Source organism: Paenibacillus sp. SZ31 (assembly GCF_012912005.1).
In the GTDB taxonomy this organism is placed as follows: Bacteria; Bacillota; Bacilli; order Paenibacillales; family Paenibacillaceae; genus Paenibacillus.
This window is the reverse complement of record NZ_JABBEA010000008.1, coordinates 1-115,343: the sequence shown is the minus strand read 5'-3', so window position 1 is coordinate 115,343 and position 115,343 is coordinate 1. Positions and strand designations below refer to the sequence as shown.

General features: G+C 46.8%; 102 protein-coding genes, 2 pseudogenes and 1 other annotated feature. Of the genes and pseudogenes, 76 read left to right on the top strand and 28 right to left on the bottom strand.

From position 1 onward, the window contains the following. The first annotated feature begins 10 nt into the window (after positions 1-10). Entirely contained in the window at positions 11-1,051 is a 1,041-nt protein-coding gene (locus HF638_RS16935) for an NAD(P)/FAD-dependent oxidoreductase (RefSeq protein WP_169481246.1), read from the top strand. 50 nt (positions 1,052-1,101) lie between these two features. Next, positions 1,102-1,689, top strand: a complete 588-nt coding sequence (locus tag HF638_RS16930; RefSeq protein ID WP_169481245.1) for an imm11 family protein — start codon at positions 1,102-1,104, stop codon at positions 1,687-1,689. A 61-nt stretch (positions 1,690-1,750) separates the two neighbouring features. Here HF638_RS16930 and HF638_RS16925 read toward each other — a convergent pair. After that, a pseudogene (locus tag HF638_RS16925) lies at positions 1,751-2,419 on the bottom strand (sulfurtransferase); the annotation flags it as partial. A 232-nt stretch (positions 2,420-2,651) separates the two neighbouring features. Here HF638_RS16925 and HF638_RS16920 point away from each other — a divergent pair. Continuing rightward, positions 2,652-3,629: a DUF5050 domain-containing protein gene (locus HF638_RS16920; protein WP_169481244.1), complete on the top strand. Its 978-nt coding sequence runs from the start codon at positions 2,652-2,654 to the stop codon at positions 3,627-3,629. A 109-nt stretch (positions 3,630-3,738) separates the two neighbouring features. On the opposite strand, the pseudogene HF638_RS28625 reads toward HF638_RS16920, so the two are convergent. After that, positions 3,739-3,883, bottom strand: a pseudogene (locus tag HF638_RS28625) (sulfurtransferase); the annotation flags it as partial. 297 nt (positions 3,884-4,180) lie between these two features. Between HF638_RS28625 and HF638_RS16915 the strand changes: the two are divergent. Continuing rightward, positions 4,181-5,740, top strand: coding sequence for an acetamidase/formamidase family protein (locus tag HF638_RS16915; RefSeq protein ID WP_169481243.1), 1,560 nt, complete (start codon positions 4,181-4,183; stop codon positions 5,738-5,740). A 209-nt stretch (positions 5,741-5,949) separates the two neighbouring features. Here HF638_RS16915 and HF638_RS16910 read toward each other — a convergent pair whose 3' ends face one another. Together HF638_RS16910 and HF638_RS16905 are read right to left on the bottom strand one after the other, a co-directional pair. Further along, the gene (locus HF638_RS16910) at positions 5,950-6,804 is read right to left on the bottom strand and encodes a sulfurtransferase (RefSeq protein ID WP_169481242.1); all 855 of its coding nucleotides are present in this window, start codon (positions 6,802-6,804) and stop codon (positions 5,950-5,952) included. Between the two features lie 99 nt (positions 6,805-6,903). Beyond that, positions 6,904-7,848, bottom strand: a complete 945-nt coding sequence (locus HF638_RS16905; RefSeq protein ID WP_169481241.1) for a DMT family transporter — start codon at positions 7,846-7,848, stop codon at positions 6,904-6,906. 222 nt (positions 7,849-8,070) lie between these two features. Here HF638_RS16905 and HF638_RS16900 point away from each other — a divergent pair, with 222 nt between their 5' ends. The 3 genes from HF638_RS16900 (at position 8,071) to HF638_RS16890 (ending at position 10,703) form a co-directional block, all read left to right on the top strand. After that, a complete protein-coding gene (locus tag HF638_RS16900) occupies positions 8,071-8,979 on the top strand; it encodes a polysaccharide deacetylase family protein (protein WP_248278180.1) in 909 nt (302 codons plus the stop codon). Between the two features lie 37 nt (positions 8,980-9,016). Next, positions 9,017-9,670 (top strand): YkyA family protein, encoded by a 654-nt coding sequence (locus HF638_RS16895; protein WP_169481240.1) that lies wholly within the window; start codon positions 9,017-9,019, stop codon positions 9,668-9,670. A 142-nt stretch (positions 9,671-9,812) separates the two neighbouring features. After that, positions 9,813-10,703, top strand: a complete 891-nt coding sequence (locus tag HF638_RS16890; protein ID WP_169481239.1) for a hypothetical protein — start codon at positions 9,813-9,815, stop codon at positions 10,701-10,703. A 244-nt stretch (positions 10,704-10,947) separates the two neighbouring features. Here HF638_RS16890 and HF638_RS16885 read toward each other — a convergent pair whose 3' ends face one another. Both HF638_RS16885 and HF638_RS16880 read right to left on the bottom strand, forming a co-directional pair. Further along, complete coding sequence (locus HF638_RS16885) at positions 10,948-12,120, bottom strand: mannitol-1-phosphate 5-dehydrogenase (RefSeq protein ID WP_169481238.1); 1,173 nt, start codon at positions 12,118-12,120, stop codon at positions 10,948-10,950. A 47-nt stretch (positions 12,121-12,167) separates the two neighbouring features. Next, a complete protein-coding gene (locus tag HF638_RS16880; RefSeq protein WP_169481237.1) occupies positions 12,168-12,836 on the bottom strand; it encodes an HAD family hydrolase in 669 nt (222 codons plus the stop codon). Positions 12,837-13,335: 499 nt separating this feature from the next. On the opposite strand from HF638_RS16880, the gene HF638_RS16875 reads away from it, so the two are divergent. The 5 genes from HF638_RS16875 to HF638_RS16855 all read left to right on the top strand — a co-directional run bounded on the left by HF638_RS16875 (position 13,336) and on the right by HF638_RS16855 (position 18,575). Next, a complete protein-coding gene (locus HF638_RS16875) occupies positions 13,336-14,262 on the top strand; it encodes an ADP-ribosylglycohydrolase family protein (protein ID WP_169481236.1) in 927 nt (308 codons plus the stop codon). A gap of 26 nt (positions 14,263-14,288) precedes the next feature. Next, a complete protein-coding gene (locus HF638_RS16870) occupies positions 14,289-15,536 on the top strand; it encodes an MFS transporter (protein ID WP_169481235.1) in 1,248 nt (415 codons plus the stop codon). An 85-nt stretch (positions 15,537-15,621) separates the two neighbouring features. Beyond that, positions 15,622-15,801 (top strand): hypothetical protein, encoded by a 180-nt coding sequence (locus tag HF638_RS16865; RefSeq protein WP_169481234.1) that lies wholly within the window; start codon positions 15,622-15,624, stop codon positions 15,799-15,801. A gap of 130 nt (positions 15,802-15,931) precedes the next feature. After that, positions 15,932-16,630, top strand: coding sequence for an RNA polymerase sporulation sigma factor SigK (gene sigK, locus HF638_RS16860; RefSeq protein WP_062329827.1), 699 nt, complete (start codon positions 15,932-15,934; stop codon positions 16,628-16,630). Between the two features lie 583 nt (positions 16,631-17,213). Then, positions 17,214-18,575, top strand: coding sequence for an amino acid permease (locus HF638_RS16855; protein ID WP_169481233.1), 1,362 nt, complete (start codon positions 17,214-17,216; stop codon positions 18,573-18,575). 71 nt (positions 18,576-18,646) lie between these two features. Here the strand turns inward: HF638_RS16855 and HF638_RS16850 are convergent, their stop codons facing one another. Further along, positions 18,647-19,816: a serine hydrolase domain-containing protein gene (locus HF638_RS16850; RefSeq protein ID WP_169481232.1), complete on the bottom strand. Its 1,170-nt coding sequence runs from the start codon at positions 19,814-19,816 to the stop codon at positions 18,647-18,649. A 170-nt stretch (positions 19,817-19,986) separates the two neighbouring features. Here HF638_RS16850 and HF638_RS16845 point away from each other — a divergent pair, with 170 nt between their 5' ends. Then, positions 19,987-20,439, top strand: coding sequence for an Lrp/AsnC family transcriptional regulator (locus HF638_RS16845; RefSeq protein ID WP_133385636.1), 453 nt, complete (start codon positions 19,987-19,989; stop codon positions 20,437-20,439). A gap of 95 nt (positions 20,440-20,534) precedes the next feature. Here HF638_RS16845 and HF638_RS16840 read toward each other — a convergent pair whose 3' ends face one another. The 4 genes from HF638_RS16840 to HF638_RS16825 form a co-directional block, all read right to left on the bottom strand. Next, entirely contained in the window at positions 20,535-21,740 is a 1,206-nt protein-coding gene (locus HF638_RS16840; protein ID WP_169481231.1) for an MFS transporter, read from the bottom strand. A 125-nt stretch (positions 21,741-21,865) separates the two neighbouring features. Then, a complete protein-coding gene (locus HF638_RS16835; protein ID WP_169481230.1) occupies positions 21,866-22,729 on the bottom strand; it encodes an alpha/beta hydrolase in 864 nt (287 codons plus the stop codon). A gap of 55 nt (positions 22,730-22,784) precedes the next feature. Continuing rightward, positions 22,785-23,231, bottom strand: coding sequence for a MarR family winged helix-turn-helix transcriptional regulator (locus HF638_RS16830; RefSeq protein ID WP_248278179.1), 447 nt, complete (start codon positions 23,229-23,231; stop codon positions 22,785-22,787). Positions 23,232-23,388: 157 nt separating this feature from the next. Next, on the bottom strand, positions 23,389-24,453 hold the full coding sequence (locus HF638_RS16825) for an ABC transporter substrate-binding protein (protein WP_169481229.1): 1,065 nt from the start codon (positions 24,451-24,453) through the stop codon (positions 23,389-23,391). 133 nt (positions 24,454-24,586) lie between these two features. On the opposite strand from HF638_RS16825, the gene HF638_RS16820 reads away from it, so the two are divergent. Together HF638_RS16820 and HF638_RS16815 are read left to right on the top strand one after the other, a co-directional pair. Continuing rightward, positions 24,587-25,696 (top strand): FecCD family ABC transporter permease, encoded by a 1,110-nt coding sequence (locus tag HF638_RS16820; RefSeq protein ID WP_211175675.1) that lies wholly within the window; start codon positions 24,587-24,589, stop codon positions 25,694-25,696. A 2-nt stretch (positions 25,697-25,698) separates the two neighbouring features. After that, positions 25,699-26,466, top strand: coding sequence for an ABC transporter ATP-binding protein (locus HF638_RS16815; protein ID WP_169481228.1), 768 nt, complete (start codon positions 25,699-25,701; stop codon positions 26,464-26,466). Between the two features lie 143 nt (positions 26,467-26,609). On the opposite strand, the gene HF638_RS16810 is transcribed toward HF638_RS16815, so the two are convergent. Continuing rightward, positions 26,610-27,242 (bottom strand): DUF421 domain-containing protein, encoded by a 633-nt coding sequence (locus HF638_RS16810; RefSeq protein WP_169481227.1) that lies wholly within the window; start codon positions 27,240-27,242, stop codon positions 26,610-26,612. A gap of 207 nt (positions 27,243-27,449) precedes the next feature. Here HF638_RS16810 and HF638_RS16805 point away from each other — a divergent pair, with 207 nt between their 5' ends. From HF638_RS16805 to HF638_RS16770, 8 genes are all read left to right on the top strand, one after another. Further along, positions 27,450-27,938 (top strand): HEAT repeat domain-containing protein, encoded by a 489-nt coding sequence (locus tag HF638_RS16805; protein WP_169481226.1) that lies wholly within the window; start codon positions 27,450-27,452, stop codon positions 27,936-27,938. Positions 27,939-28,062: 124 nt separating this feature from the next. Continuing rightward, positions 28,063-28,716 (top strand): ribonuclease H, encoded by a 654-nt coding sequence (gene rnhA, locus HF638_RS16800; protein ID WP_169481225.1) that lies wholly within the window; start codon positions 28,063-28,065, stop codon positions 28,714-28,716. Between the two features lie 209 nt (positions 28,717-28,925). Further along, positions 28,926-29,795 carry an alpha/beta fold hydrolase gene (locus tag HF638_RS16795; protein ID WP_169481224.1) on the top strand — a complete coding sequence of 290 codons (870 nt, stop codon included), beginning with the start codon at positions 28,926-28,928 and terminating at the stop codon, positions 29,793-29,795. 300 nt (positions 29,796-30,095) lie between these two features. Next, positions 30,096-31,085 (top strand): serine/threonine protein kinase, encoded by a 990-nt coding sequence (locus HF638_RS16790; protein ID WP_169481223.1) that lies wholly within the window; start codon positions 30,096-30,098, stop codon positions 31,083-31,085. A 152-nt stretch (positions 31,086-31,237) separates the two neighbouring features. Next, positions 31,238-31,819: a hypothetical protein gene (locus tag HF638_RS16785; RefSeq protein ID WP_169481222.1), complete on the top strand. Its 582-nt coding sequence runs from the start codon at positions 31,238-31,240 to the stop codon at positions 31,817-31,819. A gap of 36 nt (positions 31,820-31,855) precedes the next feature. Next, the gene (locus HF638_RS16780; RefSeq protein ID WP_169481221.1) at positions 31,856-32,758 is read left to right on the top strand and encodes a nucleotidyl transferase AbiEii/AbiGii toxin family protein; all 903 of its coding nucleotides are present in this window, start codon (positions 31,856-31,858) and stop codon (positions 32,756-32,758) included. A gap of 288 nt (positions 32,759-33,046) precedes the next feature. Further along, on the top strand, positions 33,047-33,484 hold the full coding sequence (gene imm48, locus HF638_RS16775) for an Imm48 family immunity protein (RefSeq protein WP_169481220.1): 438 nt from the start codon (positions 33,047-33,049) through the stop codon (positions 33,482-33,484). Positions 33,485-33,519: 35 nt separating this feature from the next. Continuing rightward, a complete protein-coding gene (locus tag HF638_RS16770; protein WP_169481219.1) occupies positions 33,520-34,059 on the top strand; it encodes an RNA 2'-phosphotransferase in 540 nt (179 codons plus the stop codon). A gap of 171 nt (positions 34,060-34,230) precedes the next feature. Here HF638_RS16770 and HF638_RS16765 read toward each other — a convergent pair whose 3' ends face one another. From HF638_RS16765 to HF638_RS16745, 5 genes are all read right to left on the bottom strand, one after another. Then, positions 34,231-35,088 carry an SDR family oxidoreductase gene (locus HF638_RS16765; RefSeq protein ID WP_169481218.1) on the bottom strand — a complete coding sequence of 286 codons (858 nt, stop codon included), beginning with the start codon at positions 35,086-35,088 and terminating at the stop codon, positions 34,231-34,233. A 111-nt stretch (positions 35,089-35,199) separates the two neighbouring features. Then, positions 35,200-35,625: an Rrf2 family transcriptional regulator gene (locus tag HF638_RS16760; RefSeq protein ID WP_036668516.1), complete on the bottom strand. Its 426-nt coding sequence runs from the start codon at positions 35,623-35,625 to the stop codon at positions 35,200-35,202. A gap of 150 nt (positions 35,626-35,775) precedes the next feature. Then, positions 35,776-36,600: a carbohydrate ABC transporter permease gene (locus tag HF638_RS16755; protein WP_169481217.1), complete on the bottom strand. Its 825-nt coding sequence runs from the start codon at positions 36,598-36,600 to the stop codon at positions 35,776-35,778. A gap of 1 nt (position 36,601) precedes the next feature. Then, a complete protein-coding gene (locus tag HF638_RS16750; RefSeq protein WP_169481216.1) occupies positions 36,602-37,474 on the bottom strand; it encodes a carbohydrate ABC transporter permease in 873 nt (290 codons plus the stop codon). Between the two features lie 100 nt (positions 37,475-37,574). Next, positions 37,575-38,876 (bottom strand): ABC transporter substrate-binding protein, encoded by a 1,302-nt coding sequence (locus HF638_RS16745; protein ID WP_169481215.1) that lies wholly within the window; start codon positions 38,874-38,876, stop codon positions 37,575-37,577. 138 nt (positions 38,877-39,014) lie between these two features. On the opposite strand from HF638_RS16745, the gene HF638_RS16740 reads away from it, so the two are divergent. Then, a complete protein-coding gene (locus HF638_RS16740) occupies positions 39,015-40,934 on the top strand; it encodes a cache domain-containing sensor histidine kinase (protein WP_248278178.1) in 1,920 nt (639 codons plus the stop codon). A 4-nt stretch (positions 40,935-40,938) separates the two neighbouring features. Beyond that, complete coding sequence (locus HF638_RS16735; RefSeq protein WP_169481214.1) at positions 40,939-41,748, top strand: response regulator transcription factor; 810 nt, start codon at positions 40,939-40,941, stop codon at positions 41,746-41,748. Here HF638_RS16735 and HF638_RS16730 read toward each other — a convergent pair whose 3' ends face one another. The 4 genes from HF638_RS16730 to nirB form a co-directional block, all read right to left on the bottom strand. Continuing rightward, the gene (locus HF638_RS16730) at positions 41,749-42,378 is read right to left on the bottom strand and encodes a YfbR-like 5'-deoxynucleotidase (RefSeq protein ID WP_169481213.1); all 630 of its coding nucleotides are present in this window, start codon (positions 42,376-42,378) and stop codon (positions 41,749-41,751) included. 283 nt (positions 42,379-42,661) lie between these two features. After that, positions 42,662-43,444: a formate/nitrite transporter family protein gene (locus tag HF638_RS16725; protein ID WP_169481212.1), complete on the bottom strand. Its 783-nt coding sequence runs from the start codon at positions 43,442-43,444 to the stop codon at positions 42,662-42,664. 49 nt (positions 43,445-43,493) lie between these two features. After that, entirely contained in the window at positions 43,494-43,820 is a 327-nt protein-coding gene (nirD, locus tag HF638_RS16720; RefSeq protein WP_017687170.1) for a nitrite reductase small subunit NirD, read from the bottom strand. A 56-nt stretch (positions 43,821-43,876) separates the two neighbouring features. After that, on the bottom strand, positions 43,877-46,306 hold the full coding sequence (nirB, locus tag HF638_RS16715; protein WP_169481211.1) for a nitrite reductase large subunit NirB: 2,430 nt from the start codon (positions 46,304-46,306) through the stop codon (positions 43,877-43,879). A 276-nt stretch (positions 46,307-46,582) separates the two neighbouring features. Between nirB and HF638_RS16710 the strand changes: the two genes are divergently transcribed. Beyond that, complete coding sequence (locus HF638_RS16710) at positions 46,583-47,290, top strand: metal-dependent hydrolase (RefSeq protein WP_169481210.1); 708 nt, start codon at positions 46,583-46,585, stop codon at positions 47,288-47,290. Between the two features lie 238 nt (positions 47,291-47,528). Here HF638_RS16710 and HF638_RS16705 read toward each other — a convergent pair whose 3' ends face one another. Continuing rightward, positions 47,529-47,849 (bottom strand): hypothetical protein, encoded by a 321-nt coding sequence (locus tag HF638_RS16705; RefSeq protein WP_062835571.1) that lies wholly within the window; start codon positions 47,847-47,849, stop codon positions 47,529-47,531. A gap of 229 nt (positions 47,850-48,078) precedes the next feature. Next, positions 48,079-49,152: a M42 family metallopeptidase gene (locus HF638_RS16700; RefSeq protein WP_062835570.1), complete on the bottom strand. Its 1,074-nt coding sequence runs from the start codon at positions 49,150-49,152 to the stop codon at positions 48,079-48,081. A gap of 605 nt (positions 49,153-49,757) precedes the next feature. Between HF638_RS16700 and spoVAC the strand changes: the two genes are divergently transcribed. The 17 genes from spoVAC (at position 49,758) to leuS (ending at position 66,771) form a co-directional block, all read left to right on the top strand. Next, on the top strand, positions 49,758-50,261 hold the full coding sequence (gene spoVAC / locus HF638_RS16695) for a stage V sporulation protein AC (protein ID WP_211175674.1): 504 nt from the start codon (positions 49,758-49,760) through the stop codon (positions 50,259-50,261). Then, on the top strand, positions 50,258-51,274 hold the full coding sequence (gene spoVAD, locus HF638_RS16690; protein WP_169481209.1) for a stage V sporulation protein AD: 1,017 nt from the start codon (positions 50,258-50,260) through the stop codon (positions 51,272-51,274). The genes spoVAC and spoVAD overlap by 4 nt, the downstream gene beginning before the upstream one ends. A gap of 5 nt (positions 51,275-51,279) precedes the next feature. Continuing rightward, positions 51,280-51,630, top strand: coding sequence for a stage V sporulation protein AE (gene spoVAE, locus HF638_RS16685; protein ID WP_169481208.1), 351 nt, complete (start codon positions 51,280-51,282; stop codon positions 51,628-51,630). Between the two features lie 208 nt (positions 51,631-51,838). Beyond that, the gene (locus HF638_RS16680) at positions 51,839-52,795 is read left to right on the top strand and encodes an AAA family ATPase (protein ID WP_169481207.1); all 957 of its coding nucleotides are present in this window, start codon (positions 51,839-51,841) and stop codon (positions 52,793-52,795) included. Between the two features lie 3 nt (positions 52,796-52,798). After that, complete coding sequence (locus HF638_RS16675; RefSeq protein WP_169481206.1) at positions 52,799-54,046, top strand: DUF58 domain-containing protein; 1,248 nt, start codon at positions 52,799-52,801, stop codon at positions 54,044-54,046. Continuing rightward, positions 54,043-56,256 (top strand): DUF4129 domain-containing transglutaminase family protein, encoded by a 2,214-nt coding sequence (locus HF638_RS16670; RefSeq protein WP_169481205.1) that lies wholly within the window; start codon positions 54,043-54,045, stop codon positions 56,254-56,256. The genes HF638_RS16675 and HF638_RS16670 overlap by 4 nt, the downstream gene beginning before the upstream one ends. 110 nt (positions 56,257-56,366) lie before the next feature. Next, entirely contained in the window at positions 56,367-56,894 is a 528-nt protein-coding gene (locus tag HF638_RS16665; RefSeq protein ID WP_062835565.1) for a YqeG family HAD IIIA-type phosphatase, read from the top strand. Next, on the top strand, positions 56,891-58,018 hold the full coding sequence (gene yqeH, locus HF638_RS16660) for a ribosome biogenesis GTPase YqeH (RefSeq protein ID WP_169481204.1): 1,128 nt from the start codon (positions 56,891-56,893) through the stop codon (positions 58,016-58,018). The genes HF638_RS16665 and yqeH overlap by 4 nt, the downstream gene beginning before the upstream one ends. A 42-nt stretch (positions 58,019-58,060) precedes the next feature. After that, complete coding sequence (gene aroE, locus HF638_RS16655; protein WP_169481203.1) at positions 58,061-58,930, top strand: shikimate dehydrogenase; 870 nt, start codon at positions 58,061-58,063, stop codon at positions 58,928-58,930. Positions 58,931-59,012: 82 nt separating this feature from the next. Further along, on the top strand, positions 59,013-59,306 hold the full coding sequence (gene yhbY, locus HF638_RS16650) for a ribosome assembly RNA-binding protein YhbY (RefSeq protein WP_017687186.1): 294 nt from the start codon (positions 59,013-59,015) through the stop codon (positions 59,304-59,306). A 15-nt stretch (positions 59,307-59,321) separates the two neighbouring features. Continuing rightward, positions 59,322-59,912, top strand: coding sequence for a nicotinate-nucleotide adenylyltransferase (locus HF638_RS16645; RefSeq protein ID WP_074095918.1), 591 nt, complete (start codon positions 59,322-59,324; stop codon positions 59,910-59,912). Then, a complete protein-coding gene (gene yqeK, locus HF638_RS16640; protein WP_169481202.1) occupies positions 59,896-60,462 on the top strand; it encodes a bis(5'-nucleosyl)-tetraphosphatase (symmetrical) YqeK in 567 nt (188 codons plus the stop codon). Before HF638_RS16645 ends, yqeK begins: the two co-directional genes overlap by 17 nt. Before the next feature lie 76 nt (positions 60,463-60,538). After that, positions 60,539-60,886 carry a ribosome silencing factor gene (gene rsfS / locus HF638_RS16635; RefSeq protein WP_036615136.1) on the top strand — a complete coding sequence of 116 codons (348 nt, stop codon included), beginning with the start codon at positions 60,539-60,541 and terminating at the stop codon, positions 60,884-60,886. Then, complete coding sequence (locus tag HF638_RS16630) at positions 60,883-61,788, top strand: CvfB family protein (RefSeq protein ID WP_036668546.1); 906 nt, start codon at positions 60,883-60,885, stop codon at positions 61,786-61,788. The genes rsfS and HF638_RS16630 overlap by 4 nt, the downstream gene beginning before the upstream one ends. A 129-nt stretch (positions 61,789-61,917) precedes the next feature. Beyond that, positions 61,918-62,688, top strand: a complete 771-nt coding sequence (locus HF638_RS16625) for a class I SAM-dependent DNA methyltransferase (RefSeq protein WP_169481201.1) — start codon at positions 61,918-61,920, stop codon at positions 62,686-62,688. A gap of 221 nt (positions 62,689-62,909) precedes the next feature. After that, positions 62,910-63,866: a phosphotransferase gene (locus HF638_RS16620; protein WP_169481200.1), complete on the top strand. Its 957-nt coding sequence runs from the start codon at positions 62,910-62,912 to the stop codon at positions 63,864-63,866. Positions 63,867-63,978: 112 nt separating this feature from the next. After that, positions 63,979-64,248 (top strand) — a binding site (T-box leader). 78 nt (positions 64,249-64,326) lie between these two features. Beyond that, on the top strand, positions 64,327-66,771 hold the full coding sequence (gene leuS / locus HF638_RS16615; RefSeq protein WP_169481199.1) for a leucine--tRNA ligase: 2,445 nt from the start codon (positions 64,327-64,329) through the stop codon (positions 66,769-66,771). On the opposite strand, the gene comER is transcribed toward leuS, so the two are convergent. Further along, complete coding sequence (comER, locus tag HF638_RS16610) at positions 66,752-67,597, bottom strand: late competence protein ComER (RefSeq protein WP_169481198.1); 846 nt, start codon at positions 67,595-67,597, stop codon at positions 66,752-66,754. The two genes, leuS and comER, sit on opposite strands and share 20 nt — an antisense overlap. Before the next feature lie 185 nt (positions 67,598-67,782). Between comER and HF638_RS16605 the strand changes: the two genes are divergently transcribed. From HF638_RS16605 to HF638_RS16590, 4 genes are all read left to right on the top strand, one after another. Further along, complete coding sequence (locus HF638_RS16605) at positions 67,783-68,418, top strand: ComEA family DNA-binding protein (RefSeq protein WP_248278177.1); 636 nt, start codon at positions 67,783-67,785, stop codon at positions 68,416-68,418. Between the two features lie 39 nt (positions 68,419-68,457). Continuing rightward, positions 68,458-68,979: a deoxycytidylate deaminase gene (locus HF638_RS16600; RefSeq protein WP_169481197.1), complete on the top strand. Its 522-nt coding sequence runs from the start codon at positions 68,458-68,460 to the stop codon at positions 68,977-68,979. 102 nt (positions 68,980-69,081) lie between these two features. Beyond that, positions 69,082-71,952, top strand: a complete 2,871-nt coding sequence (locus HF638_RS16595) for a ComEC/Rec2 family competence protein (RefSeq protein WP_169481196.1) — start codon at positions 69,082-69,084, stop codon at positions 71,950-71,952. 394 nt (positions 71,953-72,346) lie between these two features. Continuing rightward, positions 72,347-72,835, top strand: a complete 489-nt coding sequence (locus HF638_RS16590; protein WP_169481195.1) for an NUDIX hydrolase — start codon at positions 72,347-72,349, stop codon at positions 72,833-72,835. 226 nt (positions 72,836-73,061) lie between these two features. Here HF638_RS16590 and HF638_RS16585 read toward each other — a convergent pair whose 3' ends face one another. Further along, on the bottom strand, positions 73,062-73,514 hold the full coding sequence (locus HF638_RS16585) for a hypothetical protein (RefSeq protein WP_169481194.1): 453 nt from the start codon (positions 73,512-73,514) through the stop codon (positions 73,062-73,064). A 1,176-nt stretch (positions 73,515-74,690) separates the two neighbouring features. Between HF638_RS16585 and HF638_RS16580 the strand changes: the two genes are divergently transcribed. Further along, the gene (locus HF638_RS16580) at positions 74,691-75,263 is read left to right on the top strand and encodes a hypothetical protein (protein ID WP_169481193.1); all 573 of its coding nucleotides are present in this window, start codon (positions 74,691-74,693) and stop codon (positions 75,261-75,263) included. A gap of 14 nt (positions 75,264-75,277) precedes the next feature. Next, positions 75,278-76,084 (top strand): copper amine oxidase N-terminal domain-containing protein, encoded by an 807-nt coding sequence (locus HF638_RS16575; protein WP_169481192.1) that lies wholly within the window; start codon positions 75,278-75,280, stop codon positions 76,082-76,084. A gap of 137 nt (positions 76,085-76,221) precedes the next feature. Here HF638_RS16575 and HF638_RS16570 read toward each other — a convergent pair whose 3' ends face one another. After that, positions 76,222-76,524: a hypothetical protein gene (locus HF638_RS16570; protein WP_062835531.1), complete on the bottom strand. Its 303-nt coding sequence runs from the start codon at positions 76,522-76,524 to the stop codon at positions 76,222-76,224. Between the two features lie 351 nt (positions 76,525-76,875). On the opposite strand from HF638_RS16570, the gene HF638_RS16565 reads away from it, so the two are divergent. From HF638_RS16565 to holA, 3 genes are all read left to right on the top strand, one after another. Next, on the top strand, positions 76,876-77,424 hold the full coding sequence (locus HF638_RS16565) for an RNA polymerase sigma factor (RefSeq protein ID WP_017687205.1): 549 nt from the start codon (positions 76,876-76,878) through the stop codon (positions 77,422-77,424). Further along, positions 77,421-78,707 (top strand): anti-sigma factor family protein, encoded by a 1,287-nt coding sequence (locus HF638_RS16560; RefSeq protein ID WP_169481191.1) that lies wholly within the window; start codon positions 77,421-77,423, stop codon positions 78,705-78,707. Before HF638_RS16565 ends, HF638_RS16560 begins: the two co-directional genes overlap by 4 nt. Positions 78,708-78,963: 256 nt before the next feature. Further along, positions 78,964-79,980 (top strand): DNA polymerase III subunit delta, encoded by a 1,017-nt coding sequence (gene holA, locus HF638_RS16555; protein WP_169481190.1) that lies wholly within the window; start codon positions 78,964-78,966, stop codon positions 79,978-79,980. A gap of 189 nt (positions 79,981-80,169) precedes the next feature. Here the strand turns inward: holA and rpsT are convergent, their stop codons facing one another. Beyond that, on the bottom strand, positions 80,170-80,442 hold the full coding sequence (rpsT, locus tag HF638_RS16550; protein ID WP_169481189.1) for a 30S ribosomal protein S20: 273 nt from the start codon (positions 80,440-80,442) through the stop codon (positions 80,170-80,172). Between the two features lie 175 nt (positions 80,443-80,617). Here rpsT and gpr point away from each other — a divergent pair, with 175 nt between their 5' ends. The 18 genes from gpr to HF638_RS16460 all read left to right on the top strand — a co-directional run bounded on the left by gpr (position 80,618) and on the right by HF638_RS16460 (position 98,599). After that, positions 80,618-81,619, top strand: coding sequence for a GPR endopeptidase (gene gpr / locus HF638_RS16545; RefSeq protein WP_169481188.1), 1,002 nt, complete (start codon positions 80,618-80,620; stop codon positions 81,617-81,619). 145 nt (positions 81,620-81,764) lie between these two features. After that, the gene (locus HF638_RS16540) at positions 81,765-83,060 is read left to right on the top strand and encodes a stage II sporulation protein P (protein WP_169481187.1); all 1,296 of its coding nucleotides are present in this window, start codon (positions 81,765-81,767) and stop codon (positions 83,058-83,060) included. Positions 83,061-83,114: 54 nt separating this feature from the next. After that, a complete protein-coding gene (locus HF638_RS16535) occupies positions 83,115-83,471 on the top strand; it encodes a DUF3679 domain-containing protein (protein ID WP_169481186.1) in 357 nt (118 codons plus the stop codon). Positions 83,472-83,617: 146 nt separating this feature from the next. Next, the gene (gene lepA, locus HF638_RS16530; protein ID WP_169481185.1) at positions 83,618-85,432 is read left to right on the top strand and encodes a translation elongation factor 4; all 1,815 of its coding nucleotides are present in this window, start codon (positions 83,618-83,620) and stop codon (positions 85,430-85,432) included. Positions 85,433-85,614: 182 nt separating this feature from the next. Continuing rightward, the gene (gene hemW / locus HF638_RS16525; RefSeq protein ID WP_036668565.1) at positions 85,615-86,799 is read left to right on the top strand and encodes a radical SAM family heme chaperone HemW; all 1,185 of its coding nucleotides are present in this window, start codon (positions 85,615-85,617) and stop codon (positions 86,797-86,799) included. A gap of 118 nt (positions 86,800-86,917) precedes the next feature. Continuing rightward, positions 86,918-87,388, top strand: a complete 471-nt coding sequence (locus HF638_RS16520) for an N-acetyltransferase (RefSeq protein ID WP_169481184.1) — start codon at positions 86,918-86,920, stop codon at positions 87,386-87,388. A 253-nt stretch (positions 87,389-87,641) separates the two neighbouring features. Next, a complete protein-coding gene (gene hrcA, locus HF638_RS16515; protein WP_036615092.1) occupies positions 87,642-88,673 on the top strand; it encodes a heat-inducible transcriptional repressor HrcA in 1,032 nt (343 codons plus the stop codon). Positions 88,674-88,717: 44 nt separating this feature from the next. Further along, positions 88,718-89,281, top strand: a complete 564-nt coding sequence (gene grpE, locus HF638_RS16510) for a nucleotide exchange factor GrpE (RefSeq protein WP_169481183.1) — start codon at positions 88,718-88,720, stop codon at positions 89,279-89,281. A gap of 160 nt (positions 89,282-89,441) precedes the next feature. Beyond that, a complete protein-coding gene (gene dnaK, locus HF638_RS16505) occupies positions 89,442-91,286 on the top strand; it encodes a molecular chaperone DnaK (RefSeq protein WP_169481182.1) in 1,845 nt (614 codons plus the stop codon). A gap of 129 nt (positions 91,287-91,415) precedes the next feature. Continuing rightward, on the top strand, positions 91,416-92,540 hold the full coding sequence (dnaJ, locus tag HF638_RS16500) for a molecular chaperone DnaJ (RefSeq protein ID WP_062835521.1): 1,125 nt from the start codon (positions 91,416-91,418) through the stop codon (positions 92,538-92,540). A 242-nt stretch (positions 92,541-92,782) separates the two neighbouring features. Beyond that, positions 92,783-93,151 (top strand): hypothetical protein, encoded by a 369-nt coding sequence (locus HF638_RS16495; protein WP_017687219.1) that lies wholly within the window; start codon positions 92,783-92,785, stop codon positions 93,149-93,151. Between the two features lie 279 nt (positions 93,152-93,430). Beyond that, positions 93,431-93,610, top strand: a complete 180-nt coding sequence (locus HF638_RS16490; RefSeq protein ID WP_062835520.1) for a YfhD family protein — start codon at positions 93,431-93,433, stop codon at positions 93,608-93,610. Beyond that, a complete protein-coding gene (locus HF638_RS16485; protein WP_169481181.1) occupies positions 93,603-93,995 on the top strand; it encodes a hypothetical protein in 393 nt (130 codons plus the stop codon). The genes HF638_RS16490 and HF638_RS16485 overlap by 8 nt, the downstream gene beginning before the upstream one ends. A 160-nt stretch (positions 93,996-94,155) precedes the next feature. After that, complete coding sequence (gene prmA / locus HF638_RS16480) at positions 94,156-95,121, top strand: 50S ribosomal protein L11 methyltransferase (RefSeq protein ID WP_169481180.1); 966 nt, start codon at positions 94,156-94,158, stop codon at positions 95,119-95,121. Between the two features lie 3 nt (positions 95,122-95,124). Continuing rightward, positions 95,125-95,805 (top strand): site-2 protease family protein, encoded by a 681-nt coding sequence (locus tag HF638_RS16475; protein ID WP_169481179.1) that lies wholly within the window; start codon positions 95,125-95,127, stop codon positions 95,803-95,805. A 138-nt stretch (positions 95,806-95,943) separates the two neighbouring features. Further along, positions 95,944-96,708 carry an RsmE family RNA methyltransferase gene (locus tag HF638_RS16470; RefSeq protein ID WP_169481178.1) on the top strand — a complete coding sequence of 255 codons (765 nt, stop codon included), beginning with the start codon at positions 95,944-95,946 and terminating at the stop codon, positions 96,706-96,708. Between the two features lie 2 nt (positions 96,709-96,710). Beyond that, positions 96,711-98,057 carry a tRNA (N(6)-L-threonylcarbamoyladenosine(37)-C(2))-methylthiotransferase MtaB gene (mtaB, locus tag HF638_RS16465; RefSeq protein WP_169481177.1) on the top strand — a complete coding sequence of 449 codons (1,347 nt, stop codon included), beginning with the start codon at positions 96,711-96,713 and terminating at the stop codon, positions 98,055-98,057. Positions 98,058-98,164: 107 nt separating this feature from the next. Further along, positions 98,165-98,599 carry an NUDIX hydrolase gene (locus tag HF638_RS16460; protein ID WP_169481176.1) on the top strand — a complete coding sequence of 145 codons (435 nt, stop codon included), beginning with the start codon at positions 98,165-98,167 and terminating at the stop codon, positions 98,597-98,599. A 58-nt stretch (positions 98,600-98,657) separates the two neighbouring features. Here the strand turns inward: HF638_RS16460 and HF638_RS16455 are convergent, their stop codons facing one another. Continuing rightward, positions 98,658-99,659, bottom strand: coding sequence for a Na/Pi cotransporter family protein (locus tag HF638_RS16455; RefSeq protein WP_169481175.1), 1,002 nt, complete (start codon positions 99,657-99,659; stop codon positions 98,658-98,660). Between the two features lie 521 nt (positions 99,660-100,180). Between HF638_RS16455 and HF638_RS16450 the strand changes: the two genes are divergently transcribed. The 6 genes from HF638_RS16450 to HF638_RS16425 all read left to right on the top strand — a co-directional run bounded on the left by HF638_RS16450 (position 100,181) and on the right by HF638_RS16425 (position 115,040). Next, a complete protein-coding gene (locus tag HF638_RS16450; protein WP_169481174.1) occupies positions 100,181-101,557 on the top strand; it encodes a class I SAM-dependent rRNA methyltransferase in 1,377 nt (458 codons plus the stop codon). 199 nt (positions 101,558-101,756) lie between these two features. Then, positions 101,757-105,260 carry a helicase-exonuclease AddAB subunit AddB gene (addB, locus tag HF638_RS16445; protein WP_169481173.1) on the top strand — a complete coding sequence of 1,168 codons (3,504 nt, stop codon included), beginning with the start codon at positions 101,757-101,759 and terminating at the stop codon, positions 105,258-105,260. Beyond that, a complete protein-coding gene (addA, locus tag HF638_RS16440; RefSeq protein WP_169481172.1) occupies positions 105,257-109,675 on the top strand; it encodes a helicase-exonuclease AddAB subunit AddA in 4,419 nt (1,472 codons plus the stop codon). The genes addB and addA overlap by 4 nt, the downstream gene beginning before the upstream one ends. Positions 109,676-109,734: 59 nt before the next feature. Continuing rightward, entirely contained in the window at positions 109,735-110,919 is a 1,185-nt protein-coding gene (locus tag HF638_RS16435; protein WP_169481171.1) for an exonuclease SbcCD subunit D, read from the top strand. After that, complete coding sequence (locus HF638_RS16430) at positions 110,916-114,335, top strand: SbcC/MukB-like Walker B domain-containing protein (protein WP_169481170.1); 3,420 nt, start codon at positions 110,916-110,918, stop codon at positions 114,333-114,335. The genes HF638_RS16435 and HF638_RS16430 overlap by 4 nt, the downstream gene beginning before the upstream one ends. A 360-nt stretch (positions 114,336-114,695) precedes the next feature. Beyond that, positions 114,696-115,040, top strand: a complete 345-nt coding sequence (locus HF638_RS16425; RefSeq protein ID WP_169481169.1) for a hypothetical protein — start codon at positions 114,696-114,698, stop codon at positions 115,038-115,040. The last annotated feature ends 303 nt before the right edge of the window (positions 115,041-115,343 follow it).

Here is a 115,343-nt window from a genome sequence, read left to right as displayed (position 1 = left end):
AGAGTTAGTTTTGAATAAACAAAAAATTGTAATTGTTGGTGCAGGGATTGTTGGGGCGTGTATGGCCTATCATCTATCTAAACGAAATAAAGATGTAACTGTTATTGAAAGGCACTCAGCCGCGGCGCGTGAAGTCACGGAAAAATCATTTGCCTGGATACATACGACGCATAGAGTGGCTCCTGAATACTGGCATTTGTACGATGCAGCTGTGGAAGAATATCACACACTTCAGCAAGAGTTGTCCGAACTGAAAATTCATTGGCATGGAGCACTAACTTGGGACACTCCGCCTCTAAGGGAGCAACATCGCTCTCAAAAATTAAACCGGGAGCAGCTTGAGATATTGGAGCCGAATCTGAAGGAATATCCGGATGAAGCGATATTTGTTAGCGAAGAAGGTGCGGTGGACCCTATAGCGGTAACGGAGCTGTTGTTGAGCAAAGCGCAAGCGTACGGAGCAAAAATTCAGTTCGGCACCAACGTTACACAACTGCAGCAAGAGGGTTCCCGCCTGGTTGGCGTTCATACGTCCAAGGGTTTTGTGGAGTCGGATGTCGTGGTATTAGCCACAGGTACAAGTACCTCCGAACTTTGTAACCCGTTAGGTTGTCACGTGCCGGTAACGTCGTCACCTTCCATTCTAATTCGGATGAAAACTGCAAATAAACTGATACATACATTAATCTCCAATGCGCAATTTGAAGCGCGTCAACTGGCAGATTATACGCTGCTGGCTGCGGAAGATTATATCGACGAGTCGGAGGAAAACGGACCGCAGGCGGTCGGTAAGCGAGCGTTCGACACTTTGCGTCGTAGTCTAAAACATGGAAATCAACTGGAACTGGAAAGTATAAAGGTTGGATGGAGACCCATGCCTGAAGATGGCTATCCGATCGTGGGCTTCCAAGATCACATTAATGGACTGTATCTGACGGTGATGCATTCTGCAATTACGCTGGCGCCGCTGATTGCGCATCTGGCTGCAAGTGAAATCATTGATGGCGAATCAAGAAATGAATTAGAACCTTGCCGACTCTCCCGATTTTAGGATCACTCCACACTTGAAAAGCACTTCATTTGGAAAGGAGACTTCATTCTGTGAACTATTATTTTCTGGAATCTCAATATCCACGTAGAGGGTTTATTAGTGGCGGAACGACCTTCACTCCCCAATTAGATATGAATTATTTAGCGATAGAGAATCCGTTGCCAGAGGGGACAACGGCAGAGGTTGAGTTACTGTCTACGGTGCGCAACCTGAAAGTAGATTATTTTGAGACGATCACAGGAAGGAGACACGTATCAGATCGTTTTAAAACGCTGTTGGAGGAAACTAAAACAAACACCCAGTTTATTCCGACAACGGTGTGTTACCACGACGGTCGTTCGGTTGAAAAAACCTATTGGACTGCACATCAGCTTGATCGTTTGGATGTTTTCGATTATGAACGTTCGGAATATGGACGCAAAGCGGTCATTGCTGCATCTGTACAACAGCCTCCACGTAAGGTCGTCAAAGTTGTATCTCAAATCTGCCTTCATGAAGAGCGAATTGACAAGCATGAATTTTTTATGCTGGATTATATAAATATCTTCAAACCCATTGTTTCAAAAGATTTTTACGACGTATGCCGAAAACATGGGCTGAATCTGAACGTTACAGAGGTCGGAAATGTAAGCATTTAAAATGCTACATGGATATAATAAAAGCACAAAGAAGCCCACGGTTGACGTGGGCTCTTAGTTTTTAATCTTCCCCCGTCGCCACAGGGTTCTCCTCATAACTAATCCAGTCGCTCCAGCTTCCGGAATACAACTTCATATTCGTATATCCCGCTTCTTCGAGCGCAATCACATTCGGGCAAGTGGATACGCCGGAGCCGCAATACACGATAATCGCACCATCCTTGTCCAGCTTACTGAAACGCTCTTCTAACACCCCAGTATCTGTCCAACGTCCATCCCAATCCAACACATCTTTCCAAAAGTAGTTCAACGCACCCGGAATATGTCCGGCCTTGGCATCAATCGGTTTCTCCAGACCCGCATAGCGGCGGGCATCGCGGGAGTCGATCAATACGGTACTTCTACTTACCGAGGCCTGTTGCACATCCTGCACACTTGCCAGCATCTGTGGCTGCACATTCACATCAAACGAAGCCGGGATCTGAACCGGCACATCCGTGGTCACTGGGAACTTGGCATTTTGCCATGCGGAGAAGCCCTCGTCCATGATATACACCTGTTCATGACCGATGTAGCGAAGCAGCCACCATAGCCGAGATGCATTCATCCCGCCTTGATCGTCATAAGCAACAATACGACTATTGGAGCCGATGCCAGCTTTGGAGAGACGACTTACGAGCACAGCCGGATCAGGAAGCGGGTGACGTCCTCCGTGCGCAAATCCCATGGGTTACAAGTTCCCTTCCCAGCGGTCAAACGAAGGGGTATTGGAGGAATCGATCATCAGAACACCCATGCCTGCACCAAAGTTGGCCATATACAGGAAAAAACTTTTCTCTGCCAGCAATAATTTATATTGAATTTGGAAAGTGAAATCGGAATCGATAGGGAATGATTGTGTTATATGTAAATACAATTTACAATAATGACTGTAGAAAAATACATATTTTAAGGAGAGTTAGATGAGAAAAAAGTATATAATAGCGTTGTTAAGTGTGGTTATGTTGTTTGGAGTAGTACCTGCATATGGGACGGGAGCTTCTGAAGATTCTCTAGTTTGGGATAGTGAAAATGAGTTTAGCAGATTCTTTGGAATTAACGTTACGACATTCACAGATAACAAAAGCACAACAAAGTCTATTTATCCTAAGTATGTTCGAGATTCACAAATGGCTGGAGAGTGGATATATTTCTTGGTATCGGACGGGACAGATGAGTGGTTTTTTCAGATCGCTAAAATTAAAAAAGATGGTTCAGCGTTTACTTATATAAGCCAAGATCCAGATTTTTCAAGTATTGATGTTGTAGGAGATACGATTTACTTTTTGAAAAGGAGAAAAGGCGACGAGGATTTTCAAACCCCTTTGTCTTTTGGCTCAATGAGGACAGATGGCACAAAGGAAAAGATTGTTATGTCTAAACCTCCTTTTAACGATATGGGAATTGATAAATTTATCACGATTAATAAAGGGTATATATACTATAAAAACTATGATAATGACAAATTGTATCGTATGAAGAAAGATGGTACAAGAGCTAAGGTCATATCCTCAAAAGGTGTTTCGGCATACGAATTTTATGGCGATGTTTTGTTTTTTTCGGAGGTGGTGGAAGGACGCTATAATGACAGTTATATAGGTGTCTTTGTAGATCCGAACGGAACTAGAAAGACAACATTTGTCTCGAAGGAGTATACTCTTGACCCTGTAGCATATGTCGATAATAAGTTCTATTATACAACTTTTAAGGCCGAAGACGACGTAGGCAATTTTAAGACAGATATACATGTTTATAGTCGCTATACTGGTAAAACGAACAAGTTGTTTTCTATGGATACTAATGATCAGTTTTTGGGGAAAGTAGAGGGTGGTTTTGCAGTCCTATCTTTTAAGAAAGATACCGTGTATAAGGTTGGATTTGATGGGAAAGTGAAAAAATAATAATTAGCCCTGATCCATGAAAAAACAGATAGACTATTGAAGAAGAGATTTTAGACATTAGTGAAAGCCCACGGTGAGCGTGGGCTTTTTGTACTTTCCTACACTTATTTTATTTTTCCCCTGTAGCCACCGGGTTCTCCTCATACATAACTAATCCAGTAACTCAAACTTCCGGAATACAACTTCACATTCGTATATCCCGCTTCTTCCAGCGCAATCACGTGCGGACAGGTGATTATGCCTGAACCGGAGTGTAGTAGTATTCTTGCGGCGGATCAGATACATGAAATACATACATAATTTCCCTGAAACTTAATTTCGTTTGTTCAAATCTCTGAAGGAGAACCCTCAAGTTTACTAGATATATTTAAATTTTACATATATTGAATATGTTAAGTGTGTTGACATATAATTTAGATTTATAAATTTTTCTTGATATATAGCTTTAAAATGTTGTTTTTATTAACAAAAAAACATTGTTGTAAATATATTTATATGTTAGTGTGTATTTAAGTGTTAGTTAATATTACATATGTAGTGGAGGGGATGTAATGTTTATTAACCGAACCATTAGGAAATTTGGGGTTTCACTAGGGATTATAGGTATGATTACATGTGCTCTACCTTCAGTGGGCTCTAGTATGCCGCTGCAACCAACAACCATCGATAAGGTGGAAGGTGATTATTATGTAACGTCTGCGATTGAGAACATTCGCTGGGGATCACTGCCTAATCGAGACAGCTCTCCGATTCTTACTGTACCCTCAGGAAGTGCTGTAACATTTGATACGGTATCGCATGAGGGACTGATCGAGGATCAAGGGAGAAATCCAGTGGAGTACTTCGGCAAATTCGGTATCTCACCCGATGGAGTGTTGGATGATGCGAAGGTCATTGCGGCTTCTGGCATTAAGCATGATTATGTAGAAGACGGACCTCATATTATCACTGGGCCAGTAGCGGTTGAGGGAGCGGAGCCAGGAGATGTTCTTAAAGTAGAAGTGCTTTCGTTGCAAACTCGAGTTCCATATGGTGTCATTTCTAACCGCCATGGTAAAGGGGCTCTTCCTGACGAATTTCCAGAAAATGCAGGCCCGCAAGAGGGGGCTAGCGCAACAAAACCGGAATTATATAATAATGTATCTATATTTACGCCTATTGAAGAAATCAACGGCAATTGGTATGGGGTATTACCAACAAAAGCTGGCAAAAATGTACGTTTCCCAATTAACCCGTTTCTAGGTGTTATGGGGGTTGCGCCAAATACCAGCGAAGTTGTGAGTTCTATCCCACCTATTGAAACAGGAGGGAATATGGATATTAATGAGTTGGGTGTTGGTGCAACTATTTATTATCCGATTCAAGTTAAAGGCGGGCTATTCTATACTGGAGATCCGCACTTTGCTCAAGGAGATGGAGAAGTAGCGTTAACTGCATTGGAAGCTTCCTTAAGGGGGACAGTTCGGTTAACGGTGTTAAAGAAAGGTGATCCATCACTGCCCCATCGTGGAGAATTCACGCAACCCTTTGCTGAAACAGAGGATTATTGGATTCCAATTGGACTGGACCCTGATTTGGATGAAGCAATGAAAGAATCAGTACGTGAATCGATTCAATTCTTATCTGATAAGCTTGATATGGATAGAAGTGTAGCTTATGCGTACCTATCGGCCGCAACGGATTACGAAGTATCTCAGGTCGTGGACCGAACGAAAGGCGTTCATGGACTCATTCGAAAGACCGATTTCCTTGAATATGTTGACGTTGCCATGAACGTAGGTGGTACGACAATCAAACCGGTTGTTCATAACGATGAGTTCTACGTACCGATTCGAACAATTTCGGAGCTATTGGGCGGTACAGTAGTATGGGATCATAAGACGCGTACAACTCAAATCAAATTAGGCACGAAAAATATAAGTGCGCAAATTGGTTCAGATGTGTATTCAATTAACGATAAACTAGTGTTCAATAGTAACGTACCTAAGCTTTTAAATGGCGAAACCGTAGTTCCGGTTTCTGTTATTAATGAAATACTAGGTGCTTATGTAAACTGGACAACGATCGATAAGACGTTAACAGCAAATGTATCGTTAAGTAAAAAGCAATAATAGATTTCATTATTCAACCGTGGTGGACAGATGTTCATCACGGTTTTTTTGTTATCATGAATTAAAAAAACTGCCACTTTATCTCTACTTCTGTGTGTTTGTAAATACTTACTGGGTTGTGTTGTTGACTTGATGTTGACTCCGAACAAAGAAAAATACATCGCCGGGGCAGATAAGCCACCTGGCGATGAATTCAAATCGATATGCTGCTATACGTCTTTGTCCGCTTCCGAATTACCTGTAGCCACCGGATTCTCCTCATAACTGATCCAATCCGACCAACTTCCGGAATACAACTTCACATTGGAGAATCCCGCTTCTTCCAGCGCAATCACGTTTGGACATGCCGAGACGCCGGAGCCGCAATACACGATAATTGCACCATCCTTGTCCAGCTTACGGAAACGCTCTTCTAACACCTCAGTAACTGTCCAACGTCCATCCCAGTCCAACACATCTTTCCAAAAATAATTCATCGCACCCGGAATATGTCCGGCCTTGGCATCAATGGGTTCCTCCAGACCCGCATAGCGGCGAGCATCACGGGAGTCGATTAACACGGAGCTGCCACTTGCCGAAGCCTGCTGAACATCTTGGGCACTTGCCAGCATAGCTGGCTGCACATTCACATCAAAGGAAGACGGGATCTGAACTGGCACATCCGTGGTCACCGGGAACTTGGCGTTTTTCCAAGCGGAGAAACCTTCGTCCATGATATACACCTGTTCATGACCGATGTAGCGAAGCAGCCACCATAACCGTGAAGCATTCATCCCGCCTTGATCGTCATAAGCAATAATGCGTGCATTGGAGCCAATCCCTGCTTTGGCAAGGCGATTAGCCAGTTCAGCCGGATCAGGAAGCGGGTGACGTCCTCCGTGCGCAGACACAGGAGAGGACAGATCTTTTTCCAAATCGAGATAGACAGCCCCTGGAATATGTCCAGCTTCATAAGCTTGTCTTCCAGCCTCCGGCTGACCGAGCAAGAATCGGCAATCGGCAATGACGACATCCGGTTCATACATTCTGGCGAGCAGCCAGCGCATGGATACAATATTTTTCATGAAAATACACCGCCTTATATGTAGTGGGATGGATTCAACCGGAATCTGCGTGGTGCAGGTCCCAGTTGTTTTTTACAAAAATCCTAATACAAACGCAAGTTACACCACTGTAGGTTCAACAGGCCCTTTGCCGGCGATAGGAGCATCAGCAGGAATGGGTTGAGGTTTGGTTTTGCCATATCGAATGAAGATCCATACCCCTAATATGATGACGACCCCGGCAGACATCTGTAATGCACTGAGGGATTCGCCGAGCAGCATCCAGGCCAGCAAAGAAGAAAATACAGGTTCCCCAAGTACGCCCATGGATACCGTCGTGGCATTCATATATTGAAGCAGCCAGTTGAAAAGGTAGTGTCCGAAGATCGTTGGCACAATGGCGAGCAGCAGGAAGATTCCCCACTCCGAAGCAGCGTAACCCCCGAACGGATGGCCCATAATCAGATTATATACCGCCAGCGTGCAAGCAGCCACGAAGAACACCCAGAAGTTATACGAAAATGCACTAAGTCCTGCTCGCAAAAATTGACCCAGCAGCATATGAACGGCGACTGCGATTGTGCCAAGCAAAGACAGGACATCACCTTGCAGGGCAGTACCTGCTAACTGGAAATCACCTGCACCAATGACGATTGATCCAAGCAGGGCGATGCCCATGCCGATGATCATCATGCGGTTGATTTTGGCTTTGAACAGCCATACCGAACCGGCAAGAATCAGTATAGGCTCCAGCGCGAGAATAACTGTGGAACTGGCAACACTGGTGAGCCGTAGCGAACCCATCCAGAGCAGAAAATGAAGGGCCAGCATCACACCGGATGCAAGCAGTAAGCCCCACTGCCGTAAGCTCAGCCGCATCATCTCATGTCTGTATTTCCAGACAAAAGGCAACATCAGCAGATTGGTCAAAAATAGACGGTACATGGCAATGACCGCAACATCTGCGGTAGACCAGCGTACAAAGATCGAAGAAAAAGAAATGGCGATAATGCCGACAAAGAATAGCAGATAGATGGATCTGCCGGCACGGTTCAAGCTTGTCATGGGTGTAGCTCCTTCTTGAAGTCTGATGGCGTAAATCACTTCATTATACAGGAGAAGGTAACCGCAGGAAAGATAAAGAGAACGAAGAGATAAGTAGATTGTAACCGGGCTTGTAACTATTCTGTCATTCTCCCGATCCATTTTTCTATTAATCTTCTATATAGAGACATGAAACGAGATAATATACCAATAATCGGGAAAAAATGAAAGTAAGGAAGTGGCATGACAGTGAGAGTCCAACAAGAGAGAGCGGGAGAACGTGGCAGTATTCCGCCTAGCACAAGTCGCACGAAAACACATAAACGAAGAAAAATCCGGTATGGAAGGATTAGCATAGCTCTAATGCTCCTGGTACTATTCGTTACCGGTATTACATATGTATTCCTTGGAATGACGCATTGGATCAAAAGCGTTGTGGCGCCGCCTCCGATTACTGTAATCGAACAGCCCGCCAAGCTCGGCATGATACAAGTTACTCCGGATGCGAAGGAGGAGCCGGCACGGTTCCAGGGTCAGGTTCGCAAATTGGCATACATAACGTTTGATGATGGGCCAACTGAATATACAGAACAACTGCTGGATATTTTGAAGCAGCATGAGGCGAAGGCTACCTTTTTCATGATCGGACGTCAGTTGAATCAGCATCCTGATGCAGTGAAACGGTTGCTGAAGGAAGGTAGTTATCCTGGACTCCACAGTATGACGCATAACTATAAAAAGCTGTATAAGAGCGGCAGTTCTGCAAACTTTGTGAAAGAGTTTAAGAAAGAGCAGAAGATGGTGCAGGACCTGATTGGTTTTACACCTCATCTGATTCGTGCACCTTACGGCAGCAGCCCACAGATCGGTGAAACGTTCAGAGGTGACATTGCGGCAGCGGGGTTCAAAATGTGGGATTGGACGACAGATTCACTCGATTGGAATCTTCCCGGTCAGCCGGATAAGATTGTGGCTCGCGTGAGCAAAAGTGTACATCGGGACAAGGAAGTAATTCTGATGCATGAGCGCGAGCAGACGGTGCAGGCTTTGCCACGTATTCTGAAACTGCTGGAAGATCGGGGCTACGAGTTCCAAGTATACGATCCGAATGCACACTGGGTAGCCAATTTTAGCGGAGATAGCCGCTTGTAACATAACAACAAGATGATGCAAGAGAGGAAGGACTTGGGTGCTAACGAGTAAAAAAATGGCGCTTGCGGCAGTCAGCGTATTGCTAATGCTGCTGGCAAGTGGTTGTGGAGAGCCGCAGGAGCCTGCGGCAAATCAGGTGAATCAATTGGTGCTCAGCGGTCAGGGGATTGACCAGAGTTTGAAGGCACTGACCGGTCATGAGCAGGAAGACATGAAATTATACAAGACTATTTTAGATAAAGGCAAGAACAAAAACAGTGATCTCGAAGCACTTCTGGATCAGGCAGCAGAGCATATTCATGAACGAAGAACGTTGTTGCAGCAGGCGGAAGAGGCCATGAAACAGACCAATGAGAAGACGTTGGCCCTGCGCAGCTCCCTTAAGGAACTATCGTTTGAAAATGAAGAAACGTTGGCCCAGGCTGAGAAGGTGTTGGATCAATATGAAGCAAGAGCACGTGCATTTGAAAATTTCGTAGCTTCGTATCAGCAGAGTCTGAATGCCGATGAACAGTTATATGGCCTGATGAGAGAAAGTGTGGAACCTAATCTGGTGAAGATCAAGCGAGCCATTCGGGTACGGAATAGCGAATATGCGCAGCTTGCTGAATTCCGTAAGCAATTCAACATACAGACCAAAGCATTTAACGGAGCCAATGCGAAACTGGTACAGATGGATCAGGCCAGCTAAGCAGCGGATCTGAGCAGCCATTCAGACATTTTGCATGATTGAGCCGCCTGTCTCCCGTGTAAGTACTAGTATACAGCCAAGCCAATGGATGAGAAGCAACATGGACAAGCATCATTGCGTATAAGCTAACGGAGGTGTTCATATGCGAAAAGGAAATACTATGAAAGTCAGTACATCACTACTGGTTTTACTTATGGGATTCTCGCTTGTGGCCTGTGGGAACAGCAGTCCTGCTGCACAGCCACCAGTGAATAATACGGAAGAACAGTCACCAGCACCGGAGCAACAGCCGAATGAAAGTGCTGCAATAGAAGCCGAAGGTATTCTGACTGGATGGGCTGATCCGCACACCGTCGAGATTCGAGTGAATGAAGAACCGATGTCTTTCCAGGTGGGCGAAAATCTGCAGAAATCACTGGATGATATCGATGACGAAGATTCCGTTCGTTTCAAATATGTAGAGAAAACCATTGATGCAACAACGAAACAGCTGGTACTCACGGAGATTGCAAAAATTGAATCAGGTGATGATAATAACGGTTCCAATGCAGGCGGTACTGTAACGTCCGATCGTCCGAAGACGTCAGAGCTGGAAGTGACGGTAGAAGGAATGACGGAGAAGCGCCCAGTGACACTTGCACAAGCGAAAGGCTATTCACTTTATGTGTTTGAACCGATGGCTTTTGACGCGGAAGACCATGAATTAACAATGAAGATTGATCCGGATTATGAGGTAGAGATTGAGAAGTTGCCTGCAGATTTCAATCTGGATGTGCTGAAGATGGATGCGAAGGAAGAGTTGTCCGAGACCGGAGAAGTGAAGCAATTAACGGCTGAACAACTCAGCAATGGGCCGATGAAGGATGCACAACTGTACATGATGTCCCAGAATGATAAGAAAACAGAGTACTTTATTGTCAAAGAACTGGACGGCAATGGTTTCGTTTTCCACATTCATGCACCTATTGGTGAACCTTCTGAAGGTTTCCTGCCGATGGCATATGCATCCCTTAATTCCATCATGAATGAGTAGAAAATGAACGAGCTACACGGTTAAGCCAAACGATGAAGTAAGCTAAAATAATCCCATTAAACAGCGTGTTTCCTTGAGAGAGGAGATACGCTGTTTTGTTGATGCTACTATATTATAGAATGTACCGTGCTGTGCAAAGACAAAGAGCCGGAAGGAACGATGCTGATGCATAGGTTCTTCCCGGCTTCTTAGCCGTGCTTCTATTCAGTTTGCGGGATCGAACCAATAACCCTAATAGGTATAATCAGGTCAGTATAGTCGATTCCTTGCGCCCTCTGAGTTCTTGATAGCGCGCGATCACATTCTGATGAACGGGATGTTCGTCGGGAATTCCCATGCGTTCACGAATGAAGGCGGAGACACCATCTTCGCGAATCATGTGTTGTAGCTTCATGGCTTCCTCGTCGCGTTCGTCATTGAACAGCATTGCGGCCGCCATAGCAGAAGTTAAATGAGGAATTTCAATTCCGAATTCAATGGCCTGCATCGCTGGGCGAACAAGCCGATCATGAGGCGAAAGCTTGCGAAGGGGGGAACGTCCGACCCGGGTGACTTGATCCGTCAGGTTAGGATTGGCGAAGCGTTCCAGTATGGTGTCGATATATTTGTTATGCTTCTGAGCGTTGAATCCATGCTTCTGGATGAGCATCTGACCGGTCTCTTCCATAACATGGCGCACTTTGGCCCGCAGGGTGGAATTACTCATCACCTGGCGGATTGTTTTGAATCCTTCGAGATAGCCGAAGTATGCGGCGACACAGTGACCTGTATTTACCGTAAACATTTTACGTTCAATATAAGGTTCAAGCGAATCCACATAGTGGACGCCATCTATTTTCTTAAAACCATCCAGAAGTGCTGGACGATGAACGACCCATTCGTAAAAAGGTTCAACAGTGACCTGCAGCGGGTCCTTGTGGTTTTGAGCCGGAACAATCCGGTCCACAGCTGCATTGGGGAAAGAAACATAACGTTCGGCTTTTTTACGGGTTGGTTCATCCAGGAATGGATAGATGCGTTTCTTCAGTCGAGTGCTGCCACCGATGGCGTTCTCGCAAGCGATAATATGCAGTGGAGCCTGATTATTGTTTTTCATGCGAAGTTGAATGCCTTTGGCGATCGGCTCGGCGATATCTCCGAGTGCAGATACACCCACGGCGGTTGTGATCAGATCGGCTGAAGCGATTTCTTCAGCAACACGATCCTCTTCACTCACATTGATAGCGGTCACGTTGTTGACAATCGTTGTGTCCTGATCCCTATTAGCCAGGGTAATCGGATATTCCTGTCTCTCTTGCAGCATGGAGATTTTCTTTGGGTTACGTGCGACAAAGCAGACTTCGTAGTCGGAAGCGGACAACATATGACCGATAAAACCGCGGCCTATATTGCCCGCACCAAAATGTACAGCTTTCATGTGTGAACTCCCCCTTTAAAGATTAAATCGCGAAATTCGTGCAGACCTTAGACGGTAGTGACGAGTGGCTTCGAAATCAAATCGTTAAATGCAAGGTCGGTCAAGCAAGACAGCCGTTGGTGAGGCATATCGAATTCCAGTGTTCCTGTGATGGTATTCGAGATGACTACGCAGTGCATACCAGCCGCAGCAGCTGCACGCGCGCCGTTAGGTGAATCCTCAATCGCTACGGCTTCGTCTGCAGTTACTCCAAGGGCTTCAAGCGCTTGATTGTAGAGTTCCGGATCAGGCTTCACATTCGCAACATCATCTGCGGTACGGATGACTTCAAAATAATCTTTCAGTTTTAGTTGTTCTAGATGCTGTTCAACCCACTCCCGTTTGGAGCTGGATGCTACAGCTAGTTTTAGTCCGGCTTTGCGTGCTTCATCAAGGTAATTCTGAATACCCGGACGAACCACCTCTTTGTTCATCAATGCAGCGTGCTGTAGCTGAACAGACTCCCTGAACGCTTCCCGATCGATCGGAAGATTCAAATCTGTGATGAGGTACTCATACGGATTAAATGTTTTCAGACTGGTACCGATGCATTGTGAATACATCTCCAGGGTTAGATCCACGCCGTGTTCCTTGTAAGCATCACGAAAAGCAATATACCACGCTGTCTCTGTATCAATAATCGTTCCGTCGAAATCAAACACCAGTGCCTTAATCATAAATTTGTTCCTCCTGTTTCAGAATTAGTTTGGGGATAGAATGAAATGAAAGTTTTCTGCAAATTCATTCCCGTATATTCATTAACCTGCGGGATGTTACTTGACGCAAAAGATCGAAAATGAATATTAATTTGGGAAAAAATATGCGTTGAAGCTAATAAAACCGTAACATAGGACAAACTGAAGGGTCAAGTGCGTCATGATAGTTTACATTGAAAATTTTCACATGGATGACGTATTTTCTGAAAATGATGGACATTGCAAACCGTTAAGCCCTTTACATGTAAGCGGTGTACTGAATAAACTGTTTTTTCAGCATAATAAAATAAAAATTTTTTATGAAAATTGGATGATCTAACCGTTCAACAGCTTTCGACACTTTTATAATAGAAGAAATGGAGCTTAAGTTTTGGATTTATTAGCTTTACGTCTGATGAATCCCTGTGGGAAAATGAAATAAAGATTCTGAAAGTATATGGAGTGAGGGAGGAACATAAACATGCTGCAAAAAGACCGTTTCAATGGCTGCTTCATCGGGCTTGCAGCGGGTGATGCGTTGGGAACTACGGTGGAATTCAGTAGTCCAGGCACGTTCGAACCTGTTACCGATATCGTGGGAGGCGGCGTATTTGGGCTGGAGGCTGGACAGTGGACAGATGACACATCCATGGCTTTGTGTCTGGCAGAAAGTCTGGTACGTAATGAAAACTTCGATCCGGCAGATCAGATGCGCAGATATACCAATTGGTACAAAGTCGGATATATGAGCAGCACAGGCGATTGCTTCGACATTGGCGGGGCCACACGTAGTGCGTTGGAGAGGTTTGCTATAACCGGAGAAGCCTACAGCGGATCAACGGACCCGATGACAGCGGGCAATGGCTCTATTATGAGACTTGCGCCTATCGCGATGGTTTACGCGAAACGTCCGAAGGAGGCGGTTCATTATGCAGCATTGAGCTCCCGTACAACACATGCTGCAACGGAAAGTGTGGAGGCATGTGTTGTACTGGCTGCGATACTTGTTGCTGGCCTGCGTGGAGCGGACAAGAACGTCATGCTGATGCCGGAGACATGTCGACAGTGGAGGGAAGAGCTTACTTTTTCACCCGCAATTGAAGAGGTTGTCATGGGTTCGTATCAGAGCAAAGAACCGCCCGAAATCAAGGGCAGTGGCTATGTGGTTCGTTCACTTGAAGCAGCATTATGGGCGTTCCATAAATCCTCAAGTTTTGAGGAAGGTGCGTTGCTAGCTGTTAATCTGGGTGATGATGCGGATACCACGGGTGCGGTGTACGGACAAATCGCGGGTGCTTATTACGGACTCAGCGGCATTCCGGCACACTGGCGGGACAAGCTGGCCATGCGTGAAACGTTTGACCAATTAACAGATGCCTTGTGGTTGAAGGCGACAGAAAATCGTTGATTCAGAGACAGGAGAAGAGAACATCTATGAGCACCACAGGACACACAATAGAACCACAGGCTTCGCAGTCCGGTAAACGAGGGGCGTTTCCATTATCCCTGTTATGCCTGACTATAGGGGCTTTTGCAATTGGTATGACTGAATTTATTATCATGGGCCTGCTGCCTAATGTGGCGACAGATCTGAATGTGAGCATTCCACAGGCAGGACAACTCATTACGGGATATGCACTTGGTGTAGCGGTAGGTGCGCCGATATTGACCGTATTTACACACAAGATTCCGCAGAAAAAACTGCTGGTCTTGCTGATGTGCATTTTCATTATCGGTAACGCATTGTCTGTCATTGCGCCCACCTACGGGTTGTTAATCTCGGCACGGATATTAACGGCATTTGCCCATGGTACGTTCCTCGGTGTAGGTTCAATCATGGCAACGCGACTTGTTGCGCCCGAGAGAAGGGCAGGGGCTGTATCCGTTGTTCTCGCAGGACTTACGATCGCTAACATCATTGGTGTTCCGTTCGGTACATTTATCGGACAACAGCTCGGATGGCGGTCATCTTTCGGGGCGATTACAATTCTGGGCATCATTTCGTTAATGGGTATCATCCGTTTTATTCCCATCCTACCTCAAGGTGCACCTGCTAATCTCGGACAGCAGTTCCGGAACCTGGTGCGTCCACAAGTACTATTGATCCTGCTCGTTGGAGCGATGGGGTGTGGAAGTCTATTCACAGTGTTCACGTATATCACCCCAATGCTTGTGGACATCAGTGGTTTTGCCGAGCAGAATGTGACTTGGATTCTGGTACTGTTCGGGTTCGGCGTTACGCTGGGTAACATGGTTGGTGGCCGTTTGGCGGACTGGAAGCTGATGCCTTCGTTGATCGTCAACTTTGGGGTACTGGCTGTTCTTCTGGCAGCACTTACGATTACGCTGGATAATCCTTATCTCGCGGTGATCACCATATTCTTCTGGGGTGTTGCGGCCTTTGGTATTATGCCAGGATTGCAGATTCGGATCATGAATATGACCCGCGAAGCGCCGCTGCTGGCGACAACCTCTAGTCACTCCGCGTTTAACCTGGGGAATGCAGGTGGTGCCTATCTGGGCGGGTATGCAATTACCCACACGGGTCTTATATCCGTACCTTTGTATGCAGCAGTTATAGCTGGATTAGGCTTGCTGGGGTTGTTCATCAGTTTGGCGATGGAGCGCAAACAACGCTTGCCGGAATTCCCGGACGTTGTGGAGTCAGCGCCGGTGAATTAGAATTTGGAATGTGAGGCCTTTGCTCCTGCATCAACATGTGGGAGTGGAGGTTTTTTCTAATATCGATTAGTGGGAGAGGGATAGGATGTTTTACTACAAAGGTGCGTTTCGGGAAACGGATAATTTCATTTATTTCAAAAGTGATGTTCCATTAGCCGAGAATGATGTCGTCATATTTGGCGAGAAAACATATTTTATTCAAAGTGTCGAGAAAGAATTTCTCCTTCTTCAGAAGGTGGGCTCGATTGTTTCCGTGAGTGTATAAAATCTTCGCAAGTTCATCCTCTTTTTCAAGTGTACGTGCACTTCTGGGCCCCTGCCTACATACAATAGATCGACCCTGTTCCCACACGTGCTCAGGCCAGATCGTTGTAAAACTGCAGGAGGTGTCATCTGTGCCCGGATTGTTTACCGCAATTGCTCTATTCATTAAAGAGTTAACGTTACTCGTCTCGTATGTCAAAAATAATGCGTTCCCCCAGCCACTGGCTGAGGATGATGAAGCCAAACATTTACGCCTCATGGCTGAAGGCAATGCCCACTCCCGCAATTTGCTCATTGAACACAATCTGCGCCTCGTCGCGCATATCGTCAAGAAGTTCGACAATACGGGTGAAGATCAGGAAGATCTGATTTCCATCGGAACCATTGGTTTAATCAAAGCCATCGAAAGTTTTCAACAAGGCAAAGGAACCAAACTCGCTACGTTTGCAGCGAGATGTATTGAAAACGAGATACTTATGCACCTTCGTTCCCTAAAGAAAACACGTAAAGACGTATCCCTGCATGACCCCATTGGTACGGACAAAGAAGGCAACGAAATTACGCTAATCGATATCCTCGGAACGGAAGCCGACGACGTTGTAGATAAAGTGCAGCTCAAGATTGAAAAAAGCAAAATTTATCGCAATCTCGACATCCTGGATGATCGGGAGAAGGAAGTTGTAATCGGTCGATTCGGCCTGGAAGCAGGTGGGGAAGAACGAACTCAACGCGAGATTGCCAAGGAACTGGGCATTTCACGCTCTTATGTATCGCGGATTGAGAAGCGTGCGTTAATGAAGCTGTATCATGAGTTTTATAAGCAAAAATAATAGCTGAACAGACCAGAGGGCGCCTTTAGAGGGAGCCCTTTTTACTGTGAAGATGCTTAAAATTGGTTCTAAATAGTATTAATTATTTGGGATTACAACCTAAATAAAGGGATTTTCATTCCTGTTGAAGAATAACTTGTAACCGACCAATTTATATATAAGGAGTACATCATAATGAAGCAGCTTATTCAGAAGATTCCACTTTGGTTTTGGTTCATCTGGATCGTAGGATGTATGATGATTGTTTTCAACTCGTTTCAATCGTATTCCAGTGTTATCAACTATATTGCGTTAATCATGATTAATGTTGCTAATGCGATTCGAATTTGGAATAACGAACGATCATTAGCGATTACCTCTTTAGTCGTTGCTGTTCTATGCTTGGTTTTTATTTTAATATATTTCATTAGGTATGTATGATAAACGTGTACATATCCATAGGTCACCTTTTACAAAGGCGGCCTATTTGCTGTGCAAAAAAATATATAAATGAGGGATATGTATTCTGAGCAGATTATTATATGATGAGTAATAATATTTTGCATCGTAGAGAGCATGTGCAGAAAGAGAGTGGTGGGTTACCATGCAGGAAGAAACGTTAACAAGAGGATTAAAAAACAGGCATGTGCAGCTGATGGCAATTGGAGGGGCAATCGGTACGGGGCTGTTTCTCGGAGCAGGCAAAACGATTCAACTAACAGGACCATCCATTTTGCTGGCCTACATCATTACGGGGGTTGTATTGTTCCTGATTATGCGTGCATTGGGGGAGCTGCTGCTTAGCAACTTGAAGTATCATTCGTTTGTCGATTTCGTGCGTGATTACCTGGGAAATATGGCGGCATTTATTACAGGGTGGACCTACTGGTTCTGTTGGATCTCCATTGCTATGGCTGACATTACCGCCGTAGGTTTGTATACGCAGTTTTGGTTTCCGAATGTACCTCAGTGGATGCCAGGGTTAATTGCGTTGGTCATTTTGCTAATCATGAACTTGGCGACAGTCAAGCTGTTTGGTGAGATGGAATTCTGGTTTGCTCTAATTAAAGTCGTGGCCATTCTGGCACTTATTGTTGTAGGTTTATATATGATCTTCAAAGGTTTTACCACGGATCAAGGGCCAGCGAGCTTTACCAATCTGTGGAGTCATGGGGGATGGTTCCCGAATGGACTGCATGGATTCATCATATCGTTCCAGATGGTGGTGTTCGCCTTTGTAGGCATGGAATTGGTAGGACTGACAGCGGGGGAGACGGAGAACCCGGAGAAAGTTATTCCGAGAGCGATTAACCAGATCCCGATTCGGGTCTTACTCTTCTATGTTGGCGCATTGCTGATTATTATGAGCATCTACCCGTGGAACGCTATAGTGCCTACGGAAAGTCCGTTTGTACAGGTGTTTGCAGCTGTAGGTATTGCGGCCGCCGCTGGCATTGTGAATTTCGTGGTACTGACGTCCGCAGCGTCAGCATGTAACAGTGCCATTTTCAGTACAAGCCGTATGATATTCTCCATGGCAAAAGATCACAACGCACCTGAGTCATTTGCACGACTGAATAAAAGGAAAGTTCCTTCCAACGCACTGTTTTTCTCCACGATCGTTATATTAATCGCGATTGTGTTGAACTATGTGATGCCAGAGGGCGTATTCACGCTGATCACGAGCGTGTCGACTGTGTGCTTCATCTTTGTCTGGGGCATCATGGTGATCTGTCATCTCAGATATCGTCGTACTCAGCCGGAACTGGCGAGCCGTAGTCGCTTCAAACTGCCACTATATCCGTTCTCCAACTACTTGATCCTGGCGTTTTTGGTATTCGTGCTGGTGGTATTGGCATTGGCTGATGATACGCGAGTAGCACTGTTTGTCACACCGGTGTGGTTTATCCTGGTTGCTGCCATCTACCTTTTCAAAAAGAGAAACTTGAGCAGTACCAGACAGTAGGTCTTACCTTCGTTGCGAAATAAAGCCGCCCAATGAGATTGGGCGGTTATTTGTATTCACATTCTTGCAGCTTATTTGCTTTCACGAATGCCGGCGTAGATGGCATCACAGATATCGGTGGTGTACTGACCCGACATCCCTTCAAGTGCCGTATTGGTGAATGCTGCAACACTAAGTTCTTCTTTAGGATCGACAAACCAGGAATGACCATAGGTTCCACCCATTCGCCACGTACCTGCTGATTCCGGTGTACCGGCTGCAACGGGGTCTTTAAGTACTGTAAAACCAAGGCCAAATCCTCTTCCCGGCCAATACGGCATCACGAGTTCACCGATTTGATTCTTGGACATCTCGGCGACAATAGCTTCCGTAAGAATAGGCTTACCCCCTTGCCGCAATGTCTCAAGTAAAGTCAGAAAATCTCCGGTACTTCCAACCATACCGGCTCCGCCTGATGAATAGGCGGAAGTATTATTCGCACGGTTGGGGGCAAGCTGGAAACCGGCAGTACCTTCAATAAAAGGAACCTGCTCCAACTGATTATGAAGAAGACGAGGTTCATCAGAACCATCTGCATTTGCAGCGGTCAACCGATCCGAATCCACCGCAACAAAATCAGTGTCCGTCATGTGAAGTGGATGAGTAACCAGCATTTGAACAGCTTCTCTTAATGACATTCCGGTTACCTTTTCAATAACGACTCCGAGTACATCCGTCGCAATGGAATATCTCCACATGTGTCCTGGCTCATACAGAAGAGGAACAGAAGCGAGCCTATGGAGATTCTCCTCCAGACTAATTCCGGACAAATCCATTCTATTCGAGATCTTAGCACGTTCATAAGTTCCTTGATCTTCTTGGAAGAAACGGTATGTCAAGCCAGCGGTGTGCGTCATCAACTGATGAATCGTTATTGGGGTTTCTTGACCATTGGCAAGTTTGGGCAGGAATGAAGGCAGCCAGCGAGTCACCGGATCATGCAGACTCAGCTTCCCTTGTGAGATCAATGCCAGAGCTGCTGTCGATACAATAGGTTTGGTTACCGAAGCAAGTCGAAACAGAGCGTTTTCCGACATGGTGCGCTTTTGCTCCCTGTCCGCGAAACCAGCAGCCCGGGTGTATATCAGTTCCCCTCTTAAAGCAACTTGTACAACCGTTCCTACGATTCTTTTTTCGCTTAGAGCGCGGTCAATGGCCTGATCCACATAAGTATGCAATGTTGTTAGGTGTTCTTTTCCCATTTCTATCTTCCTCTCATTAAAAGATGTGATTGATTACACATGATAACTGTGTTTATTATATAAATGATTGATCTTGTATTACATGCATTATTAAAGGTGTTATAATGAATTAGCGAGTATACTTAAGGTAATTGTTAAATATATCTTATGTATTTAAAGGAGTGGATTAGATGGACGAAATAGATCAGCATATCCTGTTTCACTTGGAGAATCAGGCGAGATTATCCATGACTGAACTAGGCAAACTGGTGGGATTATCTCAACCGGCTGTTACTGAACGAGTCAAACGAATGGAAGAAAAGGGGGTTATCGAGGAATATCGTACGGTAATCTCCCCATCCAAATTAGGCAAGCAGAGCACGGCATATGTTCTTTTTCGTACACGGGATTGTTATCCCTTCCTCGATTTTTGCCGTGCGTCACCTGAAGTCGTGGAATGTTATCGGATAAGTGGGGAGTATAACTACTTGCTGAAAATCCTTACAGACACGATCCAGGGACTCGAAGAGTTCGAGAACAAGTGTGACCCATACGGTACTTACATGACCTTAATTACAATGTCTTCTCCGATTGCACATAAAAATCTCATGGAAGGACCGAATCTACTGGCACAGGCAGAATAAGATTGTGGTCTCTTAAATGAAAAACAGAAGAGGAGTCCACATCAAGTGAACTCCTCTTTCGTCCTATGTGCAACTCATGCACAACTGCCTTCCTGTTAATTTCCTTTGGGGAATCCATATTTATAAGCACACATAGCTACGATTAGAGCAGGAATCAGCAGGATAAACAGTGATCCGGGAAGGTAACTAGCTCCAAATACCTCAAGAAGAATGCCGCCAATAATTCCCCCTCCGCCAATCGCCACATTCCATGCTGTAACCAGCATCGATTGAGCTACATCTGTACTTTTACCCGCGGCTTGGGCAATGGCAGTTTGCAGCAGTGTCGCCGCCCCGCCAAACGTAAGTCCCCAGATCATGATGCCAAGGATAATAATCATAGGTTGATGAATACCGATTCCCATCACGACAGACGCCAAAGCGAATGTTGCCAGGCTGACGATAACTAATCTTCTCAAAGATCGGTCAATGAGCATTCCGGTTAACCAAATTCCCACAATGGAAGTAATACCGAAAATGAGTAAAATCAAGTCTACTCTGTTAGCAAATACGGTCTGGACAAGATAGGGAGAAATATAAGTGTAAAGGATATTATGCGCAAGCATCCAGGCCAGAACAACAAACAGAATGGGCCTAACTCCCGGAATCAAAAATACCTTATGCAGCGGAAGACGTTCTCCAGCTGGCTCTCCTGCAAAATCCGGCATTTTCCAGAGAACCCATACGATTAAAGCTACGGTCAGAAGAGATACAATCCCGAAGATGAGGCGCCAGCCGATATAAGAACTGAGAAAACTACCGATTGGGACACCCAGGGCTAATGCCACCGGTGTGCCGACCATAGCCACAGCCATGGCTTTACCTTTTAACGAATCAGAGACCATCCGACGAGCATAACCTGCTGTCATTCCCCATAACACACCCGCGGAGACCCCGGCCAAGAAACGAGCAGCAAGTGTCAGGATATAATCTGAGGATAAGGCGGTGACAGTGTTAAAGACAAGAAAGCCGCTAATACATACTAGCAGTAGAGGTCGGCGTCTCCATCCACGTGTAGCAGCAGTTAAAGGAATGGCAGCAGCAAGTGATCCAATGGCATAAAGAGTCACCAACTGTCCGGTGAGGGCTTCTGTGATCCCCAAGTCTTTTGCAATTTGCGGTAACAGTCCTGCAGGTAGGCTTTCAGTGAGGATGCAAATAAATCCAGCCATGGCTAAAGCAAGTAGCCCAGCCCACGGAAGGCGTTCTGAAGATATGGAAGGCAGCTCCCTTTGCTTTGGGAGCGATGTGTTAACGGACATGAATAAAAACCTCTTTTCTTATCGTTTAATCTTATCCAGAACTATGCATATAAGCTTATCTGAGAAAAACAAACTTTTGCATACAAAATTAAAGGTAAAAAGAAGGTTTTAACATGGTATTTATTTTATTTTGAAATGTTCTCCGTTAATTCAAAGGATTGCAGTCTGTGTAACCATTTAAGGATGATATCGACAGCTTCCATGTACCGTTGGCCTACTAGTAAACCCGTATGGGTCGTATCCCACAGTCCGGCATATTCAGCATGCAGCTGCTTGGCAGTTAATTTGCCTCTCTGATCTTCGTCTTCACAGGAAACAGCCTTGATCACCAAGCTGGGGTAATGGATCAGGTCGCCATTAATGGATACACCGCCATCTGCTCCAAACATCACGGAAAATGTGCTAAATGCCTTCGAAGACTCCATCTGAAGATATTTACGTTGAAAAGCAATGTCATCTGCCGTCTCATCTATACTGGTCAGCTCATCACGGACAGGTGCAGGAATGATGATCCCAGGTGTGATTTGATTGCTTTGCGGGTAGGGGATTAGCTCATGAACTTCCTTGCTCAGACTGGCGTCGATTACAATCAGACCTGCAAGAGTAACGGTTTCTGCAATCTTTTGACTGAGAATGCCACCCATGCTAAAGCCAATAAGAACGGGAGGTTCGTTGATCCCGGCTAAAACTTCACGAATATCCTCCAAATAATCGTCAAACGTAATCTTGGTCATGTCCATGACCCGACTCTTGTAGTGACTTCTCAGGTTCATGACATAACAGGTCCAACCATGCTGGACAAAGTGGGGGATGTATTTGCACCACATCCAACTACCTGTGTATGCACCGTGAACAAATAGAAGAGGTGGCTTCTTCGTTGTTACTTCGGCGTCATGAACTGGGGTTCCTTCGAATATTTCCAAGTGTAAATCATGTTCTCCGATCTTCTTTACCTCATGTTCAGGTAACAAACGAGTGTAGTCTGTCATACCAAAAACCTCCTCTATAATATTAGTTTGATATCAAACTATATATCCAAAAAAATTAGAAGTTGCTATGAATTTTCATTAAAATTCGAAGCAGTTCTTTTTTCTCCGTCTCTGTAACGTCCGTATAGAACACATCCAGTATGCGTTGCGATATCTCTTCAAAGACGGGCTTTAATTCTTCGCCTTTTACAGTCAAAGCCACATGAACAACTCGCGAATCTGTTGCATCACGTTCCTTGACGACGTATCCTGTCCGCACCAATTTGTCCACAAGTGCAGTCACCGTGGATTTATCCTTGCCAATTTTTTTGGCGATCTCGGCCATAGTCATCCTCTGATTGTTGGACAGGGCATAGATAATATCCCCATGGGACGTAGCTAGATCCTGGATTCCCTGCTCAGCCATCTCGGCCAGGATAAAGCGGTTGACCTTCTCTTTAATTTTGGATATGAGTGAAATAGCGTCTCTTGTTTTCATACGTGTAATATAGTTTGTTATCAAACTAATGTCAAGCTTTGCTCTATGACTTTTGGCACGCGCAGCAAAAAAAAAGAGCAGTGAGAATGTCTTCTCCTGCTCATTTGATCTGTTTGATTTCGATATCTAATCACGGACACTATTGAATCCAAGGCTCCATGAACCGTTTAATGAGGCTCCATTATTTAATCGGATTAGCTTTCATTTCCGATTGCATTTTCTCAATACCGTCCAGAATTTGATATCCATAACCCCAGAACTGGCTGAAATCTGTGATATAGATTTGTTTGTTCTTGATCGCGTTCATGCTTTGCAGGGCAGGGTTGGCATACAGGTTCTCAATCAGCTTATCGATATCCGGTGAACCGGCATAAGCGGACAAGAGCAGATAGTCAGGGTTCGCTGTAATTAGCTGCTCTACACTAACTTCACCTTGCACGCCATCAAACGTATTTTTCAGCTTCAACAGGCTGAGTGCATCAAGCTGATACGTATCATTTTGCATGCTGCTTACGGTAATCGTGTCTTCCGTAGCAGGTACGATATAGGCAAAACTGTGCTCAGGCTGATCAGCTACACTGGCTTTGATCGCTTCGGCACGTGCTTTCAGGCTTTCTGTGAATGTTGCGGCATTTTCCTGAACGTCGAAGATCTGACCGAGTTGTGCGATATCGCTATACAGGCTGTCAAGTGTACCTTTGTGGTTGGTCGTTTGCAGGAATGTACGGATGTTCATGTCATTCAATCCATCCACGGTACCTACACCCCAGTCGGCATCAGCGAACAGGTCGCCCCGTCCGAGTACCAGATCCGGGCTTGCGCCTACAACCAGCTCTTTACCGACATAATCCTTGGACAATACCGGAATTTTGGCGAAATCATCAGCCACATCCGGTGTAACGGAACCATATAGAGCAGCAACACCGACCATTTTATCGGTCAGACCTAATTTGATGAGCATCTCAGCCGCAGATTGGGTATTCGCAACAACACGTTCAGGTGCTTTATCGAATACTTGCACTTTGGGTTTCCACTCGCCACCCTCACCCGAGATCGTGAAATTTTCAATGGTGAGCGGGTACATCGTTTTATTTGTATTCTCAGCAGGAGCTGAAGTTTCTGTCGCGTTAGTTGTTGAAGTTGTTTCTTCGGCAGGGGAAGAAGTTGAAGCATTCGAGCAGGCTGCAAGCAGCAGTAACAGGAGACTTAGAGCAGCGAAGCCAATAGTTCTGGATGTGAATTTCATTAAACGATGAACCCCTTTTCTATGTGTTTTAAATTGACAAAGATAATCATTCTCAATTATAATCCGAGAAAACACTTTGTAAATAGCTGAATTTAATTTGTTCTACATTTTACGCGAATTGATGGGGGAAGAGATGGCACAGACGGTTCAGGTTCAGACACAGCGCAAGGGGAAAAGAGAGTCTTTGATTCATAGTAAATCCGGATTTGCCTTACTGATTGCAGCTTTAATCATTATTACGCTTATTTCCGTAGGAATCGCGGTTTCCATTGGACAGGTTCGTATTCCGCTGGCGGAGTCATATCGTATTCTTGTATACAAATTAACGGGATTTCAATGGGGGGCAACACCCATTGAGGCGGGCTCCTTTACTGATATCATTTGGCAGATTCGTTTTCCGCGTGTGCTGATGGCGATGTTTATCGGTGCAGGTTTGGCCTTGTGCGGTGCTGTTATGCAAGCTGCTGTGCAGAATCCGCTAGCTGATCCTTACATACTGGGTATATCCTCAGGCGCTTCACTTGGAGCGACTTTTGCCATTCTCATTGGCTTCGGTGCGATTGGCTGGCTGGGCCAGACTGGTGTGGCTTTCTGGGCATTTGCCGGAGCGATGGGGGCCTCTTTGCTGGTGTTAACCCTCGCGGGAATTCGGGGTAAAATGACGTCAGTCAAGCTGGTGCTTGCCGGAATGGTGATTAACGCGCTGTGCAGCGCCTTCTCCAATTTTATTATTTATTTTGCCAACAATGCCGAAGGCATCAAAACGGTGACGTTCTGGACCATGGGTAGCCTCGCTGCTTCCGGATGGAACAAGCTTCCACTGGTCGGTATCGTGGTGCTGGTGGCGATTCTATTCTTCCTGTTGCAGTCCAGAGTTCTCAATACGATGTTATTGGGGGATGAAGCAGCGGTTACGCTGGGTATTAATCTGAGTGTGTATCGCAGACTTTACATGTTGTTAACGGCTTTGGTGACAGGCGTGCTGGTGGCAAGCTGTGGCATGATTGGTTTTGTCGGACTGATTATTCCGCATATTGTGAGAGGTCTGGTGGGTTCGGACCATCGTAAAGTGATGCCTATATCCGTGCTGTTTGGAGCTATTTTCCTCATCTGGACTGACGTGATTGCACGATCCCTCATATCCAGCGTGGAGCTGCCGATCGGGATTATTACGGCTATGATTGGTGCGCCGATGTTTATGTATATGCTGGTCAAAAAAGGCTACGGTTTTGGAGGAAATTAAACATGAAACTGAACGTAGAAAATGTATCCATCTCTGTGCTAAACACGGACATCATCAAGGACATTTCTTTACAGGTGAACGGCAAACAGTTCGTTGGGCTGATCGGACCGAATGGTTGTGGCAAGTCAACGCTTCTCAAGAGCATCTATAAAGTGATCAAACCGCAGCAAGGAAAGGTTTTTCTGGATCATACAGATATTCTCAAATCCAGCCCGAAGATCGTTTCCAGGCATATGGGCGTTGTCGGCCAATTTAATGAATTGAGTTTTGATTTTACGGTGCGCGAGATGGTCATGATGGGCCGTACCCCACATAAAAAAATGCTGGAGACGGATAATGAACGGGATCACGAAATCGTGGAGCAGGCTCTGGAAAAAGTACATCTGACTGGACATGCAGATCGCAATTACGTGTCTCTGTCCGGTGGAGAGAAACAGCGTGTGGTCTTGGCGCGTGTGCTGGCACAGCAGCCTGAATTCCTGATCCTGGACGAGCCGACGAACCATCTGGACATCAAATACCAACTTCAAATTCTGAATATTGTCCGTGGACTCGGCATTGGCATATTGGCAGCGCTGCATGATCTCGAACTCGCCGCAGAATATTGCGATTATCTCTATGTGGTGAAAAAGGGCCAGATTGTGGTACATGGCAAACCGGCTGATATTTTGACTCGCGAGATGATTGGCGAGGTTTTCGATGTCGATTGTGAAATCTATAAGAACCCGGTTACGGGTGGCTTGGGTATCGCTTACCTGAGTACACGTTGATTACGACTATATCTTCGGTTGGATGACGTGGAGTAATTTTGCAAATAATCAAATGAAGTAAAAATAGACCGTACCTGTTGGAGCGATGTTATTGCATGCTCTCAGGGCCGGTCTTTTGTTCTTTTGAGGGGGTTAGGGCGCGTCTATTGAAGCTTAGGGTCGACGGGCTGAGCATGAGCACCTTTGCTGACTTCTTGGAAAATATCTGTGGAGTTATCGTTAGGCGTCGAAGACTTGCTGCTGTTATGTTGTCGCGGCTGATCCCCCGTTGCTGGACTACTACCTGTAATCGTATAGTTTCGTAGTATCTCTTCCAGATCTCCAATCGTCACGGGACGAGCATGTCGTTTTAGCACGTAACCGAGTTGACCATTGGGTTCCACCGTTGCCGTCTCCAGATCGTCTACACTTGTAATTCCGTTCTGCCGCATATGCATCTCGAGCTGATCCATCGTATAACGCATACTTTTCAGATTCGGGATAATGACCTTTCCGTCCTCTACCACAATTTTGGAACTGCCACTCATTAGCCGTTCAACAACATTAAATTTCAATTGCAGCTGTTCCACCACAAGCAATGTTGCGATAAAGACCGATGCCGACCCAATTGCTTTGCCAAGCTCATGATTCGCGATAGGTTGCACAATTGTTGTTCCGATGGAGATCATGATGACCGTTGTGGCGACACTCATCTGCGAGATCGACTTACGTCCTGCAATTCGTAGCAGAATCATGCCGATAAGTACAAGTAAAACGGATTTCCATATCCAGTCCATAGGTTGTATTCCTTTCTAGTCCAGTATGTTCTGTATTCTTAGGCTGTTCTGGAGTTGGGTGAATTATGCAATTGAAAGGAAGAAAGAGGATGAAGTGAAATAGTCCCATAATAAAGGGACTATTATCCTACATCCTAAAATAAGGAAATTACCGATGTTATTTAAGTAGTCCTTTCTTATAACAAAAGAGGAGTGATAATACGTACGATGTATACGAACATAATACAAGAAATGCTTTCTAAAGGAGATATGGAAGGTGCTATCCAACAAGTAGCATGTATTGGTGAGAAAAAGGATACATCTCAATTAACCTTTCTGATTGAGATTTTAAAATCTACAGAAAACAATGTATTACGAAATGAAATTGCCATCGCTTTATCTGACATTGGAGATAATCGAGCAGTCGAGCCATTAGTGGAAGTCATAACAGACCCCAAGACTTTGGGCAGCAGAGGCACATTGTTATACGCTCTTGAACACCTGGACTACATACTACATATAGAGAACATCATCCCGTTTATCGGGGATTCCAGTCTGGAAGTGAGTGCGCAGTCATTCATGTTATTGGAGCAAGCGATGGATAGGCTAACAGATTCACAAATACTTAGGTATCAACAAATAATTGAACTACAAATGCAAAACAATCAAAGCAAGCTTTTGGAAGTAGCTTTAGAAATGTTGAGAACATGGGGGTGATCCTCCAGACATAGGAGAGTTTTCATAACCTTCTTTCTTCAAAAGGACGAACCACTGCTTTCATTCCGACCTCCCAATCGTTTACAATAGGGTATTGATGAAGCAAATGAAGGAGCGGGTCACAGTGGCGAAACAGAAATACTATGTTGTCTGGGAAGGTAAGAAGCCTGGCGTATATAGCACATGGGCAGATTGCAAAGCGCAGACGGATCATTATACCGGAGCAAAATATAAATCGTATGAATCGAAAGCGGCTGCAGAAGAAGCGTATCGTGCAGGATGGAAAGGGAATTGGGGTTCAAGTGCAGGCGGAGCGTCGAAGACGAAGTCCGCTAGTAGCGGAAGAAGCGCAGGCATGGAAACGTCGGAAGAAGTGGATTACGACAGCATCTCTGTTGATGTGGGTACACGAGGGAACCCCGGACCTGTAGAATACAAAGGGGTAGACACCCGCACAGGTGAGATTATTTTCTCCGTCGGACCGATCTCCAAAGGCACGAACAATCTGGGCGAGTTTTTGGCCATCGTACATGCCCTCGCACATCTGAAGAAAGAAGGCAGTACCAAAACGGTGTATACTGACTCGGTCAATGCCATGAAATGGCTGAAGCAGAAAAAAGTAGCCACGACGTTAGCAAGAGACAACTCCACAGAAGAAATCTGGCTGATGATTGAACGTGCGGAGCAGTGGCTACAGACGAATACGTACAGCAATAAAGTGCTGAAATGGCAGACGAAACAGTGGGGCGAAATCAAGGCAGATTACGGTCGGAAGTAAGTATTTTTCTTTTAGATGCCTCCTTTATTTCTTGTCTATTAGAATCGATATTTACAATTTCCAGTTTCCGCTCTATAATCATCTGAATATGATTAGTTAAACATATGGAGGAGCCTGTCATCTGCAGGCCCTCTTTATCTTTTTGGTCCTTGATTAGCAAGTCCATTCACTAGAATGGGTTATTTGAGTATATTTTGCAGGAGGCAGACATGAGTTCCATTTACAGAAGTGAAGAAGGCAAGAGTAGCATTCTTGAAGAGTATGAGATTTATTTGAATGAGTTGGGTGAGGGATTTACACGGGAGTATGTGGAGACACGTTTTGGGAAGACGCATGTTTTATTGACAGGTCCTCAAGATGGCAAGCCGTTATTTATTCTTCAGGGCGGTAATTGTGTGAACCCGATGACGTTGTCATGGTTCTCTTCCTTATTTAAAGAATACCGGATTATTGCTCCTGATACGATTGGTCATCCCGGCTATAGTGAGGAAGCCAGCATCTCGACACGGTTTGATAGTTTGGCATTATGGGTGTCGGATCTGTTGGATCACTATGATATCGAAAAGAGTGCGTTTATCGGTCCATCGTTTGGAGGAGGCATTATACTCAGATTGGCCACTTATATTCCGGAACGCATTTCGTGCTCCGTATTGGTTGCTCCTGCCGGTCTCGCGGTCAATTCCAAAATCAAAACAGCTCAGGATATCACGCTGCCGCTCGTCAAGTACCGCATGACGTCTTCACCATCTTCTTTGCAAAAAATTACGGACACCATGTCGTGCAACTGCATGAAAGAAATGGACAAAAACATTATCGGCAAACTTTTCAAATACGTCAGCATAGATCAGGATCTGCCCAAGCTCACGGAGCGGGAAGAACTGGTGAACTATACGTCACCAACCTTGTTATTGGTGGGGGAGAAGGATGTCTTTTTCCCTGCGGATAAGTGTATTGAACGGGCTCAAAAGATTATTCCGAATGTTCAAGCCATCAAGTATGATACAGGACATTTTCCTTCACAGGACGTATTGGTTCAAATGAACGAGGAAATAGGGCAGTTTTTACAAAAGAATTATTAAAAAAAGCTGCAAGAGCTGAACGGAGAAATGTATTTTTCCAGTTTAATAAAGTAATTCATCCCATCTGTCGATACTCTATACAAGAGAACCCGTTTCTTCTATATAATAGTGTGAATAGGGATTAGTAGTAGATCGTAGAAAGCTTGATATCATTAATATTTAAATATTTCGCGTAGGGGTGTTTCAAATTGCATCATTTGGTTTATATAGATGGTTGGCGATGAATTGCTTACTGGCTGGACCAAATGATGCATTTACGCGGAAAGTCTTCCGATCGACAAGGTTGAAAAGAGGTCTGTTATGAGAAAAGACAATTGCAAAATGGCATTGCAACGCAATGTGATTATAAATGATACATATCAGGTGAGACAGGTATTGGCCAGCAGTGAGTTGGCTATTGTATATGCAGGGCGGGATCGTAATACAGGTGCCAAGGTAGCCATTAAGGAATTTTTCCCACTGCGACTGGCTGAACGTCAGGCAGACAAGCGGGGAGTCTTCTGTTCATCGCGGGGATATGGCGGGCAATATCAGGAGTTGCTGACTGCATTTCTGCTCGAAGGTGAACTGTTATCGACACTGGATCACCCTCATATTGTTTCGTATTTGGATCATTTTGAAGCGAATGATACGGGGTATCTGGTTATGGAATACTGCACAGGGATTACGTTGACCGAGTATCTGAATGAACACAATCATGCGCTCGATGCTGCATTCATAACGGAGACGCTGCTTCCACTGGTGGACACATTGGATTATATACATAAGCAAGGCATTCTTCACCGGGATGTGAAACCTTCCAACATTATGGTGATGGAGGACGGTACACCCAAACTTCTGGACTTCGGCTCAGCTACCCGTTGGCCTATGCAATCTGGAGAGAAACAGGCGATATTTACATCCGCAGGTTATTCCCCGCTGGAGTTCTATTCAGAAAAATCCAGTCAGGGACCTATGTCGGACATCTATAGCCTGGCGGCTTTGCTCCATTATTGGACATGTGGGCAGCCACCTATGGACGTGAAGCAGCGGTTGTTCCAGGATGAACTGCCATCTGTTCGTTCACATAATGAGTATGTGAATCCTTGGCTGGCTCGTGTTATTCATTGGGGGCTGTCGGTGCGTTCTGAGAAACGCTGTGCTTCTCTGGCTTGGGTCAGAAGCTCGCTCCGAGTTCAAGCCTGGGTGTGGAAAGTGCGCAAACCAGGTACGGTGGAATGGTCTTTGGTCGAGAATGAACATACACAGGTCTATGAAGTGGAGCCGAAAAAGCAGCATGAGACGGCGTAATTCATAAAATTTCTTATCTCTTTTATAAAATGGTATGCAAGATAAGTGTATTCGTACAACAAATGAAAACCAATTCGACTTTTAAAAGAGGAGATTTGGTTTTTTTATTATGATTATTTCATATCATAAGATTAGTAGAAGGAAGTGGCCCGATGGAATTTGAATATCATGTAACCATGAGTGATCTGAAACATGAGAAGAAAGAAACCTTTATCAACATCTGTAATGAAGAGAGCGTGAAACCCGTATTGATCGTCTTGGACCAAGGTGAATATATTAATCAACCGATGATCACTGGCATTGTACATAGCGCAGATTATGAAGAAGTGAAGAATATTATTGAAGAGGTTACCGCGAAGTTTCGGGATAGCGGATTCACAGTTGTTCGGACGAAGGTGGAAATTCCGGCAAAGGAAGAGACGTATTTTGATCAGCCGATGCTGGTGCAGTCTAAGCCTTATTTTGAATGGCACGGTAAAGTATATGTTGATGATGTGGGCACGTTGAAGCAGTTATGCGCCCAATCAGGCGGACATATCTCACGGAACTCGCTGAATGCGGATGGAAAAGTGAGATTTGTAACCGTCCGGGAATATGAGAGTGCAGAACATTTTTATTGTAGAGTGAAAGAAATACATGACATTTTGCAAATGAACAAGATCGAACTGTTAAAACAGCAATATGAACTATGCATCTACGATAGCAGAGAAGAACTGGATCGTGGATGGATCTAATCGGATGTTGAGTATGATGAATGGAGGAGGAGAACGATGTCCGGAAAAAATATACAATTACATACCTTGAATGAGGATGAGAGATTTATTGTTGTGTTGGAAGCTCTATTGAAGCGTGCCTCTCTGGTGAATAGTCCATTTGTATTAAAAGGAAGCTTACTGACAAGACAGTATTTGGAGAATCCCAATGTTCGTTATGTGGACGACATCGACTTTCTGTATACAGGTCGAATTGAGACTGAGGATCAGGCCAATGAAATCTTTACAGACTGGATGATCCGGGTAACAGAGATGGATTTGAATGACGGTATCGTATTCCGAAGCTTCAGTAAGAATGCCTTCTGGCGAAGAATAGACTACGCCATGGCGGATGATTTTCCAACGGTGAACACGGAGCTTGCCTTTTATATTGATAGTGAACCAAGGGTCGAAAATGAGTATAAAGATGAGGATGAACTGCATCTGGATATATCCTTTAACCTCGACTTGGACGAGAAGTCTGTTGCTCTATCGTACCAACCCCTAGTTGGTGAAGCTTTTGTCGTTCCTCACACCGTACCACTCTCCATTCAAATTGCATGGAAACTGCATCAGACGATAGTGAGGCCCCGCTTCAAAGATCTGTATGATTTGCAGCATCTGTTGTCTAACCCATCCTACGATCAGCAGGCTCTACAAGAGACATTACAGACCCTGGTCAATGAGTGCAATATGGACCCGGCTATTACGAGAGAGGCTATGAAAAAGGTGTTGGTTGACGATCTGCATAATGTGTATTCGAGGTTTAATTACGATTATGACCTGCAGTATTATGCCGGAAGCCGCAGTCCTGAAGTCTATTTTATGGAGTTTGTTTCGGAGCTGCGCCAAACGATGAACCACGCGGGGATTAACAATGACGCATATGAGCATTTACCAAACTGCTCTACGCATAAATAGAGATTTTCATGTACTCTGTGAATGAACTAAACATGTACAGGAGAACGTAGAGGGCAGAAATAACCTGAAGAAGCGGAGCGTTCGCTTTTATCATAACAGCGATCAGCAGGTTGTTCTGTCATCGAAGTGGCAAGGTTAAATATTCTTTAGTTCAATCTGCATAGTAAGCTGAATCATCACTTGTCTATCCGCAGAGAAGTTTGAAAGGAACACCCTATCTCCGATACAATGTTCTCATAGAGTCTGAGAGAATGGATCAAATACGGCTCAGAAATGGAGAAAACCAATATGACTGAATTTATCAACGCTGACGATATTAATGACGTAATCCTGGCTGCGGCGGCAAATGAGCTGGAGCAGATGGTGGACAAAATGTGTGAGCTGATTGGTACGCCTTTGGAACAGACGACAGAACTGGAGCGTCAGGTGATGGCTGCGTTTGGTTTTGGTGCGATATATGGCATTACGCATCGGGATCAGCTGGCGGAGCCACAGGCTCATGCCTTGAGTATTCGGATGCTGATTAAGCCGTTCAACTACAGCGAGCGACAGGCCGTCGATTTTGCAGATGACCTGATACGGGTAGCTTCCGACCGTGAAGTTCATCCCGTAATGAACACGATTATTCATCGCGGGATCGATGGGCACCATCAATTCAATCAGGAAGACGATGAAGGGCTGGCTCGTAACATTCAGGAGATTTTAACAGCGGTTCAATCGCAGTAATAGACGAGTTTTATTAGATTTGGGGAGTGATCGCATTGGATCTGATGAAATTAAGCAAGGAACTCTCATACGCTCTGCGACATGCCCCGTGGGAGTATGAGCTGGAGCTGGACGAAGAGGGCTGGGTGGGAATCTCGCAATTGCTGGTGGCTTTGCATGAAAGTCCGCAGTGGAAGGAAGTGACGGAAGACGATCTGGAGCAGATGATTCAAGCCTCGGAGAAAAAGAGACATGAGATCTCTTCAGGCCGTATCCGGGCCTTGTATGGACATTCGACTCCGCACAAGATATCCAAGTCACCTGCTGAGCCACCGGAAACCCTTTACCATGGTACCCCGGCACGCGCAGTAAATTCTATTATGGAACATGGCTTACAGCCGCGGCAAAGGCAATATGTACATCTGTCCGCAGATATCGATACGGCCACTCAGGTGGGACGAAGACGTGATGATCAGCCTGTCATTCTGAAAATCAATGCTGCTCAAGCGGCCATAGATGGAATCCTCTTTTATCATGGAAACGAAAATATCTGGCTGGCCGATCATATTCCCGCACGTTATATTCTTGAGTCATGAGCGATGAACCGTTGTGGAAATCACAAATACCTACATCGAATTGCAGTCGCAATTACTGGGTTGAGTGTACAGTCATCCGTTCAAGTTGTATATCGTTGTATTAATCGTTAGCTATACCAAAAAGGGACACATCCAACATTCGTTGGTGTGTCCCTTTCTCATATCCAAAACTTACTTGCCTACAATTGCTTTGATACCTTCGCTTAGTGGCTGAGCCGGACGGCCAAGCAATGTTTCCAATGTATTACTTTCTACAGCCAGTGCGCCTTCACGGATGGCACTTTGCATATCAACGAGCATTGATACGACAAAGTCCGGTAGACCTGCACCTTTCATGATGTCAGCGTAAGCGGCATCGTCCACGTTTTGCACGTTGATTTCCTGTCCAAGCACTTCACCAACAATGGCTGCCAGTTCAGCTTGCTTGCGCAGTTTGCCAGACAATTCATACACGGTATTCTCATGTCCTTCACCTGTAAGCACAGCTGCAGCAGCATGGGCATAATCACTGCGTGTAGCCCAGCCTACTTGGCTGTCGTTGGTGGCATGAACCCAAGGTGCGCCTTGCGTAGCTGCTTGCACGCTTCCTGCTTCATTTTCCAGGTACCAGTTATTGCGTAAGAGGGAATAAGGAATACCAGACTCACGAATAGCCTGTTCTGTAGCGCGATGTACTTCAGCCAGGGAAAGGGTGTTTTTCTCTGCCTTCACAACGCTTGTATAAGCGATGAAGCCCACGCCTGCTTTCTTGGCAGCATCCACGGCAGTCTGATGTTGGCGAATACGCGTTTCATTGTCACCATCGGTGGAGATGAGCAACAGACGGTCTACACCGGCAAAAGCTTTCTCCAGCGTCTCCGGTTGATCGAAATCACCGTGACGCACCTCAACGCCTTGAGCGCGGAGTGCTTCCGCTTTCTCCGGATTACGTACACTGACTGCCAAATCCTTGGCAGCATCCGTTTTTAACAATGCCTCTACGACCAGTGAACCCAATTGACCTGTTGCGCCAGTAACCAAAATTTTCATCTTCTTTTCCTCCTAGGGTATGTGTTTTGTTTGCATATGGTTGTAATCAAAAATGTTATAACAGGTGTGATTACAACGAAAGGGTTAAAAAAAGCTCACTATGAGCTTTTTTTATTCAGAGACATGAATCTGATCCATCATCTGCTGTATGGTTACACGATTCAAGCGCTGTTCCATGGCTGTCTGAGCCTCAATGAGTTCGGCACGTAAGGTGTGTTCGATCATATTGCCCACCGGACATTTTGGGTTCGGATGTTTGTGAAAGTTAAACAATTCCCCATCCTCCACGACCTCAAGCGCTCGATATACATCGAGAAGGGTAATGTCCGCCGGATCTTTCAACAAGGAAGCACCGCCCACACCAGGTCTGACGTCGATCAGACCCGCCTGTTTCAGCTTGGACATAATCCGCCGAATAATCACGGGATTCGTATTCACACTCTGAGCGATAACATCTCCGGTGCATTCATTGGGCATAACAGCGATCAGGGACAGGGTATGAACCGCAATGGAAAAGCGACTGCTGATTTGTCTCATGGATGATCACCACCGTTGTAACCATATTAGTTACAAAACGTTCTATTGTCAACTAGAACTTGTGCATAGCCAGATGCATTAAGTTCTCATCTTTGATACATCTGGCAGAATGGTCAACAGTAACTATACCTCTAATAGATTTCGTAGCATTTACCCCTTCACTGCACCTGAAGTTAGTCCCCCAACAATATACTTTTGCCCAATGAGGAACACAATTAACACAGGCAATGACGTGAGCACAATATCTGCGCTGACCAGATTCCACTGGGCACTGAATTGCCCGAAGAAGTTATATACAGCCAGCGTCATCGGCCACATCTCCACCGTGTTAAGCATATAGAGTGGAGCAGTGAATTCATTCCAGACACTCAGGAAGTTCAGGACAAATACCGTTACCAGCACCGAGGTTAACAAAGGCACAATAATTCGCAGGAATAGCTTGATCCCATTACATCCGTCCATGATCGCGGCTTCATCCAGCTCTTTCGGGATGTTAGACACAAACGCATACGTAATGAACAGCGAGATCGGAATCCCCATGGCCGTATAGAGTAGAATCATGCCGAGATGTGAATTGATCATACCCATCGACTTCATGACTTCCATCAGCGGAATGTAGTTGAGTGGCAGCGTAATGCCAAGAATCAGGAAGAAGTACAGAAACTTGCTGAGCCTCGAATGGTTGCGGGATAACGTGAAGGCCGAGAAGGCCACAACAAACACCAATAGCAGGGAAGAGGCCCCGGAATGCAGCAGACTGTTGAAAAAAGAACTTCCCAAGTGTCCTTGTTCATAGACGATTTTGTAATTTTCAAAGATAAACTTCTCGGGTAGCGTCAGTTTCAGCACCTTGGCTTCGGCGTCCGACTTGAATGAATTCAGTACAATGACGACAAAAGGAATCAGGACCACCAGGCTAAGCAGCCAAGCGAGTAGATTTAACCCGATCGAAGCCAGTCTTTTTCTCAATCGCATTTTAGTATTCCACCTTTCGATTCATCAAACGAATGATGAAGAAGGAGATGATCGCCATGATGACAAACAGGATGGTGGATAGTGCACTTCCGAGTCCCCAATATCCTTTGGCAAAAGAAGAATAGACCGCCGTGTTAATGACATCCGTGGCATTACCGGGGCCACCATTGGTCAGCACGTATATGGCATCGAATACTCTCAACCCATACGTAATATTGAGTACCGTGGCGATCGTAATGGTAGGCATCAGCATCGGAATCGTAATTCGAAACAGCTTTTGCCCGAACCCGGCGCCGTCAATGGATGCTGCCTCGTAATAATCGCGGGGGATGGCGAGCAGTCCGGCGATGAACAGCACCATGATGTATCCCATGCCTTTCCACGTATCCACTGCCATAATGGATGGCATGGCCCAGGTCAAGGAGCCCAGCCAGTTCTGGGCGAGAACGTCCAGTCCCATGGAACGCAGAGTCACGTTAACGAACCCGTTGTTGGGGTCGAGCAGACTTTTGAACACGAGTCCAACAATCAGGAACGATAGCACCTGCGGGGAGAAGATAATCATCCGATGCAGATTGGCGGCCTTTACACCGCTGACCAGCAGCAGGGCCAGAAACAAGCCGAGAACCGTCTTGGCGATGGATGTTACCAGGGTGAACAGGACTGTATTTTTGATAAAAAGCAGATAGGTCGGATCACCCGCAAGAATCGTACGGAAATGCTCCAGTCCAATAAAGTTCTTCTCCGAACTATAGCTGTTCCAGTCGGTGAAGGAATAATAGATGCCCAGCAGGGCGGGAGCGACAATGAACAGCAGATATAATACAATCGCTCCAGATGAGAAATACCAGGGATAGATTTTGTTCGCATTCATAATCCGTAACACCTTTCCTTCCTGCCAAAATACACAAGCGGGCAAATGCCCGCTGCATGTAACGCTGTTCAGCGTTTATGTTTATCTGAAAGATAGGCTGTTATTGCCACGCTTCATCCTTCAACACTTTGGCTTGTTCAGCCCGACGTTTATCAATATTTTGCAGAATCTGATCCGGTGTCATGGCTCCGGCGAACATACCTGACAAGTCCTTGCCAATATCCATCCATTGTGGATCAATGTATTTCACAGCGGCTTGCATGACCGTACCTTTTTCATGATTTTTCTCATAATCAATATAATCCTGTGTCAGCTTCGGTTCGATTTCGGGCCAGCAGATCGTCAGGTTACCTTCACCTTCATCGAATACACGTTGCAGATGATCATGCTCGGTAATCCAGCGGAAGAATTTCAGCACTTCTTCGGGATGTTTACTGTTTTTGTTACCGAACATCGCAGCCGATCCGCCCGGGTTCACTCCAATCGTCTGATTGTCTCCCCATGGCATGACGAAGAATCCCATATTGTCTTCCATTTCCGGATACGCTTCGGACACTTCCTTTTCCGTACCTGGCACCCGCAGCAACATAGCCGCTTTTTCCTGACCAAACGCTTCAATGCCCGCTTCAACGGTATTGGACAAGAAGTCTTTGCCGAAATAACCGAGATCCGCAAATTCCTTCAACTGTTCAATGACTGTCTTGAGCTGTGTCATATCTGCCACTTTCATCTCATTATTGTTCAGCTTCTCATAGGTTCCTGCTGTCGTTTGTTCATAGTTAGGCCCCGTTTCGAACAAAGGCAGAACCTGATACCACCCGCTGGCAGGTGCCTGATAGAACGGAATGATGTCTTTTTCTTTAATTTTCTGGCTGATTGCCTTGAATTCCGCATAGGATGTAGGAGGCTCAATGCCAAGCTCTGCGAAGATACGTTTGTTATAGTACACATACCAGATTTTCGATGGGGCAAAAGAAACCCCGTACACCTTGTCATTGTGACTGACAGTTGGCAAAATCTCTTCGGACATCCGACCTGTGAATTCCTCATTGGTCAGGTCAATGGCATTTTCCTCCGGTCTTACGTTGGCCGGCATGCTGAGAGGGTCCACATCGACATTGAAAATGTCAGGTGCTTCGCCAGAGGCCAGCTTCACCTTGATCAGGTCACGCCACTGTGCGTCAGGTACGACCTGAAAGTCAATTTTGACACCCGTCTCCTGCTCATATTCCATGGCCATCGTCTGCATGATGCCTGTACGCGGAATACCGGATTGGCTTGTTCCAAATGTGAGTGTCACCTTACCCGAACCTTCAGCACTTTTCCCTGAGTTGCATCCGGCAAGCAGCAGGGTGGAGAGCAAGAGCACACTTGCAAGCGAAAATAGAAATCGTTTTCTCATCATTGAACCTCCCGGAATATAAAGAAAATTATCACTTGCCGAAACGCTTAATGTAAGCGTATTCTTATGTGGATAACTTTACTGCGAACAAGGGATGCGCTCAATAGACAAAAGCGTTCTGTTGGGTGGACATTTTCGATGGGTGTAACCAATATCATCATAGGACGAGGTGTTTGGGGATTGCGGTATCGATTTGGAACGCTTCAGCAAAGTCTGTTTGCCTATTACTCTGCGGTATTTATTATCTTTTCGCTGATTGTGGCGGGGCTTCTGTATGTTTTTCTCGCAAGTGACATTCGTCATCGAAGTGAAGAACAGCAGAAACAACTGGGGGTATCGATTGTTGGCAATCTGGATCAGGAAGTGGTGAAAATGAACAACTTCTCCATGAATATCGTGTACTCCAATCTGGTAAAGGAACACTTCAGTCACTACTTGGCACCAGCGGAGGACAGTGAACAGACACTGACGAGTGACCCCGCATTGTACAAAGATACAACCACACTGATTGACGTCATACTGGCGATCATCAGCAGCTCCAATACAGCCAAGCAGGCCAATATCTATGATGTGAACGGCAAGATGCTGGGAGCGGGTGCATTCAACGGTCAACTGTCGGTGGATCTGACTCAGCGACCTTGGTACAAGGAAACCTGGGAGCGGAGTGGCTGGCGAGTGATCCGTCTGTTAGAGGGGGGAGCTTTACCCATGCCAACAGGGGAGGGGAAGTCAGAACAACCCTACATATCCCTTACCCGGGTATACAAAGATGGCAATTATGTCAGCCAGGGCGTGGTTGAGATTTTGCAGGATGCCGGAACCCTGTTCCAGCATTTGAATGATTTACAGGCGAGTAACGAGGAGCTTCGCATCTATGTGATGGATGAACAAAATACACGGTTATATCCACTTTCTTCAGATGCCGATGCTTCCCAAGTAGGTCATTTCGATGATGTGGACTTAATTCAAAATCGTGCATTTCCATCGGATACCATGCAAGAAGTAACCGATCCTCTGAATCATTCCAAGCAAATGATGACGTATATGACGTCACAGGAGACGGGATGGACCGTTGTTGTCATGCAGTCGAAGCAGTCCCTTTTCGCAAGTCTCAATCGGATGGCTGTGATGTTTATCGGTGCCACGTTAGCCACCCTGATGCTGATTCTGGTTCTCTCATATCTGATCTCCAAACGGGTCACTTTGCCGCTGCATCGCTTACAGCGCATTATCCAGAAGACGGGTGAGAACGATCTGATATCAGGTCAGGCTTCGGCACATTTGTTCAAGCTGGAGCATCCCGGTTCCATCCGGGAGATGGATGAGCTGAATGATACGTTTATCCGGCTGAATCAGCAACTTGTACAATCTTTTCAGGACAGGCTGGCGATGAAATCCCAGGAGACAGAAGCGAGATTACTGGCGTTACAATCCCAGATGAACCCGCATTTTCTCTACAACAACATCACGAATATTAGCATCATGGCGGAAGAAGGCATGAATGAGCAGATTGTCGCGTTCTGTGGTCATATTGCATCCATGCTCCGTTATATTTCTACTCCGGGTAAGAACGGGGTTCCACTGTCTCAAGAACTGGATTATTGTGAGCGATATCTGGAGTGTATGAAAATTCGGTTCGAGGATGATCTGCACTATGCGTTCCATATTCCGGATGAGATGCAAAATATCCAGGTTCCGATGCTGATGGTACAGCCACTACTCGAAAATGCCATGAAATATGGACTGGGTGATACCTCTCCATGGAGATTGAACATTACTGGAGAAATGGATGCGTTACAGGAGACTTGGCAGATCCACGTGGAAGACAATGGGCCTGGCATGGAACCCGAGGCACTTGCCAAGATCATGCATTACATCGAACAGTCACAGGAGTGGGAGCGTATGCCCGATCTTGAAATTAACGGTATGGGACTCAAGAATATCTGGGTCAGGTTGAAATTATGGTATGGCACGGCAGCCCACATGCAGATTACAAACAAGCCTTCCGGCGGTGTCCAGATTACCATAGGTGGTTCCATTCGAAAGGAGCATGACTGAACCCATGACGATCAAATACAGAACGATTATTGTGGAGGACGAGGCCCTGATTCGCCGCAATGTATCGCGCAAATTTAGGGAGCTGGGCACCCGGTTCGAGGTGATCGGTGAGGCGAGGAACGGTCAGGAAGCGTTACAGCTGATCGAACATTCCGTTCCTGACCTGGTTGTAACCGATATTCAGATGCCAGTAATGAATGGATTGGAACTGGCCAAATATCTGTATTTTGCCTACCCGCATGTGAAAATTGTCATTCTGAGTGGTTATCATGAATTCGAGTATGCACGGCAGGCAATCAGCTACAAGGTGGAGGATTATTTGCTCAAACCATTATCGGAAGAACAGCTTCGTACACTGCTGGATGCGATGGAATTGAAGCTTGGGAGCGCTGTGGATTCGCTTGCCCATGTCAGTGCCGTGCTGGATGAGCAGGTGAAGCCAGAGGACATCGCAGAGGCCGTTAAGCTGTATTTGAAGCAGAATTACATGCATGAGATTACGCTTCAGGACATGGCAGGGCAGATGCATTTTAGTGTGGACTATCTAGGGAAGTGTTTTAAGAAAGTAACGGGGGAGACTCCACTGAAATATATGACAGGCCTGCGAATGAATGAAGCGAAGCGCATGCTCGTCACGCACGAAAATATGGATATCAAGACCATTGGTGGAAAGGTAGGATATAGTGATTCCCACTATTTCAGCCGAATCTTCAAAAACAAAACCGGAATGTATCCTAGCGAGTATCGACTGCAATTACAGGAACGAAAAAAAGCTCTGTCCATGGATGATGAGCACCATGTTGACTTGAGCTGATTACTGGGCCAAAGCTTCTTCGGTTATTTTGCGAATATCAAACGGGGAGCGGATACCTTCTTCGATCATGTCGGGGAGAATCTGTTCCAGGAAATACTGCACACAGTGGAGGTCGATATTTTTGATTTTGACCAAAGCATAACGATACATGACGATAAATTCTTTCTCCGTATTACCACGTTGGAGCTCGGCAAAGGCTTCGTATACCTGATCCATCTTGTCTGCGACTTCCAGAATCAGTCCTTCCACCGATTGATCTTTACCTTCACGCAGCTGTCTGCGGAAAATAGGTTGGAACTCTTCAGGAATATTTTCATTAATAAAATGTTCAACCATGCCTTCTTCCACCTTTTGCAGCATCGAACGCAGCTCCAGTGAATAATGTTTGACGGGTGTTTTGATATCACCGATGAAGATTTCGCCATAATCATGACTGCTGGTGATTTCGTATAACTTCTTCCAATCAATGTTGACACCATGTTGCTCCTCAATATCTGCAAGTGTTTTGGCGTACTGTACGACTTTCCAGGAATGGGCGGATACGCTGTGTTCTTCGAATTTGAATTTGCCCGGTGTACGAATAATACGTTCAAGATCGTTGAGTGACCTGAAGTACGTGTGAATTCCCATATAAGCGTTCATCCTTTGCTGGTTGAGTATAAGTGTGAGTATCCATCGACTATACGCCAGCTATGTCAACTGTGGATTAACGCGGATAGCGTCAAAGGTAAAATGAAATTTTCATTCTCTATAGAAGGACGAGAGAATGAAAGGGAGGCGTACGAGAGAGTACGCACTTATCGACAAACAATAAAAAGCCACGATGTGTGATTGAACGTGAGTTCGGCATCCATCATGGCTTCAGTGTGTAGATGTTGTGCTCTAGGCTACATAAGTGCAGTTGAATCAAAAATTATGATTTTTTACGTACCGGCGAAGTATACCAGTACGCCATGCCGACAAAGAGGGCACCGCCGATGATATTACCAAGTGTCACCGGAATCATGTTATGGAACCAGCCTGCCATCGTGATCGTATCTGGGTGGTTTGGCAGCAACCAGGATAAAGACAGCAATGTCATATTGGCAACACTGTGCTCATAGCCACTTGCGATAAATGCGTACAGACACCACCAGATGAGAACAAGTTTGGCGATATCCTCTTTGGAGCGTGCCGCCATCCAGATCGCCAGACAGACGAGCCAGTTACAGAGAATGCCGCGGAAGAACAACTCGGATACGGGAGCGGCCATCTTTTTGGCAGAGACGACGAATAACAGATGTTCCGGCGTAGCCGTTTTGAACAGGCCACTACCGACTATAAGCAGACTGAGCAGAATCGCACCGAGCAGGTTGCCGACAAAGACGAGTCCCCAGTTCTTCAGCGTATCGTTAACTGTAGTTCGGCCTGCCAGCGTACTCATGGTAAAGAACATATTGTTACCTGTAAACAGTTCCGATCCGGCAAAGATGACCAGCGTGAGCGCGAGTCCGAAGGACATGCCCATCAACATGGTTTGCAGTGGTGACTGTGCTGCAAGGAGCGGAGCACCAATACTGAAGATCAGAACGATGCCAAGTCCTACATAGGCACCAGCCATCAAGGCAGCAACCATGTAACGTGGCAGACTTGCGTTCATTTGATCCCGTTTTTTAACCGCAGCTTCAATAATTCCCTCAACACTTGGTGTATACATCACGGTTTCCCCCATTATTTTGCATCAATCTTTGAACGTTTCAATGGAGCTATATTTCGATCCAGACCTGGCCGTTCTCTACCTTTACCGGATACATCTGTACTTGACCATTGTCTGGTGCCTGCACAAGACCGGTAGTCAGGTCGATTTTCCAATCATACAGTGGGTCGTACAGATAATGCCCGGACACAATGCCTTCAGCCAGTGGCCCACCCTTAGGGTGGGGGTTGTGATTATCCGCAGCGAAGATGGTACCATCCGATGCAAGAAAGACAGCAAGCTGATGATCCTGGATTTCAACTACTCTTCCGATTCGTGGCAGGAATTCTTCAACTACTCCGGCAGGGAAGTAGGTGCCTGATTGTTTTGTCGTCATCTTAAACCACTCCTTATCTATTTAACATTCCGCCAGTATTGATCTTGCGTGCTTGTTTATGGACGAGCCGATACTTCGATACCATGGAACATTTTGCTTTGGCCTTCTTCATTGCGAATCGCTTTTTGCCAAGGTTCTTCAACATGCTCAAGTGCAAATTCAATCCGCTCCATCAACGCTTTACGTTCCTCAAGGTTATCGACGACAATCGAGCGAATATGCTCCAGACCCATGCGTTCCACCCACTCGGAAGTCCGTTCCAGATAGTTACCTGTCTCGCGGTAATATTGCATGATGGCTCCGCACAGTTCGATCAACTCTTCATCTGTTTTCACTTTGCATAGGGAATCAGCAAGTCTTGCTTTAATACCGCCGTTACCGCCGATAAAGATCTCCCAGCCGCCGTCGTTACCTACGATACCGATATCTTTGGTACATGCTTCTGCACAGTTCCGCGGACAACCGTTCACGGCATATTTAAACTTAGCGGGCAGATCCAGACGTTCGAATTTACGTTCGATGCGAGCACCCATGGCCATGGAATCCTGTGTACCGAAGCGGCAGAATTGGGAGCCGACACATGTTTTGACCGTTCGCAGCGATTTAGCGTATGCATAACCTGAAGGCATATCCAGTTCAGCCCAGACTTTAGTCAGATCTTCTTTTTTGACACCAATCAAGTCGAGACGCTGGCCGCCAGTCACTTTGACTGCTTTCACATCATATTTGACGGAAACGTCAGCGATGCGTTTGAGGTCTGCTGGTGTAGTCACCCCGCCATACATCCGAGGTACAACCGTGTATGTTCCATCTTTTTGAATATTCGCGTTCATGCGTTCGTTAACAAAACGGGATTCCTTCTCATCTTCGTGCGTATCCGGTGCAATCATGCCAAGGTAATAGTTGATAGCCGGACGACATTTGGAACAACCTTCAGGTTGACTCCAACCCAGTACATTCATGACCTCTTTGGTCGTTTGCAGACCTTTTTGACGAATTTCGGCTACGATCTCATCTCGGCCCATAGAAGTACATCCGCATATTCCCTGTTTGGCACCACTGCTGAAGCCGTCTCCGAGCACGTATTGCAGAATTTGTTCCACAACTGGTTTACATCCACCACAAGAGCGGGTTGCACCGGTACAGGCTTTGATTTCATCTACAGTGGTAAGGCCCTGGTTTGTAATTACATCGACAATAGTTCCTTTGGTGACCCCGTTACATCCGCAGACGATCTCGTCCTCGGGCATCGTTTCAACAGAGGTTGCTTTCTTATGACCGCCACAACCTGTGCCCATGAGCGAACCGTACAATTCCTCGGTCATTTCGGTTTGATTTTTGATCAGTTTTTGCAATTCGGCAGAATCCGTAATGTCACCGAAGAGCACAGCACCGACCATTTTATTGTCACGAAGCAGAATTTTTTTGTAAGTCCGTTTCCAGTCATCTTTGTGCGAAATGACGGTGTGCTCTGGACTGTCGATGAATTCACCAGTTGAAAAGACGTCCACACCCGAAATTTTCAATTTCGTGGATACAACAGAACCTTCATAAGGAGCCGTTTCAACTCCGCAGATATGTTTCGCCAGAATCATACCTTGCTCGAACAATGGGGCAACGAGGCCATAACATACCCCGCGGTGCTCTGTACATTCCCCGACCGAATAGACATTCGCAAGTGAAGTCTGCATATAGTCATTCACGACAATACCCCGGTTCACTTCCATACCGCTTTCGCGGGCTACAGCCGTATTGGGTTTAATGCCTACAGCCATGACCACAAAATCAACATTGAGTACAGAATCATCAGCAAAACGAATCCCTTCGACCCGTTCGCCGCCCAGCAGTTCGGAAGTCTGCGCACCCATCTTGAAGCGGATACCCTGACGTTCCAGTTCAGCCTTCAACATGGCTGAAGCTTGAGGATCAAGCTGACGTTCCATCAGATCCTGCATCAGATGCACTACGGTAACTTCCATGCCAAGTTGTACCAGACCTTTCGCAGCTTCAAGACCCAGCAGTCCGCCACCGATAACGGCCGCTCTTTTGTACTGTTTAGCAGCGTCGAGCATCACATTACAATCGGCGATATCGCGGAAACCAACGACACCTTCTTTGTCATGTCCCGGTACCGGCAGAATGAAGGAGTTGGAGCCAGTCGCAATGATGATTTTGTCATAAGGGAAGCGATTTCCATCCTCCGTAACGACCTCAAGCGTATCCGAATCAATTCGGGCTACAGTTGTTCCTGTATGGAGAGTAATACCATAATCCTCATACCAGTGGAGATCGTTCAGCACGATGTCATCCAGTGTTTTGCTACCTTCCAACACATAGGACAACATAATGCGGTTGTAGTTAGGGTAGGGCTCTGTACCAAAAACAGTAATATCAAATCGCGAAGTTAATTTCAAAATTTGTTCAACCGTACTTATTCCTGCCATACCGTTACCAATGATAACGAGTTTCTCTTTTTTTCCGTTCATGTGTGTATGCCTCCTTGGATAGACGCTGTACATTACCAACAATTTTAGTGGTTTATATTTGAAATTATACAAGTAGTTGACGACAGTTTATGTGATTTAATTCACTAATAAAGATAGAAGAGTCATAAATATAATAGTGTGAGCCCCATCACAGAAAGTTATATTTTTTTTCATACAAATAAGAAATGCGAACTATTGTTCTTATTTTGTTTTCGTTGTAAAATCGGAACTGGGCCATATATGTTCCCTATTTCTTCGAAAGGAAGTTTTTGCATCATGATGGGAAGATCCCACCTGATTATTGGGACAGGCGTATCGCTATCTGTTCTGCAGTTGGCTGGTATGCCGGTGACTGCGCCGGCAGTTACGGTTGCTCTGATTGGTTCGTTATTGCCTGACATCGATGAGCCGAATTCGCTGTTGGTATCGAGAGCTTTACCTAATAGTCTGATTAGGCTGTTACAGACGATTCTGTTGCCCACAGCTGTCTTCGTGTACTTTTATGTTCATGCCAAACCGTGGAACCTGTTGCTTGCGATTCTCATTGCGCTCGTATCATTTCTGCCCTCACGTTCGCTTCGCAAAGTACTGATGTTTGCGATTGGACTCGGCCTGGTCTTCTATGGTCACGCGTTCGCACCGTGGAACTTGATTGCAGGCAGTTTGTTAATGCTCTGCACCACACTGACTCATAGGGGACTGACTCATACCCTGTACGGAACCGCAATATGGGCGGGCTTGCTTTACAGCACGACCCAGCAGCAGGGCCCAGAGATATGGGTAGCGGGAGGTACGGCATACGCGATGCATCTGTTGGCTGATTCACTAACCAATCGGGGGATTCGTCCGTTACCACCGTTCAAGTGGCGCATACGGGTGAATCTGATGAGTACAGGAACCAAACGTGGAGCCGTTGTGGAGAATGTCTGCATTGTGCTTACCCTTATTTTGGCCTGGATTGCATTCTCACCGCTATTTCTCTAGTCATCCAAAAACGCCAGTCCACTAAACTGTGGACTGGCGTTTACAACAGGTATGAAGTTCGTACTGCAATGGATTGTATTATCTGTGCGACGATTCAGGATTGAGAAGGTGCATCGGTAAGGCTGTCAATATCTGAAGATCCAAATACAAATAAAACAACGAGAATGACGATGATCAATAGCTCTGCGAACCCATTTCCATCAAAGTCAGACATCACTTCAACCTCATTTCTTGGCGTTTAGGAATTGATTCTCTGTTGGAAAGCCCGTATCACGTCATTCAATGTCATATCGCCACCGATCTCATCGAGGAATTGCACCAGTTTGTCTTGATTTGACGGTGTAACATTTTGAAGCGTTTTATATTGCCCGACCAATTCAACGACCAGTGTAGCTTCTCGAAACAACGTGACCGCATCCACTCTTAACTTCCCGCTTACTAGTAATGCTGCAACGATAAGTTCCAGATTTCTTCCTTTAAGGTTGCCATTGAGAAGGGTGTTTGCGGCATTTGTTTTTTTTGAACCTTTATTCGATTTTCCATTCCTTCCCACTGCCATAACAGGTCCCCCGCTGCTTGGTGTTTAATTCATCTTCCGTTATTGTATCTTATGTGTAATTTCCTAGAATGTTCGGCCTGTTAATCTACGTACGTTGAACTAAAGAATATTTACACTCGCTATTTCAATGACAGAATAGCCTTTCTGTGTAAATGTGTTCAACTAAATATAGTTGTGGATATAAAAAAGAGACCTCCCGATAGTTAGTTAGGAGGTCTCTTGTCAATTGTTACGCGTTATTAATTATGGTATTCATTGTTGTCCGATCCAGACCCTTCACCAGCTTCACAATCAGCTCTTTGGCTGCATCGTAGTCGTCTGTATGAATGATGGAAGAAGAGGTGTGAATATAACGGGCACAGATCCCAATAACCGTTGATGGTACGCCAATTCCACTCAGGTGAACTTGGCCTGCATCGGTACCGCCTGGTGAGATGAAATACTGCATTTTGATCTGATTGGATGAAGCCGTATCTTGCACGTACTCCACCATTCCGCGATGAGTGAACATACCCGGGTCAAAAATACGAAGTAATGCCCCTTGTCCGATATGTCCAAAGGACTGCTTGTCACCTGTCATATCATTCGCCGCGCTACAGTCGAGTGCGAAGAATATATCAGGCTGAATTAGATTGGCCGCCGTACGTGCACCGCGAAGCCCCAGTTCTTCCTGTACTGTTGCACCAGCATAGAGTGTGTTCGGCAGTTTTTCCTTGTGGAGTGCTTCAACCAGTTCAAGTGCAAGTCCTACGCCATAACGATTATCCCACGCTTTTGCCATAATTTTTTTCGGATTGGCCATAGGTGTGAATTCACAGATCGGCACGATCTGCATCCCCGGATGAATGCCCCAAGATTCTGCTTCCGCACGGTTGTCTGCTCCAATATCGAGATACATGGTGTTCAGGTCAACAGGTTTGCTCCGCTGGGACTCGTCCAGCAAGTGTGTAGGTGTAGAACCTACAACTCCGGTAATGCGGCGATCAGGTGTGATGATTTCCAGTCGTTGAGACAGTACAGCCTGACTCCACCATCCGCCCAATGGACGGAACTTGATCATGCCTGTTTCTGTAATGCCCGTAGTCATAAAACCTACTTCGTCAAAGTGTCCGGCTACCATAACTTTGGGACCGGATTCCTCTCCGCGTAATACACCAAAAAGACTTCCCAGTCGATCCTGGACGAATTCCTCGGTATAAGCGGAAAGCTGCTCTTTCATCCAGCCGCGAAGCTCACGTTCAAAACCGGATGCGGAAGGAAACTCCGTTAATGTACGGAACATATCCATCGTTTTTTCATTCATGTGTCAACAACTCCTCTGTCGGTATGTAGTTCAGGTCATAGTAGAACGGCTACCCGCCTGTTGTCCTTTAATATGCTGAGGACTTGTTATTTAACCACTGGTCACATTACAGTATGAACCTTGCGCAAGTGATTGTCCATGTTTATGTCACGTATTTAAGGCATGTTTTGGGCTCGTATCATGTCAGAATTTCAGTATTCTATCCGCTGTAGTCGCAGTCCTGATGCCACGGCAATGAATATGAATATATGGAGGAGATGTCATCATTTTTTGAATTTCTTCATGATTAATATTCGCTTGTCTGTAACAGGAAGGAGCCAGGATATCAGATGAAGCCTCCGGAAGAAGGCACGGAAAAAGTACTGTTTATCGTTCTTTTTATCTTGCTCGTGATCGTTCTTCTTTATTTATAGAACGTAACTGAATAAGTGTTCAGTCCGGCGTAATCCAATCCTGCTTCCGCGGCATGTCCCTGTTGGAAACATATGCTGTCTGTCGCCGGATACATAACCTTCCGATCATTAACAAACAATGAATAGAGGATTACACACATTGGCATTCAGCCGCAGCTTTGATCCATTTTCACATAGAGGAGGTCTTGTATCTTGCCAGCTCAATCTGCATCCGGAAGCGAAAAAAAAACATCGTCCCTGTCCATCGATGAAAAGGAGTACAAGAAAGTCGCCAAAAAACATGAGCCGCCTCGTCCGATCCTGAAGAACTGCCTCAAGGCATTTCTGGTTGGTGGAACCGTCTGCTTGATCGGACAGGCCATTCAAGAGGCTTTTATGGCCGGTTTCGACATGACATCGAAGGAGGCTTCCAGTCCTACGGTGGCGGTCATGATTCTCATATCGGTTATTCTAACTTGTCTCGGTGTTTACGATAAAATGGCACAGTGGGCAGGAGCAGGAACGGCTGTGCCGGTTACCGGATTTGCCAATTCCATGTGCTCTGCTGCACTGGAACATCGTGCTGAAGGACTGGTGCTCGGTGTAGGGGCCAACATGTTTAAACTTGCTGGTTCTGTTATTGTGTTCGGTGTCGTGGCAGCATTTGTCGTAGGCATCGTATACGCCTTTCTGGGATTCGGAGGTGGACATCTATGAAGAGATTGGGTCGCCAAACGTGGCAGTTTGAGAATCGTCCACGAATTATCGGTAAAGCGGCAGTTGTAGGACCTGATGAAGGCAAGGGTCCCTTGTCATCTGATTTTGACTACGTCTATGACAATCTTGAGATCGGCGAGAAGACGTGGGAAAAGGGAGAACGCAAACTGCTCGAACAGGCCTCCCAACTGGCTTTGGTTAATGCCAATATTACCAAGGAAGAGCTTCACTTTTTTGTCGGTGGAGATCTGATGAACCAGATTATCAGTAGTTCTTTTTCAGCGCGAAAACTTGGTGTGCCTTACCTGGGTGTCTTTGGAGCCTGTTCTACTTCCATGGAAACGTTAGCGCTAGCGTCGATGATTGTTGACTCGGGAGCTGGCGATTATGTTCTTGCAGGAACGGTCAGCCACAATTGTACAGTAGAGAAACAATTTCGATATCCGACCGAATATGGCTCCCAGAAGCCGCCTTATGCGCAATACACCGTAACAGGAGCAGGGTGTGGTGTAGTCTCCCGTACCGGTGATGGTCCTGTAGTTACCAAAGCCACTATTGGGCGCATTATGGATTTGGGCATCAAAGATCCCTTCAACATGGGTTCAGCGATGGCACCGGCAGCAGCCGACACCCTGATCTCGCATTTCAGAGATACGGGATTGGAGCCTGGTTATTATGATCTCATTGTTACCGGGGATCTGGCTTCCGTCGGTCTGCCAATTACCAAAGAACTTTTGCAAAAAGAAGGCATTCCGATGGAACAGACGGTTTTTAATGACTGCGGCCTGATGATCTATGATCGGGAGAAACAGCCTTATGTTGTTGCCGGGGGGAGTGGATGCGGATGTTCTGCTACCGTAACCTACGGTCATATTTTGAATCGAATGCAGAAGGGTGATCTTAAGCGTGTGCTCGTCGTTGCTACCGGGGCACTGTTGTCTCCGATTTCGTACCAGCAGGGTGAAAGTATTCCCTGTATTGCTCATGCGGTAGCCATAGAAAAGGAGGGATAAAGGTCATGCAGTTCTTGTGGGCATTTATCGTTGGCGGTTTGATCTGTGTTGTGGGGCAACTTCTGATGGACGGTGTCAAACTGACACCGGCACATACCATGAGCACACTTGTTGTGGCAGGTGCGCTTGCGGATGCATTTGGCCTGTACGACCCCTTGGTTAAATTTGCAGGTGCGGGTGCTACCATCCCCATTACAAGTTTCGGCAATTCCTTGGTGCATGGGGCATTGACGGAACTGGAGAAAGAGGGGTGGCTTGGTGTCATTACGGGGATTTTCGATCTGACCGCGGCAGGGATTTCGTCAGCGATCATCTTTTCTTTTCTCGCCGCATTGGTGGTTAGGCCAAAAGGCTGACATAGAATGGAATATCTACTTGAACATAATTGCGATTCAGCAAAGGCTTCGGATAACTTCTATCCGGGCCTTTTTTGTCGTCTTCATGCGTGAACTGCGGTGAATCTGACGGCTGGAAACAAATTGTGAGTTCCTTCGAGTGTACTCACGCCCGTGGATCATGTACAATAAAAGGAAATCTGTATGCTTTTTTAGGAGGTTAGACCACATGCCTGTGCGCAAAGAGTCGATCCAAATCATATCCGCAGTTCGTTCGAATCTGGAATCCTGCATTATGGGGAAATCCTTTGAAATTCAACTTTTACTTACAGCTTTGCTTGCAGGCGGGCACGTTCTGATTGAAGACGTACCGGGAACTGGAAAAACGCAGTTGATCAAGGCACTATCGAAATCCATGCGCGGAGAGTACCGACGCATTCAATGTAATCCTGATATTTTACCAAGTGATATTACGGGCGTATCCGTGTTCCACCCGAAGGATGAGCGTTTTTATTTCCGTCCAGGTCCCGTGATGACCAACATTTTGCTGGCTGACGAGATTAACCGGGCGACCACGAAAACCCAGTCCGCTCTGCTCGAAGTCATGGAGGAGCGCAGTGTAACCGTTGATGGGGACACGTATGATCTGCCACACCCTTTCATGCTTTGTGCAACTCAGAATCCGATTGATTTTGAAGGTACGTACACATTGCCGGAAGCGCAACTTGACCGGTTTATGTTGAAAATAAGTCTCGGTTATCCCGATAAAGAAATTGAGAAAACACTGCTTAAGACGCATCAGTTGGGTCAGCCTGTAGATCGGCTTGAATCAGTAACCCATATGGACCAGATCGCGGCAATTCAACAAGAGATTAAGGAAGTCTTTATCGGTGATCCGGTCATGGACTATCTGCTGGATGTTGTTCGTCAAACCCGCTCCCACCCATCTGTATTGCTGGGTGCCAGCCCACGGGCAGCCATATCCTTTATGATGGCCGTAAAAGCCTTTGCTTTCCTGCAGGAACGTGATTATGTGCTGCCGGATGATGTGAAGACGATGGCCCCTTATGTAATCTCTCATCGTATTGTGCTTCGTCCCGAATCGAGACTGGACAGTATGAGTTCCGAGGCCGTTCTGAATGCCGTACTCCAGCAGGTACGCGTGCCCGTTTCCATGGGGCAATAGTTTATGAAGCCGCTTTTGAGTACAGTCAATAGAGGGCTGCGCCACCCACGCGTATGGAGCATCGCAATGGTGTGGATGTGCTGTCTGGCTTATGTTTTGTTTCAGGGCGGGAAGACATCACTCATGTTGCTGTCGATGGTTACCCTGCTCTGTGTGTACCTTGCCATTGCTGGATTTAGCGGAGTAAGACGTGCTCAAGGAGTACGTAAGCTATCCTCTGGTCTGGACCACGAAGAACTGCTGCATGCAGGTGACCAGGTTCAAGTACAGCTGAGTCTGACGATTCCGGGATTCCTCCCGCTTCCCTATGTGGTAGTACGTGAAATGCTGCACCGGCATAACGGAGAATCCTGGTCATTTAAAGAAAGTTTGATTCCCAATATGCGAGGAAATGGCGTGCTGTCTTTCCAGACACCGCCACTTGAGCGGGGCAAGTATGTTTTTTCGGAAACAGAATGTGCCAGTGAGGACATATTTGGACTGATTGAACATCGCGGAAAGTTTAAGGCCAAAGGTGAGTTTCGAGTACTGCCAAGAACAGTATTTATTCCATATTGGCAGCTCTACGACCGCAAATCACGGTTAGCTGGTCCGCAGACAGCTCTAACCCGCTCGCGTAGAGAGACGACCCAGATCAATGGTGTACGTGACTATGTATACGGAGATCGACTTTCCCGCATTCACTGGAATGCTACGGCGAAGACGGGGAACTGGAAATCCAAGGAGTTCGAGCATGAGTCTGTACCGAAAACCATTCTGGTTCTCGATGCGCTGGCAGCAAGTTATGAACATGGGGAAGCATTCGAAATTGCCGTGTCTACTGCTGCTTCTCTGCTGGAGTATGGTGCCAGGGAACGGATGGGGATGGGCTTATTGACATTGTCAGAGGAGACATCCTTTATGGCCCCCAGTGAAAGTCTGCTGGAACGACAGAAGATGATGCATCATCTGGTGGATATTCAATATAACGGTCAGGATACCCATCTGTTGCCCGGCGTGGAAAGAATCGCACGTCAACTGCCTCAGGGAGCTTACTTTGTTGTGATTTCTCCCCAGAAGGATGAAAAAATATTGGAACTGTTACGCTGGGCCGATACGCGGGGCATGACGCCATGTCATATTCTGATCGATACCAGTGAATCCCGCCGCAGTGCGGAGTGGAATGCTATGTTGCGTGGAAGAGGCACAAGGTCATTCACGGTTTCTCACTTGCAGGAGCTTCCAACGGTGATGGGGGGAGGTTCTGTATGAGTTCAAAAGGAAATGAAAGTATTGCAGGCAAACGATCCTGGTATCATGCAGCATCATTGCTCTGGATTTTCCTGATTGGAATGCAGTGGATTTCATTTACGCAGGAATCCTGGTACACGGAGACAACTTCTCTGGTGTTATGGACACTTGCAGCGGTCAGTGTGCTGGAGGTCATTCTGCCCTTCAAAACGATCTATCGGGCGATCGTCAAGGCAGTCGTTGTTGGTTACATTTTGCATAAAACGCTAATTGATTATACGGTATACATCCCTTATGGCTCTTTAACGGACCGAGCGGAGCAATTCATATTACACATGACGCCGTACATCTGGTTCTCCCTGTGTGCATGGGTGATGCTTGAAGCTGCCCTTCGCCTCGTGACCACAACACGTCGCATTCTTGTTTTTCTGGGTGTCAACATCATTTCGATGGGGATTCTCGATTCGTTCACACAGATTCCACTCTGGATTGAAATCGCGTGGGTGATGTTTGCGGGGATGGGATGGCTCGTATGTCAGCATTTCCGTAACTATCAGCTACAGTATCCACAAGGTTGGAAACGAATCATCCGTTATCCTTATAAAATCCTGGCCAATATTGCCATTATCTTTTCTTTGATTATTGTGGCCAGCGTCAATATGCCGGAGATTCCACCCACCTTGACGGACCCATATACGGCTTGGCGTAACTATACCGGAACTTCCACAAGTCAGGCTGGTAACGGAAGCCTTGATATCCCGGCGGCTACTGAATCGGGATACAGCAGGGAAGACAATCAGCTTGGTGGAGGATTCAACTTCGACTATACCCCTGTCATGTCTGTCACGACCAATGAGCGTAGTTACTGGCGCGGTGAGACACGTGCAGAGTATACAGGCACAGGCTGGGATGACCGTGGACGGGGTGCGACAGAGAATGTTGAAGCAGGACAGCCTCTGGAGAACCAAGAATCCGGTAATGTGAATACCAAACAAGTAACTCAGAACGTAACGATGCTGAATGATAACGTCTATCCGATTCTCTTTGGTGCTTATTCGATCTCTGAAGTGAGTTCGATTAACGGTGAGGATAGAACGGAACGTATGCTGTGGAATGGCGAACAGGCTGAACTGCATGTGGTGACAGACCGTCAGCAACCACAGTATCCCAAGACATACACCATCGTATCTGAAGCCCCTGTGATTGTGGAAGATGAGCTTCGTACGAAGTCTTTTGATGATCTGTATAACAGTAATCCCGCAGAGGATATGTACTTGCAGTTACCATCCCGTTTCCCTAACCGGGTTTCGGATCTGGCAGCCGAGATAACGGCGTCTGCGAATACCCCGTATGAAAAAGTGGCATTACTGCAAAACTATTTACAAACTAATTTTGAATACACGAACAATCCGGATTTATCTCGAAAAGTAAGCAGCGACTTTGTGGAAGGCTTCCTGTTCGATATTATGGAAGGCTACTGTGACTACTTCTCTACTGCGCTTGTAATGATGGCGCGCTCGGAGGGCATTCCTGCAAGGTGGGTTAAAGGTTATGCGCCTGGACAACTGTCTCTGAATTCGGACATGCAGGCCCCGCGTCAACCTGGCGCAGAGATTGAGACGACCTACACCGTTACGAATGCAGATGCACACTCCTGGGCAGAGGTTTACTTTGGTGAGTATGGCTGGATTCCCGTTGAAGCAACGCCGGGCTTTGATATGCCGCTGCTCACGGAACAGCCTGATGTACAGCCTGTAGATGAGCCTGAAGAACAGCCAGAAGAGGAGCCGGTACAAGAGGAAGAGCAGACCCCTGCACCTGAGCAGGCATCGTCTGCCATCCCGACTTTTATTATCTGGGCTGCAGGAGCCATTATTGTATTGTGGGTAGCATATATGTTCTGGCGTAATCGTTTCTCCATGCGATTCCTCCTGCTTCGTTTGCGGACAGGTGGACCGCTCACCCCTGAACAGAAGGTGGTGGCAGAGACCGAGCGTTGGATTCAATATGTGAAACGCAAAGGACTGACCCGGAGCGGAGACGAAACACTTCGTGAATCGGTAACCCGCTGGAGCCAGACCAAACCGGCTGCAGAAGCTACCTTGCATGAGCTTCTCACGAAGTTTGAACAGACGCGCTACAGTCCAGCGTCCGTAACTGCCGACGACTGGAAAGGCGTCTATCAGACCGCCTTGAAGCTGCGGAAGGAACTGAAAGCGGAACGGGCATAGTTGTTGCCCGTCCCGTTTTTCCTTTTTTCCTATGCCATCAGGCGCTGTATGCATTTTCAGGAAAGACGGATTTGTGATATAGTGTGTCGTATGAAACTGAGGTGACTTCTTTGTTTAAAATGTTAATGCCCAAGCTGCGTGTAGACACGGTTTTTGACATTAATCTGGAAGAGCTGTACGCTCAAGGCTACCGTGGAATTATAACTGATCTGGATAACACACTCGTTGGAGCCAAAGCCCCTGACGCTACGCCCGAACTGATTGAATGGTTTGCACGTGTGAAAGAGGCCGGTTTCAAGCTGATGATTGTGTCCAATAACAATTTGAATCGTGTATCCCTGTTTGCGACCCCGCTGGATATCCAGTTTGTGCATAGTGCACGCAAACCATCGAATGTACCGTTTCGTAGAGCAATGAAAATGATGGAGTTATCTCCTGAAAAAACGATTGTAGTAGGCGATCAGATGCTTACCGACGTCTATGGAGGGAACCGAATGGGGTTATATACCGTTCTGGTACTGCCAATCTCCATTGGGGACGAAGGATTTATGACCCGCTTCAATCGGCGCGTGGAACGGATTGCTCTAACGAGTTTACGCAGGAAAGGCTTATGGCTTGAGGAGGAAAAGAAGAAATGACAGAACCGCATAACGGCAATCTTGCCGTAAGGTGCAGCGGATGCGGCGTGCATCTGCAAACAGAAAATTCGGAATTACCAGGGTTTATCCCCGAGAAGGCACTGGATCGTGAACCGGTTATATGCCAGCGCTGTTTCCGTATCAAAAACTACAATGAGTCATCATCCGTTACGGTGGATCAGGACGAATTCCTGGCGCTGCTTAGCAAAATCGGGGATAAGGATGCACTTGTCATCCATATCGTTGATTTGTTTGACTTTGATGGCAGTATTATCTCTGGACTGCAACGTTTTGTAGGCAACAATCCAGTATTGCTTGCTGTGAACAAAACGGACTTGCTTCCGAAAGTAACTAACTGGAATAAGGTTCGCAACTGGGTACAAAAGCAAGCCAAAGAACAAGGTTTGCGCACAGTGGATGTAGTCTTGTGCAGTGCGAAGCAAAATCAGGGCTTCGACCGACTGCTTGAGCTCGTGGGAACGTATCGCGAAGATCGTGACGTGTACGTGGTTGGCGGTACCAATGTGGGCAAATCCACACTGATTAACCGTCTGATCCGTGATTACAGCGATCTGGAGCAGGAACTGACCACGTCCCGTTATCCGGGAACGACGCTGGATATGGTGAACATTCCGCTGGATGATGGAAAATATATCATTGATACGCCTGGAATCGTGTATCCTTGGCGTTTCAGCGAGATTGTCTCACGTAAGGATCTTGCTGCCATCATGCCGGAAAAACCGCTTAAACCCGCTGTTTATCAGTTGAATTCCGGTCAGACGCTGTTCTTCGGCGGCATGGCTCGATTCGACTTTGTTGAAGGTGATCGCCAGTCGTTCACTTGTTTTATCAGCACTGCGCTTGATATTCACCGGACGAAGCTGGAGCGTGCAGATGACCTGTACCGCGACCACCTGGGAGAATTATTGTCTCCACCAACCCGTGAGGATGCAGCAGAGATGGCTGAATGGACCAGACATGAATTCCGCATCAAACGCGGCAGTCAATCGGATGTATTCATCTCGGGTCTGGGCTGGATTAAGGTAAATGGTGATGTTGGAGCACTGGTTGCTGTTCATGCGCCTAAAGGCATTCGTGTACAGATCCGCCCATCCTTGATCTAGTAATCTCAGAAGCTGTACATCAGATGGATCGGAGGCGGACCTATGTCTGAGCAGAACAAATTCAACTCTTCACTTCCCGTGTTGCTTGGTGTTATGGGTGATCCTATTGCTCACTCCAAGTCTCCGGCAATGCACAATGTGGCTCTGCAGGCTGCAGGAGTGAATGGAATGTATATGCCACTGCATGTTCATCCGGATCAACTGGAAGCGGCAGTTCGGGGAATTGTGGCATTGGGCTATCGTGGCGTCAATGTCACCATCCCGCACAAAGAGCAGGTGATGCAGTATCTGGATGTGATCGATGAAAGTGCTCGCCTGATTGGTGCGGTGAATACCATCGTCAATGAAGGTGGAACACTGACAGGGTACAATACCGATGGTATTGGCTATGTCCGATCACTGAAGGAAGAGGCTGTGCCGGAGCTTGCGGGCAAACGTATTGCTGTCCTGGGCGCAGGTGGAGCGGCGAGAGGCGTTATATACGCACTTGCACTGGAGAAGCCTAAGCAGATCCACATTCTGAATCGTACAGCGGAGAGAGCTATTGCACTTGCTGCGGATTTACGGGGCCACGGCTTGGGAGAAATCTCGGGTAGTGGCATGGAAGACGCTGCGATGGTACTGGCTACGGCTGATATTGTTATTAACACAACGGCTGCCGGAATGCATCCACATGTTGATGACGTACCGGTTGATCCCACACTGATCCGTGAAGGAGCAGCGGTGAGTGATCTGATCTACAATCCGCTGGAAACCCGTCTGCTTCGGGAATCGCGATTACGCGGATGCACGGTGCACGGTGGTCTGGGTATGTTTGTATACCAGGGCGCAGTGGCCTTTGAGCATTGGCTCGGCATTCCGGCTCCAGTGAAGACGATGAGACGAGCTGTACTAAATAGTTTTGAAGTGTGAAAATAATAATTGAATGGTCAGGCCCGGACAGACTTTTAACTGTCAATCAGGGCCTGCTCAACATAAGGAGTATGGAGTATTCATGTTAAACGGTAAACAAAAGCGCTTTTTGCGGTCACAGGCACATCACCTGACCCCTGTATTTCAGATTGGTAAAGGTGGAACCAACGAGCACCTGTTCCGTCACATCGAAGATGCGATTGAGAAGCGCGAATTGATGAAAGTGCAAGTGTTGAACAACAATGACGAGGACAGAAAAGAGATGGCAGAAGAAGTTGCCCGTGAAACGGGAAGTGAGCTTGTACAACTCATCGGTAACACAATCATCCTGTACAAAGAATCTCGCGATAACAAACAAATCGAACTACCTAGATAAGGGAGCGTGACGCGGGTGAAGATCGGCATCATGGGTGGTACGTTTGATCCGATCCACATGGGACACCTTCTGGCAGCAGAGGCGGCAAGGGATTCGCATGCACTGGATGAGATCTGGTTCATGCCTTCCCATGTTCCACCTCACAAGCGCGGAGCCGGAGCTTCGGGACAGCAACGTCTCGATATGACGGAAGCGGCTGTGAAGGGTGTGCAGCAATATGAGGTGCTGGGCATCGAGATGGAACTGGGCGGAGTGTCTTATACAATCGATACGATGAAGGAACTGTGGCGTCGCCATCCTGAACATGAATTCTATTTCATAATTGGGGCGGATATGGTGAACTATCTTCCCAAATGGGAGCAGATTGAAGAACTTGCCGAACGCCTAACCTTTATTGGGGTTGGTCGGCCGGGCTTCCAGTTACATCTGGATGATCTACCAGACGAGTTACAGGATCGGGTCCTATTAGCCGAGATGCCCTTGGTGGATATTTCATCGACAGCCGTACGCAGACGTCTAGCCAAAGGACATTCGGTACGCTTCATGATTCCTGATGAAGTGCACCAATACATTGTAAGGAGCGGTTTATATGGCACTAAGCCGTGATGAACTGATTCAAGCCGTATCCGGACAAATGCCGGAAAAACGCTGGAAGCATACACTGGGTGTAATGGAATCGTCAGTGATGTTGGCTGAAAAATACGGTGCTGATCCTGTGAAAGCAGATCTGGCAGCGATATTGCATGATGTGGCGAAGTACTGGCCCGTAGCGGAGATGGAAGCGGTCATCCGTGATAACGGATTAAACCAGGAACTTCTGCAACATGACAAGCAGCTCTGGCATTCCGAAGTCGGTGCTTTTGTAGCCAAGCGTGATTACGGTGTAACGGATTCCGAAGTTATTAATGCTATCCGGTGGCATACGTCGGGTCGGGTAGGCATGAGCTTGCTGGACAAAGTGGTATGTCTTGCCGATTACATTGAACCGGGACGAGATTTCCCGGGAGTGGATCACATTCGCGAACAGGCTGAACGTAGTCTGGAGGAAGGTTTAATTGCCGGATTCGATTCGACGATCAGCTTGCTGATCTCGCAACGACGTGTCATTTATCCTTTGACCATGCTGTCGCGGAATGACTTAATTGCACAATTATAGAGGTTGTTCAAAAAGTCCACTTTTGATTACGAAGGATCTTTTTGAACACACAAATATAGATTATGGAGGTTGGTTCATGACAGTATCATCGAAAGAACTTATGAATATGGCGGTTGCTGCCGCTGACGACAAAAAGGCATCCAATATTGTAGCGTTGGATCTGATTAATGTTTCTCTGGTGGCGGATTATTTTGTTATTTGTCACGGGAATTCCGATACACAGGTACAGGCCATTGCTACTGAAATTCGCAAACAGGCTCATGCAGCCGGAGCGACGATCAAAGGTATCGAAGGTATGGATTCCGCACGTTGGGTATTGATGGACATGGGCGATGTTGTTGTTCATATCTTCCACCGTGACGAGCGTGAATACTACAACATTGAACGACTATGGTCTGATGCCAAAGTGGTGGAAACTGTATGAGTTTGATTGCTGGAACAGTCGTCTCTTTGCCGGTTTCACGTGAAGTGTCTCCGTTTGGCTTCTTTTTGACGACAGGATCGGAAGATGTACTGCTTCACTACACCGAGTTAACGCGGGATATTAAAATTGGTGAGACGCTTGAGGTATTTGTATTCTTTGATACCGAAGATCGTCTGGCCGTAACGATGAAAAAACCTTATCTCATGCTTGGCGAAATGGCACGACTGGTTGTGGCTGATGTTCACCCACGACTGGGCTGTTTCCTGGAAATGGGACTTGGACGGCAATTGCTGCTTCCTATTCGTGAATTGCCTGAACTGGAAGAACTGCGTCCTCAAGTGGGGGATGAAGTCTTTGTAATCATGGAACATGACAAGCAGGGACGTCTGCGTGCCAAATTGGCCGGGGAACGTGAGCTTTCACCATTGTCTTTCCATGCTCCAACTTCATGGTTAAACGAGTGGGTTGAAGCGACGGTATACAAGCCACTGCAGATGGGTACGTTTGTACTTGTAGAAGGCGGTGTACTGGGCTTTGGCGCGATTGGTATGATTCATTCATCTGAACGTAGCCATATGCTTCGTCTAGGTGAGAAGGTTAAATGTCGGGTGACACTGGTACGTGAAGACGGACGTGTGAATCTGGCTATGACTCAACTCAAACAAGTTGGACGTAACGAAGATGCAGACAAGCTGCTCGCCTTTATGAAAGAGCGTCCTATGGGCGGCATGCCTTACTCGGATGCAACTCCGCCGGATATCATCAAGCAGCGTTTTGGCATCAGTAAGTCTGCATTCAAACGTGCCTTGGGCAAATTGATGAAGGACGGATTGGTGGTCCAAAAGGAAAGCTGGACGTATCTGTCCGAATCTGCTCCTGCGGATCAAAGCGAAAACAAGTAATCTTCCTGATTAAATAGTTGTAATATGGAACTCGGATAAGGCAGGGATAGGCTGGGTAAACACCGGATGCCCCTGCTTTTTCTTTTGTTAACAGGATTGGAAAATGAAATTGAAAGTGCGGTGCCTGACATGTCTTACCGGAAATTTGCCTATGTGTATGATGAATTAATGGAAGATATGCCTTATCCGGACTGGATAAGGTTTGCAAGAACAGCATGGGAACAGCATGGAATGCCCAAAAGTGTCGCTGAACTTGGCTGTGGAACGGGCTCGATTACGATACCGCTCGTGAACTCCGGATTCGAAGTTACAGGCATTGACCTCTCATCAGATATGCTGTCGGTTGCACGTAGCAAGATGGAGGCTACGCCTCAGGGTCATCGTTTGTATCGGGAAGGTAGTGTACGTTGGGTGCAGCAGGATATGCGGGACTGGCGAGTTCCGGAGCCGGTGGATTCGGTGATATCATTCTGTGATTGCGTCAATTATCTGCTTGAACAAGAAGATGTCGTTCGTACATTCCAGCGCACATATGAGATGCTGAAGCCTGGTGGAACGTTCCTGTTTGATGTGCATCATCCCAATACCCTTATTCGTTATGATGAGGAGCAGCCTTTCGTACTGGATGAACGCTCCGTATCTTATATTTGGACTTGTGGATTGGATCAAGATCGTTGTGAGATTGAGCATCATCTCAGTATCTTTTCGCGTGTGGATGATGGTCGCAAGGATATGTACCAGCGCTTTGAAGAAGTTCATGTCCAGCGTGCGTATGATCCGGACTGGATGAAGCTGGAGTTGTCCAAGGCAGGCTTTAGAGACGTGAAGGTATATGCGGATTTTGAATGGAAAGAGGCCGGAGACAGCGCGCAGCGCTTGTTCTACGTGGCTGTGAAGTAAGAGTGAATAATGAGAACTGTCCTTATGGTGCATAAGGGCAGTTTTTTTGTTTGATTTTTTATGGAGAATGAATAGCAATATTCTTAAATAGGGTAAAGGAATGCAAGAAAAGACATAACGACGTGACAAAAGTATTGCCAGTTATAGTAAAGGAGGCCATAATAGTCGGATAGAAAGCGTTTTCTAATTGAATCAATCAATAGTCAGGGTGAGGTGTAGACGTGGAAAGTACATATAAAACAAGACTCTCGTCAGAACAGTTGAATGCCATAATAGAGCAGCATTTCTCTGCAAGTATACAGGACTACAAGGAGATGGTGGATGGCTGGGCCAATCATGCATATCTCATTACATTGAGTGACGCACAGCGGGTGGTACTCAAAATTGCTCCGTCGGCTTCAACAAATCTGATGCGCTGTGAGCAGGATCTCATGATTGCCGAGGTTGAGGCACTACGCCTCATTACGGAACTACAGGATGTTCCCGTACCTAAAGTGCTGGCTTATGATGATTCATTAACCATTGCTCCAGCGCGTTATTTTATCATGGAGTACATGTCTGGAATACCCTATAATCAGGTCAAGGATCAGTATTCTGCGAAAGAGCAGGAAGCCATTGAACACCAGCTGGGTCGGTACAATCGTCGAATTAATGAAATCAAGGGCGAGCAGTTCGGATATTTCTCGGAGCAAAAACAGCGTTATTCCACATGGAAAGAAGCATTTATGAATCTGATAGATGACATTCTTACCGATGGGGAAGAAGCCGGGATTACATTTTCGATCGATTACCCTGAATTGAGATGCTTGATTGAAGAAAAATCGGATGTGCTGGACGATGTAAAAGAACCTGTGCTTGTCAGTTGGGATCTGTGGGATGGCAATGTACTAGTGGACGCGGGGCGCATCACAGCGATTATTGATTTTGAACGTTCACTGTGGGCAGACCCTCTGATGGAGCATTATTTCAGTCATTTTAACTATACTCCCGGTTTTGTGAAAGGGTATGGGCATGCGATTACGACTGAAAGTGAGCTGAGAAGAAGAAGTCTATATGACTTGTACTTTGATCTGGTGCTACGTATTGAGTGCGCTTATCGCCAATATGATAATCAGGAACATGTGAATTGGACCATTCATAATCTGGAGGAAGGCATCAAGCGTTTTCGTTTATCCTGAACAACAAAGAGTGTTAATGAACGGTACGAACCGTGTGGCTTAAAAGGGTGATTATCACGTGTAATATTGACTTTGGGCTTGCTTTTTTATATAATGGTCCCGATATTGTATACATATTTCGATGATAAGGATCAGTAGTAATTCCTGTACATAACAGAGAGCCGGCGGTTGGTGCAAGCCGGTTGACAGTGATTTACGAACTCGCCTTGGAGAAATGCGGTGATTACACCATCCTGTTTAACCTGCTTGTTTAAAGCTTGGGTACAGGAATGGAAATCCGCATCGGTTAACCGCCGTTACAGGTCCAAAGGGAGTGGATGACGAAGCACGTTCGTCCGCTAACTAGGGTGGTACCACGGGAATTCAACCTCTCGTCCCTAGCGCTGCAAACGCTACGGGATGCTGAGGTTTTTTTGTTGCAATTAAAGCTAAAGCGAATAACCTGAAGGAGGAACAATAGATGAGTGAGAATAACCAGCCGAAACACGGCTATCAGCCACAAGTCATGGAAAAAAGTTGGCAGCAATACTGGGATGCAAATAAAACATTTAAAACGGGTGAGGACCCGGTTAAACCAAAATTTTATGCACTGGATATGTTCCCTTATCCATCCGGTTCAGGTCTGCATGTAGGCCACCCGGAAGGATATACAGCAACGGATATCGTTTCCCGATACAAACGTATGCGCGGTTACAATGTATTGCACCCAATGGGTTGGGACGCATTCGGTTTGCCTGCTGAGCAGCATGCACTGGATACAGGTGAACATCCACGTCATATTACATTCCGCAATATTGATAATTTCCGTCGTCAGATCAAATCGCTCGGTTTCTCCTATGACTGGGATCGTGAGATCAGTACAACGGACCCTGAATATTATAAATGGACACAATGGATTTTTATCCAGCTGTACAATAAGGGCCTCGCTTATGTTGATGAAGTAGCAGTTAACTGGTGCGAAGCACTTGGAACGGTACTGGCTAATGAAGAGGTTATTGATGGCAAGAGTGAACGTGGCGGACATCCGGTTGTACGCAAACCGATGCGCCAGTGGGTCCTGAGAATTACCGAGTATGCAGAGCGTCTGTTGGAAGACCTGGAAGAGCTGGATTGGTCTGAAAGCATCAAGGACATGCAACGTAACTGGATCGGTAAATCGACAGGTGCAGAAGTTGTATTTGCCATTGAGGGTCGCGAGGAAGTCATTAAAGTATTCACTACCCGTGCGGACACATTGTTCGGTGCGAGCTTTGCAGTACTTGCTCCGGAACATGAATTGGTAGAAGCAATTACAACTGATGACCAACGTGAAGCTATTCAGGCTTATCAGGAGCAGGCTTCTCGTAAGAGTGATCTGGAACGTACGGATTTGGCCAAAGACAAAACAGGTGTATTCACTGGCGCTTATGCAATCAATCCCGTTAATGGTGCAAAACTGCCAATCTGGATTGCCGATTATGTTCTTGCTGGTTACGGTACAGGTGCGGTTATGGCTGTTCCAGGTCATGATGCACGTGACTGGGAATTTGCGAAGCAGTTCGGTCTGGATATCATCGAGGTTATTCAAGGTGGAGACGTTACACAAGAGGCATATTCTGGTGATGGCGCGCATGTGAATTCCGATTTCCTGAATGGACTGAACAATGAAGAAGCGGTTGCCAAAATGATTGCTTGGTTGGAAGAGAACGGTAAAGGACAAGGGAAAGTAACCTATCGTCTGCGCGATTGGCTGTTCAGCCGTCAGCGTTACTGGGGTGAGCCAATCCCGATTCTGCATCTGGAAGACGGAACGATGAAGACAGTACCTGAGGATCAACTTCCACTGCTGCTGCCTGATATCGATCAGATCAAACCTTCGGGCACTGGAGAATCACCGCTGGCGAATGTTACGGAGTGGGTGAATACGGTAGATCCGGAAACGGGAATGAAGGCACGTCGCGAGACCAACACCATGCCACAATGGGCGGGTAGCTGCTGGTATTACCTGCGCTTTATCGATCCGCACAATGACAAGGAACTGATCTCCAAGGAGAAACAGCAGCAGTGGCTGCCAGTTGATCTGTACATTGGCGGAGCAGAGCACGCGGTGCTTCACTTGCTGTACGCTCGTTTCTGGCACAAAGTGCTGTATGATCTGGGTGTTGTGGATACCAAAGAGCCTTTCCATAAACTCGTTAACCAAGGTATGATCCTGGGTACGAACAATGAGAAAATGAGTAAATCCCGTGGTAATGTCATTAACCCGGATGAAATCGTGAATGAATTCGGTGCAGATACATTGCGTCTGTACGAGATGTTCATGGGACCATTGGAAGCGACAAAACCGTGGAATGCGAACGGGGTTGAAGGCATGTACCGCTTCCTGTCACGTGTATGGCGTCTCTTTATTAACGAAGATACAGGAGCCATCAATGACAAGATTACGGTGGATGGTGGAACTGACGAGTTCAAGCGGACTGCTCACAAAACGATCAAAAAAGTTACGGAAGATCTGGAACATCTGCGCTTCAACACATCCATCAGCCAGCTGATGATCTTCATCAACGATGCATACAAAGCCGATACACTGCCTCGTGAAGCGATGGAGAACTTTGTACAGCTGTTGTCACCACTGGCACCACATATGGCAGAGGAACTGTGGAGCCGTCTGGGTTATGAAGGCGGAATCTCTTACGTGGCTTGGCCTGAATATGATGAGTCCATGACAGTGGATGCAGAAGTAGAAATCGTTGTTCAAGTAAACGGTAAAATTGTAACCCGTGCTACGATCGCGAAGGATCTGGATGCACAGGGTATGCAGGACTTTACAATGGAGTTGGCATCTGTTAAGCAGGCGCTGGAAGGCAAGACCATTCGCAAGGTCATTGCCGTTCCAGGCAAACTCGTTAATATTGTTGCCGGTTAATCTCACCGGCTCGGAATAGTTCATCCAGCTTTAACAAATCTTCATCATATTTGTCATGTGTCGTGTGGATCAGGCTGTCGAAAACGCCGTCGAGACTAACCTTCAGTAGTGCAAGTGCCTGAGCGGTAATACCACCAGGTACAGCGACACGAGCCTGAAGCTCTTGCGGCGTGTATCCTCCTTCGGTGAGCAGCTTGCCTGTTCCCAGGAGCATTTCTCCTGCCAGAGCACAGGCATCTGCCCGTTTGATGCCTGTCAGCTTCACGGCGCTTTCGATCCACTGTTCCAAAAAGAACGATATGAATGCAGGTCCGCAGCTAGAGAAGTCGGATGTGATTCTTGTACAGGCTTCATCCACCTGGTACGGCCTGCCTATGTGACTGAGCAGACTTTCCAACACAGCGCGGTCTTCACTGGTCATTCGTTCGCCATGTATGCAGAGGGACGCTCCACTGCCGACTTGGTGTGTGACGCTGGGAATTACCTTGGAGACTTTGCAAGGAAGTGAAGATTCCAGATGTCGCAGCTGCACGGGACTGGTGATCGAGACAATTATATGATTGGGATTCACGACAGGCAGGATGTCGTCAATGACATGTTTGAATTCAAGCGGCTTCACGCACAGGAAGATGATATTGCTTCGGATCACCGTTTCCCGATTGCTCTGGGATTCATGCAGACCGGGGTAACGGATGGATAACTGACGTACTTTGGACGGGGTTCGATTGCTGGCGGCGATCTGCCGGGGCTCGAGTGCACCCGATTGGATCAGGGCATAGATCAACAGGCTGCCCATGCTGCCGGTTCCGATAAATCCAACCTTCATTGTTTCAGGCCTCCTTTCATGCTTTACGGTACTGGCGCAGTTCATTCCCTCTATTCTATGCGTGAGGACCTGTTTCACATGACATGAAAAATGCATAACTTGTTTCATCAGGAAAATTCAACGGTTCGGAAGCACCGCCCGTGTTCGAAATGAATGATTTTGAATTCAGGGAGAGGTGTGGAAGAATGAGATGGAATAAAGGAATGACCATCGCTGCTGCGGTGGTTGGAAGTATACTTATATTATGGTCGGGCAAAAGTGAACAACCACCTAGTGGCTGGGAACCCTTGCAGCTCGGCACCGAGAAGCCGACGATAGAGCAGGAACTCCCTGCTGTACTGTCGGCTAATTCGGTTCAGGGCAATACAGGAGCATCTTCAGGATCGGATGCAAGTGGAATGCAGACTGGGAATGAGGCAAAGGCAGGAGAGTCTAAAGAGCTTTCGAGCGTTGGGGTTGAAGGTGTTTCGGGAGTTCAAGCTCCAAATCAGACGAATGATAATCCACCAGACACCTCAAATTCGATTGAACCAGTTGCGCAAAGTACGAACTCGAATCCTTCGGTTACCTCCGAGACGGCTTCGAACAGTAATGCACCTGTAGTTCGTGAGGAATCTGGTGACAGTGGGAAAATTGATGTGAATACAGCGCCTGTCTCCAAGCTTACAGAGCTTCCCGGAATCGGAGAGAAGAAAGCTCAGGCTATTTTGGACTATCGGAATGCACACGGTCCTTTTGCAAAAGTCAGTGATCTGACGAAGGTCAAAGGAATCGGCATGAAGATGCTTGAGAAGATGGCACCGTATGTGCAGATCCGGTAATATTAGAATAAAAATTGTGTTGAGCGGGAGGAAAGCAGCATGAGTACAGTAGAGGTACGCAAGGACTGGGACACGTATTTTATGGACATCGCATATATGGTCTCGACCCGTTCCCGCTGTTCGCGTCGTCACGTGGGTTCCGTTCTTGTTCAGGGAAAGAAACTGCTGGGAACAGCCTATAATGGTGCACCCACTGGCGTCCCGGATTGTTCTGAAGCAGGTTGCATGATATCGGAAGAATATGAGTTGGTCGTGACTGATGGTCAGGAAGAAATGGTCAAAAAGCAACGCTGTATTCGCACAATCCATGCGGAGCAAAATTTACTTTTATTCACAGATCGAATTGACCGGGAAGGCTCATCCGTGTATGTGACCGATGAACCTTGCTGGACATGTGCCAATATGCTGGCTAATAGCGGGATTACAGAAATCGTCTTTCATCGCTCTTATCCTAAAGATACCGGTAAGGTTACTAACATGATGCAACAGAAGGGCATAACGTTCCGCAGACTGGAGAATTATCAGCCGCCGCGGGAAACAATGATGACTGTGAGCAACTAATATGAATATGGTCGAATACGCGAGGGAGAACCTCCGGCAAGCCTGAATTGGCTTTCCGGGGGTTTTTCTGCGTTCAACGGGTGAAATGAAGGAGGGGTAGAAATGAAAGGCAGACCGTTACTAAGTTTTACGATTTGTTGGTTGTGCGGGAGCGGGATAGCATGTGCGTTAACAGGCTGGACGTTAATCTGGGGAATGATTGGAGCGCTGGCATGTCTGCCACTTCTACTTCGTTTCATAGATGTACGTGGGTGGTCTATTTTATTTTTACTCGCTGCCTTTATTGGAGGTGCTGCACATTGGGAATGGAATGATGCACGCAATCATAGCAGTCTGTCCGAGACTACTCATATCTCTGCTAGAGAGTTGGACGGCTTGGCAGCCAAAATTCAGGGTGAGCTTGTGTCAGATGTACGTATTGATGGAGATCGGGCAGACTTTAAGATACAGATGTCTACAATATTGCCCATATCGGATTCATCAGCAGATACAGATCTGGCAACATCATCTGCATTCAAAATAGATGAACAATTAATGGTACAAGTCAGACTGGTGGAGGAAGAAGAACAACAGGTAGCAGCGGACTGGAAGAGGGGCGATTCCATCACGCTTAATGGTTCTTTTAGCTTTCCTGGGGAAGCCAGGAACTTCGGTGGGTTTGATTATCGCAGTTATTTGCGAACCCTACATATCCACTGGTTGTTCAAAGTGAAGGGAGCCAGTTCAGTAACAGCAGCTCCCCCCGAAGGGCTTGGACAATTTAACGTACTACGATGGACGGATTGGACGAGGCATACGTTGGGTTCGGCGGTCGAGCATTTATTTCCTGAGCCTCATGCGGGATATATGAAGGGTCTGATTATCGGGATGGCTAATGATATCGATCCAGGCACCTATGGTCAGTTTTCACAACTAGGTTTAACGCATATTCTGGCAATCTCCGGAACCCATGTCGCTGTATATGTTGCTTCGCTGCTTCTTATTCTATCTTGGCTAAGGCTTACCAGAGAGACGGCACTCACGATTGTTCTGATCCTGGTGCCAGCTTATGTACTGTTATCCGGTGGTTCACCTTCAGTGATTCGGGCAGGAATTATGTCTATGATTGGGTTGTATATGGCACGTCGTGGCCTCGCCAGAGACGGCCTTCAGATGATCAGTGCAGCAGCATTATTGATGATGTGGTGGGACCCGTACTTTTTGCTAAGTGTCAGCTTCCAGTTATCTTTTCTCGTGACCGCAGGTTTGATGATTTATATGCCATTGATTAACCGGCTGTTCAGAAGCTGGCCGAAATCTCTTGCCGCAACAGCATCGGTTACGGTGACCGCTCAGCTGATTTCGTTCCCAGTAACCATTCTGTACTTCAACCAGTTCTCACTGCTCTCATTTGTAGCTAACTTTCTGCTGGTTTCTTTGATCAGTGCGATTGTATTACCTCTAGGGACGGTCGCCATGCTGTTGTCATTCATATGGGTTCCCTTGGCGAGACCTCTGGCATGGATAGCGATGCAACTGAATCAACTGACATTTGTAAGTGTAGAGTGGATGAACAGTCTGCCAGGTTTTGTGTTGATCTGGGCAACACCTTCCTTGTTGTGGATTTCCGCATATTATGCCGTGCTGTATGCCTTACTTTACCTGTTGCATCGTGGCAATGGTGAGCAGCGAGAAATAACGTTTATTGAGGAGGATACGGCTCCTCTTATGAGGCGACAACCTTCAGTTTCAATGGGGAATGTCGGCATTCGCTCTTCGATGTCTACCGTGGCACAGGATCAAGGTAAGAACCGTGTAGGTGAAAAAGAAACTTCATTGACGACATTAGGAGCCAGTATTGCCTGGCCGGAGTACACAAGTGCATTTACCGCACGAGGGGCAGGTTATTATGCACATGCACGAATGAGTAAAGTTCAGCGATGGTTGTGCGGCTTGCTCGCAATCAGCTTTTTTGCTGGATTGTGGTGGGCATATCAGACTCCGCAACCTGTTGGCGCCGGCATCGTGCAGTTTTTGGATATCGGGCAAGGGGATAGTACTTTGATTACAACCCCGGAAGGCAAACACATTTTGGTGGATGGAGGAGGCACGGTGAGCTTTGGAAACACCGAACAATCCTGGAAAACAAGGCGTGATCCGTATGAAGTGGGAGCGAAGGTCGTGGTTCCTCTATTGAAAAAGAGAGGCATCCATCAACTGGACGCTGTAATTGTAACGCATGCCGATCAGGATCATGCCGGAGGACTACAAGCTGTACTGGAACAGATTCCGGTTAAACGTTTCATGTTTAATGGCACAACCAGTGGTAAAGAAAAATTTGATAAATTACTGGACACAGCCAGGGAACGGAACATTCCTCTATACGCCATTCAGCAGGGCATGTCCTATAAGGCTGATAAGGAGACGAGTTTACATTTTATAGCTCCAGATCTGGCACATATGGATGTAAATGAATCAGGCAATTTGCCTGTATCTGAACACCAAAATCATGATTCCGTTGTCTTTTTGCTGGAAATGGCCGGGGCTTCTATGTTGTTCACCGGCGATATGGATGCAGCAGCCGAGCAGGACCTGCTCTATATGATTCAGGATGGCTCGTTGGCTGCCCAGTTTGAACAGAAAGGTGCAGATATTGGAGTTACAGAGGGAGTTGTACAAAGGATACTTACACGACCGTTGCAAGTTGATTCAAATAATGCTCCACCAGCATCTGTCTCCATTGACGTGTTAAAGGTCGCTCATCATGGTAGTAAAACGTCGTCGACCGAAGCTTGGCTCGAATACTGGAATGCCAAAACCGCCGTCATATCTGCCGGTGTTAACAATACATATGGGCATCCCAATCCGGGGGTGATGGAACGTCTGGAAGCTACCGGGTCAGAGATCTATCGGACGGATCAGATGGGTGAGGTTCAGATGAGAGTGAAAGATGGAAAGATTGATATTCGGTACAAGTTGGTTGGAGTTGAGTGATGGATACTACATGGCCGCATAGTAAGCAGGTTGAAGAGTTTAGAAAAAAGGATATGACGGCACGCAATGTGACTTAACCCATTAGAAGATAAATTTTTACCCATATGTCTGCCGGAAATTGCTTTAATTTCCGTTAGTTTTTGCTTTTCGGAACACAAACAGAAGCATAAGTTTGTCAGGAGTCAAAATTGGAAGCATAAAGTTTCCGTGAGTTCCTAATAGAATGATAATTCGAGTATATAGCCAGCTAATCTATAGGGGTTCTTTTGCATTAAGCTAACGGGGAAGTTAGTTCCATCATGTCGACAGTATCTTTTAGAAATTCACAAAGGCAGGAAAGTATAAGAAGTATGTGGAATAAATATACAAATTTATCTTATTTGGAGGTTGTAAAATGACGTTCCCGACACATATTGTATCTGCAGGTGGAATTGTAGAGGATGGAACTGGAAATATCCTTTTAGTAAAAGCCCATGACGATGGTTGGGTGTATCCTGGTGGGATAACTGAAGTAGGAGAAAACCTGATTGATGGTGTCATCCGTGAAATCAAAGAGGAAAGTGGAATAGACGCCACGGTTAGCTATTTGATTAGTGTTATTTCGAATACAGCAATCCATAAGTGGTATGACGGTGTGACTGATGTCCCTACGAAGGTCATGTTTGATTTCGTGTGTAAAGCTGTGGGTGGAGAGTTAGCTACTTCTAATGAAACGAGCGAATGCAGGTGGGTTCCAAAGGAAAATGTTCTGGATTTGATTACTTTACCTGGAATCCGCATGCGTTATGAAGCTTATTTGAACTTTAACGGCTCTGTGAATTATATGGAGTATGTCACTGCTTCAACGACAGAATTTAATGTCAAGCTTCAAAGAAGTGTTTAGTTGTACGAGGGATCGTGTAATGAACTAACGGGAAACGTTAGCTTAATAAAAACAATAAGGTAGCTGATCAATGTGATCGGCTGCTTTATTATGCCAAAAATCAATAGCATACAATGGTTAGACTGATTGCCTTGTCCATTCATTAAAACACTGAAGTGCTAATCACGTATTGGAACCATAAGTTTACCAAATGGAAACCTTATGGGTTAAGTCGTACGCAACCTATTTATCGGTTTGAAGACAAGTGAAGAAAAATCCGATTTAATACCAACTGGAAGGCTAAAAAGATAAGAGAACCTGCAATGATGTGGATAGTCTGAGCGGAAAAAGTATTGAAGTTAAGTGTAAATATCGAGTAGATGATCCCACCTATGAAGCCTAATAGACCATATGCAACGATTGCAACGAGCAATCTTTTATACGTATTATCTTTTTTTCTGTATAAAAGTAATCCATCCACCAATATAGAAAGGGGCGTAAGTAAGAAAAGTAAAATAGCAAGGTTAATCAATAATCCAACCGCAAATTTATACCCGAATGAATAATAGTAAGTATTTTCTAATCTTTCATCTATAGGGACATAGTGATATATCCCCATTGCAAGTGAAATGAACACTGCAGTTAATACAGCTGCAAGTATTTTTCCACGTGGCCTAATGATTCTATGGTTTTTTGTCATTATGAGCATTAACCTCCATCTTGAATAATTATATTTAACAACAGATAGGCTAAGGTAACTACTATATTTTAGCATACACAGACTGAGAAATAATTAGTGAGGGACATTGATCGGGTAAGTACTTGTTTGACCGATAACAGAAAAAAAGTCGTTCCGCTGCGAACGACTTCTTCTTGAATTGCATGATAATAACATATTCCAATCGTTATGCGCTGTCAGGATACTTCGGCTGTCTCTTAGGGAAGGTGACTAGGAAGGAATTACTCTCTTGCTTTTGAGATACTAATCGGCAAGCTAATTATAGTTGCGCTGAATAAATTGAGTATGTGATCAATTTGATCCCAACTTTTATGACCTATTATCATATTAAATGCAATGAATAAAGCACTACTGAGTAGAAAGAATCCCAGGAAGTATTTGAAAAAGATTTTTAGATTCATTTAGTCTCCCGCATATCCATTTATAGTTTTGTTAAGGTTGCACGTTCTATTTCGTTTGTAATATGTTTTCTATTTTAGATGATTAAATGCAATCATTTGTTTTTGGTTTATTATATATATGTAAAAATATGTTTTTAGTTACGGATTTGATTAATGTTATGTGATTTTTGTTGCAGGATTATGGTTATTTTTACTGAGTGTTAGTTAGGCCCACCTTGAAGAAGGGCTAGAAATACCTAGTGATCGTAGCACTATACATAATAATGAGGGGATCAAGAAAATGGAACTTGTAGAAATGGCACAAAGTAAAAGTAACAGTAATGCAACTCAGAAGTTTAGAGTGAAATGGATTAGAAAGGCGATAGCTCTATGCATTGGACTTTTAGTTATCGGTTTGATCGCAGGACAGTCCTCCGCTTAGGCATCATCTGGATCGGGTAGCTCCATCATTTCAGATCTTGACCGGAATGATTATTTACTCGACGATGGTACACTTTGGTCTAAAGGGACCGTAAGTGGAGTATGGACACAAAATCGAAAACTGATCGGTATTTCAAAATCAGACGACCATTCCATCTATGGTTGGACTGCCGATGGCCAAGTCATTCGGTGGGATAAGAACAATGCACATATACCAGTAACGAAACAATTCAATGGTGTGATTAAGGTATATGGCCATGGATGGATTCAGCTTCAGGATGGGAACCTTTATAATTTTGATGATCAGGCTAAGGTTTTGGAATCGATTATCGATGCGTATTCTTATTGGAGTAGTACTGGAAGCGATTCTTCTTATAGCGCATTATCTTCATCAGGAGATATATATTATGACAAATACAACAAAATACGTAGAGCAGGAAATGTACCTGATGGTATAGCGATTGCAACGAATGGTGTTTACGCAGCAGTGCTGAAAAATGATGGCTCGGTAGTGATTGTAAGTATGCTGTATGAGGATGACTACATCACGGTTGCGAATAAAGTGCAATCTTTGATTTGGTGGGGTGGGACGCATAAGCTGCTCACGGTGAAACAGGATGGAACCGTCTGGAGCTACGATCGAACTGCCAAATATAAGGGCGAGCAACTGCCGGGTTTAAGTAACGTATCGCGGATGGTGTATGCGCCTAATCTGGATGAGCTATATGCACAGTTACAAGATGGATCATGGGCTACATATGATAATGGAAAGTTAACTCCTCTATCAGCTCCCGCCTTAAATCAAGTGACACTTACGGCATCTTCCAAGGAAGCTAATATTGGGGATACGATTACCCTTACCGTTCAGGAGAATTATAGTAATAGTTAACAGGCGCCACTTTGTTGGATGGAAATGTATACTTGCCAGTACAGTCTGTGTTCAAAACTTTGGGAGCCAAAATTGATGTCAAAGGCTCATCTTTTGAAATTCAATTTGGAGATGACAGTATTACTTTGAAAAAAGGGAGTGCTGTTGCGCGATTAAACAACAAAGAGTTGAAGTTGAAAGGGAAAGTACAAACCATTGGAGGACAAACTGTATTTCCTGCGGACTTGTTAAGACAGGCTGCGGGTATTCAGGTTCGATGGGATGCTGAGCTAAAGCAGGCCAAGGTACTGGTTGGAAATTCTTCTATTCTGGTGGAATCGAAGGATACACTTGCACTGATCAAGAAAAAAGAGCTGGGGAATCTTGCTCGCTTCATTGGCAAGTCCTACTGGATCAACAGTGATACGAGTTTAGGGCAACGTTTCAGTAAAGTGACCATATTAGATATCAAAATTGAGAAGATTAAATACGGTGATCGAAGTTACTCTATTATCTTCCGTAATGCAAAAGGAAAAACCGTTTCTGCTTACGTAGGAGGTGCACCTTCCAGTGTGACGGAGATGCTTGCCGATTCCAACCAATTCTTCTCTTCTGATCCGTATAAGAAATACAATTGGTCCAAGTCCACTTGGAATAAAATCATTGCTGGAGAAGTAGCTTTAGGAATGAACATAACTCAGGTGCGCCTTGCATGGGGAGATCCATCGAGCATTACGTATGAAACGAGTTCAAAAGGTAAAATCGAGGTTTGGGTGTATGCCAGCTCCGCAGGCATAAGAGCTTTAGGGTTTCTCAATGGCAAACTGATGGCGATTTACTGATGAATGCACCAATTCATCACTTCAACTGATTGCAAATTACAGCACAGCACAAAAAAAGCCCGCTTTCCGTTACACTCCACAAGGGGAGAATATCGGAAAATGGGCCATTTTTTCAAACTGTGGAAGAAATATAAGTACTACTCCACGCCGTCCTTAAAGTGTTTGTTCCAGTGTTTGTCGCCTTTGTGCAACAGATCTTCTACCGTTTTCTCGAGAGTCATCAACAACTGTGCTCTAACATCAAGTACGGTTTCTCTGTACAAGCGTTCTTCCGATCCAACGATTTTATCGCCGTATAATGCCTGTGCAGCTACGTACTTCCGATGTTCCTCGACCAGAGTATCAATGGACTCTAATGCATGTTCCACAAAATGGGAAATACTTTGGTATTCTTTGGGCATTTGTTCTTTTAAAGCTTGAATTTTCGCAAGAGCTGGCATGCTCATCACCTCGTGTTTATGAATGTAAATTTACAATACACTATTTTCATGAAAATTGCATTAAAAATAGCTTAAATTTGGACAAATTTCGACTTTTTTTATTTTAAGGACCAAAAAAGTGGTTAGCTATAATGTATGCCATTGCATTTGAATTGAGTCGTGTAAGTAATGGAATCCCTTTTAGACTCGTTTGGTGACTCGTTATGCGATTTCTGTTATTCTAAGAGAAGATTTCAGCGGCCCTAATACATACGCCGTTATTTTGTTATGGCAAATTAAAAAAATACTTAACTTTGCAACAATTTTATTGATGATCACGTCTGTAAGGTTGCAGGGAGAGGGGGATCCTTTGTGGTAGAGCCGGAACTCATCAGAGCCGCTCAATCGGGCGATCGCGACGCTCTAATTACCCTATTGCGGGAGATTGAACAACACGTCTATCGGACCGCATATTACATTCTAAATAATGAACAGGACGCTTTGGATGCTGCTCAGGAAGCGTTGATCCGAATTTACACCAAAATCAATTCATACGAAGAAAAGGCCCAATTCAAAACATGGGTACAACGCATCGTCACGAACATCTGTATTGATAAATTCAGAAGAACCAAGCCGTCCGTCTCCATTGACGAACATGATATGGTTTTTCAGGATAATCAGGATGTGGAGTACGAGGTCATGTCTACATACGTGGCCCAAGACATTCAGGATGCGATCAACAAGCTTCCCGAGCATCATCGTACCGTTATTGTTCTAAGATATTTGCAGGACTTATCCTACAATGAAATTGCGGATTGTCTCGATCTTCCGTTGAATACGGTGAAATCTTATTTATTTAGAGCCAGACAGCAATTACAGAATCTACTACAGGAATATCAGAAAGGTGGTGTGACAGGATGAAATGCGAAGAGGTGGTGGAATGGATGCACCGCTATCTGGATCATGATCTGGGCGAAGCGGAAACCGCGCAGATGCTACAGCATGTGGCCAAGTGTCCGGAGTGCGCCGAGAATTTTAGTTTACTCAGAGCTCTTTCCAGAGAACTGGAAGAATTACCGCAAGTAAGCCCGAAGTTTAGTCTGGTTGATGCGATTATGCCACAGCTTGATGCTATAGACGAAGCGCGTAGGGAGCAAAGTAGCACCATACAGGAAATGAATCCTGTCCCCGCTGCATTTGAGAATTTACAACGTTCAAGTGAGCGGAAAACGAAGCAAAAACAAAAATGGCTTAACTCGATGGCAGGACGAATGTCCATGGGGGCAGCGGCTGCTGCAGTTGTATTGGGATTTGCCATCTGGGGATATGAGCCTGAACAGATTGAGAATGCCGATTCCATGATGCTGAGCTCTGGAGCTACTCAAGAGAGCGGCAATGTGGATCAGAATGCCTTGAGTAAGAATATTGAGAATTATGATCCTTCAACTTCATCCCAATCAAGCAGCAACGATGTATTTGTGAGTGAATCTAATGCTTCCTCAACGGAAGGGGATAACCCGGGATCAGAAACCATGCCTGAAGAGAATGGTGGAGATCAGGTGCAGGAGCCTGAAGTTCAGACAGATCCGACACCTCAACAACCGGCTACTGAATCAACGCCTGCTCCGAATAAAGGAACTCAGGATCATTCGTCCAGTTCTCCTTCGACCGATAGTCAGAAGAGTGAGGTTCAGAACCAAGACGCTGAGCAGAGAAATCAAGAATCAGGAACTGCTCCTACTTCTTCTGCAGATGGAGAAGAGGATGGAGCAAATGAACCGGGCAACGCAGATGAGAAATCCTTCACTTCTCAGACCATCACACCGAATACAAATGAAGATGCACCGGTAGAAGGTGATGCTGTTCCTGATTCAGGTACAGGTGCGGACACCTCTGGAGGAAACAAAGGATTTGCAGGACCAGATCAAGGAATGGCTACAACGGCAGCGCCAAAAGAATGGAAATCACCTGACGGCTCCTATGTAGTTATGCTTCTTGGTGATCAAATCAGCATATACTCCAAACCTGCCAATGAACCGGATGTTCTGAATCTGGTTGAGCAGCGCAATATAGAGGGAACGCTAAAGTCAGCAAGTTGGTCGAAAGATGGTACCCTATTTAACTACGAAACGGACAAGGAAGGAACGACGGCGAAGAACTCGTTTAACGTACCTTCTGTTTCAGGTGGAGCTCCTGCGAAATAAGTGGAATTGGGGATTCAACGCCTCTAAAAGAAAGAACATTTTCAGTATGACAAGCATATATTGGAAGTAACAAAACGTCCTATCTCAGTTCAAACAACTGACGTCGTATGACCGCGCACCAGCTTTTTCTAGAACTGCTAGTGTCTGCGTTTATATAGATGTAGGACAGGGGACCTTCATCCACAACTGGATGTAAGGTCCCTTTGTTGTCTTGCGCTTTTTCTGGTAGGATAAGAGGGATAAGGAGGCACCGTGAATGGATGTAAAAAGTGCAACAAAGGCAATACGTAGTGGAGAACCGGCTCCGATCTATGTGCTGTATGGAACGGAAAAGTATCAGATACAGCAATTTACGGATATGTTAAAAGAACAGGTGATTGAAGAAGAACATCGTGATTTTGCGATTATTCCATATGATTTGTCTGAAACGGCTGTGGAGGTCGTTATTGAAGAAGCAGAGACCGTACCATTTCTGGTACCCCGCAAATTGATTATTGTAAGGGATGCAAGTCTATTTACCGCAGGTAAAGAATCCAAGATTGAACACCAGGTTGATCGTCTGCTTACATATATGGAAAATCCGGCAGATTACAGTACAATTGTTTTCCTGGCCCAAGGGGATAAGCTGGATGAGCGGAAGAAACTGGTGAAGGCTGTCAAGAAACAGGCGGTAGTTCTTGCTTTTGCTCCACTGAGTGGAGATGAACTGTTGAATTGGATTGTGAAACTGGCGAAGCAGCGGGATGTCTCTTTTGAGACAGGAGCGGCGGACACATTGATCAGTTACGCGGGAACAGGTCTTCAAACGTTATCTGCTGAAGTAGACAAGTTATGTTTGTTTGCGGGTAATGGGGGAACAATCAAGCGTGCTGATATCGAGTCGCTGGTTGCCCGCAGTACAGAGCAGAATGTATTTTCACTGGTGGAAGAACTCGCCAATTTGCGACTGGAAAAAGCGTTGGCTCTTTTCTATGAGTTGCTGAAGCAGCGCGAAGAACCAATTAAAATTGCGGCTTTAATTGCACGTCAGTTTCGGATCATGATCCAGGTGAAAGAGTTGGGCCAACAAAGTTACTCCCAGCAGCAGATCGCCAGTCAGCTTGGTCTGCATCCATATGCCGTTAAGATTGCGGGGGAACAAGCCCGTAAATTTCAGGCGGAACGTCTGAGAACGATATTGAGTCACCTCAGTGAACTGGATTACCAGATGAAAACAGGAGCGGTGGATAAAGTGCTTGGTCTGGAGCTGTTCTTATTAAGACTTGGTGCGTGAATGTATACGTAAACCTATAAGAATAATAGTATGATAAAAAAACAAAGCGACCTTTGCTCCATGATGGTTAGATCATCGGAATAAAGGTCGCTTTTGTCTGTGTCTTATACTTATCGAATCAGATACTAAAAAATCCTGAAAGCCTATGCTGTTCAGGATTTTTCCATTGGATCGTATAAGTAACGCTTCTTACGCTTGTGCGGAAAGAGCGTTCAGTTTTTTCGCCAAGCGAGACTTTTTGCGTGCTGCAGCATTTTTATGAACCAGACCTTTAGTTACAGCCTTGTCCAGCTTTTTGGAAGCAGCTTGAATCGCAGATTTTGCAGTATCAACTTCGTTACTTACCAGAGCAGCATCAGCAGCTTTAACAGCTGTACGGAGTGCAGACTTCTGGGAAGCGTTGAGTGCGCGGCGCTTGTCGCTCGTTTTTACGCGTTTAACAGCGGATTTGATGTTTGGCATTACATTCACCTCCTGTAAGGCATTTGCATGAATACAAACGTTTCACAACTTAAAATATTCTATCACGCTAGCATGTAAAATGCAACAGATATTCCTTCGATGTTCGACATGCTGCATAAAGAAACTCTTTTTCCCACACAATATGCTCAAATGCGGTAAGGGAGGCAGGGACAGAATGACACTGGATTTGCAAAACTATACAGTTCGTACCGATTTGGCAATCGACTCCAAGGAAATGGCACAAGGTGTACAGAAACAGACCATTCCCGGACTACGGGAAGATGTGGAGAAAAAAGAGGGTATTACAATCACACGTATTGATGTACTTAATGATGAAGCGGCCAAAGCCATTGGTCGAGTGAAGGGCCACTATGTCACTTTGGAGGTGCCGTCACTACGGAATGGTGATACGGAGTTACAGGAGCGTGTTGCCGCCGAGTTCACACGTGAGATGGAAAATTTTATGGTTAAGGCTGGAATTAACAAAACATCCAAGGTATTGATTGTTGGCTTGGGTAACTTAAATGTCACCCCGGATTCACTCGGTCCACTTGTTGTGGAAAATCTGATGGTGACCCGTCAGTATTTCGAGTTGGTGCCAGATCAGGTTGCGCCAGGGTATCGGGAAGTCAGCGCGATTGCTCCAGGGGTTTTAGGTACAACGGGCATTGAATCCAGTGACATCGTACAGGGGATTGTAGACCGGACCAAGCCGGATGCCATTATTGCGATTGATGCGCTGGCCTCCCGGTCCTTGGAACGTGTAAATACAACGATTCAGGTCGCGGATATTGGTATCCACCCTGGTTCCGGCATTGGGAACAAACGGCGTGGTTTGACCCGTGAAATATTGGGCGTTCCTTGCATTGCCATCGGCGTACCAACTGTATGTTATGCGTCTACCATTGTGAACAATGTCATTGAGATGATGCGCTCACACTTCCGCCAGGAAACGGATCAGACGAAACAGATCATGGGCATGCTGGACGACATCGGTGAGCAAGATCGCTTGAGTCTGGTGAAAGAGGTACTGGAGCCACTGGGTCATGACCTCATTGTTACTCCCAAAGAAATTGATGAGTTTATTGAGGGAATTGCCAATGTTATCGCTACAGGACTCAACGCCGCACTCCATGATGCAGTGAATCCGGATAACGTAGCCGCCTATACACACTAAAACTTAAACTGCTGAGAAGAAGGTCCGAATCTATCGGACTTTCTTTTTTTTGTTCCTGGAATCTTTCATTTTCCTGTTCTATCAAATTGGGCCGGCTCATAGAGTTGAAGTATAAGAGTTGTCCAGCAGGGAAGGAGACAGCAGAATGAACAAGATATTGGCCTGGAATATTGGGAAGTGGAAAAAAAGATGTCTGCACGTGCTGGCCATGGGCCGTACGTTGTTGTTGCTTATGATCATATCTGCCTTGTTTTTTGTCGTACTTGGTCTGGGAGGCATGGCAGAGAAGCGCTTGAATAATTCACCCGTTTCTTCCATGAAAGGATTTGCAAGCGCCGTATCAAGCCGCTTTTTCGTCGATATGCTTGGTATGGAGATGCCTCATCTCACCCAGAAAGAACAGACATCTGCCATATCCGGTGAGAATCTCACCTCTTTTGTTTTCCAATTGCTGACGAATGTTAACCCTCAAGACCCCAAGAGCCTGATTGCGAGAGAAATGCCGGGCATGGGTTCCAACCAACCTGTACTTCTCCGACCTGGCTCTGGTAATGAAAAAGCCGAGGCTCCAGAAGATTATCAGCCCGGTCCTGGTCTTACGGATACGACGTCAGCGGGTGGAGGGAAACCCGGTAGTGAGCTGCATGTTCCACCAGGTCAGGACAACACGGATCCACCTGATTCGAGCGAGCCTGGAGATGGAGAAGTTAAAGGAAACCCCCCAGCGAAGGATGGCGAGAAAGACAATAGCGGCTCACCGACAACAGGCAAAAAATCAGTTCTCATCTATCATTCTCATCCAAGGGAAGGCTACAATCCGCTACTAGGTACGAAGAGTGACAATCCATCAACAGGCAAATCAACAGGCAATGTATTTCAAGTGGGAACCTACCTCTCAGACAGTTTGGAGAAGCTGGGAATCGGCGTAGAGCACGCCAAGGATGATTATCCCACCAAAGTAAAGGACTATAACTGGAACTATTCCTATAAATACTCCCGTCAAACGGTAAAAGCGGCACTCGCTCAAAATGACGACCTGACGTATCTCATAGACATTCATCGTGATTCACAGCGTCATGGCAAAACAACGACTACTATTAATGACTTGGGCTACGCCAAAGTGTATTTCATTATTGGACATGAAAATCCAAATTGGCGGCAGAATGAAGCCTTTGCAGCGAAAATTCATAAGAAACTGGAAGCTAAGTATCCTGGGGTATCCCGTGGTGTCTGGGGCAAGGACGGCGGAGGAGCCAACAACGGAGAGTATAACCAAACCCTTTCACCCAACAGCATTTTGATTGAGATTGGTGGGATTGATAATACTGGGGCTGAACTACAACGGACATCCAAAATTCTCGCTGATATGATTGCGCAAGTGTACTGGGAAGATCAGAAGGTAGACAAAGCCAGTGTAGAAACCTCGTCACAGGGTGGATAGGGACTATATATGTATGAAGATGAAAATAGTAGAGAGTAACAGGAGGCAAAGAATATGTCCAGATTCGGTAAAAGACTGTTATCCATCGCTGTATTAATGTTGCTGGGTGTTCTGTTTGGAATGCAGCTGGCCGGCAGCAACTTTCATATGGGTAATCCATCAGGCGGCACGTCAACCGCTGTGACAACAGAGCCAACTTCATCAGTTACCGAATCTGTTCCTACTGCTCCTGTCCAAAAGGAAGTCAAAGAAACATTTGTACCTGTTCAGTCACCAAGTCAAGTGCTTGGGGCAGATCAGAGTAAGGCTCCGGTTGATGTGTTGGCAGACAAAACAGCGGGACTATTGCAAAATCTCTCTCATAGTGGAATCAAGTGGGTGGTCTCTCTTTTTAGCGGAGTTGCTGAATAAAACACCATGATTTAAAGGTACAATATAACCTCTGGGAGTTTGATGATCACACTTTATTATAAAGTTAAGACATCACGGGATTGATGCACTCTGCATCAACTGTTATAATGAAGTGATTGACACTAGGCTGTTTCTGGGGGTAAGGAATGACTGATATTCGGGCAAGACAACGTAAAATTCGTAACTTTTCTATTATTGCACATATAGATCACGGCAAATCAACACTTGCGGACCGGATCTTGGAGTACACAGGTGCGCTGACAACACGAGAAATGCAAGAACAAGTACTGGATCAGATGGATCTCGAACGTGAACGTGGAATTACGATCAAGCTACAAGCAGTAGCCTTGACTTACAAAGCGGATGACGGTGAAGAGTATCTATTGAATCTGATCGATACACCTGGACACGTAGACTTCACGTATGAAGTATCACGGAGCCTTGCAGCATGTGAAGGCGCTCTACTCGTTGTGGATGCGGCTCAGGGAATTGAAGCCCAGACACTCGCCAACGTGTATCTGGCATTGGACAATAATCTTGAAATTTTACCGGTTATCAACAAAATTGACCTTCCAAGCGCTGATCCTGATCGGGTGAAGCAGGAAGTAGAAGATGTTATTGGTTTGGATACGAGCAACGCTGTTCTAGCTTCGGCCAAAGCAGGTATCGGAATCAAAGAGATTCTGGAGCAAGTGGTGCAAAGTGTTCCTGCACCGACTGGTGATCCGGATCAGCCGCTGAAAGCGTTGATTTTCGACTCACATTATGACCCGTACAAAGGTGTAATCGTATATGTACGTGTTGTTGACGGTAAAATCAAATCCGGTTCCAAAATCAAAATGATGGCAACAGGTAAAACATTTGAAGTCATTGAAGTTGGAGCGTTCAAACCTCGCATGTCCATCGTGGACGAGCTGAACGTGGGTGATGTTGGATTTATCGTAGCGGGTATTCGGCATGTAGGTGATACACAAGTCGGGGATACGGTAACGGATGCCAAAAATCCAACACCGGAACCTTTGCCGGGTTATCGCAAAATTAATCCAATGGTTTACTGCGGTCTCTATCCGATCGAAACATCGGACTATGTTGATTTGCGTGAAGCGTTGGAGAAATTGCAATTGAACGATGCTTCGCTCAGCTTTGAGCCGGAAACATCCAGTGCACTCGGTTTTGGATTCCGTTGCGGATTCCTTGGACTGCTTCATATGGACGTTATCCAGGAGCGTATTGAGCGTGAATTCAACATTCCGTTGATCACGACTGCTCCAAGTGTAATCTATCACGTGACCTTGACGAACGGTGATGTGATGAAAATTGACAACCCATCCAACTATCCTGAAGTAGGACGGATTGATTATGTCGAGGAACCATACGTTAAGGCAAACATTATCGTACCGAATGATTATGTAGGTACCATTATGGAGCTGTGTCAGAATAAACGCGGCGAATATGTGAATATGGAATATTTGGACACAACCCGGGTTACCATTACTTATCAGATCCCGTTGTCTGAGATTGTATATGACTTCTTCGACCAGTTGAAATCCAGTACCAAAGGATATGCATCTCTGGATTATGAGCTGTCTGGTTATCGTCAGTCCAACCTGGCAAAAATGGACATCGTGCTCAATGGCGAACAAGTCGATGCCTTGTCCTTCATCGTTCACCGTGACCGTGCGTATAACCGCGGACGCATTATCTGTGAGAAGCTGCGCGAGCTGATTCCACGGCAAATGTTCGAGGTGCCGATTCAGGCATCTGTTGGTACCAAGGTCGTTGCTCGTGAAACGGTAAAAGCAATGCGTAAAAACGTACTTGCCAAGTGTTATGGTGGTGACATCTCGCGGAAACGGAAACTGCTTGAGAAGCAAAAAGAAGGTAAGAAGCGGATGAAGCAGGTTGGTAACGTCGAGGTGCCACAAGAGGCATTCATGGCGGTACTGAAAATTGATGACTAAACAATCTAATTTGAAATACATCACAGAATGTGTATATTCAAACTAGATTAAGGAGAATTCAATTTCGGGTACATCACAGAGTGTGTGTATCGAAATTGAATTGTACAACACAGAATATTAAATAACTAAGCTGAAAGGGAAGCCGGATGGCTTTCCTTTTTTCAAATAGAGGGGGACTTGCCATGACATTGGCAGCACACAGCCGGAAGACAGGTGCGCCCCAAGCGGTGTATCTTCACATTCCCTTTTGCACAAATAAATGTTTTTATTGCGACTTTAACTCCTACGTTCTGAAAGATCAGCCCGTGATGCAATATCTCGAAGCGCTGGAACGGGAGATGGAACATACAGTTAAGGCCAATCCACCGGGCGAGATCAAGACCATATTTGTAGGTGGCGGTACGCCAACAGCTCTGAAACCAGATGAGATGGCAGTGTTTCTTCGTTCCGTCAAAACGTATTTCCCAAATTGGGCGGACGACATTGAATTTTCGATGGAAGCCAACCCGGGAACAACGGATGCGGAGAAGCTCGCTGCCATGAAAGAAGGCGGCGTCAATCGCGTCAGTTTTGGCGTGCAGGCTTTCCAGAATGATCTGCTGACAGGCATTGGTCGTATTCATAATACGGATGATGTATATCGTAGTTTGGAGAACGCTCGTAAAGCGGGCTTGAATAACCTGTCGATTGACCTGATGTTCGGGTTGCCGAACCAGACCGTTGAAATGTTGAATGAGAGCATCGACAAAGCGCTGGAACTGGATCTGCCGCATTACTCCATCTACAGCCTGAAAGTAGAAGAAAATACACTTTTCCATACACTGTATCAGAAGAATCAGTTACCTCTTCCTCATGAAGATGACGAGCTCGAGATGTATCTTCTATTAATGAGACGTATGAAAGAAGCGGGCTATGGACAATACGAGATCAGTAACTTTGCCAAGCCAGGCTTCGAGAGTCGTCACAATATTACCTACTGGCGTAATGAGGACTACTATGGTCTGGGTGCAGGTGCACATGGATATGTAGGCCGCGAACGGCATATGAATATTAAAGGTATAAATCCTTATGTTGAAGCTTCGCGAGCAGGACTGCCTCGTCTGGATCATTTCGAGATCGCTCGGCCGGAGGCCATGGAAGATTATCTGATGGTTGGACTGAGAATGTTGGAGGGAGCTTCGGCCTCACGGTTTAGCGAACAGTTCGGAGAGTCCATGGAAGAAGTGTTTGCGAAGCCTTTGGGCAAAATGCTTAACGCAGGATTGCTTGAGCGCACGGCAGACGGCTTCCGACTGAGCGAGCAGGGTATCCTGTTCGGAAATGACGTTTTTGCGGAGTTTATCGGGTCCATATCGCTGAATTCGTAGCTTGAAATTCTATACGCTTTGTTGTATATTTATTCATATTGATTTTACAGAGCGTGTTAATTTAACAACTACGAAGTCAGCTTTCCTCTGGAAAGCTTGGTAATAGGAGGAGAGCAGGATGTCGGTAATATGCAGAAAAGCCGTGCCGGAAGATGTTGAACCACTGTATGAAATGATTAAGGGCTATGCAGAGCGTGGGATCATGCTTCCGCGATCACGGGAAATACTGCACCGACAGCTGGAGCACTTTGTTGTAGCCGAAGTCGATGGTGAAGTGGTGGGCTGCGGATCGCTTTGTCGTCTAGGGAATGATTTGGTGGAAGTCAGATCACTCGGTATCTCGGAAGGGCATAAAGGGCTCGGAATTGGCTCCAAATTGCTGGATCGATTGGTAGAAGAAGCCGAAAAACAACAGATTCCAAAGGTAATGGCGTTGACATATGAAGTGTCCTTCTTCCTCAAAAACGGCTTTGCCGTGGTGGAAAAAGAGATTTTCCCCGAGAAAGTATGGACCGACTGTGTTCATTGCAGCAAGCAGGATTGTTGTGATGAGATCGCGGTATTAAAAGAGCTTAACGTTTCGGCCTAACAACTGAATGGACTGCATGGATCGAGCCGAGTCAACCTCTGCCCTACATGCAGTCCTTTTTACTTCAAAGGATGTTCAATAAAGTTGTTAGTACTCGCCGACATTGGTCTATACTATAAATAGATGAGCCCACTCATCAAACTCACTTGACAATGTTCACGTCAGTTTGGTATTTTTGTATTACCGCTTAGCACTCATCTAACCGGAGTGCTAACGACATGGGACAGTGCAGTCAGAAGGAGGGATACTCACCATGTTAACAGAGCGTCAACGAATGATTCTGAACGCTATAGTGGATGACTATATCCGTTCAGCTGAGCCCGTAGGGTCCCGGAGCATTTCCAAAAGGGGAGATGTTGGATACAGTCCGGCGACGATCCGAAATGAAATGGCGGACCTTGAAGATATGGGTTTCTTGGAACAACCGCATACATCGGCAGGACGCATTCCTTCCCATAAAGGCTATCGATATTATGTCGATCATTTGGTTCCCTGGAATCAGGTGGAGCCTCAAGAGTTGGATGATCTGAAGTCGTTCTTCGCCGAAAAGCTGAACGTTATGGAACAAGTTATTCAGCATGCATCCAATATTTTGTCACATATGACGAATTATACTTCGATCCTGCTTGGACCGGAAGTATTCCATACGTCCCTTCGTCACTTCCAGTTGCTTCCGCTGAACGAGAGTGAAGCTGTGGCAATCATCGTGACCAACACAGGTCAGGTAGAGAACAAGACGGTCCAGATTCCACCAGAAATCTCGGTCGCCGAGATGGAGAATGTGGTTCGCCTGTTAAATACCAAGCTTGTGGGCGTGCCAATTTACAAATTAAAATCTCGTCTCTATACCGAACTTGGGCAAGAGATGGAACGGCATATTACACGTTATGAGGAAGTTATGCAGGTGTTGAACAGTGCCTTTGACAACGAACATGATAATCGTCTGTTCCTCAGTGGTGCCACCAATATGTTGACTCAACCGGAGTTTAAAGATATCGAAAAGGTAAAAGATATTCTGGACCTGCTGGAAGAGACACCAACACTCATGAAATTGATGATGCCCGTGCCGGGTGGATCTGGTATTCAAGTGCGAATTGGCACTGAGAATGATCATGAAGCCTTTGCTAACTGCAGCCTGATTACAGCCTCCTATTCATTGGACGGTGAGGCTTTGGGTTCGATCGGTATTCTGGGACCCACACGGATGGATTACGCACGTGTCATTCATATTTTAAATACACTATCCCGTGATTTGACGGCGATGCTGACGCATCGTTTCAAATAAGAGACGGGAATGAACCATTTTATTCGTATAAGGAGGTGAACATCTTGAAAGAGGAGCAATCATTTACAGAAGAACAAGAAGTAACAGCAGCTGAGCAGGAGCCTGTCAATGAAGCTGGCGCTGCAGAAGCACAAGCTGAAGAAATCGCTGATCAGGAGCAGGATGAGCTTGCACGTCTGAAGGCAGAAGCTGAGGAACAACAGCAGCGTTATGTCCGTGCACAAGCTGATTTTGACAACTTCCGTCGTCGTACGCAGAAGGAAAAAGAAGAATTGGCTAAATACGCTTCGATGAAGCTGGTCACCGAACTGGTACCGGTTATTGATAACTTCGAGCGCGCCATGGCTACTGTACCGGAAGGAACAGAGTCCGAATCTTTCTCCAAAGGCATCCAAATGATTTTCCGTCAATTGGAAACTGTGATGACGAATGAAGGACTGACAGCAATGGAATCGGTAGGACAACCGTTCAATCCTGAATTCCACCAAGCAATCATGCAAGTGGAGAGCGACGAATACGAAGAAGGTATCGTTGTTGAGGAAGTCCAAAGAGGCTACATGCTGAAAGATAAAGTGCTTCGTCCAGCTATGGTTAAAGTCAGCTCATAATTTCCGTATTGGAAAGAATGAGTCGGTTCCTTGGTTGAACAATGTGGGCGAAGTTTAATATAAAGGTTTGTACACATAGAGCACGATTAGCAACATGAACATCTAATAAGGGTCATATCAGACCCATTCATTTTAAATTGTTGAGGGAGGAAATTTTCGGATGAGCAAAGTAATCGGTATTGACTTAGGAACAACAAACTCATGCGTAGCAGTAATGGAAGGCGGCGAGGCTGTCGTAATTCCAAATCCGGAGGGCGCACGTACAACTCCATCCGTAGTAGGTTTCAAAAAAGATGGAGAGCGCGTTGTTGGTGAAACAGCAAAACGTCAAGCCATCACAAATCCGGATCGTACCATCATGTCGATCAAACGTCACATGGGTACTTCCCACAAGGAAACAATCGATAGCAAAGACTACTCTGCACAAGAGATCTCAGCAATCATCCTGCAAAAATTGAAATCCGATGCTGAAGCTTATCTGGGTCAAACGGTAACTCAAGCAGTTATCACTGTACCAGCTTACTTCAATGACAGTCAGCGTCAAGCGACTAAAGATGCGGGTAAAATTGCAGGTTTGGAAGTTTTGCGTATCGTCAACGAGCCAACAGCAGCAGCTTTGGCATACGGTATGGAGAAATCCGAAGACCAAACGATCCTCGTATATGACCTGGGTGGCGGTACGTTCGACGTATCCATTCTTGAACTGGGTGATGGCTTCTTCGAAGTTAAAGCAACTAGCGGGGACAACCAATTGGGCGGCGATGACTTTGACCAAGTGATCATCGATTACCTCGTAAGTGAATTCAAAAAAGATCAAGGCATTGACTTGAGCAAAGATAAAGCAGCGGTTCAACGTTTGAAAGATGCAGCGGAAAAAGCGAAAAAAGAACTTTCCGGCGTATTGACTACAACGATCTCGTTGCCGTTCATCACAGTTGCTGATGGCGTTCCTCAGCATTTGGAATTGAACCTGAGCCGTGCGAAATTTGAAGAAATCTCTGAAGGTCTGGTTGAGCGTACGCTTGAACCAACTCGTCGTGCATTGAGCGATGCAGGTATGACAGCTAACGATATCGACAAGATCGTATTGGTTGGTGGTTCTACACGGATTCCTGCAGTACAAGAAGCGATCAAAAAACTGACGGGTAAAGACCCTCACAAAGGCGTTAACCCGGATGAAGTTGTAGCTTTGGGTGCTGCTGTACAAGCGGGCGTACTGACTGGTGATGTGAAAGACGTTGTATTGCTCGACGTAACTCCATTGTCCCTGGGTATCGAAACAGCGGGTGGCGTATTCACTAAAATGATCGAGCGTAACACAACGATCCCTACAAGCAAATCTCAAGTGTTCTCCACATATGCAGACAATCAACCAAGCGTTGAGATTCATGTTCTGCAAGGTGAGCGTGAGATGGCAGCGGGTAACAAATCACTTGGACGTTTCATGTTGGGTGATATTCCGCCAGCTCCACGTGGCGTTCCACAGATCGAAGTTAGCTTCGATATTGATGCCAACGGTATCGTTAACGTATCTGCAACAGATAAAGGTACAAACAAAACTCAAAAAATCACAATCACTTCTTCCAGCGGTTTGAGCGATGCTGAAGTTGAGCAAATGATGAAAGATGCTGAGCTGCACGCTGAAGAAGATAAAAAACGCAGAGAACTCGTTGAAGCGAAAAACAGTGCAGATCAACTGATCTACTCTGTTGACAAAACGATCAAAGATCTTGGCGAAAAAGCAGACGCTGGCGAAGTTGAAAAAGCGAATGCTGCCAAAGAAAAACTGCAAGGCGTTCTGGCTTCCGACAACCTGGAGGATATCAAAGCTGCTACAGAAGAACTGACAGAGATCGTTCAACAACTGTCTGTGAAACTGTATGAGCAAGCACAGGCGCAAGAGCAAGAAGCACAAGGTGCTGAAGAGCAACAAGGTTCTGCAAAACGTGATAACGTCGTAGACGCTGATTACGAAGTTGTGGACGAAGATAAAAAACAAAACTAATTCGTAGTTCTACGCGAATTAATCATCGGTGACGTTCGAATTAGAGGGAAAGTCATAGCCGGGGCTCCCGTGCTTTGGCTTTCCTTTTGTCACGATGTGCGATATGGTGAATGATATGGGGGTGGAAGAGTGGCTGAAAAGCGTGATTATTATGAGGTGCTTGGCGTTAGTAAAACGGCTAACGACGATGAGATTAAAAAGGCTTACCGTAAGCTTGCCCGTCAGTATCACCCTGACGTAAACAAGGCTGCTGATGCGGAAGCTAAATTTAAAGAAGTTAAAGAAGCTTATGATGTCGTGAGTGACGGTCAGAAGCGTGCGCAGTATGATCAATATGGTCATGTCGATCCGAATCAAGGTGGATTCGGTGGTGGCGGTGATTTTGGCGGCGGCGGATTTGGCGACATCTTCGACATGTTCTTTGGCGGTGGTGGCGGTGGACGACGTGATCCAAATGCTCCGCAACGGGGGAATGATCTGCAGTACACGATGACGATTGAGTTCAAGGAAGCCGTATTCGGCAAAGAAACCGATATTACGATTCCACGTACCGAAGGCTGTGATACCTGTCATGGCTCAGGTGCCAAACCTGGAACGAAACCGGAAACCTGCTCGGTCTGCCAAGGTAGCGGTCAGCAGGAAGTCGTGCAAAATACACCGTTCGGTCGTATGGTTAATCGTCGTGCATGTTCGAACTGTAGCGGTTCGGGCCAAATTATCAAAGAAAAATGTACTACGTGCAGTGGCAGCGGTAAAGTTCGCAAGCAACGCAAAATCCATGTCCGCATTCCAGCGGGTGTAGATGATGGCGCGCAACTTCGTATGACAGGTGAAGGCGAGGGCGGTCTGCGTGGCGGACCAGCGGGAGATCTGTATATTGTCATTCGCGTGAAATCACATGATTTCTTCGAGCGCGAAGGCGACGATATTTATTGCGAAATCCCACTTACCTTTGCTCAAGCAGCTCTGGGAGATGAAGTTGAGATCCCGACGTTGACCGAGAAAGTGAAGTTGAAAGTACCAGCCGGTACACAAACGGGAACGTATTTCCGTCTCAAAGGCAAAGGTGTACCACGCCTGCGCGGTATGGGGCAAGGGGATCAACATGTGAAAGTGGTTGTAGTTACCCCTAGTAAGCTGAATGACGAGCAGAAAGATCTGCTTCGCCAAATTGCTGCGCTGGATGGAGAGCAAACACATGAGCATGAACAATCCTTCTTTGACAGAGTGAAACGCGCCTTCCGCGGCGACTGAGAATAAAATATAGCAATCCCAAAAGGACACCACTGCGGTTTTTACCGTGGGGTGTCCTTTTTTTTGTACGCCTTTTTTTAGTGGTTCAGTGGTTTTCGCAAATCCATGGATTTATGCTACAAAGCACGACAGCAATTTGTGGGAGCATTTCGGTATATTCTGAGCAAACTTGCGGAAAGATAGCATGGCGAGAATGATATGCATAGCTGATATGCGAGAAATTAGGGAAGCAGGTGAAGCGGATGACCGAGAAAAATATTTTGGCGTACTTTCATAGCCCGGAGCAAGCTCAAGGGGCAGCCAAAAAACTGGAGGCATTGCGAGTGGAGGACCTGTCGATTAATCGATTCAGCCGATATGCGGGTGTAGGACCAAGCGGGGCTTCCTACAAGCCGGGCGTTTCCGGCAGTTTTTCATCATGGGTGCCCGATTCGATGCAGACGAATGCCAGTGCTGGAATCATGGCTGCGGCGGATCCTTCTGCAAGCGGCATGAGTGATGGTGGACAGGGTGGACCTACAGGAAGAGATGTATTACTAACGGTCATCGTAGATGAATCGGTACATCACCGCGCTATGTCTATAATCGAACAAGCCGGTGGAATGATCTAGTTTCAAGAAATCCATAGTTAGACCAACAATATAAGATTCAATCTAAATATTTACACAATAACGGAGAGGACAGAAAAAACCTGAAGAAGCGAAGCGTTCGCCTAAAAGCTTTCGCAAGAAAGCTACTTCGGAAGCATACGCTATCCCCGGATTTTCCCTTTGAGAATGGGAATTAAAAAAATCTGGGGATAACAGCGATCGGAAGGTTGTTCTGTCATCGGAGTGTCAGTGTAAATACGATTTAGTTGAACTTATACAATTTGAAGGAGGAGCATTACAATGGCAGAACATGAACGTCCAGGCAAGATTCTAACGAAAACGGAAAAGATGAAACGATTGCAGTCCGCGAAAAATGAGGACGTGGAATTCAGCGCTGAAGCTGCGGATCATGAGGATATAGAAGCACTACGCCGCAGTGAAGCGGCTGATCGACGTCAGGGACGGGAGCTTCATGACTGAAGATCGCTCGGCAGTGACCCTCGAAGCTGTATTTACAAGCTGGACTGAGGCCGAGTCTGCACGCAGAGCCTTGGAATTGTTACACCCGAACCAATTGAGTATCGAGAGCCTTGGCAATGAAGCTTCTGCATTGGACTCACACGATGTTACGGGCTCCGATAATTCTCCAACCGCTGTTGTCGGAGGGTTTAGTGGCGAACTGAATGTACTTGCCCTGATTAGTGATGAAACGGAAATGTTATCCAATGGTCAGGTGTATGATACGCCCAAAGAGGATTCGGCCAACAGGCTAAAACAAGAAATTTTGCTGACCGTGTCCGTTTCCAATGATTCACTGCCGCAAGCTGCAGAGATGATCACGCAGAACGGTGGACGTTTTTGCTAAGTAAATGAAATAGATATGGTTGAATAGATGACAGGATATTCGAGCAGTTAGACTGCGGATATCCTGTTTTGTTTTTCTTTTAGTGGTCGGCTTTGTGCTCCGGCTCGCTTGTGTAGTACAATAGTTGGGATGTTTGAAAAATGAGGAGGAAAAACCAAGTATGTTATGGCATGAACTAACAATACATACCACAGAAGAAGCTGTGGAGATGATTTCGAATTTTTTACATGAAGCGGGTGCTGGAGGGGTTTCGATTGAAGAGTCCGGTACTTTAAATAAAAAACGGGACACAACGTATGGTGAGTTATACGACGTTCCTTTGAATGATATTCCTGAAGGCTTTGCAGTCATCAAAGGATACTTCTCCGAAGGTACAGATATGGCTGAATTACAGTCAGAAGTTCATCCGAGAATCGAGGAACTCTCCGAATTCGGAATTGATACAGGTGAGGTTCGTTATGAGACGCGTACAGTGGACGAGGATGACTGGGCAACGGCCTGGAAGCAATATTTCAAGCCGGTACGTGTATCGGAACGTCTGACGATCAAACCAACGTGGGAAGAGTATACGCCAGAAAGTCCGGATGAGAAAATAATTGAGCTTGATCCAGGCATGGCTTTTGGTACAGGAACCCACCCAACGACCTCCCTCTGCTTGCGCACACTGGAAACGGTTATTCAAGGCGGCGAGGAAGTTATTGACGTAGGTACAGGTTCGGGTATTTTGGCTATCGGAGCTATAAAACTTGGGGCAAAACATGTACTGGCGCTGGATCTTGATCCGGTTGCAGTAATCAGCGCCAGGGAGAATGTGGAACTGAATGGGCTGGAGCAACAAATTACGGTTAAAGAGAGTGATCTGTTGTCCGTCCTTGGGAGTCAGGACCCTGCGCTTGGTGTGCAACTGCCAGTTAAGGTTGTCGTGGCGAACATTCTGGCTGAGATCATTTTGTTGTTCGTAGACGATGTCTATAATGCGCTTGAGTCGGGTGGCACCTATATTGTATCAGGCATTTGGAAGAACAAAGAGCAGGTTGTACATGATGCACTGGTAGCCTCCGGGTTTGAAGTGAGTGCGATCCATCGTGATGAGGATTGGCTGGCGTTTGTAGCCAGAAAGGGGTAACGTATGGACTTTTGGAATTCGTTCTTTCGTTATCCGATCGATCAGCTTCCGTTTTTCCTGCTGACCATTCTGATCGCTTTTACGGTGCATGAATTCTCGCATGCGTATTTCGCCAACAAATTCGGTGATCCGACAGCCAAGCTGTTGGGTCGGGTTACACTGAATCCGGTTGTGCATTTTGACCTGTTTGGTGTGCTCCTTCTCATTATTGCCGGCTTCGGTTGGGCACGTCCGGTTCCGGTTAATCGGGCTAACTTCGACAAGCCTAGATTGATGGGCATAATCGTATCCGCAGCAGGGCCTCTGAGCAACCTGTTGCTCGCGATCATCGGTACAATCATCTATGCGTCACTTGTTGGTTCAGGAGCACTCGGCGGGATTGATAATGAGCGGCTACTGACAGCAATTACGACGTTCTTCGCTATCTTTAACTTAACAAACTTTTTCCTGTTCCTGTTTAACTTGATTCCGTTGCCCCCGTTGGATGGTTATCGGATTCTAGAGGATGTACTGCCACCTTCAATCAGCCGCAAGCTGCAAGGTGTGGAGCAATGGTCCATTTTTATTTTCTTATTGATTCTTGTTATTCCTCCGTTGCAAAATGTAACGATTCAACCTTTGTATGAGTTTGCGCAAACGATGTATGTGGATCTGGCAAAGGTGATTATTGAATTATATCGCTAAAAGCGTATCGTGTTTTGGACGGATATACTGGTCAGAAACATGTAAAAGTTGTATGATCATCTGTGGCGATTGGATTCATGCCTGCGAACAGGCGGGGTGAATTCCAATCATAACAGGACAGAATGGGTGGATTGACTTATGCAGCGATATTTTGTATCTGCAGAACAGTTTAATGAACACGCTGTGATCATCACAGGTGATGATGCACGCCATATCGGCAAGGTTATGCGTGGTAAACCTGGAGATAAACTGATTGTCAGTGACGGAAACTCCAGAGAAGCACTCGTGGAGATTGAGACGATTGAAGCTGGCCAAGTTACGGCCAATATTGTAGAACCTTTGGTTATGGACCATGAAGCGCGGATTCGCGTAACCGTGGCACAGAGTTTGCCCAAAGGCGACAAGATGGAGACCGTTATCCAGAGATGTACTGAGATTGGGGCGGTATCATTTGTACCCTTCCTATCAGAACGTACGATTGTACAATATGATGCCAAGAAAGAAGGCAAACGTTTGGAGCGGTGGCGGAAAATTGCCAAGGAAGCTGCCGAACAGAGTCACCGGAATCGCATTCCATCCGTTGAGCAGCCGCTTTCCTGGAAAGGGCTGTTATCTTCTTTTGAGGGCTATAGCCTGGTATGTTATTGTTATGAGAAAGAAAACGGTAAACAGCTGAGAGATGCGCTGAAACCGTTTGTTGAGCAGCTTGCACCTGGTGCAAGTGCAGAAGTATTGATCGTTGTTGGACCGGAAGGTGGATTTTCTGAGAAGGAGACGGCAGAAGCTGATCAGGCAGGTGCTGTATCTGTTGGACTGGGCAAACGCATTTTGCGTGCTGAGACAGCAGGGATGGCAGCACTAACTTGTGTGCTATATGAATCCGGAGAAATGGGAGGAATGTAATTATGCCATCCGTGGCGTTTTACACCTTAGGCTGCAAAGTTAATTTCTATGATACAGAGGCGATTTGGCAATTGTTCAAAAACGAAGGATACGATCAAGTGGACTTTGATGAACAGACAGCGGATGTATACTTGATTAATACTTGTACAGTAACCAATACCGGCGACAAAAAGAGCCGTCAAATTATTCGTCGTGCCATTCGGCGCAACCCGGAGGCCATTGTGGCCGTTACAGGCTGCTATGCGCAGACTTCTCCGGCAGAGATTCTGGACATCCCTGGCGTGGATCTGGTTATCGGTACACAGGACCGTGACAAGATTTTGCCATATGTTAATGAAATTCAGGAGTCCCGTCAACCGGTTAACGCGGTGCGTAATATTATGAAAACCCGTGTATTTGAAGAAATGGACGTACCGGATTTTGCTGACCGTACCCGCGCGTTCCTGAAGATTCAGGATGGTTGCAACAACTTCTGTACGTTCTGCATTATTCCGTGGTCTCGTGGTCTCTCACGCAGCCGGGAAGCGAACAGCATTGTTCAACAAGCGCATCAACTCGTACACTCTGGATACAAGGAGATTGTTCTGACTGGTATTCATACAGGTGGGTATGGGGATGACATGGAGAACTATGATCTGACCGATCTGCTGTGGGATTTGGATAAAGTAGAGGGTCTGGAGCGTATTCGAATCAGCTCGATTGAAGCGAGTCAGATCGATGACCGCATGCTCGACGTGATCAAACGTTCGGACAAACTCGTCCGTCACTTCCATATTCCGCTGCAAGCCGGGGATGATACAGTATTGAAACGCATGCGTCGCAAATATACGACAGAAGAGTTCTACAACAAAATGCTTCGCATTCGGGAAGCGATGCCAGATGTGGCGATTACGACTGACATTATTGTTGGATTTCCGGGTGAGACGGATGAGATGTACCGTAATGGCTATGAGTTGATTCGGAAAATCGGTTTCTCCGAAATGCACGTATTCCCTTATTCCAAGCGTACGGGTACACCAGCAGCACGAATGGAAGATCAGGTGGACGAAGAGGTCAAAAATGCACGTGTGCATGAACTGATTGACTTGTCCGAGCAGATGCAGCTGGAGTACGCTGAGCAGTTTGTCGGACAGGTACTCGATGTCATTCCTGAAGGTGAAGCCAAAGGCCGCGAGGGAAGTGGCAAGCTGCACGGTTATAGCGACAACTACATTCAGCTGGTCTTTGACGGAAGCATGGATATGGTCGGTAAAGTGTGCCGAGTCAAAGTGGTTAAAGCCGGCGTCAACGAGAGTCAGGCTACGCTGGTACGTGTGTTGGAAGAGAATCTTAAGTCCGCCGCGATGTAATCGAGGCGTCAGAAACAAGGATTTCATTTCCTTGGGGAGCTTACCCGGGAGATGAGGTCCTTCTTTTGCAAAAAAATAAGATATCGAAGTCGATGGGGGAGAGCACGATGAACAAAAAAGAAATTTCAGCAGGCGGAGTTGTCTATAGAACAGGGGAAGACGGAGGTCTTCAAATTCAGCTTATCGTAGATCGTTATGGTAAAACGACTCTCGCCAAGGGCAAAATGGAAGATGGAGAAACAATTGAACAGACGGCACTGCGTGAGATTCTGGAAGAGACGGGTATGGTGGGTCGTATTGTGGAGCCAGTTGATATCATTGCATATACGTACCAACATGCAGAGTTCGGTCCGGTAGATAAGGAAGTCCATTACTATCTTGTTGAAGCCGAGAGTGGTGATTTACAGCCTCAGATTGAAGAGATCAAGGGTGTGGATTGGTATGCTCCGGAAGAAGCATGGTCCAGACAGCAGCAGAGCGGATATGATAATAACGATGACATCTTGCGCGTAGCACTGAACAAGTTGGGCATTAACGTATAACGAGTGGTTGTCTTGTCCAGTTAGCGCACACGTTCTGCAGGTCTGGATAGGCAGATCATCAAGCCACGGGTGACTTCGCCGCGGGGGCGTGGACCGGTGGTTTTTTGTGCCAGATTGGCAAGTAACAGAACGGCAAAGCAAGCAGTGAACTGGTGATGTTAAAAAGGGTCTGGGCATGCGCAATCTGTGCCCCGTTGTCCGCTGACAGCCAGGCCGAAGCTGCATGCAGCTGGCCGATCAGCGGCATAAACAGCAGCGCTCCCGCAATATTTAATACAACATGGGAGGCTGCAACAAATTTGCCTGCGGATGCTCCGCCCGCGGCAGCGATCACGGCGGTGATGCAGGTCCCTACGTTGGACCCGATCACAATGGCGATGCCGATCTCCACAGGTAATACCCCTGTGGCTGCGAGCGTAATCGCCATACTAATGACAGCTGCGCTACTGTGAATAAGTGCGGTAAGACATGCACCTGCCAGGAAGCCCCACCACAAGCTGTCGGCCGAGCGGTCGAGAAACCATTGAAATACGCCCATGCTACGCAAGGGCAAGGCAATGGATTGCATCACCTGAATGCCTGTCATAACAAGTGCAAATCCCGCAGCTGCGAGGAAGCTGTACTGGATGTTAAACAGAGTCTGACGCGTGCGTTCAGGAGCAGCCAGATTACGTTCACCAAGTACAACAAACATGGCCCAGCCCGTCAGCGACAGGATGAGTAGAGGCAGTGAAGCACGTCCGATCTGCAGTCCCACCAGCTCCGTCGTCAGACATGTCCCGATGTTAGTGCCGAGGATGATGCCGAGTGTGCGTCCATAGGTAAGTAACCGAGCATTAGCCAGTCCAATGGTGAGTACGGTGACCGCAGTACTACTCTGCAACAGGGCTGTTGCACCCGCACTGAAAGCCATGCCTTTCCATGGAGCAGAGGTAGCCCGATTGAGCCAACCTGCCAGCATAGGTCCAGCCATGCGCTGCAAGGCCGTTTCCATCAGCTTCATGCCACCAAAAAAGATAATAAGCCCATAGAGTAAGGGCAATATAACATCTCTAAACATAGAAACATCATTCCTTCCGTCCGGTTCCTTAACTCATCCTATGAGTAAACAAAGACAACCATGACAAGCCTAAAGGAATTCAGAGGGAAGCAACGGTGATTCGTGCAAACGTAGCGGAGAGATGAATCAAATCTGAGGAAGCGAACCACACGTGTGTGTGGCGGTTATTTAAGACTTTTTTGAGTAGGGAGTCCCGAAAAAAGAATAGCAGCGATCAGATACCAATCCAAAACCCTTACGTTATTTAAATAAAGCGAGCGAAGTAACAATTCGTCAATGAAGCGTCTTAATTGCCCCACCCCAATTCGAAAGATACGGTGATTCGTGCAAGTGTAGCGAAGAAGACGAAATTGTTACCGAAGAAGCGAAGCGCTCGCCTTTATCCCCGGATTTTCCCTTTAAGAAAGGGAATCAAAAAAAAATCTGGGGATAACAGCGATCAGAGGAACAATTCGTCGCCGTAGCGTCTCCTTTGCACAAAACCTATCTTTTCAACTAACTATGAAAGAAGTGGATCTACCTTGCCATCAGTTACACTCGAACGCAGTCGCAAAAAGCGGCTTGAACATGCACATCCATGGATATTTAACAACGAAATTGCCTCTGTTGACGGAAACCCGGAACCGGGAGATCTGGTCAATGTATTGAATCATCAAGGTCGCTATCTGGCGACAGGTTATTACAATCCCGCATCTCAGATCACTGTAAGGGTTGTAGCGTATCAACCGCTGGAGTCCGAACAGATGGACACGGCGTTCTTTGCAGCTCGTTTCCGCGATTGCTTGCGTCACCGGGAACGTTTTATCCAGGATGGAGAGGCATACCGTCTCGTTTACGGCGAAGCAGATTTTCTACCAGGATTGATCGTTGACCGTTTCGGTAGCATCCTCGTTGTACAGTTGCTTACACTTGGCATGGATCGTTGCCGTGAAGCCATTGTACAGGCACTCATTGAAGTAATGCAGCCGGAAGGCATCTATGAGCGCAGTGATGTCTCGATTCGTGAACTGGAAGGATTGGAGCAGACCAAAGGTCCGCTGTACGGGGAGTGCCCACGTCATGTCACTGTTACAGAGAACGGACTACTCATTAAAGTGGACATCGTGGAAGGACAAAAGACAGGTTACTTCTTCGACCAACGTGAGAATCGTGCAGCGATCGAACCGCTCATGAAGGGTTGGGGCTATAAGAGTGGAATTACACTGCAACAGACCGAGCAGGATGGCACAGAGCAACTCTTGCCTGTGAATAAAAGCGGTAAGGTAGTTACATTCCCTTATTGGGATGGTGCGACTGTACTGGAGTGCTTCTCTCACACGGGCAGCTTTACGTTAAATGCCTGCAAGTATGGAGCTAAAAAAGTGACTTGTCTTGATATTTCGGAGCATGCCATTGAGAGTGCACGAACAAATGTGGAGTTGAACGGTTTTACCGACCGGGTCGAATTCGTAGTTGCCGATGCATTCCAGTACTTGCGTGAACAGGTGAAAGGACTGGATGAACGTACTGCACGTGCGCGTGCTGCCGAACAGAAAGTAGATACATCCAAAGCCCTTGCAGCTGGCGGTAAAACATTTGATGTGGTCATCCTCGATCCCCCGGCGTTTGCCAAAACGAAATCAGCAGTTAAAGGTGCGTGCCGTGGATATAAGGATATCAACCTGCAAGGAATGAAACTGGTTAATGAGGGCGGATATTTGGTAACAGCCAGCTGTTCGTATCACATGCGTCCAGACCTCTTCCTGGACACGATTGCGGATGCAGCAGAAGATGCAGGCAAAGTGCTGCGTCTAATCGACTGGAAGGCAGCCGGTAAGGACCACCCGCAAATTTTGGGCGTGGATGAAGGACATTACCTGAAATTTGCTATTTTCGAAGTGCGCAGTAAAAAGAATTAATCGTATGATTTCCGTTCCAATTAAGTATAGATCAAGTCAAAAGTCCACAGTGTGATAGCTGCGGGCTTTTTGCTGTTTTGCTGTGTTAACGGAGATGATATCCGGTTTTACCGGATAGTGGCAAACGTATGTTCCGAACCAAGTCAGATATGTTATACTGGGAATTAAAATCTTGTACGTGTGGTTTGGAGGATTAGACATGTCCGTTCGTTTTATTATTGGTCGGGCAGGCAGCGGCAAAAGCTCGCTGATTACCCGGGAAATTACATCCCTGCTTCAAAAGGAGCCGCAAGGTAAACCTTTGATTTTACTCGTTCCGGAACAGAGTTCTTTTCGAACGGAGCAGGCATTGGTGTCTTCTGGAGCAATTAAAGGTACGATGCGTGCAGAAGTGCTCGGCTTTCGCCGTTTAGCCTATCGTGTAATGCAAGAAGCAGGTGGTTCTGCTCGTATTCCGATCGGAGCCGAAGGCAAAAAGATGCTGCTCTATAAAGTAATTCAGCGCCGTAAGGAAGAATTGAGGCTGTTTGGTGCATCCGGCAGCCAGCTAGGTTTTATAGGCGAATTAAATGACTTATATAGTGAATTTAAACGTTATGAAGTTGATCCATCATCACTGGAAGAAGGGCTGTCTGGATGGAATACTTCATCCTCTTCGCCAATTCTGGAAGATAAGCTACATGACTTGAATCTAATATATCGTGACTATGAACAGGAACTGACCGAATTATATATTGATGATGAAGACACGTTGACCGAGCTGACAGATCGTTTGTCGGAAAGTGCATTGCTGCAGGATGCCCAGATCTGGATTGATGGTTTTCAGGGATTCACACCACAGGAGATGAGTGTGATCGGTAGGCTGATGTTGCAGTCCTCTTCCGTGACGATTGCACTGACATTGGATTGTCCTTATGATCACGGCGCACTGCCTGGAGAACTGGAACTGTTCTATCCCACGGCAAGTGCCTATGCGCGCCTGAAAGGGATGGCTGACGAACTGGGTGTAACGAGCGATATAACCGTGCTAGATTCGGAGATTCCACCCAGATATAAGGATCGTCCGGGACTTGCTCATCTGGAAGCTGGCTTCGACCGCCGAATTCGTTGGAAAAGTGAAGGCCTTGATTCCGGAATCCGACTGGTTGCAGCGGAGAACCGACGAGCTGAGATGGAGGGAGCACTGCGTGAGATGCGGCGTCTGGCGCAAAACGAAGGTGCGCGTTATCGGGATATGGCGGTACTTGTTCGTCAGTTGGATACCTACGCTGATATAGCTGAACCGTTATTCAGGGATTATGGCGTACCCGTCTTTCTGGACCGCAGAAGAAATGAACTTCATCATCCATTATCTGAGTTTATCCGTTCCGCACTGGATATTGTTCGGCGCCACTGGCGTTACGAGGATGTATTTCGCTGTGTCAAAACGGACCTGCTGCTTCCACGTGATGGTTCCATCACCCGTGAAGATATGGACCAGCTTGAGAATTATGCACTGGCGTGTGGTATTCATGGATATCGCTGGACTGACGGCAAACCGTGGAAGTATGTTCCTAGCTTATCGCTGGAAGACAACGGTCAGGATGGACGTAGTCGAGGACGGGACCAGATGCTTTCTTTAATGGAGAGCTGCCGAACGGTCATTACAGATTCCTTGGGTGTTTTTGAGAAACGAATAAAGAAGGCAAAGACAGCCAAAGCCCAGTGCGAGGCACTATACAGACTGCTGGAAGATGCTGAGATCCCATGGAAGCTGGAGAACATGTCTACTGAAGCTAAGGCGCAAGGTGACCCCGAACGGTCGAGAGAACATCGGCAGATGTGGGGAGCTGTGTTGGATCTATTGGATCAGATGGTAGATATGATGGGGAATGAACGGCTGGATATCACGCTGTTTGCTGGAATGATCGAGACCGGATTGACCGAATTGAAGCTGGGTCTGGTACCACCAGCACTTGATCAGGTATTGGTCGGTTCCATGGACCGTACACGTCTTCAGGACATCAAATACGTATTTGTCCTTGGTGCAGTTGATGGTGAATTGCCCGCCGTACCTCAGGATGATGGCGTATTAACGGAGCTGGAAAGATCGTTGCTGACAGAAAGAGGCGTGGCGCTTGGACCAGGTGCAACGAGGAAAATGCTGGATGAACGTTTTCTAATATATACAGCACTTACAGCGGCAAGCAGCCAGTTGTGGCTGAGTTACCCGGTTGCTGATGATGAGGGGAAAGCACTGCTTCCTTCCGAGATTGTCCGTCATGTACGGAAAATGTTTGGTCTACAAGAACAGCCATTGCTGGCTCAACCACCGGTTGCGAACTCGGAAGAAGCTCATTGGTCCTATGTCACCCATCCGGGTCAAAGTCTGTCTGCGCTCATTGGACAATTGCGCAAATGGCGCCGTGGAGAAGACATTCCTGAAATGTGGTGGGCGGTCTACAATTGGCATGTAACTCGAGAGACAAGCAGACCTCAGCTGGAGCGGTTGATGGGATCGATCTTTTATCGTAATAGAGCATTACCACTACGTACAACTACCAGTCGCAGACTGTATGGCACAGAGGTGAGGACGAGTGTCTCGCGAATGGAGCGTTTCGTAGCTTGTCCGTTCTCCCATTTTGCTTCGCATGGGCTGCGCCTCAAAGAACGGCAATTGTATCGCCTTCAGGCTCCTGATATCGGACAGCTGTTTCATGCTGCACTAAGCCAGCTGGCTATGCGGTTGCGCGAAGAAAATCGTAGTTGGGGCAGTTTGACTCCAGATCAATGCCGTAAGGAAGCCGAGCAAACCGTGGAGCAGATTGCACCACAACTGCAAGGGGAGATTTTGCTAAGCACCAAGCGATACGGTTATATTTTCCGCAAATTGAAGGACATCGTTAGCCGGGCATCCGTTATTCTTGGTGAACAGTCCAGACGCGGAAGTTTTGAACCGATTGGATTGGAGCTTGATTTTGGACCGGATAAAACGCTGCCGCCACTACGTTTTGAACTGGAAAACGGCTGTGTGATGGAGATCGTGGGTCGAATTGACCGTGTAGATGTCGCAGAAGGAGAAAATGGTCTGCTCCTGCGTGTCATTGACTATAAATCAAGCCAGACGGACCTCAAGTTACATGAAGTGTACTATGGTCTGTCATTGCAAATGCTCACCTATCTGGAGGTGCTGCTTAGTGCTTCCGAAGAATGGCTTGGGGAAACGGCGATGCCGGGAGGAACGTTGTATTTCCATGTGCATAACCCGCTGTTGCAATCCGCAAACGGCATGACATCAGAGCAGGCAGGACAAGAACTGCTGAAACGGTTCAAAATGAAAGGTTTGCTGCTGGCGGATCGGGACGCAATCGCTCAAATGGATAACACCCTGGATAAGGGGTATTCAGCCATTATTCCAGTTGCCCTTAAGGCGGACGGAAGCTTTTATAGCAGCGCCGCTGTAGCTACGCCAGAGCAATGGGATACGCTGCTTGCTTCGGTTCGCAGTAATATCCGCGAGATTGGTACCCGGATTACAGATGGGGATGTGGCCATTGAGCCTTATCGTATTCAGCAGGAAGTGGCGTGTACGTTCTGTCCGTATAAGCCTGTTTGTCAGTTTGATGAGAATATAGAAGGAAATGAATACAACCTGTTGTCCAAACCGGGCAAACAGCAAATCTGGGATATGTTATCTCACACCAAGGGAGGGGAAACATCATGACGAGTATGCCAAAACCGGAAGGCAGCTTCTGGAGTGATGACCAGTGGAGTGCGATCTCCGAAAGCGGAGAAGACATCCTGGTTGCGGCTGCGGCGGGATCAGGCAAGACAGCCGTACTGGTTGAACGAATTATTCGCAAGATCGCCGATCCCTCCCAAGGATTCAGTGTGGATCGCTTGCTTGTAGCTACGTTTACCAAAGCCGCCGCCGCCGAGATGAAACAACGGATTCGGGAAGCGCTGGAACGTGCGCTTGAAGAACAGCCAGGAGAAGAGCATCTGCGTAAGCAGCTGTCGCTGCTTGGACGGGCATCTATTACAACGCTGCATTCATTCTGTATGGAAGTCATTCGCCGTTATTATCAGCAAATTCCGTTGAACCCGGCTTTCCGTATCTTGAATGAAAATGAAGCGGAAATTATGCGCCAGGAACTACTTGAAGAACTATTTGAGGAAAAGTACGGCGAAGAAGATGAAGGGAGTACATTCCGCGAATTGGTGGATTGGTTCAGTGGAGAACGAAACGATGATGCCATGCATCGACTGGTGCAACGATTGTATGACTTCTCCCGCAGTCACTCCTGGCCGGATCATTGGCTCTCAGAGATGGCATCTGCTTTTCAGGTGGAAAGTGTAGAGGCACTTGGACATTCAGCATGGGTTCAGAGTATTTTGCGTGATGCGGCTCTTGCTCTAAGTGGTGCAGCAGGACTGCTCCGTCAAGGCATTCATATTTCCATGCAGCCTGAAGGTCCGGCACCTTATGCAGATACGTTAAAAGAAGACCTGGTGATGGTGGAAGAGCTGTTATCTGCGGCCCAAGTTATGCCATGGGAGAGGTTGCCTGAAGTGTTTCAACCCGCTACATTTGGCAAACTGAAACCCTGCAAAAAGGATCAGACAGACCCTGCTTTACAGGATCAGGTGAAGGAACTCCGTGAGGCAGCGAAAAAGGCAGTTACCGACCTGAAAGGCTCATTATTCGGAAGAACTGCGTTTTCGTTCTGGCAGGAGCTGGAGCAGGCCGCACCACTCATGCAGGAACTGTCGAGGTTGGTTAGTACATTTGGAGAACGTTATCGACAGGCCAAACAGGAACGTGGGCAAGTTGACTTCAGTGATCTGGAGCATTACTGTCTTCACATTTTGCGACATGAGGATTCAACGCCTGAACTGTCGATGCCTTCCGATGCGGCTATGGAGTACCGTTCGCGATTCGATGAAGTGTTGCTTGATGAATATCAGGATACCAATACGGTTCAGGAAGATATCGTGAAGCTCATCTCCAGAGAAAACCCGGGTAACCGATTCATGGTCGGTGATGTCAAGCAGAGTATCTATCGTTTCCGGTTGGCTGAGCCAGGTCTGTTTATGAACAAGTATCGCCAGTATGGAGCGAGCACACGTGAGGACGGAAACGATGAAGATCGCATGAATCGAACGGGGCAACGTATTGATCTTGCACGGAATTTCCGCAGTCGTGCGGAAGTCGTGCATTCAGTCAATATGATATTCCGCCAACTGATGAACGAAGGTGTGGCAGAGATTGCTTACGATGAACGAGCTCAATTGGCATATGGGGCTACGTTCCCGTCTGAGACGCTTGGCGATGAGGCGTATACACCTGAACTCATGCTGATTGATCGTCAGGGCGGTGGCCCTGATCTGACAGAGAGTACGGATGAGAACGGGGATTCATCGGTCTCCGCAGAACTGGAGAGTGCCGAACTTGAAACGGCCCAGTTGGAAGCGCGGGCGATCGCGAGGCGTATTCGTGAGATGGTTGGGGATACGGACAAACCTGCCCTCCATGTATATGACAAATCCCTGCAAACGATGCGCCCGGCACGTTATGGTGACATGGTCATCTTGCTGCGTTCGACCTTGATGTGGGCTCCACTCATGATTGAGGAATTCAGACAGCAGGGAATTCCTGCTGGAGGAGAACAGAGCAAGGGCTATTTTCAGGCTACAGAAGTGGAAATCATGATGTCTCTGCTTCAGCTTGTTGATAATCCAAGGCAGGATATTCCGCTCGCTTCCGTGCTTCGTTCTCCGATTGTCGGACTGGATGAAGAAGAGCTGGCACAGATTCGGCTTGGTGACAAAAGACAGTCATTCTATGATGCGGTTATATCGGCTGCGGGAGATTGGAGCGATTCCTCCACTAATGCTGTACAACAATCCCGGCAGGATAATCATCCTGATTCCAATATGGTCCAGTTGCAGTGGCCGGAAGCCTGGTCAGAGATGGAACAGGGACAGCGGGAGACAGCAGCTTCTGTTGAGGCAGAGCTTCTGGACGATGTATACGAATTTGATGTGTATACAGATGGGATTCAAGATGCTGGTGTTGCGGGACATGCAAGTGAGGATCTGGGCATAACGGAGATCTCAGGCTCAGAGTTGCAGCAAAAGTTAATTCGTTTTATGCGTCAATTGCAGCAGTGGAGACTTGAGGCAAGGCAAGGCAGTTTAAGTGAACTGATCTGGCGTATGTATCGGGAAACCGGGTATTTGGACTGGGTTGCTGGTCTTCCAGGAGGGCTGCAACGTCAAAGTAATCTTAAGGCATTGTACGATCGCGCACGACAATATGAGGAATCAACTGCGAATCGCGGCTTGTTCCGTTTCCTGACCTATGTTTCCAGACTGCGGGAAAACGGGGGAGACCTCGGGACTGTAGCAAGTAGCTCTGGTGAGCAGGACAACGCCGTACGGATCATGACGATTCACCGGAGTAAAGGTCTGGAGTTTCCAATTGTCTTTGTCGGTGGCATATCCAAGATGTTTAATCAGCAGGATTTGAACGCACCGTTTCTAATGCATAAGGAACTGGGATTTGGCCCGAGGTTTGTAGATCGTGAGAACAGGGTTGCCTATCCTACATTAGCCAATCTGGCGATTCGTCGTCGGGCGCAATTTGAACTGCTTGCTGAAGAGATGCGTGTGCTGTATGTTGCGTTGACTCGTCCCAAAGAGAAAATGATTCTGCTAGGTACCGTAAAAGATGCATCGAAAAAAGCACTGGCGTGGTCTCAGGTTAAAGACAGCCCTGAACTGGCATTGCCAGACTATCTGCTGGCTGCCGGACGGAGTTACCTGGACTGGATTGGACCATCCCTGATGAGACATCCAGATGCGGCTGTGCTGCGTGAACTTGCTGGAAGCAATGATTCGTTCTCAGCTTGTCTTGCAGATGATCAATCACGATGGGCGATTTCTATTGTTTCTGCCGATCAGGTATCCCGTGACCATGTGGTGGATCAGACACTCGGAGAAGAAGACGGGATGACTGCGGTTCGGAAAGAGCGAATTGCTGCGCTAAAAGCGGTTCAACCCGTGAAGTTGGTTACATCCTCAACGGTAGATGAGCTGACGAAGAGTGCACAAGATACGGATAACCAAAACATTGAAGATGAAGGTGCCGATACAGTAGCTCTTCAACTAGAGGAGACACAGCTGATCCACGAGGTTGATCAGCGACTTTCATGGACGTACCCCTATGAAGCAGCAACTCAAGTAGCAGCCAGTACATCTGTCACGGAGTTGAAAACGTTACTTGCGATGCAGGATATCCAGTCTGTAGAGGTGATGGAGGAACTGGGAGAACAGTCCGAGAAATTATTGGCTCACAACAACCCAGGAATCAATTACACCAAAGATGAAGCAGGTCATGTACTACGTGGCGTATCCGATGAATCTAACGAGCGTGAGACTGGATCATGGACAGATTCAAACGGTACGGTGAACCTTCCGGATGCGGGATCTGCAGGTACGTCTTTCAAACTGCACCTGCGTCGTCCCAAATTCATGGAGGCAACGCAGTTGACAGGGGCAGAACGGGGGAACGTGTATCATACGTTGATGCAGCATCTTCCTATAGATGGATCATCTGTTGATTCACAGCTTATTGAACAGACGATTGAGCGGTTGATTAAGCTTCAGATTTTGCTGCCCCATCATGCTGCGGCTATCGAACCTGAAGAACTGTCCGGATTTTTCAATACAGAACCAGGGAAAGAATTATTGCGTGCAGCGTGGGTGAAACGGGAAATTCCGTTTGTGTATGGACTTCCGGCACATCAGTCTCCTGTGGAATGGCTACATGAACGGGCGGCGAACTCAGATATGCAGATAATAAATGAAGATAGCAAAATGCAGGCAACGATTGAAAATGAAACCGTGCTTGTACAGGGGATTATCGATTGTCTGTATGAGGTGGACGGCGAGCTTGTTTTGCTTGATTACAAGACGGATCGGGTATCGGAGCATCGTGGTGGTTTGGTTGAACTCACCAAAAATTATCGCTTCCAGCTAGATCTGTATGGACGGGCCATTGAAGATATATTGGGTCGGAAAGTTGACCGGAAATGGCTGTACTTTTTTGATGGTGGACATGCAGTGGAATTGTAAGAGAACTGGATCGGAATTAAAAACCATGGATTTCATATGGGAGAGGGGTGGAACGGACGATGCGTATTTTGCATACAGGGGACTGGCATTTGGGAAAAACGCTGGAAGGACGAAGCCGACTGCGTGAACAGGAAGATTTCGTTGATGAACTCGTCAGACTGGCTGATGAGCAGCAGGCGGATGCCATATTGATGGCCGGAGATGTGTATGATTCCGTGAATCCTCCCGCAGCGGCGGAACAACTTTTTTATGAAGCGGCAGCACGTCTGACGGAGCATGGAAGACCTCTCGTGGTGATTGCAGGGAATCATGATCAGCCAGAACGTGTAGCTTCTGTGACTCCACTTGTGAACAGACAGGGCATTACACTCGTAGGGATGCCTACTTCAGAAGCGGTAACCATCCATGCAAAGAGAACCGGAGAGACTGCACAGATTGCTGCATTACCTTATCCTTCTGAAGCGAGATTGAATGAATTGCTGACCACGGATGGGGACGAAAATGTGCTTCGTCAGGCATACAGTCACCGGGTGGGCATGTTAATGCAGCGTCTGGCAGCTTCTTTCCGCCCGGATACCGTGAACTTGGCCATGAGCCATATCTATGTGCTCGGTGGACTTGAGAGTGATTCGGAACGTCCGATTCAGATCGGTGGGGCCTACACGGTAGACCCTTCGTCATTATCGACTGGTGCGCAATACACAGCGCTTGGGCATCTTCATCGTGCACAGGTTGTCAAAGGAGACGGTGTGATTCGATATAGCGGTTCTCCGCTGGCCTACAGCTTCTCGGAAGCGGGGCAGAGCAAGTCTGTCACGATGGTTGATCTGGCACCGGGCGGAGTGGCACAGGTAGAGGAAGTTTTGTTAACGTCTGGGCGTCCGCTTGTGCGTTGGCAGGCACGTGGTGGTCTGGCAGAAGTATATCGTTGGCTGGATGAGGGACGTGATCCGCAGGCTTTTATCGACATGGAAGTGTGGCTGGATGAGGCGATGTCGCTGAAGGAGATTCAGCAGCTGCGAAAATCACATGAGGGTATTATTCATATTCGCCCCGTGTACCCCGAGATGGCTGCAGCAGGACTTTTGGAGCAACGATCCGAGCTGCCGGTACACGAACTGTTCCGCAAATTCTATCAGCGTCAGACCGGTGGTGCACAACCGGAAGACAGCCTGGTGAAGCTTTTCCTGGAACTTGTGGATGAAGACGAGCCGGGTGTGCGTGAGGAGGTTGAGGAAAGATGAAGCCCATTTTATTAAAAGTTGCCGGACTACAAAGCTATCGGGAGATGCAGGAAATTGATTTTACCGTCTTGACGGAAACGGGTCTATTCGGTATTTTCGGTCCAACGGGCAGTGGTAAATCTTCTTTGCTCGATGCCATCACACTCGCCATGTACGGAAAAGTGGAACGTGCGGTGAACGGCACGCAAGGGATTATGAACCACGCAGAAGATTCGTTGTCGGTTGCTTTTACATTCGAACTGATGTCAGCGGAGGGCACTCGAAGGTTTCGCGTAGAGCGACGTTTCAAACGGAATAATGAAGTGTCGGTGAGTAACACGATCAGCAAATTCATAGAGACGGTCAATGGCGAAGAACAGGTACTTGCCGACAAATTGGCAGATGTGAATCGCTGCGTTGAAGATGTGATCGGTTTGAAGATGGATGATTTTACACGTGCAGTGGTGCTTCCGCAAGGGAAGTTTGCCGAGTTTTTGTCACTCAAAGGCAGTGAACGCCGCCAGATGCTGCAACGATTGTTCCATCTGGAGAAGTATGGGGATCAGTTGGCCATCAAATTAAGCCGGCGGGTCAAGGATAATGATATGGTTCACCAATCTCTTGCTGCGGAGCAACAGGGACTGGGCAATGCCAGTAAGGAGACGCTGGAAGAAACGAAACGTCTTCTTCAAACTGCTGTTCAGCAGTCTGAATTGTCCCGCAAAGCGCTGGATGAAGCTGCGAAGGAAGCCGAACAGCTGGGTAAAATCCGTGAGCTAAGTAACGAACGGCAAGCCCGTACGGATGAGCAACAGAAGCTGAAAGCACTGGAACCACAGGTTGAGGCAGGCGAACAACGGCTGAAACAATCCGTTGCGGCAGATGCAATACTGCCTGCGTTGCAGACGGTTCAAGACGCCAAGGCTACGCAGAAGCAGCGGCAGGATACCGCGGAGTCAGCTCATCAGCAAGCATTGGAACATGAGCGTCTGTCCGTTCAGGAAGCGGAGAAGGCCGAGACGGCACGTGCGCAAATGGCCGAGGAAGAACCGAAACTGCTGCTGCGCCTGGAGCAACTCGAACAAGCGAAAGAGCTGCAACGGGAACGGGACGGACTTCAAGCCGATTGCTCGCGCCTCGCGCAGCTTCTGGAACAGGGACAGGGCGAACAGACTGCGCTGGCACAGCAGCTTGAGAAAGAAAAGGAGTTGCAGCAGCGCGGGCGCAAACGGCGTGAGGAACTACAGGAGAGCCTCAAGCCGAATGAAGTGAAGTCAGAAGAACGCAGGCAGATTCAGGCTGCGCTTGAACTGAAGCATCGTGTGGATACTGCCGCGGAGCAGCTGCAGCAAAACAAGGCTGACATGCAAGCCTATAAGCAGTCGGCAGAACAGGGAGCCGACAAGCTGAAGGCGGCGGCTGAGGAAGAAACACGCCTGAGTGATCAGCGTCAGCACTTGGTAGAACAGGCGTCAGCAGGTCTCGAGGCCTTGCTTGCCTGTGAGCAGGACATCAGTCGCGAACAGAGCCTGCTGGCCCTTGCGGAGGAACAGCTGCGTGGCACAATGCGGGAGCAGGAGCTGCACCGGCTGTCCTCCGCTTTGCGCGCCGAGCTGAAGGGCGGCGAGCCATGCCCGGTGTGCGGCTCGCCGCATCACCCGCTCCCGGCTGCGCCGCCGGGAGAAGGTCCGCACGCAGGCGATGCGGACCTGGAACTGCTGCGCAGCCTGCACGCGGAGCTGCAGGAGCTGCGCTTTGGGCTGCGCCAGCAGCTGCACGAACGTCGCAGCCTGCTGACGCAGCTTGGCGCTGCGGCCGGCGAAGCTCCGGCCGCAGCCGAGGCCGCGCCTGCGGCAGCGGAGCCCGAGCCCGCCGGGTCGCCCGAACACGGGCGCTCCCCGGCAGGCTGGGCATCGCGTGCCGCTGCGCTGCGCGAAGCCGCGCTGGCGCTGGCTGACGCAGCAGCGCCGCTCCAGACCGAAGCCGCCGCGTTGCAGCAGGCGGCTGTGGGCGCGCAGCAGCGCCGCATGGAAGCGGCAGCTGCGCAGGAGGCCGGCCGTGCCGGGCTCGCCCAGGCGGAGCGCAAGCTGGCCGAGAGCGAGGCCACAGCGGCTGCTTTGCAGGGCCGCTGGGCCACAGAACTGCCGGGCATCGCTCAGGAGGAGGCCAAGGCCCTCTATCAGGCGATGCAGGAGCGCGATGCGCGCGCCGAAGACATCAAGGAACGTCTGAACAAAAGCGTGACGTTCCTTGAGGAAAAAGACCAGATCATCCAATCTCTCCAGCAGAAGCTGGTTGAATTGGACAAACAACTGATCCAGTGGCAAACGCAGTGGCAGGGCAATAGCAAACAGCTGGCCGAGAAGGAAGAACGCTTGCGCCAGTGGGTTGGGGAGCAGCGGGTAGAAGATCTGATTATTGCGGCTCAGGCTCGTCTGGATGGACTGCGGAAAACAGCTTCGGACTCGGCACAACGCTTCAAAGAAGCGGATACGTTGAAGCAGGAATCAGCGAAGAAAGATGTCATGGCTCAGCAGGCAGCCGCCTCGGCCACAGAACATCTGCAACAGGCACAGGAACGGTGGAAGCAATTGCTAGAACAATCCCCGTTCGACTCAGATGATGCCGTTGTGTCTGCGGCGATTCCTTCCCAGGAAGCAGAACGACTGGCAGAGCAGATCCAGCAGCACCGTGAACGTGAGCGTGAACTGGCATCCCAATTGCGTGAACTGGAACAAAAGCTGGGTGGTGCTGTTGTATCGGAAGAACAGTGGTTAGCCTGCACCGAACGTTTGCAGCAGGTCCGGATTGAGGATGAAGCTGCCCTTCGTGCCAAAGCACGCGCAGAACGTGATCTGGAGGATGTGGAGCAGCGACATGTTCGCTGGACCGAACTGGAGAACAAGCGGGTGGAGGTAAGTCGTCAAGGTGAGCTGCTCAGCAAATTGCAATCCGCGTTCAGAGGCAATGCTTTTGTCGAGTATATTGCCGAAGAACAACTGATGCAGGTTAGTCATGCGGCATCTCAGCGTCTGCGCTTCCTGACCAAACAGCGTTATTCACTGGAGGTGGACTCCGGTGGTGGTTTTGTGATCTGTGATGATGCTAACGGGGGAGTCAAACGACCGGTATCAACGTTGTCAGGTGGCGAGACGTTTTTGACTTCATTGTCACTGGCGTTGGCGCTGTCGGCCCAGATTCAGCTACGAGGTCAGTACCCCCTTCAATTCTTCTTCCTGGATGAAGGATTCGGTACACTTGACCCGGAGTTGTTGGATACCGTCATTACGTCGCTGGAAAAACTGCATGACGACCGATTGGCTGTCGGTGTAATCAGTCACGTGCCTGAACTGCGTGCACGCTTGCCGCGCAAACTTGTGGTGATTCCGGCAGGTGAAGCCGGAAACGGCTCACGTGTGGTCTTGGAGACCTTGTAGAGGGCAACGTGGAAGCAATATAAATCATAGAAACCGCCCTTTTTGAACACGCACTATCACGGAATATGATTATTGTAAAAATATTTCTTTTCTTGCTTTTATAACATAGCGGAGTGAGTTACATCACAGATACAGGTTCATCCCGCTGTTATACTACAGTTAAGCCGACAAACTTTATTTAAGTACCCCGGCGGACATCTGATCAGGACGTTTCCTGAATAGATGTCCGCGCAGCAGCCTTCCAAGGAAGCCGCTCACGGGGTGCTTCTTTTTTTTGACTTTTTCCCCGTAGTGTCAATTCGCCCAGTTCTGAATACCATGAAAAGGTGATCAAGAGCAGATTCGAGGAGGCGTTGGCAAGTGGAAAAGGTGGAAGCGAAGAAAGTATGCAAGGAACACATGCACCGTTATGTATGTGTGCAGATGAATGATGGCATGCACTATGATGGCATTATGGAAAACGTGGATGATGAAATGATTTATTTGGCCGTTCCCGTTGGACCAGAAGCCATGGTGAATCATGCAAACTGGGCTCCAAATGCAATGCCGGGAGCGAACTATCCAATAGGTCATACCCGCGGATTTTATCCAGGATACGGGTACCCTACTCCTTATCCGTATTATGGTTATGGCCGTAGACGGTTTAACCGACTGGTGCTCCCGTTATTTGCGCTTACGGCGTTAACCCTTTTACCGTACTATTGAAATTAGAAAATCAGGTATAACTACAGTGAACAAGTTGAGGATGGATATGTTGTTTCATTCATGGACACCGTGGAGTTGAATTAGAGCGGTCTTATCACATATAGAATCTCAGCCTGATGTATCGCACAGTCATTGCAATACAACTGGCAACATACTGAACATCCAAAAAGGTCATGCCTGTGCAGAAGCGAACTTCTGTAAGGCATGACCTTTTTTTGAACCTAATTAGGGCGTGTCTTCAAACTCAAGCAAGCCACACCATAATGGATGCCAAGGCCAAAAAAGACTTAAATGTACACGCTA

Coding starts and splice junctions, on each gene's coding strand:
- HF638_RS16590 (WP_169481195.1), top strand. CDS start 72,347: ATGACGTTCCCGACACATATTGTATCTGCAGGTGGAATTGTAGAGGAT.
- prmA (WP_169481180.1), top strand. CDS start 94,156: ATGTTATGGCATGAACTAACAATACATACCACAGAAGAAGCTGTGGAG.
- comER (WP_169481198.1), bottom strand. CDS start 67,597: ATGAAGGTTGGATTTATCGGAACCGGCAGCATGGGCAGCCTGTTGATC.
- hrcA (WP_036615092.1), top strand. CDS start 87,642: ATGTTAACAGAGCGTCAACGAATGATTCTGAACGCTATAGTGGATGAC.
- HF638_RS16455 (WP_169481175.1), bottom strand. CDS start 99,659: ATGTTTAGAGATGTTATATTGCCCTTACTCTATGGGCTTATTATCTTT.
- HF638_RS16630 (WP_036668546.1), top strand. CDS start 60,883: ATGAGTTTGATTGCTGGAACAGTCGTCTCTTTGCCGGTTTCACGTGAA.
- HF638_RS16890 (WP_169481239.1), top strand. CDS start 9,813: ATGCGAAAAGGAAATACTATGAAAGTCAGTACATCACTACTGGTTTTA.
- HF638_RS16485 (WP_169481181.1), top strand. CDS start 93,603: ATGACTGAAGATCGCTCGGCAGTGACCCTCGAAGCTGTATTTACAAGC.
- HF638_RS16495 (WP_017687219.1), top strand. CDS start 92,783: ATGACCGAGAAAAATATTTTGGCGTACTTTCATAGCCCGGAGCAAGCT.
- yqeH (WP_169481204.1), top strand. CDS start 56,891: ATGACAGAACCGCATAACGGCAATCTTGCCGTAAGGTGCAGCGGATGC.
- HF638_RS16520 (WP_169481184.1), top strand. CDS start 86,918: ATGTCGGTAATATGCAGAAAAGCCGTGCCGGAAGATGTTGAACCACTG.
- HF638_RS16785 (WP_169481222.1), top strand. CDS start 31,238: ATGGAATTTGAATATCATGTAACCATGAGTGATCTGAAACATGAGAAG.
- HF638_RS16735 (WP_169481214.1), top strand. CDS start 40,939: ATGACGATCAAATACAGAACGATTATTGTGGAGGACGAGGCCCTGATT.
- HF638_RS16605 (WP_248278177.1), top strand. CDS start 67,783: ATGAGATGGAATAAAGGAATGACCATCGCTGCTGCGGTGGTTGGAAGT.
- lepA (WP_169481185.1), top strand. CDS start 83,618: ATGACTGATATTCGGGCAAGACAACGTAAAATTCGTAACTTTTCTATT.
- addB (WP_169481173.1), top strand. CDS start 101,757: ATGTCCGTTCGTTTTATTATTGGTCGGGCAGGCAGCGGCAAAAGCTCG.
- HF638_RS16430 (WP_169481170.1), top strand. CDS start 110,916: ATGAAGCCCATTTTATTAAAAGTTGCCGGACTACAAAGCTATCGGGAG.
- HF638_RS16840 (WP_169481231.1), bottom strand. CDS start 21,740: ATGTCCGTTAACACATCGCTCCCAAAGCAAAGGGAGCTGCCTTCCATA.
- holA (WP_169481190.1), top strand. CDS start 78,964: ATGGATGTAAAAAGTGCAACAAAGGCAATACGTAGTGGAGAACCGGCT.
- yqeK (WP_169481202.1), top strand. CDS start 59,896: ATGGCACTAAGCCGTGATGAACTGATTCAAGCCGTATCCGGACAAATG.
- nirB (WP_169481211.1), bottom strand. CDS start 46,306: ATGAACGGAAAAAAAGAGAAACTCGTTATCATTGGTAACGGTATGGCA.
- HF638_RS16805 (WP_169481226.1), top strand. CDS start 27,450: ATGTATACGAACATAATACAAGAAATGCTTTCTAAAGGAGATATGGAA.
- nirD (WP_017687170.1), bottom strand. CDS start 43,820: ATGACGACAAAACAATCAGGCACCTACTTCCCTGCCGGAGTAGTTGAA.
- imm48 (WP_169481220.1), top strand. CDS start 33,047: ATGACTGAATTTATCAACGCTGACGATATTAATGACGTAATCCTGGCT.
- mtaB (WP_169481177.1), top strand. CDS start 96,711: ATGCCATCCGTGGCGTTTTACACCTTAGGCTGCAAAGTTAATTTCTAT.
- dnaK (WP_169481182.1), top strand. CDS start 89,442: ATGAGCAAAGTAATCGGTATTGACTTAGGAACAACAAACTCATGCGTA.
- HF638_RS16835 (WP_169481230.1), bottom strand. CDS start 22,729: ATGACAGACTACACTCGTTTGTTACCTGAACATGAGGTAAAGAAGATC.
- HF638_RS16875 (WP_169481236.1), top strand. CDS start 13,336: ATGCTGCAAAAAGACCGTTTCAATGGCTGCTTCATCGGGCTTGCAGCG.
- HF638_RS16535 (WP_169481186.1), top strand. CDS start 83,115: ATGTCCAGATTCGGTAAAAGACTGTTATCCATCGCTGTATTAATGTTG.
- HF638_RS16475 (WP_169481179.1), top strand. CDS start 95,125: ATGGACTTTTGGAATTCGTTCTTTCGTTATCCGATCGATCAGCTTCCG.
- HF638_RS16755 (WP_169481217.1), bottom strand. CDS start 36,600: ATGCGATTGAGAAAAAGACTGGCTTCGATCGGGTTAAATCTACTCGCT.
- HF638_RS16885 (WP_169481238.1), bottom strand. CDS start 12,120: ATGAAAGCTGTACATTTTGGTGCGGGCAATATAGGCCGCGGTTTTATC.
- HF638_RS16810 (WP_169481227.1), bottom strand. CDS start 27,242: ATGGACTGGATATGGAAATCCGTTTTACTTGTACTTATCGGCATGATT.
- HF638_RS16705 (WP_062835571.1), bottom strand. CDS start 47,849: ATGGCAGTGGGAAGGAATGGAAAATCGAATAAAGGTTCAAAAAAAACA.
- HF638_RS16865 (WP_169481234.1), top strand. CDS start 15,622: ATGTTTTACTACAAAGGTGCGTTTCGGGAAACGGATAATTTCATTTAT.
- HF638_RS16825 (WP_169481229.1), bottom strand. CDS start 24,453: ATGAAATTCACATCCAGAACTATTGGCTTCGCTGCTCTAAGTCTCCTG.
- gpr (WP_169481188.1), top strand. CDS start 80,618: ATGACACTGGATTTGCAAAACTATACAGTTCGTACCGATTTGGCAATC.
- HF638_RS16730 (WP_169481213.1), bottom strand. CDS start 42,378: ATGGGAATTCACACGTACTTCAGGTCACTCAACGATCTTGAACGTATT.
- HF638_RS16795 (WP_169481224.1), top strand. CDS start 28,926: ATGAGTTCCATTTACAGAAGTGAAGAAGGCAAGAGTAGCATTCTTGAA.
- HF638_RS16600 (WP_169481197.1), top strand. CDS start 68,458: ATGAGTACAGTAGAGGTACGCAAGGACTGGGACACGTATTTTATGGAC.
- HF638_RS16540 (WP_169481187.1), top strand. CDS start 81,765: ATGAACAAGATATTGGCCTGGAATATTGGGAAGTGGAAAAAAAGATGT.
- HF638_RS16850 (WP_169481232.1), bottom strand. CDS start 19,816: ATGGGAAAAGAACACCTAACAACATTGCATACTTATGTGGATCAGGCC.
- hemW (WP_036668565.1), top strand. CDS start 85,615: ATGACATTGGCAGCACACAGCCGGAAGACAGGTGCGCCCCAAGCGGTG.
- HF638_RS16910 (WP_169481242.1), bottom strand. CDS start 6,804: ATGAAAAATATTGTATCCATGCGCTGGCTGCTCGCCAGAATGTATGAA.
- HF638_RS16845 (WP_133385636.1), top strand. CDS start 19,987: ATGGACGAAATAGATCAGCATATCCTGTTTCACTTGGAGAATCAGGCG.
- HF638_RS16790 (WP_169481223.1), top strand. CDS start 30,096: ATGAGAAAAGACAATTGCAAAATGGCATTGCAACGCAATGTGATTATA.
- HF638_RS16675 (WP_169481206.1), top strand. CDS start 52,799: ATGAAGCCGCTTTTGAGTACAGTCAATAGAGGGCTGCGCCACCCACGC.
- yhbY (WP_017687186.1), top strand. CDS start 59,013: ATGTTAAACGGTAAACAAAAGCGCTTTTTGCGGTCACAGGCACATCAC.
- HF638_RS16625 (WP_169481201.1), top strand. CDS start 61,918: ATGTCTTACCGGAAATTTGCCTATGTGTATGATGAATTAATGGAAGAT.
- HF638_RS16680 (WP_169481207.1), top strand. CDS start 51,839: ATGCCTGTGCGCAAAGAGTCGATCCAAATCATATCCGCAGTTCGTTCG.
- HF638_RS16855 (WP_169481233.1), top strand. CDS start 17,214: ATGCAGGAAGAAACGTTAACAAGAGGATTAAAAAACAGGCATGTGCAG.
- HF638_RS16710 (WP_169481210.1), top strand. CDS start 46,583: ATGATGGGAAGATCCCACCTGATTATTGGGACAGGCGTATCGCTATCT.
- rsfS (WP_036615136.1), top strand. CDS start 60,539: ATGACAGTATCATCGAAAGAACTTATGAATATGGCGGTTGCTGCCGCT.
- HF638_RS16570 (WP_062835531.1), bottom strand. CDS start 76,524: ATGCCAGCTCTTGCGAAAATTCAAGCTTTAAAAGAACAAATGCCCAAA.
- HF638_RS16490 (WP_062835520.1), top strand. CDS start 93,431: ATGGCAGAACATGAACGTCCAGGCAAGATTCTAACGAAAACGGAAAAG.
- leuS (WP_169481199.1), top strand. CDS start 64,327: ATGAGTGAGAATAACCAGCCGAAACACGGCTATCAGCCACAAGTCATG.
- HF638_RS16470 (WP_169481178.1), top strand. CDS start 95,944: ATGCAGCGATATTTTGTATCTGCAGAACAGTTTAATGAACACGCTGTG.
- HF638_RS16560 (WP_169481191.1), top strand. CDS start 77,421: ATGAAATGCGAAGAGGTGGTGGAATGGATGCACCGCTATCTGGATCAT.
- HF638_RS16750 (WP_169481216.1), bottom strand. CDS start 37,474: ATGAATGCGAACAAAATCTATCCCTGGTATTTCTCATCTGGAGCGATT.
- aroE (WP_169481203.1), top strand. CDS start 58,061: ATGTCTGAGCAGAACAAATTCAACTCTTCACTTCCCGTGTTGCTTGGT.
- addA (WP_169481172.1), top strand. CDS start 105,257: ATGACGAGTATGCCAAAACCGGAAGGCAGCTTCTGGAGTGATGACCAG.
- HF638_RS16920 (WP_169481244.1), top strand. CDS start 2,652: ATGAGAAAAAAGTATATAATAGCGTTGTTAAGTGTGGTTATGTTGTTT.
- HF638_RS16870 (WP_169481235.1), top strand. CDS start 14,289: ATGAGCACCACAGGACACACAATAGAACCACAGGCTTCGCAGTCCGGT.
- HF638_RS16915 (WP_169481243.1), top strand. CDS start 4,181: ATGTTTATTAACCGAACCATTAGGAAATTTGGGGTTTCACTAGGGATT.
- HF638_RS16595 (WP_169481196.1), top strand. CDS start 69,082: ATGAAAGGCAGACCGTTACTAAGTTTTACGATTTGTTGGTTGTGCGGG.
- HF638_RS16435 (WP_169481171.1), top strand. CDS start 109,735: ATGCGTATTTTGCATACAGGGGACTGGCATTTGGGAAAAACGCTGGAA.
- HF638_RS16900 (WP_248278180.1), top strand. CDS start 8,071: ATGACAGTGAGAGTCCAACAAGAGAGAGCGGGAGAACGTGGCAGTATT.
- HF638_RS16700 (WP_062835570.1), bottom strand. CDS start 49,152: ATGAATGAAAAAACGATGGATATGTTCCGTACATTAACGGAGTTTCCT.
- spoVAD (WP_169481209.1), top strand. CDS start 50,258: ATGAAGAGATTGGGTCGCCAAACGTGGCAGTTTGAGAATCGTCCACGA.
- spoVAE (WP_169481208.1), top strand. CDS start 51,280: ATGCAGTTCTTGTGGGCATTTATCGTTGGCGGTTTGATCTGTGTTGTG.
- HF638_RS16745 (WP_169481215.1), bottom strand. CDS start 38,876: ATGAGAAAACGATTTCTATTTTCGCTTGCAAGTGTGCTCTTGCTCTCC.
- rpsT (WP_169481189.1), bottom strand. CDS start 80,442: ATGCCAAACATCAAATCCGCTGTTAAACGCGTAAAAACGAGCGACAAG.
- HF638_RS16760 (WP_036668516.1), bottom strand. CDS start 35,625: ATGAGACAAATCAGCAGTCGCTTTTCCATTGCGGTTCATACCCTGTCC.
- HF638_RS16740 (WP_248278178.1), top strand. CDS start 39,015: ATGGGTGTAACCAATATCATCATAGGACGAGGTGTTTGGGGATTGCGG.
- HF638_RS16905 (WP_169481241.1), bottom strand. CDS start 7,848: ATGACAAGCTTGAACCGTGCCGGCAGATCCATCTATCTGCTATTCTTT.
- HF638_RS16820 (WP_211175675.1), top strand. CDS start 24,587: ATGGCACAGACGGTTCAGGTTCAGACACAGCGCAAGGGGAAAAGAGAG.
- HF638_RS16815 (WP_169481228.1), top strand. CDS start 25,699: ATGAAACTGAACGTAGAAAATGTATCCATCTCTGTGCTAAACACGGAC.
- HF638_RS16725 (WP_169481212.1), bottom strand. CDS start 43,444: ATGTATACACCAAGTGTTGAGGGAATTATTGAAGCTGCGGTTAAAAAA.
- HF638_RS16460 (WP_169481176.1), top strand. CDS start 98,165: ATGAACAAAAAAGAAATTTCAGCAGGCGGAGTTGTCTATAGAACAGGG.
- HF638_RS16780 (WP_169481221.1), top strand. CDS start 31,856: ATGTCCGGAAAAAATATACAATTACATACCTTGAATGAGGATGAGAGA.
- HF638_RS16880 (WP_169481237.1), bottom strand. CDS start 12,836: ATGATTAAGGCACTGGTGTTTGATTTCGACGGAACGATTATTGATACA.
- HF638_RS16765 (WP_169481218.1), bottom strand. CDS start 35,088: ATGAAAATTTTGGTTACTGGCGCAACAGGTCAATTGGGTTCACTGGTC.
- HF638_RS16585 (WP_169481194.1), bottom strand. CDS start 73,514: ATGACAAAAAACCATAGAATCATTAGGCCACGTGGAAAAATACTTGCA.
- HF638_RS16670 (WP_169481205.1), top strand. CDS start 54,043: ATGAGTTCAAAAGGAAATGAAAGTATTGCAGGCAAACGATCCTGGTAT.